Genomic DNA, 115,343 nt, shown 5'->3' on the forward strand with positions numbered 1-115,343 from the left:
AACGGGAACAGATGGAAATGCTTACAATCGAACAGTTAGTTCCGCAAGACCATTTGGTTCGTAAATTAGATGCAGCAATTGATTTTTCTTTCATTTATCCATTGGTTGAAGATCTATATTCATTATTTGGGAGACCCAGCATAGATCCAGTTGTACTCATTATTGTGCTCGCAAATATCGTCACTCCCGGTAATGATCACGATAGCAATATGCTTCAACCGTTGGTCCAAAAAATTATGGATAAGGTAAAACGTCCACTGGCTGTCGCTGCCTATAAGACACCAGCTATGGCAAACTATCTCCTAGAAAATCAGATATTGCCGGTGCTTCCTTATAAACGGTCTATGACAAAGGAAGGCTTCTTCAAGAAAAATGAGTACGTTTATGATGAGCATTTCGATTGTTATCTTTGTCCAGAAGGACAAGTGCTCAATTACCGTGCGACAACGAAGGAAGGGTATCGCCAATATGCATCGGCACCTTCCATTTGTGCATCTTGTCCAGTAATCGGTCAGTGTACGAAAAGTAAAAATCAACAAAAGCTGATTCAATGTCATATCTGGCAAGACTATCTAGATGTAGCAGAAGACTTGAGACACCATTATGAAATCAAAGAAATACACGGGAAACGCAAAGAGACGGTTGAACGATTCTTTGCCGACGCCAAAGAGAAGCATCGTATGCGAGGGACAACCCTGAGGGGACTTAAAAAAATGTCTATGCAAGCGATGCTTACTTTCGCTGCCAAAATCTGAAGAAACTTGCAAGCTGGACATGGAGCCCACCTGTAAGGGAAAATTCGCATACATATGGAAAGTCCTGTGGGATATGGAGTTGATTGGAGAGCAGGGCGGCGACTCCCGGGGAATCAGCGCAGCGCGAAGACCCCGCAGGAAAAGTCGTAACGAAGAACGGCTTTTGCGAGCATAAGTGAAACGTTGGGAGCACATCTTTGCTTTCGAAGCGACGAGGAGGCTGAGGGCAAGCCCCCTGGAAAGCGTCCGCCCGGAACGGAGATCAACGGCTCTTGACCAGTTGCAGATTTATACGTTCAAAAATCAAAAGGGTTGGAAATCATTTCGATTTCCAACCCTTTTGTCTACAGTCTGAAACCTCCGGCAATTGAGCCGGAGGTTTTTTTTACTCAAACAATCTGTCGAACTTTTCTTTGAGGTCATTCCGTAAAGTGACAAAACTCGTAATGTAAAAATGGTAGTCTTGCAAACAAGGGGGACAGCCTATGTATGGGGAAGTCATGATTGTCATTAATATGGTTTTCAATTATACAGTCCTGTCATTTGCCAATGCGATCGGGAACACAAAAATCAGCAATAAGCGATTAGCGCTTGCAGCTTTTGCGGGTTCTATTCCTGCGGTTGCTTTCCCTGACTCCTTCGTTGCGTCGTTGACAGCGTTTGCAATCATGATAAGCTGTGCATTCGGTTTTTCTGCACGTATCTGGAAAGCATCGGTCGGGTTAGTGCTAATAGGCGCTTTTGTAGCTGGCGGACTGTTATCGGCACTTCCATTCAGTCAATGGGGGCAAAGTCTTCAGTATCGATTAATCTTTTATGCTGCACTTGCTTATTGTTGTCTTCAATTAGTAAAAATGAAATGGCTCGATGTACGGAAAATCAGTAGATTTTCAGAATTTGCGTGCAGCTCGGTATTGCAACTTTTCAATTCTTCGATACAACTGCGCGTGTTTATCGACACAGGCAATAGCTGTACAGAACCGTTGTCCAATGATCCTGTTCATTTTGTATCGCTACGAGCTGTTAAGCAAATGATTCCTGATGACTTACTTCATAGCCTGCAGCAAGTTGGGAACGAACAGGGAGCAATTCCGGACTTGTCACAATTTCCAGAACGATTCAGTAAACAATTGCGTCTTATTCGGATTCAAACGGTAGATGGAGCCAATTGGGCTGTTGGCATTCGTTTTGACGCCTGGGAATTGGAAGGGAATCGAGCACTAGAAAAAGGGTATATCGTTTTAACGGCTGATGATGCACGTTACCCACACAGTGCATCCGCTATCTTACATGTATCTGCATTGGAGACTAGAGAAGAAGGAAGGGGTATGCTTCATGCTACATGAATTGAAGAAATGGCTTTCGGTACTTGCAGGAGTCTTTAAGAAGAAGAATGGTACGTACTACATTGGCGGACATGAATCGTTACCGAAACCACTTACGAGAGAAGAAGAAGCAAAAACGATTGCAGCTTATATGGCGGGTGACCAACAGGCAAGGGATCGCCTTATCGAAAAGAATTTGCGTCTAGTTGTTTACATTGCTCGGCGTTTTGACAATACGAATACACATATTGAAGACTTAATCAGTATTGGGGCAATAGGTTTGATCAAAGCTATAGAAACGTTTAAAAGTGATAAAAATATTAAATTGGCAACCTACGCATCACGTTGTATTGAAAACGAAATCCTGATGCATTTACGTAAAACCAATCGCACCCGGTCTGAAATTTCTTTTGACGAACCTCTCAATTCCGATGCGGATGGAAATGAGCTTCTGCTGTCTGATATTTTAGGGACGGATGAAGATATCATTACAGATGATGTTGAAAAGAAAATTGAGCGCCAACATATGATTGACGCTGTAACCACTCTTAGTGACAGAGAACGTCACATTATGGAATGCAGATTTGGACTGACAGGTAAAATTGAAATGACACAGAAGGAAGTTGCTGATTTACTTGGCATTTCCCAATCGTATATTTCTCGATTGGAAAAGAAGATCATATCTGAACTTCGCGATCGTTTGAACCATCCGATTGCGTAATGGTTGAAATTGGCGTTTTAGAAAACCGCATAGAACTCCACTCAGAGGATAAGCTATCTCGTACATTCATCTACAGAATACGGAGGAATTCAGATGGTACGTACAAGAGTGGAAATATGCGGTATAGATACATCTACTTTGCCGCTTCTGTCGAGTGAAGTCATGAAAGAAACATTCATCCGTCTGCAAAGCGGTGACGAATCAGCCAGAGATGAACTCGTAACAGCGAACTTACGCCTCGTCCTAAGCCTTGTGCAGCGATTTGCCTATCGTGGAGAACAAGCAGATGATTTGTTTCAAGTAGGTTGTGTTGGGCTGCTGAAATCAATAGACAACTTCGATTTAAAACACAATGTCCGATTTTCAACGTACGCAGTTCCAATGATTGTCGGAGAAATCAAGCGTCATTTGAGAGATCATCATTCCGTCCGAGTGTCTCGTTCGCTTCGAGATATCGCCTATAAAGCAATCCGTGCAAAAGAAGAATTCATCAACGAACACCAAAAGGAACCAAGAATTTCGGATTTGGCTAAAATGACGGATATCCCTGAAGAAGATATCTTATTTGCTCTGGATGCCATACAAGATCCAATGTCTCTTCACGAACCGATGAACGGAGACGGTGGAGATCCTGTGTATATGATGGACCAACTTCATGATAAGACGGTGTCAGAAGAACGCTGGTCAACATATGTGTCGATGAAGGAAACGATGACAGGACTGGATAATCGACAGCAGCTGATTTTGTCGAAAAGGTTTTATCTTGGACAGACACAAACGGAAATCGCTCGGGAACTTGGTATTTCGCAGGCTCAAATTTCCCGCTTGGAGAAGCAGGCGATTGCTCAAATTCGGGAAGGGATGGAACAAAGCAAATAAATAAGGACGCGATGCTCCCTTGCATTGCGTTTTTTTTGTACGCCTATCTGCATAGAATATGAAAAAGGGGGATTTCTATGCGCTTTTCAGAATTTCAAAAAAAAGAAGTGATCGATATGCAACGCGGGAAATTTCTTGGGTTCATTCAGGATGCCGCAATCGATATAACGAATGGTAAAATCGATACGCTTCACATCGGTGATACAGAACGGTCGTTGTTCATGGAGATGCGCATAAAAGATCAGAAGCAGTTTGGTTATGATGAGGTTGTAACGATAGGAAAAGATATTGTGCTTATTCAAAAGAAAGAGACCAAGAAGTGACTTATCGTTGATAACTAGGCGTCTGATTGATACAATAGAACAAAGTATCAAGAAAAGTAGTGATTAGGATGTTACCATTACCGCAGCGAATAAATACAATCGAACAGACAATCTGTCAGGCATGTGAACGTGCCGGCAGAAAACGTGATGAAGTTACGGTTATCGCAGTCACAAAGCAAGTGTCTGAAGAGCGTACACAACATGTCTTGGACCAAGGAATCACCCACTTAGGTGAAAACCGTCCTGAAGGGCTTATGGCTAAACAACATGTGATTCCTCAAGGGGCTGTTTGGCATTTCATCGGAAACGTACAGAGTCGTAAGGTGAAAGAGATCATCAATCGTGTCGATTATTTGCATTCATTGGATCGCTTGAGCTTAGCAAAAGAAATCCAGAAGCGAGCAGTTGAACCGGTTGATTGTTTCGTACAAGTCAATGTTTCGGGTGAAGATTCCAAATCAGGATTATCGCCGGCTGAAACGCAAAGTTTTATCGAGTCGTTAAGCAGTTATGATAAAATAAGAGTGATTGGCCTTATGACGATGGCTCCACTCACAGAAAATCGAGATACAATACGAAACGTCTTTAGAGAATTACGGGAACTGCGGGATCAGCTTGCAGCTGAAAAAATGCAGCACGCTCCTGTAACCAAACTGTCCATGGGTATGTCGAATGATTACAGTATTGCAATCGAAGAGGGCGCAACCCATGTGCGAATTGGGACTGCACTCGTCGGTTCGGAGAGCGAGGGAGACGTATGAGCATAAAAAACAAATTCGAAAAATGGTTTTACCTTGATGAAGAAGAAGCGGCAGCGCAAGAGTCAGCAGCCAAGCAACAAATCGCTCCTACACAGCCGGAGCGTAAGCCGAACAAACAACCCGCGATGAAAAACGCCCCCTTGCCAAAGCAGAACCGCAAGGAACCTCAGACTGCCGGGAACATTGTGAGCTTGCAAAGCGTCCAGAAGTCGTCGAAGGTGATTTTAGTAGAACCCCGCGTCTATGCCGAGGCTCAAGATATATCAGAGCATCTGACGAATAAGCGCGCGGTTATTGTCAATCTGCAGCGTATTGATCGCGAACAAGGTATTCGGATCGTCGATTTCCTGAGTGGATCGGTGTATGCGCTGAATGGAGATATCCAACGAATTGGCACTGACATATTCCTCTGCGTTCCGGAGAACGTGGAAGTGAATGGATCGATCTCCGACTATTTAAATGAAAGAAACTGAATGAGGTGTACCAACTGTAATGGATTTATTATTGATTCAAATCTACCGAGTAATAACTTCTGCATTATCGATTTACTCTATTCTGCTCGTCATCTATATTCTGATGTCTTGGGTTCCTGCTTCAAGAGATACTAAATTTGGAAGAATCCTTGAGAAAATCGCTGAACCGTATTTAGGGTTTTTCAGAAACTTTATTCCACCCCTTGGAATGATTGACATCTCTCCAATTGTTGCATTGTTTGCTTTGCAACTGATCGGAAGAGGATTAGCACCTGTGTTTATTTGGCTCTCACGCATGCTTTGAATTAGTAACTAAACGATCTAATAGTTGAACCCATCCTCACGCTGTGGGGATTTTTCTATAAGGAGACGAGTACAATGGATGGCATCTTACAACATTTTAGAAAAGAAGAGCAGCCCTTTATTGAAATGGTCATGGACTGGGCGAGAGAGGTCGAGGACTTATATTCACCTAAATTGACCGATTTTCTTGATCCGCGCCAGCGCTTTATTGTGGAATCCGTCGTAAAAGGAAGTGGTCTGCTCGTTTCGGAGAACGGTGGATTTGACGGTGCAGAGCGGAAAAGGGTGCTGATCTACCCGGATTATTACGAACCGACTCGTGAAGATTTCCAAATTGTTGTATTTGATGTTCGTTACGCATCCAAATTTCTGACGCTCGAGCATCCTGCCGTTCTCGGTGCATTAATGGGACTTGGTTTGGACCGTGCGAAATTCGGTGACATCCGTTTGAAAGATGGGGATGTTCAGCTGGCGAGTGTATCGGAGTTAAGTACGTATTTAACTGCCAATTTCACTTCGGCTGGAAAAGCGAAACTCTCGCTGACTGAATTGCCTGAACGTGAAGAATGGATTGCGCTAGAAGAAGTTTGGATTGAAGAGACTCAAATCATCAGTTCACTTCGACTGGACACGGTCGTTGCCGCATTGTTGAATATCGCTCGCCAGAAGTCCGGAACATACATCCATGGAGGGAAAGTGAAAGTGAATTGGCGGGTTGTGGAACAACCTTCATTTGAGTTGAATGAGTCTGATATTCTTTCTGTCAGAGGACATGGCCGATACAAAGTGGTTGCGATTGAAGGTCGGACTAAGAAGGACAAAATTCGTTTGGTTACTGGTAAGTTGGAATGATTTTTAGCGGACAGACTTTAGAAAAAGTCTGTTTTCTGTTATAGTCAACGGTATAACGAATAACGAACATCAAAAGGGGAGAGACTTGCATGGCGCTTACACCAATTGATATACATAATAAAACGTTCGGAAGCAGATGGCGCGGTTACGACGAAGATGAAGTGAATGAGTTCCTTGAGCAACTCATGAAAGATTATGAAAACCTGCTCGTGGAAAATAAAGAACTGGCACGCAAATTGAAAGAAACCGAAGATCAAGTAGCGCATTTCAATGCAATCGAAGAGACGCTGCAGAAATCGATCATGATAGCTCAAGAAGCGGCAGAGGATGTTCGGAGAAATTCCACTCAAGAATCCAAGCTCATCATTAAAGAAGCTGAAAAGAATGCAGATCGCATTGTCAACGAAGCCTTATCTCGTTCACGCGAAATCTCAATGGAAATCGAGGACTTGAAAAAACAGTCCAAAGTATTCCGTAATCGATTCCGTATGCTGATTGAAGCACAGTTGGATTTAGTGAAGATGGATGATTGGGACACACTTCTTGATTATGAACAGAACACAAAGCAACTGCAAACAGCTGCAGATCAAGAGTAACAGGCACTTGACTTTATGGGGTATCCGCCCCTATAATATGGTTCATATTGAATGACAGGCACTGAAAGAGACAGTACTTTCCAAATAGGCTGCAGATTAGCGAGTCGGGGATAGTGGGAGCCCGGTTGCAGGTTGGAAAGGAAAATCACTCTGGAGCCGGATTGCGGAAATGCAATCCCGGAGCACACCCCGTTATGGTGTTCGAGAGGCAGTCGCAAGTTTTTCGGCTGCAACTAGGGTGGTATCGCGAGCACAATCCTCGTCCCTTTTCCAGGGACGGGGATTTTTTGATGTTTTATTTTTATTCAAAGAAATCAAGCCCCTCGGAAAGCGTCCGCTGTAATGAAACGAAATACCATCATTAATGAGCTATTATAACAAAGGAGGAATTGGAATGGATTATAAAGACACGTTACTTATGCCGAAAACCGACTTTCCGATGAGAGGCGGTTTGCCGACAAAAGAACCGCAAATGCAAGAACAATGGGAGAAGGACAATATGTACGCGAAAGTGCAGGAACGGACAAAAGGGAAACCGACGTTCATCCTTCATGACGGACCTCCTTATGCAAACGGAGATCTCCATATGGGGCACGCGCTGAACAAAGTATTGAAAGACATCATCGTACGTCACAAATCCATGACAGGCTTCCACGCCCCGTATGTTCCGGGTTGGGACACACACGGCTTGCCTATTGAGCAAGCACTTGTAAACAAAGGCGTAAAACGCAAGGAACATAGCATTGCGGAGTTCCGTGAAATGTGTAAAGACTATGCACTGACTCAAATTGACAACCAGCGCACACAATTCAAACGTCTGGGTGTTCGAGGCGATTGGGATAACCCGTATATCACGCTTAAACCTGAATTTGAATCCCGTCAAATTAAAGTGTTCGGCGATATGGCTAAAAAAGGCTTCATTTACAAAGGGTTGAAACCAGTTTACTGGTCCCCTTCATCTGAAACTGCTCTAGCTGAAGCTGAAATTGAATATCAGGATAAAAAATCTCCTTCCATCTACGTCAGCTTCCCGGTTCGTGATGGTAAAGGCGTGTTGGATACAGATGTTAACTTCTTGATCTGGACGACAACTCCTTGGACGATTCCAGCAAACTTAGGGATTTCCGTACATCCTGACTTTGTATACACTCTTGTAGAAGCAAACGGTAAGAAGTTCCTTGTAGCCAAAGACCTAGTTGAGAGCCTAGCTGCTGAGTTAGGGTGGGAAAACTACACGACAGCAGAGGAATTCAAAGGACGCGAACTTGAACGCATGACTGCAAGTCACCCGATTTACGATCGTGAATCACTCGTTATGCTAGGCGAGCATGTAACAGCAGACGCTGGTACTGGCTGTGTTCACACCGCTCCAGGACATGGTGAAGATGACTTCTACGTGTCAAAACAATATGGTTTAGGAGTACTGTCTCCAGTTAACGATCGTGGTGTTATGACGGCTGAAGCCCCATTATTTGAAGGATTATTCTATGAAGATGCCAACAAAGCCGTGACAGAGAAGTTGAAAGAAGTGGGAGCGCTTGAAAAGCTTTCGTTCTTCACGCACTCATACCCGCACGACTGGCGTACGAAAAAGCCGGTTATCTATCGTGCTACAGCCCAATGGTTTGCATCGATTGAATCATTCCGTGATGAGCTTCTTGAAGCAATCCGGAAGACGGAATTCACGCCTTCTTGGGGTGAGACCCGTCTCTACAATATGATCCGTGACCGCGGCGACTGGTGTATTTCACGTCAACGCGTTTGGGGTGTTCCGATTCCTGTGTTTTATGCTGAAGACGGCGAGCCCATCATTACGGATGAAACCATCGACCATATTTCCGCGTTATTCCGTGAGCATGGGTCTAACATCTGGTTCGAGTGGGATACGAAAGAGCTACTTCCGAAAGATTTCTCTCATAATGGAAGTCCGAATGGTACGTTCACGAAAGAAACGGACATCATGGATGTATGGTTCGACTCAGGATCTACCCATCAAGGTGTCCTGGAAGAACGTGATGACCTGTCCTATCCGGCAGATCTCTATCTAGAAGGATCTGATCAGTACCGAGGATGGTTCAACTCTTCTTTGACAACAAGTGTAGCAATCAATGGAATTGCACCATATAAAGGCCTATTGAGCCACGGGTTCACATTAGACGGTGAAGGACGCAAGATGAGTAAATCAATCGGTAATGTCATCCTCCCATCTAAAGTGACAAACCAATTCGGAGCGGATATTTTGCGTCTTTGGGTATCTTCAGTGGATTATACTGCTGACGTCCGAGTTTCCGACTCAAACTTCAAGCAAGTTTCAGAAGTATATCGCAAGATCCGTAACACCGTCCGTTTCCTTCACGGAAATACATCAGACTTCACGCCAGGCACAGATACGGTTGCATTTGAAGAGCTGCGCCCCGTGGATCAGTATGTGTATGTGAAGCTTCAGGATTTGGTCCGTGATGTGAGAACGGCTTACGAGCAATATGAATTCGCAACTGTCTATCATGCCATTAATTCGTTCTGTACGGGTACATTGAGCTCGTTCTATCTTGACATCGCAAAAGATGTTGTATACATCGAAGCTGCCGATCATCCACACCGTCGTGCTATGCAAACCGTGATGTATGATGCACTTCTGGCGTTATTGAAGCTAGTTGCGCCAATCTTGCCGCATACAGCAGACGAAATGTGGGCTTACTTGGAGCATGAAACTGCAGAAAGCATCCAGCTAACGGATATGCCGGAAGCAAAAGAACTGGAAGCATCTGATCTGCGTACACAGTTTGACCAGTTAATGCTTGTCCGTGATGATGTATTGAAAGCACTGGAAGAAGCTCGCAACAATAAGACAATCGGTAAATCATTGGAAGCGCACGTAACGGTAGCTGTCCGTGATGAATTGGCGCCGCTATTTGCAACAGAGCAAATCGATTTCGCTCAATTCTTCATCGTTTCGAAATTCAGCGTTGTTGCCTCATCCGACATCCCTGAAAATGCAGTTTCACTTTCGACAGGTCTTGTAGCTGTTGAAAAAGCAGCGGGAGAAAAATGTGAACGCTGCTGGACGATTTCAGAGACAGTCGATTCAAGCACTGACTATCCTGAGTTGTGTGAACGCTGTGCAGACGTTGTAGCACATCATTATGCATAATATTTAAACAGGCGCTGCAATCCGTCTATTCGGGTCTTGCAGCGTCTTTTTTCATTCATCCCTGTTTGGACTTGCGCGTGACGGGTTAGGGTATGATAAACTTAAAGAGACACTGCAGGACGGAGGGAACCGGGTTGTTCATTTATTATAGTATTGCGGCGCTTGTTATTTTGGTAGATCAGCTGACTAAATGGTGGGTCGCTGCTAATATGGAAATCGGAGAACGAATTCCTTTAATCGAACCGTATCTAGGCTTGTTGTCTCACCGGAATCGTGGTGCGGCATGGGGCATGCTTGAAGGTCAAATGTGGTTATTTGCAATTGTTACGATTGCCGTTGTAGGTGGAATCGTTTACTACTTTCAAAAAGAAGGAAAGGACGAACCGTTATTCGCGTGGAGTCTGATGCTGTTGCTTGGTGGGGCTATCGGAAACTTTATTGACAGAATGGTCAGGGGCGAAGTGGTGGACTTTGTCAGCGTGCTTATCCCGATCATGAATTATGATTTCCCGATTTTCAATGTAGCGGATGCGGCCCTGACAGCCGGTGTTGTCCTGGTGATCCTTCATTTGATTTTAGAAGAAAAAAAGAACAAGAAAGATAAGGTGGCATAATGGAACAGTTCCAATACGTGATTGAAGAAAATACAGCAGGTGAACGGATTGATAAAGCCCTGGCATCTGCAAATGCAGACTGGTCCCGAACGCTCATTCAGCAATGGGTAAAAGAAGGAATTGTCTTAGTGAATGGCAGTACGGTGAAACCGAATTATAAAGTGAAATCCGGGGACACCCTTACAGTCGATGAGCCGGAGCCTGAAGAACTCAATATGCCAGCTGAAGATTTGAATCTTGAAATTGTCTATGAAGACAGCGATGTCCTAGTTGTCAACAAGAGAAGCGGGATGGTGGTCCATCCAGCACCTGGACACACAACAGGAACACTCGTAAATGGACTGATGCACCATTGCACAGATTTGTCAGGCATCAATGGAATCATGAGACCGGGAATTGTCCACCGTATCGATAAAGATACGTCCGGACTGCTCATGGTCGCTAAAAATGATAAAGCCCACACGTCACTCGTCAATCAGCTCGTGGAAAAATCTGTAACGCGTGTTTATACGGCACTCGTCCACGGACATATTCCTCATGATAATGGAACCATCGATGCACCTATTGGAAGAAACCAAAAAGATCGCCAAAGCATGTCAGTGGAAAACACAGGCAAGCATGCGGTTACTCACTTTAAAGTGCTGGAGCGATTCGGGGACTTTACGCTTGTCGAATGCCGTTTGGAGACAGGAAGAACCCATCAGATCCGTGTTCATATGAAATATATCGGTCACCCGCTTGCGGGTGATCCGAAATATGGTCCGAAAAAAACTATTGAATATGATGGTCAAGTCCTTCATGCAGGGACACTAGGATTTGTACATCCAGTCACAGAAGAGTACATGGAGTTCACAGCGCCATTGCCGGAAGACTTCAAACAGTTGCTAAGCGAGATGAAGGCTGAAAAAGGTTGACGTAAAGAAATCCAACCTGTATGCTTATTATAGAAACTTAATAGCGAACCTTTAACGCCAATCCAGAGAGGTTGGGAAGGATGCACGTTTTTCAGAAGTCACGCTTGCGGGCGTTGACTGCTGGATTATATTCACGCACGCAAACCTTCCTGCCCGAAAGACGGCCGGAAGGTTTTTTGTATGGGGAAATCTTTGGAAGTGAGTAATTGGACTTAGTGGGAATACTAAGGATCAAGTATGTTTTGAAATTTTAAGGAGGCGTTTAAAATGGCAGAAAAAGCGAACATCTTGGATGAAAGTGCCATTAACCGTGCACTTACACGCATCGCACACGAAATCATTGAACGGAATAAAGGAATCGATCATTGTATCTTAGTTGGTATCAAAACCAGGGGAGCTTTTCTAGCGAACCGGCTAGCAGAAAAGATTGAGCAAATCGAAGGCAAACCGATCCGTATAGGAGAACTGGATATCTCCCTTTACAGAGACGATCTCGGGCTGAAATACGAAAACAAGGAGCCGTTAGTCAAACAGGTAGACATCAACTACAGCTTAGCAGATGAAAAAGTTGTTTTAATCGATGACGTCCTCTACACAGGCCGTACAGTGCGAGCAGCCATGGACGCGGTTATGGACTTAGGAAGACCATCATCCATCCAATTGGGCGTCCTCGTAGACCGCGGACATCGCGAACTGCCGATCCGGCCAGACTTCGTCGGGAAGAACATCCCTACTTCAAGTGAAGAAAAAGTGGTTGTGAACTTAGTTGAAACGGATTCGGAAGACAGCGTAACCATCCATTCCCGATAAATGAAAACCGCTTGGAGGCGCACTTGAAATGGCAGAAAAAGTATTGGATATACATGAAAAACCAGCAAGTGGAAAATGGCTTGCATTAAGTCTCCAGCACATGTTCGCGATGTTCGGGGCAACAATCCTAGTCCCTCAGCTTGTAGGACTTAGTCCGGCAATTGCACTACTTACGAGTGGTATTGCAACACTCATCTTTGTTGTCGTTACACAAGGTAAAGTTCCGGCTTACCTTGGCTCTTCCTTCGCTTTCATCGTTCCGATCCAAGTCGCAACTGAAACAGGCGGGATCGGAAGCGCGATGATCGGAAGTATGTTTGTAGCGCTCGTTTACGCGATTGTATCACTCGTCATATGGAAGACCGGACATCATTGGATCATGAATATCCTGCCGCCAGTCGTTGTTGGTCCGGTGATCATGGTGATCGGGCTTGCGGTTGCACCGACGGCCGTTGGGATGGCCAGCCGTATTGATGTTGAGGGGGTGTCAACTTACAGCCTCCTGCATTTCTCCGCAGCACTCGTCACATTAGCAGCTGCCATCATCTGTCTCATGTTTTTCCGAGGGGTCATCAGCCTGATGCCGGTGTTGATCGGAATTATAGTAGGCTACCTTTACTCAGCAGCCATCGGTATTTTAAACTTCCAACCGGTGCTTGAAGCAAAGTGGTTTGCGGTTCCGGAGTTCCTAATACCAGGAATCGATTATGACTTTGTGGTTACTCCTACTCTGTTGTTCGTCATAGTACCCATTGCGATTGTGACGATTTCAGAGCATATCGGCCACCAGCTTGTACTTGGAAAAGTAGTGGACCGTGATTTCATCCGGGACCCTGGATTGAATCGGTCATTGCTAGGTGACGGGCTCGGTACGCTCATAAGCGGGTTGCTCGGCGGACCGCCGAAAACGACTTACGGCGAAAATATCGGGGTCATGGCAATTACGCGAGTGTACAGTGTTTACGTGATTGTTGGAGCTGCAGTGTTCGCGATTCTCTTCTCTTTCATGGGGAAAGTCATGGCACTGATTGCAACCATACCTACAGCTGTACTTGGTGGAATTTCAATCCTGCTCTTCGGGATTATCGCTTCATCCGGATTGCGCATGCTCGTCGATCATCAAGTGGACTTCGATAAGCAGCGGAATCTCGTCATCACATCGGTCATCCTCGTCATTGGAATCGGCGGTGCATCCATCAATTTCAGCGAAACCTTCCACATCGAAGGAATGGCTTTAGCCGCAATCGTGGGTGTCGTGCTGAACCTGGCACTACCAGGCCGTGAAAAGAATTCAATGGATGATGTCAAAGAAGATCCATTGCTTGTGGATAAGGAAAACTGAATACGTTAGACCTTTTAACATTGTACAGAGAGACAAGGAAAGGTTTATGTGACAGGAACTGTTTAAGGGACCTGCATACATAAATGGCCTTCCTATATGCTGGGAAGGTTTTTTTAAAACCTTCCCCTACCTAAGAGGAGGACGAAAGAATGGATAACTTACTTACGATGAAACAATTTAACGAAGAGAATATTATGGAAATCTTGAACTATGCAGAATACTTGAAGCGTCATGGTATTCGGGAATTGCCCGGGAAATATTTAGTAAGCAACTTGTTTTTTGAACCAAGTACACGCACAAAGCTAAGCTTTGAGATCGCTGAGCGGAAATTGGGGTTGGAAATTATCCAATTCGATCCGGGCCACTCAAGTACAACGAAAGGGGAAACGCTTTTCGATACGGTTAGAACACTGGAAGCACTTGGAGTTAACGCAGTGGTCATCCGTCACCCGGAAAAAGAGTATTACAAGCAGCTTGAAGGAATTAAAATCCCTGTATTCAATGGCGGTGACGGTACAGGACAACACCCAAGCCAATCCTTATTGGACCTCTTTACAATCAAAGAGGAGTTCGGCTACTTCGAAGGTCTCAACGTAGTCATTGCTGGAGATCTATCACACAGCAGGGTCGCTGCATCGAACGCTGAAGCGTTACAAAAACTTGGTGCAAACGTGCAATACCTCTGTCCGGATGAATGGTCCGGGGATTATGAAACAGTTAAAAGCTGGGACGGTGTAATCGAACGAGCGGATGTGGTCATGCTGCTGCGTGTTCAACATGAGCGTCACGACGAAGAGATGAGCTTTACTAAAGAAGAGTATCACGCACAATATGGATTAACTGCTGAAAGAGCAGCGATGATGAAAGAAAATGCGATTATCATGCATCCTGCACCGATCAACTGGGGAGTGGAAATTGCAGAATCCTTGTCGACTCATCCAAAGTTAAGAGTGTATGAAGCGGTAGAAAATGGAGTTTATATCCGTGCTGCTGCGATGGAAATGATTTTAAGAGGGGGAAATGTTCATGCACAAGCTGCTCCGAAATATTTGGCTATATGACGAATCGCCACAGGAGTTAAAGGATGTACGAATTCAAGATGGCAAGGTTGCAGAAATCGGACAAAATCTTGAGGTGAAGGATGCTGAAGTGATTGACGGTAACGGTTCTTGCCTGGCACCTGGATTTGTCGATGTTCATGTGCACTTACGTGAGCCGGGTGGTGAACATAAGGAAACGATTGAAAGTGGAACGAAAGCGGCTGCAAAAGGCGGCTACACGACAATCTGTGCGATGCCGAATACCCGACCTGTTCCGGATACGATTAAAAATCTCGAACATGTAAATGCATTAATCGAAAAGAATGCAGTCATCCGTGTATTACCTTATGCATCCATTACAATCCGGGAGGCCGGAAAGGAACGCACGAATCTGGCAGAGTTGAAAGAGCATGGAGCATTTGCGTTTACGGATGATGGTGTTGGAATCCAAGAAGCAGGAATGATGCTTGAAACGATGCAAGACGCTGCAAAGTTGAACATGGCAGTCGTTGCTCACTGTGAAGATAATACGCTTATTTATGGGGGCGCGATGCACGAAGGGATCCGCAACAAGGAACTCGGAATACCGGGGATTCCGTCTGTTGCAGAATCGGTTCATATCGCACGGGATATTTTACTGGCTGAGGCAGCGGGTGCACACTATCACGTGTGCCACGTCAGTACAAAAGAATCCGTTCGCGTAATCCGCGATGCAAAACGTGCGGGGATCCGTGTAACGGCAGAAGTCACACCTCATCACTTATTGCTCACGGAACACGATATTCCTGAAGATGATGCAGTTTGGAAGATGAATCCGCCTATAAGAGGTAACGAGGATTTGGCTGCGTTACGTGAAGGACTGCTTGACGGAACGCTTGATTTCATCGCAACGGATCACGCACCTCATAGTGCTGAAGAAAAGGCTGCAGGGTTCAAGAAAGCTCCGTTCGGCATCACTGGTTTCGAAACGGCCTTCCCGTTACTATATACAAATTTTGTAAAAAATGGCGACTGGACATTGAAGCAACTTGTCGATTGGTTTACTAAAAAACCTTGTGACGTTTTCGACCTTCCATATGGTTCAATCGAAGAAGGGGCTCTAGCTGATCTGGTATTACTCGATTTGACGACAGAGCAGGCAATTGATCCAACTACATTTTTATCCAAAGGTAAAAACACACCGTTTACTGGAGTGACATGTACTGGATGGCCGGTACTGACATTGTACGCAGGAGAAACAGTCTTTTCAGAGCAGAAGTGAGGACCGGATCGATCGATAGAAATAGAAGGGGGTTCTTGCATGATTGTGCAGAACAGAATGGCTATATGCGCAACACGACAACTCGCCGATAACATTATAGAAATGGTTCTTGAAGGGACATTAGTGAATGAGATCGCCTCACCTGGTCAATTTGTTCATATACGTGTTTCCGATACGTTTGAACCGTTATTAAGAAGACCCATTTCAATCGCTTCTTATGATAAAGGGCAGCAACAGATGACTCTCATTTTCCGAGCGGAAGGACGAGGCACTCAGTTATTGGCTGCAAAGCATATTGGAGACGAAGTGGATGTCCTCGGACCGCTCGGAAACGGTTTCTCGGCACATAATTCCGCACAAGGGGAGACCGCCCTTCTGATCGGGGGAGGAATTGGTGTGCCTCCTTTGTTCCAGCTGTCAAAAGAATTGACTGCTAAAGGAGTGCAATGTGTACATATTCTCGGATTTCAATCCGCCAATGCCGTGTTTTATGAAGAAGAATTCGCTGCTCTTGGAGAAACACGAATTGTGACCGTAGATGGCAGTGCAGGTGAGCGAGGATTTGTCACGGATTCGCTCGTAAGGAATCCTGTTGACTTCACCACGTATTACACATGCGGTCCGACACCGATGCTCCATGCCGTGCAACAGGCATTTCCAAACCAGCCAGGATTCCTGTCTTTCGAACAGCGTATGGGATGTGGCATCGGCGCGTGCTTCGCTTGTGTATGTGAAACCCAACCAGGGCAAGGCATACCATACGTCAAAGTTTGTTCGGATGGACCTGTATTTAAAGCGGGGGTGGTGGCGATATGAACCGATTGGCTGTTGAATTACCCGGTTTATCACTTAAAAATCCGATCATGCCTGCATCAGGATGTTTCGGGTTCGGGAAAGAGTACGGAAATTTGTACGATTTGTCACAGCTTGGGGCAATCATGATAAAAGCGACGACGCTGGAAACCCGTTTTGGCAATCCAACTCCTCGTGTAGCGGAAACGGCCGCTGGTATGTTGAATGCTATCGGTCTTCAAAATCCAGGATTGGATCGGGTGATGGCAGAAGAGTTGACGCGACTTGCTCAACATGACGTTCCGATAATCGCAAACGTGGCAGGCTCTGAAACGGAAGATTATGTGCAAGTAGCAGAGGCCATTTCTAAAGCACCCAACGTCAACGCGCTGGAATTGAATATATCATGTCCAAACGTCAAGTGTGGCGGGATTGCCTTCGGGACAGACCCCCAACTTGCAGCGGAGTTGACTTCAGCTGTAAAAGCAGTATCGAGTGTTCCGGTATATGTGAAATTATCGCCAAATGTATCGGATATTACAGTGATTGCGAAAGCGGTTGAGGATGCTGGAGCTGATGGGATTACGATGATCAACACTTTAGTCGGCATGCGCCTCGACCGGAAAACAGGAAAGCCGGTCATAGCGAACGGAACAGGTGGACTCTCGGGACCAGCAGTGAAACCGGTTGCCATCCGAATGGTCTATGAAGTAAGTAAAGCGGTTAATATACCGATCATCGGAATGGGCGGAGTTGCTGATGCAGACGATGTCATCGACTTTTTATCTGCTGGAGCAAGTGCAGTAGCAGTTGGTACAGCAAATTTTGTCAATCCATTCGTCTGTCCGGAGATTATTCAAGCTTTGCCCGCATTGCTGGATGAATTAGGGCTCGAAACTATTACAGATTTAATCGGAAGGAGTCATGCGGTATGAACATCTCCCCAATCATTGCATTGGATTTCGAACATCAAGAATCCGCATTATCCTTTCTCACCCCGTTTGCCAGCGGTACATTTGTCAAAGTAGGCATGCAACTTTTCTATAAGGAAGGTCCGAGTATTGTGTATCGACTCAAAGAGCAAGGGTTCGACGTATTTTTAGATTTAAAATTACATGATATCCCGAACACTGTTAAGTCTGCGATGATGTCTCTTGCTTCCGTAGGTGCAGATTTAGTGAATGTACATGCAGCAGGCGGTTCATCCATGATGGAAGCAGCCCTTGAAGGGTTGGATAAAGGCACTCCAACGGGTAACAAGCGGCCATCAATCATTGCGGTCACTCAGTTGACGTCGACAATGGAAGAGCAGATGCAACGGGAGCAGCTCATACAAACGTCGTTGAACGATTCAGTCCTTCACTATGCAAAACTTGCTCAAGCTTCAAAGTTGGATGGCGTAGTATGCTCCGTTTTAGAAGCTACTTCAATTGCTGAAGTGTGTGGACGCGAGTTTCTGAAAGTGACACCGGGAATTCGTCTTGCAAATGACGCAGCACATGATCAGAAGCGAATCGCAACACCTGCTGAAGCGAAAAGAATGGGATCGACACATATAGTGGTGGGTCGCTCGATTACTGGGGCATCGGAGCCATTAGCGGCATATGAGGAAATAGCACGACAGTGGAAAGGACTGAGTGAATGATGACGAAACAGGAAATTGCAAAAATTCTATTGCACGTGGGTGCTGTAACACTTAGTCCAGACGAGCCTTTCACATGGGCTTCAGGTATTCAATCGCCTATCTATTGTGACAATCGTCTCATCATGTCCGATCCAGGCGGAAGACGACGGATTGCTGAAGGAATGGCAAGCTCCATCAAAGCGAATTACCCGGAAACGACTGTGATCGCGGGAACTGCTACAGCTGGAATTCCTCATGCGGCTTGGATTGCGGATATTTTAGGGTTGCCGATGGTATATGTCCGCTCTAAAGCGAAAGGTCATGGTAGAAGCAAGCAGATTGAAGGGAAATTGAAGCCGGAAGACCGTGCGATCATTGTAGAAGATTTAATCTCTACAGGGGGCAGCAGCTTGACAGCAGCGGACGCTCTGCTAGAAGCTGGCGTTCAAGTGGAAGGCGTCGTCTCCATCTTTACATACGGATTGGTAAGTGCAGACCAAGCATTTGCACAGGCAGGTTTATCGTATACTAGTCTTACAGACTTTAATGCCCTCGCTGAAGTGGCAACCCGCTCCGGAGCAATCCGGGAAGAATCCGTTGCCTCCCTTCTGGATTGGCACCAAAAGTTAAAATCAGGCACATTGCAGTAAATGACGGAAGCTGGCGTTTTACGCTATGCTTCTTTTTTGCTGCTGTTTTTTTAATCGACAGTATTCGATAGGTGTCGTTTGGTGGCGTATAGCGGATTCGTATGGTGAATCGTGATGAATTGGGGAGTTTCTTGAAGCTAAGGGATAGGTTATGAGCGATTTTGTCGTTTTATGATCACTATCAGGAATTTATGATCATAATTTGTGATTTATGAGCGTTTTCGCTTATTTATGATCATTTTCTTGAATTTATGAGCGAATTCAACAAATTATGAGCGGTTCCTAGAACCATATAAAAAAACCAGCGAGGCGCGAAGCCTTGCTGGTTCAGTTTATGCTTTCAATTTTCGTACGACTTCTTCATCAGGCGTAACAAAAATCGTTTTTTGTTCAAAGTAAATGACAAAACCAGGTTTTGAACCATTTGGCTTTTTCACGTGGCGCACTTCAGTGAAATCGACAGGTACAGCCGAGGAGCCGCGAGCCTTGCTGAAGTAAGCCGCGAGTGTGGCAGCTTCTTGTATCGTTGCGTCGCTCGGCTCCTCATCGTGAATCACAACGTGTGATCCTGGAATATCTTTTGTATGGAGCCATATGTGATTGCGCGCAGCGAGCTTGGAAGTCAGCCAATCATTTTGGCGGTTGTTTTTCCCTACAGAAATCTTTACACCGTCAGTCGATTCATACGATTCCGGCATGGGCTTCTTCGGCTTCACTTTTTTCTTGCTTTTACGGGCTTTCATGAAACCGAGTTCCGCGAGTTCGTCACGGATTTCATCGATATCATCGGTAGATGCTTGCATGACTTGCTGTTTCACCATTTCAAAATACTCGATGTCTTCGTGTGCTTTTTCCAACTGACTTGCCAGCTGAATCAGTGCATTCTTCGCTTTCGTGTATTTGGAAAAATAGCGCTGTGCATTATCGATCACGGATTTCCGGGGATCGAGCTGAATGGTGACAGTCGTTCCTTGCTCGTAATAGTTATCCACAACAGCTTCTTTTTGCCCTTTCTCAATGGCATAACTGTTTGCTGTAAGAAGTTCGCCATAAAGTTGGAACGTATCAAGGCGTCCCGCATCATTGCGCTCCTTTTCCAACTTTTGGACTTTTAACTTCAATTTCGCAATTTCGTTATCGAGCCACCGTTCCAAATCCGCTGCTTGCGCTTTCACCCGTTCTCTCACTGCACGAGCAAAATAGACTTTGTCGAGCAATTCACCCAATGTCGGATATAAAATTTCAGCTTCTTGTGTAAATGTCAGCTCAGCTGCAGAAAATAATAACTTGCCGTCTTTCTCAACAGTGTTCGGATGGAATGGTCCATCTGAGAATGTCTGAACGAAAGACTGATAGGTTTGAAACGCCGATTGCTCTGCCGAATTGGTTAATCGATACAACAGTTCTTCCGCATGGATGGGCGAAAATCCTGATAGCTCCTGAACGATCGTTTTTGGTGTCTCGAATGTCGGGAGCAATTGCTCAAAGACTTCTTCAGTGAGCGTGAAAGGGTTCCGTTTATCTTGAGGAGGAGCTGGGATGTACGATTGCCCAGGCATGATTGTGCGATAGCTGTTCACGCTCGGCGGTAAGTGTTTCATACTGTCGATGATCATATTGCGTTCCGGATCAAGCAGTAAGAAGTTACTGTGACGGCCCATGATTTCAAAAATGATCGCCCGTTCCATATCGTCTCCAATTTCATTTTTCGAGCGGATCGTAAACTTCAAGATCCGATCGGTTCCTATTTGTTCAACTGCTGTAATGGTCCCGCCTTCCAAGTGTTTCCTGAGTGTCATACAAAACATTGGCGGCTCTTTCGGGTTTTGAATCGTTTCTTCTGTAAATTGTACACGTGCATATGAAGGATGCACCGAAAAAAGTAATTTTCGGTTTTGACCGCCTGCACGGATAATGAAAACGGTTTCTTGCGCGTTCGGTTGGTGAATCTTTGTGATCCGACCACTTTCCATCATTTGTAGTTCGCGTTTCATCGCGGTTGTAAATAACCCGTCAAATGCCATGTGAATTCCTCTTTCTTTTCGTTTCCTCCATTTTAGCACTACACGGCTAACATATGGTATAATACGAATACAAACTTCGGATCGAACTGGATTAGGGCTGATTTGATTGGAGAGACTACATTAGAAGAGGGATTGCATGTTTAAACAACGAGGACTTTTGATTGTTCTTTCCGGCCCATCAGGAGTCGGGAAAGGAACTGTCCGGAAAGAGCTTTTTGCGTCTCCGGACACCAATTATGAATATTCGATATCGATGACGACACGCCAGCCAAGAGAAGGCGAAGTGGATGGCGTCGATTATTTTTTCCGTCCGCGTGAAGTGTTCGAAGGATTGATTGAAGAAGGAAAACTTCTTGAGCATGCGGAGTACGTCGGGAATTATTATGGGACACCACTTGACTATGTCAACGAAACACTCGATTCCGGAAGAGATGTCTTCTTGGAAATCGAAGTGGTCGGTGCTGCCCAGGTGCGGGAAAAGATGCCGGACGGGCTATTCATCTTCTTGGCGCCGCCAAGTCTTTCGCATTTAGAGCAACGGCTTGTCGGCCGGGGGACAGAAGTTCGTGAAGTCATCGCATCACGTGTTGCAAAAGCGCGTGACGAGCTGGAGATGATGGACTTATATGATTACGTTGTAGAAAATGATGAGGTGACGAAAGCGTGTGATCGCATCAATGCAATTGTCATGGCTGAGCATTGCCGTAGAGAACGTGTGGAAGAACGTTATTTAGCTATGTTGGAAGGGGAATAATACAATGTTATATCCATCTGTTGATTCACTAAAAGAGAAGATCGATTCAAAGTACACTCTTGTTTCTATCGCTGCAAAGAGAGCTCGTGAAATGCAAGAGAAGAAGGACGAACAATTGGTATCCTACACATCCTATAAGAATGTCGGGAAAGCACTTGAAGAAGTAGCAGCTGGCATGCTTCACAAACGCAAGACGGACGCTTCCGTTGTCTATGAGGACGAAATTTAAATGTACTTGAGTTGAATACACATATGGAGGCTCCCTTAGAAAAAGTACTTTCTTAGGGAGTTTGTCATTTTCGGGGAGGATGAAGATGTTGTTAGCCAATAAAAAAGTTTTGCTTTGTGTGACGGGTGGCATTGCTGTCTACAAAGCGGTGGCGCTGGTTAGTAAATTGAGTCAATCCGGGGCGCAGGTGAAAGTTGTCATGACTCGTTCTGCGATGGAGTTTGTTCAGCCATTATCGTTTCAAGTGATGTCGAGGAACGATGTCTATTTCGATACGTTTGACGAAAAGGATTCATCAGTCATTGCCCATATCGACCTTGCGGATTGGGCTGATCTTATTATCGTAGCCCCGACAACAGCAAATTTCATCGGGAAATTAGCAAATGGCATAGCAGATGATATGGCATCCACCCTCTTACTTGCAGCGACTGCTCCTGTTTGGATCGCCCCTGCAATGAATGTCCATATGTACGAGCATCCAGCGGTTCTTCGGAATATCGATCGCCTGTATCGGGACGGCGTTCGATTCATCGAACCATCCGAGGGCTTTTTAGCATGTGGTTATGTTGGGAAAGGGCGTCTGGAAGAGCCTGAGCGAATTGTGGAATTAGTTTACTCTTTTTTCAATGAAAAACAACAACTTCCGCTTTCTGGGAAAAAAGTTGTCGTTACCGCAGGGCCGACATTAGAACGGATTGACCCCGTCCGATACATTTCGAATTTCTCAAGCGGGAAAATGGGGTATGCCATGGCGCAAGCTGCAGCCGAATTAGGAGCTGAGACGGTTCTTATTTCGGGTCCTGTTGCACTGGACCCACCGCGAGGCATAGAGCTTGTACGTGTTGAAAGTGCCTCTGAAATGCTCGAAGCCGTTTTAGGACACTACGCAAATGCGGATTATGTAGTGAAGGCTGCGGCGGTTGCAGATTATCGACCGAAAATGGTCCATACCCAAAAGATGAAGAAAAAAGAAAGCGCCACATCATTGGAGTTGGAACGGACAACCGATATTCTGAAAACGTTAGGCGAGAGGAAAACCACACAACAGCTCATCGGATTTGCTGCTGAAACGACAGATGCCCTTACATATGGAAAAGGTAAGTTGGAATCGAAAAATCTCGATTGGATTATTGTTAATGATGTCACGGATCCATCTGGTGGTTTCGGTAGTGACGTCAACGTGGTTACTCTGATCTCCCGGGCAGGCGTTGAGCTTCCGTTCCCAGCTATGGAGAAAAAGGAGCTTGCAAAAGAACTCCTTACAACAATAGTTCGAGAAGGACATGATTCCCTATGATCGCTGAAGTGATCGTGGACGTTGCAGCATACCCGATAGATCGACCGTTTGACTATAAGATCCCCGAGCTGTTTGCTGGATTTGTGGAACCGGGTATGCGCGTGAAAGTCCCTTTTGGCCCGAGGAAAGTAGTAGGGTATGTAATCGCTTTAAAACAAGAAAGTGACTTGGACATCGGTAAGATAAAACCATTAGACGAACTTATCGATTTTGAACCGATCCTGTCTCGGGAATTACTTGAACTCTCGGAGTGGCTTGCGACAGATACACTTGCCTATCGTATAGAAGCACTCCAAGTCATGTTGCCAGCAGCCATGCGTGCAAAGTACGAGAAATTCATCCAAGTCGAGGAACCTGAAGCCATCACAGACACTGAATTCACGAACATATTGCGTGGCAGAGACCGTATTCCGCTGAAGTTAGCTGATACGAAAGAGCTGTTGAAGCAGCTGAAAAATTATGTGGATAGTGGCGCAGTCCGAGTGGATACGCTCGTTAAACAACAGACGGCAGTGAAAAAGGTCAGGACGATTCATATTGCCCAAACTGAAGAATTGCATCAGCTGCTAGGCACGGTTAGTAATCAAGCGGTCAAACAGCGTGAATTATTGGAGTGGATGATCACCCATGCGGGCCAATCGATTGAAGCCGGGAAGGTGATTGCGGAATCCGGTGTATCGTCCGCCGTTTTGAAGACGGTCATTGAAAAAGGGGCTGCCCAGGAAAGAAAAACGGAAGTATATCGTGAACCGGAAGCTTTGGAATTACGCGATACTGCCATTCCGAAACAGCTCACGAGCTATCAGCAACATGCAGTGGATGAAGTACTTGAAGCATTCCGGACAGGTTCTGACAAAACATTTCTATTACACGGAATTACAGGGAGCGGGAAGACTGAAGTCTACTTACGTACGATCGAAGAGGTATTGTCGTCTGGTAAAGAAGCAATTGTGCTCGTACCGGAGATTTCCTTGACGCCTCAAATGACTTCCCGATTTAAAGAACGTTTCGGCGATCTAGTCGCAGTCATGCATAGTGCCCTGTCTGCAGGTGAAAAATATGATGAATGGCGTAAAATCCATAGAAAAGAAGTGAAAGTGGTCGTTGGTGCGCGATCTGCTATTTTTGCTCCTTTTGAAAAACTGGGAATCATCATTTTAGATGAGGAGCATGAGTCCACTTATAAACAGGAAGACTCTCCGCGCTATCACGCCAGGGACGTCGCTATTTGGCGAGCGCAATTCAATCAGTGCCCTGTTATTCTCGGGAGTGCTACCCCAGCACTTGAATCCTATGCGCGGGCATCGAAAGAAGTTTACCATCTACTCGAATTGCCTGCACGTGCAAAAGACCAGGCGCTGCCGAACGTCACTATCGTCGATATGCGAGCAGAGCTGAAAGACGGGAACCGATCGATGTTTTCTGTCCCATTGGCGGAAGCGGTACGAAATCGATTGGACAAAGGGGAACAAACCGTATTGTTTTTAAACAAACGCGGCTTCTCCTCGTTTGTTTTATGCAGAGATTGCGGAACGACGATCCAATGTCCGAATTGTGATATTTCACTGACGTATCATAGAGTGACCGAGAATTTGAAATGTCATTACTGTGGTCATGAAGAACGAGTGCCTCACATCTGTCCGGAATGCGAAAGTGAGCACATCCGGTTTTTCGGAACAGGTACCCAAAAGGCGGAAGAGGAGATCACTAAACTCTTCCCGGAAGCACGTGTACTTCGGATGGATGTGGATACGACGCGCCAGAAGGGCTCCCATGCCAGATTGCTCCAGAAATTCAGTGAGGGCAAAGCAGACATTTTGCTCGGGACCCAAATGATTGCCAAAGGGCTCGATTTTCCAAATATTACGTTGGTTGGTGTTTTGGCAGCGGATACGACACTCCATCTGGCAGATTTCAGAGCAGCGGAAAAAACGTTCCAGTTGTTGACACAAGTGAGCGGCAGAGCGGGGCGCCATGAATTGGAAGGGGAGGTTTTCGTTCAAACGTACACCCCTGAACATTATGCGATTGAGCTTGCGAAAGCCCAAGTGTATGAGCCTTTTTATCATATGGAAATGACTTCCCGGAAGCAATACGGCTATCCGCCGTTTTTCTTTATAGTCAATATTCAATTCAGCCACGAAGACTTAATGAAAGTGGTCGGATATGCAGAAAAAGCCGCACGATTTTTAGCAGAAGGGTTAAGTCCGGAAAGCGTTATTATCGGACCTACCGCATCTGCAATCAGTCGGGTGAATAATAGATATCGCTATCAATGTTTGATAAAATACAAAAAAGAACCGAAACTGACTGATACGCTGCAAGCGCTCATCCGCTATTACCGAACTGATTGGATAAAAGACGGATTGCTGCTATCGGTTGATAAATCACCTGTCGTTATTTATTGAATAACGAACTGAAAAGAGGAATTCGTTTGACTGTACTAGAAATTGTTAAATATCCCGCTGAAATATTAGAAACAAAAACAAAAGAAGTGACGAAATTCGACCGGAACTTACATCGGTTGTTGGACGATATGATGGAAACGATGATTGCAGCAGACGGTGTAGGAATCGCTGCGCCTCAAGTTGGGCATTCCATCCGTGCTGCTATTGTAGATATCGGTGAAGGAGATCCGCCGATTGAACTGATCAATCCAGTCATCACTGCGATTGGCGGGGAAGATGTGGACTTGGAAGGCTGTCTCAGTTTCCCGGATTTGTACGGTGAAGTAAAGCGTCCTTTCTTTGTCCGTGTGGAAGCCCAGGAACGGGATGGTTCACTCTACGAACTGGAAGCGGAAAGCTTTGAAGCACGCGCAATCATGCATGAAATCGATCACTTGGACGGAATCCTGTTCAACACGAAAATCAGCCGGATTGTCGATGCTTCGGAATTTGAGGAATTAGACGAGGAACTTGTTCAGCTGGAAAAGGAAGGTGAAGGAAATGAATAAGCTCTTATTTATGGGGACACCTGAGTTTTCTGCCCCGATTCTACGAATGCTTCATGAAGAAGGGTATTCAATTGTAGGGGTTGTAACGCAGCCTGACAGGCCGGTTGGACGTAAGCGTGTATTGACGCCGCCCCCTGTAAAAGCCGAAGCGTTGCGTCTTGGACTTCCTGTCATCCAGCCTGAAAAATTGAGGGGCTCCGCGGAGTTGGAAGAGATCAAGGCACTCGCCCCGGATCTGATCGTTACAGCAGCATTCGGACAGATTTTGCCGAAAGAGCTGCTGGATGTTCCGAGATTAGGATGCATTAATGTCCATGCTTCCTTGCTTCCCGCCTATCGAGGAGGAGCGCCTATCCATCAAGCTATTATGGACGGATGTACCGAAACCGGTGTCACGATTATGTACATGGTGGAAAAACTCGATGCTGGTGACATCATTTCACAAGCGACGACCCCTATTTCATCAACCGATGATACAGGGACGATGTTTGAAAAGTTATCACTTACAGGAGAAAAGTTGTTAAAAGAGACACTTCCTTCTATCTTGGAAGGGTCGAATGCACGTATTCCACAAGACGAATCGCTTGTTACATTTGCGAGAAATATCTCACGTGAACAAGAGCGGATTGACTGGACTCGTCCCGGAACGGATATCCATAACCAAGTAAGAGGACTGACACCGTGGCCGACAGCTTATACGACATTCAATGGTGAAAACGTGAAAATTTGGAAGACGGAAACGGTACCAACTGTAAGTGAGGGTAAGCCAGGCGAAATCATCGAGTTAACGAAGGACCACATTCTTGTGAAAACAGGTGATGACACAGCGATTTCGATAACTGAGTTACAGCCTTCCGGAAAAAAACGAATGACTGCAACCGTCTTTTTGAACGGATCTGGTAGCCAGTGGAAAAAAGGAGATCTGTTCCTATGACAGCAAAGAAGAAGGATATTTGGAGAGGGAACGTCCGTGATGCGGCACTTTCCATCCTATTAGAAGTCAGCCGTAACCAGGCTTACAGTAATTTACTATTAACACGGACGATGAAAACCTATGCCATTAAAGATCAGGATAAGCCGTTATTGACGAATTTGACATACGGCACTCTACAAAATCGACTCACATTAGATTATTATCTCGAGCCTTTTATCAAAGGGAAATTGGATGACTGGGTTCGTGAACTGTTGCGTATGTCACTCTATCAAATTGTTTACCTAACTAAAATCCCACCTCACGCAGCGGTCAATGAAGCAGTGGAAATCGCTAAGCGGCGTGGCCATAAAGGGACTACGGGTCTTGTAAACGGTGTTCTTCGTTCGGTATTGCGACAAGGCGTCCGTTCTATCGAAGAAGAAACGGATGAGATCAAACGGCTGGCACTTGAAACGAGTCACCCTGAATGGCTGATCCGTCGCTGGATTGACCAATATGGCATGAAGGATACAACGGAGATGGCACATGCCAATAATGTTCCCCCTACGAATACTGCCCGCATCAATACCGTGCAGACAACTATAGAAAAAGCGTTGCACCAGCTGAAGAGTGAAGGGGCAAAGGTGGAGATGGGTAAAGTGGTCCCTGAAGCGGTTTATTGCCACTCTGGTAATATTGCAAACACCTATACCTATACAAAAGGATGGCTAACAGTTCAAGATGAAAGTTCCATGCTGCCTGTTTATGCATTGGATCTTCATCCGGGAATGAAAGTGCTCGATATGTGTGCAGCACCTGGCGGCAAGACGACGCAGATTGCTGAACACATGGCGGACACAGGAGAAGTGCATGCACACGACCTGCATGAGCACAAACTTGAGTTGATCGAAGAGAATGCGGAAAGATTGGGACTTAAGTCAATCTGGACTTCAAGCGGGGACAGCCGTGAACTGAACTACACGTATGAACCGGACACATTTGACCGGATTTTAGTGGATGCACCATGCAGCGGTCTTGGTGTCATTCGCAGAAAACCGGAAATCAAGTACAACAAAACTGAAGCGGACCTTGAATCTCTAACGAAAATTCAATCGGAGCTCCTTGAAACCGCTTGGTCACTCGTCAAGCCGGGCGGTAAAATTGTCTATAGCACATGTACTGTCGATAAAACCGAAAATGATGGGGTTGTCCTACAATTTTTAGAACGTCATCCGGAAGCTGTAAAGCTAGTTCCAGAGTTTTTCGAAAAAGCAGGACTCGCGACGTCTAACGGAATGCTCCAAGTTTTGCCACAACACTTCGGCAGTGATGGATTCTTTGCAGCTGCATTACAAAAACCAGAAAGTACTGACTAATACACGTACAGGGATGGGGGAAACACAATGCATTTCAGTGTACAAACCGACATAGGCAGGAAACGTACGTTCAACGAAGACCAAGCTGCTGTATTTGAACTGGATAACGGCTATGCACTCGTTGTCATTGCTGATGGCATGGGTGGACATCGCAGTGGGGATGTCGCAAGTGCGATGGCGGTGCGCCTAATGGGAGAGCATTTCAATGAGCTGAACGAAACCATGCCAGAATCTAGGGAAACGTGGAATGCATGGCTCAATTCCATTATTCGTAAAGTGAACCGGTTGATTTTTGAAAAAGCACAAACGTCCCCTGAACATGAGGGCATGGGAACGACGCTTGAAGCAGCCATCATAGCAGAAGGAAATTGTTACATTGCACATGTTGGCGATAGTCGGGTCTATGCCATCACTTCTCAGACAATCACTCAGCTGACTAAAGATCATTCCTATGTAAATGCACTTCTCGCGAGTGGTGAAATTACGGAAGAAGAGGCGGAAGTCCACCCTCAGCGAAACTGGATTATGCGGGCTGTCGGTTCTGAACGGAATATCGAGCCGGAATTTTATCATGTCCCGTTTACTAAAGGAGACTATTTGTTATTGTGCACAGATGGTCTGAGTAACAAAGTTGAAGCCGAACAAATGAGGGAAATCATTGTCACTGAAGACACTCTTGAAGAAAAAGTGATTCAACTGATAGATCTGGCTAACGAAAGAGGCGGGGAAGACAACATTACTGCAGTTTTGCTTGCGTCCACCGATCCTGGAGCTGATGCTGTATGATCGGTAATCGAATTGGAGACCGCTATGATATCATCGGCACAATCGGTGAAGGCGGGATGTCTAAAGTATACGTAGCGCATGACGTGATTTTGGATCGGGATGTCGCGATTAAAGTTCTGAATTATGATTTTGCAAACGAAGAAGAGTTGAAGCGCAGATTTCAGCGTGAAGCGCTTTCTGCTACCAGTTTGACTCACGCGAACATTGTTAATATCTTTGACGTGGGAGAAGAAGATGAGCTGCATTATCTGGTGATGGAATATGTGAAGGGCCTGACGTTAAAGCGCTTCATTTTAGAGAATGGTCCACTTGAGCCTGAAAAAGCCATTCCTATCATGCTGCAGCTCGTTTCAGCCATATCAAATGCCCATCATAACGGAATCATCCATCGTGATGTGAAACCACAAAATATTTTAATGGATGAAGACGGGGACGTGAAGATCACGGACTTCGGAATTGCGATGGCGCTTACAGCAACCTCCCATACGAAAACGAATTCGGTGCTCGGAACAGTCCATTATCTTTCGCCTGAACAAGCAAGAGGCGGAATGGCAACGAAGAAATCCGACATTTATTCGTTAGGGATCGTTTTTTATGAATTGCTTACAGGGAAGCTGCCATTCTCAGCAGAATCTGCAGTAGCGATTGCACTCAAGCATCTTCAAGAGGAAACCCCTTCTGTCAGAGCCGATTTTCCTTCCATCCCGCAAAGTGTGGAAAATATTATATTAAAAGCAACCGCAAAAGACGCGAGACATCGCTACGTATCAGCAGATGCGATGTATGATGATCTGCTGACAGCACTCAATCCTTCGCGTGCTGATGAGCCTAAGTTCGTTATCCCGTTTGACGAGGATGAAACACGTGCCCTTCCCATCATTAAAGATGCACCGAGCTTACTCGATTCTGAACAGACGGTGAAAATCGAGCCGGTTCGGATAGAGCCAGATCCCGTGAAACAAGAGCCGGTCCCAAAAAAGAATAAACGTAAAAAGTGGCCAATTGTTGCGAGTATTGCGATTCTGATCGCTGCCGCAATTGCTGTACTCTATCTTACAGGTGTGTTCGATCGGCAAGTGACTGTCCCTGACGTACTGGGGAAAGACGAAGCAGATGCGATCGCGCTTCTCGAAGAAAGTGGGTTTGTCGTAGACGACAAAGTACCGCAGCCATCGGAGAAGTATGAAAAAGGGGAAGTTTTCCGGACAATCCCTGAAGCGAACAAAGTACGCGATAAAGGAAGTGCAGTCAAATTATACATCAGTACAGGGAAAGAGACAGTTGTCTTCAGTGACTATACCCGAAGAGATTACGATTCCATTAAGGAACGTCTGACCGCTTATAAATTCAAGTCGATTAAAGCTGAAGAAGTCTTTGACGATCAACCGAAAGGGACCATCTTGAGACAAGATCCTGATCCCGATTCAGAAGTTGTTCCAAGTGAAACGGATGTTATCTTCACGGTAAGTAAAGGCCAGGAAACGAGAACTTTGGAAAGTCTGATTGGCTATACGGATGATCAGCTGACAAGGTACGCACGCTCTTCTGGTTTCAATATTACGGTTGTGAAAAAAAGAAACTCGGATACGATTCCTGCAGGACAAGTTATGAAACAGGATCCCACTGCTGGGCAGTCGTTACCTATAGGATCTGAAGTTAGCGTGACGGTATCAAAAGGTCCTGCTCAAAAGCCTGTAAAACTTTTTGTGAAGCGTGTTAAAATCCCTTATGAAGTGATGGAAGGCGATGGGTCATCAGGAGAAGCGGGAGAAGAAAGAGTACCCCAAACTGTTCGGATCTACATTCAAGACCGCGAAAATTCCATGACGGATCCGATTAAGGAATTTGAAATTACTGAGGACACTGAGGAGCAAATTACAATAGAACTTGAAGAAGGTCAACGGGGCGGATATAAAATCCTTCGAGGAACGACAATCATCGAAGAAAAGACGTTTGACTACAAAGATATTCAATAAGGATGGGGATAGGATGCCAGAAGGTCAAATTCGCAAGGCGATAAGCGGGTTTTATTATGTAAAGTACGATGGCGGGACAGTGCGCTGCAGAGGCAGGGGCGTATTTAGAAAGCGCAAGATTACTCCACTCGTAGGGGACTGGGTGACCTACGTCCAAGAAGGTGTGGAAGATGCAACAATTAATGAAATTCATCCTAGGAAAAATGAATTGGTGCGTCCACCGGTCTCCAATATCGACTTGGCGCTACTTGCGGTCTCAATCGTGGAGCCCACATTCAGTTCTAACTTGTTGGATCGATTTCTTGTCCTGGTCGAGTCCCACCAAATTGAGCCAGTCATTTGCTTAACGAAAAAAGACAAAGCGAATGATAGGGAACTGCAGGCTGCGGAAGAAGCAGCTGCATATTACCGATCGATTGGTTACTCCGTCCTAATGACTGCGATTGACGAACCTGGCCTACTTGAGAAGCTGCGTCCTCATTTAGAGGGGAATACTACGGTTCTTGCGGGGCAGTCGGGGGTTGGCAAGTCGACATTGCTCAATACGCTTTTACCAAATCTGTCACTTGAGACCGGTGAAATTTCCGAGTCTCTCGGACGCGGTAAGCATACGACACGCCATGTTGAATTACATGAAGTGGCCGGGGGATTAGTTGCAGACACACCTGGATTTAGTTCCTTGGAATTTGACACTCTTGAAAAACAGGAATTAGGAAGCTGTTTTCCGGAGTTCCTCGAAGCATCGGAACAATGTAAATTCAGAGGTTGTCTGCACTTGAAAGAACCTTCGTGTGAGGTGAAAAGAAAAGTGGAATCAGGCGAGATCATTCAAAGCCGCTATAATCACTACTTACAATTTTCTCAGGAAATAACTGACAGAAAGCCGAGGTATTGAAGAATATGATCAAAATAGCACCTTCTATCTTATCAGCGGATTTTGCAAAACTCGGGCAAGAAATCAAAGAAGTGGAGCAAGGAGGCGCCGATTGGATTCACGTCGATGTGATGGATGGTCATTTTGTACCGAATATTACAATCGGACCATTGATCGTTGAAGCAATCCGTCCTGTTACCACTTTGCCATTAGATGTCCACTTAATGATCGAAGAACCGGACCGCTACATTGAACAATTCGCCAAAGCAGGGGCGGATTATATTACAGTGCATGTTGAGGCGTGTCGTCACCTCCACCGGACGATCCAGCTGATCCGTTCCTATGGCGTGAAACCTGGCGTTGTTCTGAATCCGCATACCCCTGTCGAAACCATTCTTCATATTCTGGAAGATATCGACCTTGTGCTATTCATGACAGTGAATCCTGGTTTCGGCGGGCAGAAATTCATCTCTTCTGTCGTTCCAAAAGTCCAGCAGCTCTCGGACATTATTAAAGAGCGGAACTTGTCCATCGAGATCGAAATTGACGGTGGGATAACGCCAGATACGATTGGTGCGTGTGTTGAGGCAGGTGCTACTGTATTTGTTGCAGGTTCAGCGGTTTATAATCAGGAAGACCGTGCTGCAGCAATCAGAAACATCCGGGATGCCGGGGAAAAGGTACAAGTCAAGTGAAGACGATCATAATATGTGCGGGGGGGCCAGAGGAAGAAATTATCCCTCTGGCTCTCTTTTCAGATGAAGAGACACAGTTCATAGGTGCTGATCGAGGCACGCTCCAACTGCTTGATGCAGGAATTGTTCCATCGGCAGCTGTTGGAGATTTCGATTCCGTAAGTGAAGAGGAAATGAAGCGGATCGAGTCAAGTGGCTGTTTCATAGAAAGGCGGTCTACCGAGAAAGACGAGACCGATACTGAACTTGCATTAAATCTTGCGTATTCTTGGAATCCGGAGAGGATTATACTGACTGGGGTGACAGGCGGACGTCTTGACCATATGTTTTCTGCAGTCCAACTCCTTGTCCGCAATGCAGGGGATCATAAATCGACGCAATTGATCTTAGCGAACAGACAAAATGAACTGATACTTCTTCGGGAAGGGACTTATCATTTCGAAAAGAATGAGCAGTTCCCTTATCTATCATTTTATAGTGTGACAGAAGAAGTGAAGGCACTGACACTGACAGGGGTGAAGTATGAAGTCTTTTCGGAAGACCTACATCTTGGAGATACTCGCTTCACAAGTAACGAGATTGTTGCACCATCTTGTACTATCTCCATGCAAGCGGGCATATGTTTAATGGTAAGGAGCTCAGATTCCTGAAAGGAGTGGGGAGTTGCGGATTTATACATTTACTTTGCCTAAGTTTGTAAGTGGAATTGTGCGAAAGTGCATGGTCGTTTTTTCTAAGGAGGATACAGCGAAAGTGAAATCTTCCACGGCAGCATCGAAAAAACGGAAAAAGCGACAAGAAAAAACGTCAGGCTGAACTTCAGCCTGACGTTTTTATTGGTTATGGTCTATTATACGCGTTGAACTTTACCTGATTTAAGTGCGCGGGCAGAAACCCAAACACGCTTCGGCTTGCCGTTTACAAGAATACGGACTTTTTGAAGGTTCGCACCCCAAGTACGTTTGCTAGAGTTCATTGCGTGGGAACGATTATTCCCTGCACGTGCTTTGCGACCAGTAATTACACATTCCTTAGCCATTTTATAACCTCCTCGCGAATGATGATTAAGCGTTTCACTTATAATTCGCATACTAGATTAATTTATCATATCCGTCTATCCCATGCAAGCTTTTTTCTCTGTTCTCTCAAGCAATTTTCCTTTACACGTTAAAGAAAACGCTTGCTTTCTTTTCTTATAAGCTTGTATATAGTACAATGTGAACAGTGAAACTGGATTCAGGAGGGATAACGGCATGTCAATTCAAATGGAAAACGAATATGGGAAAATTGATATAACGAATGAGACAATCGCCCGGATCGTCGGTGAAGCTACAATAGAGTGCTACGGGGTTGTAGGAATGGCCTCCAGGCATCAAATTCGGGACGGACTGACAGAAATTCTGAGAAAAGAGAACTTCAGCAGAGGTGTCATTGTTAGGAACGCAGGTGCTGACACACAGATTGATCTATATATTATTGTCGGATACGGGACAAAGATCACTGAAGTTGCCTACCAAGTGCAATCCAAAGTGCAATATACACTTAAAAAAACACTCGGGATGACAATCGGTTCCGTCAATATTTATGTACAGGGCGTTCGTGTGACGAACCCGTGAAGGAGGAACACAGTTCTATGAAGTCGATGGATGGACTACAATTTGCAGAGATGGTGAAGATGGGCGCATACCACCTAAAACAAAATGCCGATTACGTGGATTCCCTGAATGTCTTTCCGGTACCAGATGGAGACACGGGGACAAATATGAACTTATCAATGACATCGGGTGCTAAAGAAACGGAAGCGAACGTTTCGGCTCACCTTGGCAAGACCTCACAAGCGTTATCCAAAGGTCTTTTAATGGGGGCACGTGGAAATTCGGGTGTGATTTTATCACAATTATTCCGTGGTTTCGGAAAAATGGTGGAAGAAAAAGAGACGCTGACTGCTAGTGAATTTGCAGAAGCGCTTCAATATGGCGTAGAAACCGCTTATAAAGCGGTCATGAAGCCTGTGGAAGGTACGATTTTAACCGTCGCGAAAGATGCAGCAGCTGTTGCAGTAAACTCGGCAGAAACTGAAACGGACATCATTCAGTTGATGGAAGCAGTGCTTACAGAAGCAAAAGCTTCACTGAAGAGGACGCCTGACCTATTGCCGGTCTTGAAAGAGGTAGGCGTTGTAGATAGTGGAGGACAAGGTCTCGTTTACGTGTATGAAGGGTTTTTAGCATGTCTAAAAGGTGAGGAATTACCTGAACGTACGGTTGTTCAGTCAATGGACGAACTGGTAAATGCAGAACACCACCGAAATGTTCAAGGGTTCATGGATACTGCCGATATTGAATTTGGATATTGTACAGAGTTCATGGTGAGATTCGAAGACGACAAGACGAATGATCATCCTTTCGATGAAAACGACTTCAGACTCCAATTGAATGAAATGGGTGACTCATTACTAGTCATCTCTGATGAGGAGATCGCGAAAGTACATATCCATACAGAAAACCCGGGAAATGCGTTATCTTGCGGTCAACAGTATGGTTCCCTCATCAACATTAAAATCGAAAATATGCGTCAACAGCACATGGACATCATAGGTGACCAAGCAACGCCCAAAAAAACGACCGCTAAGAAAGTGCCTTATGCAATTGTTACAGTTGCGATGGGTGAAGGAATTGCGGAGCTGCTCAGAAGTATCGGGGCGTCATACGTTATTGAAGGCGGACAAACGATGAATCCTTCCACTGAAGATATCGTCAAGGCGATTCAAGAAGTGGGGGCAGAACGCGTTCTGATTTTGCCGAACAACAAGAATATCGTGTTAGCTGCTGAACAGGCGGCTGAAGTAATTGGAATTGAAGCTGCAGTTGTTCCTACGAAGTCGGTACCTGAAGGACTCGCTGCCATTTTAGCGTTTAACCCTGAAGCGGATGTGACTGCAAATGCGAAATCCATGAACACAGCAGCTTCTGTCGTGAAAACTGGACAGGTGACAACTGCAGTGCGCGATACATCGATTGATGGCGTGGCGATTCATACAGATGATTACATGGCAATCTCGAATGGGAAGATTACGGTTGCTACACCATCATTGGAGACGACAATGAAGTCCCTGATTGACGATATGATCACCGAAGATGATGAAATCGTAACAGTGATATATGGTGAAGACGTTTCTGAACAAGATGCAAAACAGATGGTTGCTTATATTGAAGGTCAGTTCGACCATGTCGAGATTGAATTGTATAACGGGAAACAGCCGTTATATCCTTATATTTTGTCAGTGGAATAACAGACGATGAAAAGCGCCGCGGCTCCTAGCCGTTGGCGCTTTTCATCCGTTTGGATATCAGTTATGAATTTTGTTTTCTAGCGTCTGTTCGTGTAGAATGAATACTAGGAAAATGGGCAAAAGGGGGAGTTTTTGTTGAAATTCAGATCAGTTTTTGAAATTATCGGGCCAGTCATGATAGGACCGTCATCATCACATACAGCAGGAGCTGCACGTATTGGACTTGTAGCAAGAGATTTGTTTGGGCGCCAACCTGAATGGGCGAAAATCCACTTATATGGTTCCTTTGCCGAAACCTATAAAGGCCATGGGACTGATGTTGCAATTATCGGCGGACTCCTTGGATACGATACATTCGACGAAAGGATCCGTACGGCTTTCGAGGACGCGGAAAAGCTTGGTATGTCTTTTGACTTCATCGCTGAAGAAGAGGAGATGGATCATCCCAATACTGCAAAGTTAGTTATTGGAGACAAAGAAGGCGTCATGGAACTTATCGGAATCTCTATTGGCGGCGGGACGATGGAGGTTGTTGAACTGAATGGTTTCCCGCTTCGCTTATCCGGTCATTTCCCTGCGTTACTCGTAGTCCATGACGATCGTGCGGGCGTTATTGCAAATGTATCGAACGCGATTGCTGCTCAAGATATGAATATTGCCCATATGGAAGTAGGACGTAAAGAAAAGGGCCAAATGGCGCTCATGGTCATCGAAGTCGATCAAGTTGTCAACGATGAACTCATTGAGGAATTGAGAGCACTTCCCAACGTCACACAAGTATCGACATTGGCAAACTAAGGGGGCAAACAAAAATGGATATTCTATTTTCAAATGTAAAAGAACTCGTCGCAATTGCTGAAAAAGAACAACAACCGATTTCCGAAATTATGATTCTTCAGGAAATGCTGTTAACTCGCAGATCGCGTGAAGATATTGTGGCGCAAATGGAGAACAACTTAGCAGTGATGGAAAAGTCTGTGGAAGATGGATTGAAAGGTGTCCACTCCCCGTCTGGTTTGACGGGCGGCGATGCAGTGCTTATCCAAAATTATATGAAAACAGGCAAGTCTTTATCCGGGGAGCTTTTACTGGATGCAGTCAGTAAAGCGGTCGCAACGAATGAAGTGAATGCTGCGATGGGGCTGATTTGCGCAACGCCTACTGCGGGTGCTGCAGGGATTGTCCCCGGTACATTATTCGCTGTGAAGAACAAATTGAATCCGACACGTGAACAGATGGTCCAGTATTTGTTTACAACAGGGGCATTCGGATTTATCGTAGCGAATAATGCCTCCATTTCCGGTGCTGCAGGAGGGTGTCAAGCGGAGACAGGTTCTGCTGCATCGATGGCAGCAGCTGCGATTGTTGAGATGGCTGGAGGGACGCCGCAACAAAGTGCGGAAGCCTTTTCAATTGTCATGAAAAATATGCTCGGTCTCGTCTGCGATCCGGTCGCAGGGCTCGTCGAGGTGCCGTGCGTGAAACGTAATGCAATGGGTGCAGCAAAAGCACTCGTTGGGGCAGACATGGCGCTTGCGGGAGTCGTGAGTGTTATTCCAACCGATGAAGTCATTGAAGCGATGCACAAAATCGGTCAATCCATGCCGTCGGCTCTGCGAGAAACCGCAAAAGGCGGTCTCGCTGCTACCCCTACTGGTAAGGCATTGGAAGCGAAAATTTTCGGTAAGGACAAGGAATCGCGTGACGCGGTCACTAAGTGAGCCCGTTACCGTCCTAAAAGGAATAGGTAAGTCAGCTGGCGAGCAGCTGGAAAAGTTAGGTATTGAAACTATTGAAGAGTTGGTTATGATGTTTCCTTATAGGCATGAAGATTTCAGGCTCAAAGATTTGTCAGAGACTCCTCATGAAGAACGAGTGACGATAGAAGGACGGGTGGAGAGTGTTCCATCCGTCCTGTTTACCGGGAAGAAACGTTCACGCTTACAAGTGCAATTGTTAGTCGGAAATCATCTTGTGAAAGCAGTTTTCTTCAATCAGCATTATTTGAAAGATCGAATGAATCCAGGACAAATCGTAACCATTACAGGCAAATGGGATCGAGGCAGACAACTCATCAATGTGAGTAATTTTAAAGAGGGTCCGAAAATCGGTCAAGCAGACTTCGAACCGGTTTACAGCTTGAAGGGGATTGTCAAGCAGCCGACATTCCGCCGATGGATGAGGACAGCGCTGGATGAGGTCGTGCATGAAATTCCGGAGACTTTGCCTTTACAGCTACTCGACGCATATAAACTTCCAGCTATAGCGGAAACTCTTGAAATGGTGCATTTCCCTAACAGTCCAGAAGATGTGAAGCAGGCTAGACGCCGTGTCGTCTATGAAGAGTTACTGCACTTCCAGCTGAAAATGGCGGCACTCAAAAAAGTACGGAAAGCTGCAGGGAAAGGCACAACAATCATATATGATCTGGAAAAATTAAAGCATTTCATCGCGAGTCTGCCCTTTGAATTGACAGGCGCTCAAAAACGGGTGGTCAATGAGTTGTGCGCTGAGTTGAAAAGCCCACTGCGCATGAATCGTTTGTTACAAGGAGATGTTGGCTCAGGAAAAACGGTTGTAGCAGCCATTGCGCTATACGCCGCTATCACAGCAGGTTTCCAAGGGGCTCTCATGGCTCCTACGGAAATTCTGGCTGAACAACATGCGGAAACATTGGCTGGCTGGCTCGAGCCGGCGGGCGTGACGGTTGCGTTCTTGTCAGGATCTACGAAAGGGAAAGCACGCCGGGAGATTGTCGCACGTCTTGAAAAGGGAGAAATCGATTTATTGATCGGGACACATGCGCTCATTCAGCCAGACGTGAATTTCCATAATCTTGGTTTAGTCATCACAGATGAGCAGCACCGTTTCGGGGTGGAGCAACGCCGTGTACTACGAGACAAAGGGGAAAGCCCTGATGTGCTCTTCATGACCGCTACACCGATTCCGAGGACTCTGGCAATTACCGTGTTCGGTGAAATGGATGTGTCGTTGCTCGATGAAATGCCAGCAGGACGGAAAGAGATTGAAACCTACTGGTTGAAAGAGGAATCACTCGCTCCAGTCCTACGTCGGATGGAAAAGGAATTGCAGGCGGGCAGGCAAGCGTATGTCATTTGTCCTCTCATTGAAGAGTCCGATGCACTGGATGTTCAGAACGCTGTTGAAGTCTTCGGACAGCTATCGACGTATTTTGCAGGACGTTTTACAGTGGGGCTGATGCATGGAAGACTCCATTCGGATGAAAAAGATGAAGTCATGCGTGATTTCAGTGAAGGCAAAATAGATTGTCTAGTATCGACGACTGTTGTCGAAGTCGGCGTGAACGTACCGAATGCGACATTTATGCTGATTTATGATGCGACACGTTTCGGTCTTGCTCAGCTCCATCAACTGAGAGGACGGGTCGGTCGCGGCGCGGACCAGTCGTATTGTGTACTGCTGGCTGATCCGAAGACTGAAGAAGGTAAAGAGCGCATGATAACGATGGCGGAAACGAATGATGGGTTTTTATTGGCTGAAAAAGATTTGGAACTGCGTGGATCGGGTGACTTTTTCGGGAAGAAGCAAAGTGGATTGCCTGAATTTAAAATGGCGGATCTGATTCATGATTATCGGGCATTGGAAACGGCTCGGCAAGATGCGGAACAGCTGCTTGAAATGGAATCATTCTGGACAGATCCCGATTATAAGAGCCTCCGGATAACAGTGGAAGAATCCGGAGTATTGCAAAATGAGCGCATCGATTGATAACAGCAAGTTGATTATATTTTTGTGAGTTGTCTGACAGCTGACTTTATGAATGCAAAGAGCATGTCCCCTCTTGCATTCTTTTTTTTATCTTTATATACTGTTACTAATACCAAGTGCTAAACTTGAGGAGTGACTATGGTGCGTGTACCTAAAAAAGATCGTCAGCATCAGCTGGCTCAGCTGTTAGACACGACCCCTTTTTTGACGGATGAGGAAATCGCACAACACTTCAGCGTGAGCGTGCAGACCATTCGATTGGATCGTCTTGAATGTGGAATACCTGAGTTGAGGGAACGCATGAGGACGGCGGCGAACGAAACAATTGCGGGTCAAGTAAAAGCGCTGCAGCAAGAAGAAGTGATTGGTGAAATCATTGATATCGAATTGGACAATAAAGCGATCTCGATCCTCGATATCACTCCTCTTCATGTGTTCAAAAAAAGTGGTATTGCTCGTGGACATCATTTGTTCGGACAAGCCAACTCACTGGCTGTTGCAGTTCTTGACGATGAGCTCGCACTTACTGCAAAGTCTGTGCTACACTTTGTCAAGCCGGTTAAAGCAGGAGATCGCGTCATAGCCAGAGCCATTGTCCATGGGAAAAAGGACAATCGGACTTTTGTCGAAGTGACGTCTACAGTCGGGGATGAAATGGTCTTCAGTGGTGAGTTTCAAATGTATCGCTCCACAGGGACGAGTCAGGGGGATGTTGAATGAAAATCGCAGTAGACGCGATGGGCGGCGATCACGCCCCTAAGGAAGTTATCGCAGGCGTTTTGCAAAGTCTTCGTGAATTTAATGATATACATATACAGCTGTTTGGTGACGAAGCGGCGATGAAGCCATATTTAGAACTGCATGAACGGTTAACCGTTCACCATTGCACGGAGATGATTGAACCGGATGATGAGCCGGTAAGGGCGGTTCGGAGGAAAAAAGATGCGTCTATGGTCCGCATGGCACAAGCGGTGAGCGAGGGTGAAGCAGATGCTTGTGTATCAGCAGGAAATACGGGTGCATTAATGGCAGCAGGGTTATTCATCGTCGGTCGAATTGACGGGATTGAACGACCTGCTCTTGCGCCTACGCTGCCGACAATCGGGGGAGAAGGATTCGTGTTGCTGGATGTAGGGGCGAATGCGGATGCGAAACCGAGTCAACTGGTTCAATACGCGATCATGGGAAGCATATACGCGGAAAAAGTCCGTGGTATTCATAATCCGCGAGTTGGTTTGTTGAATATCGGGACTGAAGCAGGAAAAGGAAATGACTTAACGAGAGCGGCATATGATGAGTTGATGAAAGCGCCCCTGAACTTTATCGGGAACATTGAGGCCCGCGATTTGTTGACTGGTACTACTGACGTAGCTGTCACTGACGGATTTACAGGGAACATGGTACTGAAAACGATTGAAGGCACAGCTTCAGGTTTGTTCTCAATGATTAAAAATGTATTTGCTTCATCCATTAAAACGAAAATTTCTGCTGCACTCGTTAAAGACGATATGCGTGGCTTGAAAAAGCAGATGGATTATACGGAGTATGGAGGAGCAGGTCTATTCGGACTGAACGCACCCGTTATTAAGGCGCACGGGTCGTCCAACGCAAATGCTGTGAAAAATGCAATCCGTCAAGCAAGGATCATGGCTGAACATCACGTGAGCGAAACCATTCGTGAAACCATTAAAGAGGAGGAGACACGATGACAAAGGTAGCTTTTCTTTTCCCAGGCCAAGGATCGCAAAAAGTGGGCATGGGTGTTGAGTTAGCGGCACAAGAAGGAAGTAAGCGGTTTTTTGAAATAGCAGATCGCGAATTGGGATTCGCATTAAGCGGATTGATGACAGAAGGACCTCAGGAAGAACTGACAGTCACCTATAATGCCCAACCCGCATTGTTGACTGTGGGGGCTATGATATCGGATCGCTTGAAAGAAGCGGGTATTCAGCCCTCTTATACGGCGGGACATAGTTTAGGAGAGTATACAGCGCTTTACGCTTCAGGAGTTTTATCTTTTGAAGATGCAGTCAAAACGGTTCACAAACGCGGGCTGTTCATGAACGAAGCAATGCCTGCAGGTCAAGGGGCAATGGCAGCCATCCTTGGTCTGGATCTGGATACACTGACAGAAGTGACAAAAGCGGTCACTTCCGAGGGGGAACTTGTACAGCCGGCGAACCTCAACTGCCCTGGACAAGTTGTTATTTCCGGGACGAAAGCAGGTGTGGAAGAAGCGTGTGACCGTTTAAAAGAAGCTGGAGCTAAACGTGCACTGATGCTGGATGTTAGCGGGCCGTTCCATTCTGAACTGATGCGTCCGGCAGCAGGAAAACTCGGAGAAGCGCTAGAAAGCATAGGGATGAATGAAGCGCATGTCCCTGTCATCGCTAATGTGACGGCGCTGCCTGTAACAGAAAGCACCGAAGTGAAACGGTTGTTGATCGAACAATTGTCATCTCCTGTCCGTTGGGAAGAATCCATTCGTCATATGCTGGAATCAGGAGTGACGCAATTCATAGAGTGCGGTCCTGGTAAAGTGTTGAGTGGTCTTGTCCGCAAGATCGACAGAAGCGCAACGGTTTGGCCGGTATACGATGAAGAGACATTGAGTGCTGTTGTAGAAGCTTCGAAGGAGTGGTCTTGATGGGGAAATTTACAGGGAAAACAGCGGTAGTAACAGGTGCATCCAGAGGGATTGGTCGTGAGGTAGCGTTATTACTCGCTCGCGAAGGTGCGAATGTGACGGTTAACTATAGCGGCAGTCAGGAACGTGCAGAGCAAGTCGTACAAGAAATCGTAGCGGATGGCGGTAAAGCGATTGCTGTCCAAGCGGATGTCACATCAGCGGAGAGTGTGAAGTCCCTGATGGATCAAACTCTTGAGACGTTCGGTTCGATTGATCTCCTAGTCAATAACGCAGGGATTACGAAAGATAATTTGCTCATCCGTATGAAAGAAGACGAGTGGGATGCAGTTCTCGATACGAATTTAAAAGGTGTTTTCTTATGCACAAAAGCAGTATCCAGACAGATGATGAAGCAGCGTGCAGGTCGCATCGTGAATATGGCATCAGTTGTCGGAATCGCAGGCAATCCAGGTCAAGCAAACTATGTTGCAGCGAAGGCCGGTGTGATCGGATTGACGAAAACGACGGCAAAGGAACTGGCATCACGCGGAATCACGGTCAATGCAGTCGCTCCCGGGTTCATCACAACAGACATGACAGAAGCTTTAGGAGACGACATGAAAGAGCAGCTGCTCAGCGGTATTCCTTTAGGTTCACTAGGAAGTCCTGAAGATGTTGCGAAAGCGGTTGCCTTCTTCTTATCCGAAGATGCGTCCTATGTCACTGGACAAGTGCTGAATGTAGATGGCGGCATGGTGATGTAACTCGGCTCTTATAACATATTTGATTGGACTCTCTATGCTGAATATTAGTTGATTGGAGTGGAAGGCGGCGACTCCGGAGGGATCAGTGAAGATTGAAGACCCCGCAAGGAGCAAAGCGACTGAGGAGGCTGAAATCAAGCTCCTCGGAAAGCGTCCGCCTGCAACGGAGATCGACGGTGGCGAGCGGAAGATGTTTTTGGATTTGATTATGTCCTATTCAGTGAGAGGAGGTGAATACAGTGGCTACAGTCTTAGAGCGTGTTACAAAGGTAGTTGTCGACCGTTTGGGAGTCGATGAAAGTGAAGTGAAACCAGAAGCTTCTTTCACTGATGATCTTGGTGCAGACTCATTGGATGTTGTTGAATTGGTTATGGAACTAGAAGACGAATTCGACATGGAAATTTCTGATGACGATGCTGAAAAAATCAGTACAGTTGGAAGTGCTGTCTCATACATCGAAGAAAAAACTAAATGAGTTTAGCACAGAGACTCTTTCGACCCTTCTTAAACGGTCGGGAGTGTCTCTTTTCCATTTTGCACTACACTAGCATACAGGGTAGAATGGAGAGGAACTTGTTAAAGAAGGGCGGATTTAATGAATGGCAGCGAATAGAAGACTGAATGATAAGCCAGCTAAGACCGTATTACCTGCAGCGGTCCGGAAAAAATTTGAAGAACTGCAAGACCGACTTGAAGTCCGCTTTGAGAATGTATCCTTGCTGTATAATGCCTTTACTCATTCATCCTATGTGAATGAACATCGTGCTAAGAAATTCTCGGACAATGAGCGATTGGAGTTTTTAGGGGATGCTGTCCTTGAACTGGCTGTGTCGCAGTATTTGTTTTCAACGGAACCGAACAAAAGTGAAGGAGAACTGACGAAATTGCGTGCAGCGATTGTTTGTGAACCGTCACTTGTAACGTTCTCTACGGAGCTTAACTTTGGAGATTACATCCTTTTAGGAAAAGGAGAAGAGCTGACTGGCGGACGCACACGACCCGCTCTGCTGGCAGATGTATTTGAAGCATTCATTGGAGCCCTTTACCTCGATCAAGGATTTGACGTGTCGATTGACTTTCTGGAACGTACAGTATTCCCGAAAATCGGACTTGGAGCTTTTTCGCATGTGATGGATTACAAAAGCCGGTTACAAGAAATTGTCCAACAGACGAATCATGGACAGCTGAACTACCGGATAGTTGAGGAATCAGGTCCTGCACATGCGAAAAAGTTTCTTACATACGTTCAGCTTGGCGACGTAAAACTGGGAGAAGGTATCGGCAGATCGAAAAAAGAAGCGGAACAGGAAGCGGCTCGTCAGGCGATCCAGCAGTTACTGGATGAGCATACGAAAGAGGAGAGCTGAACGTGTTTTTAAAACGTCTTGAAATTATCGGATTTAAATCATTTGCCGAAAAGGTATCCATTGAATTTGTACCAGGTGTCACAGCTGTAGTCGGTCCGAATGGCAGCGGGAAAAGTAATATTATCGATGCCATTCGATGGGTGCTCGGTGAGCAGTCTGCCAAATCATTGCGTGGAGCGAAAATGCAAGATGTCATTTTTGCTGGCAGTGATTCAAGAAAACCTTTGAACTTTGCAGAAGTGACACTGATTTTAGATAACACAACAGGGCTATTCCCTCTGGATTATACTGAAATCAGTGTAAGTCGACGTGTGTTCCGTTCAGGTGAGAGCTCATTTCAGCTAAACGGGCAAGCCTGCCGTCTGAAAGATATTAACGATGTCTTTGTTGACTCCGGTCTGGGAAAAGAAGCGTTTTCAATCATATCCCAAGGGCGTGTTGATGAAATACTGAATAGCCGGCCTGAAGATCGAAGAAGCATATTTGACGAAGCTGCAGGTGTTTTGAAGTATCGGATGCGCAAAAAGAAAGCAGAGTTCAAGCTCATTGAAACAGATGACAATCTCGACCGGATTTTAGATATCTTAAAAGAACTAGATGACCGGATGGAACCGCTCGCTGTGAATGCCCGCTCTGCTGAACGGTATGGGAAACTTGTAACTGAACTGAGAGATTCCGATGTGCGTCTTTTGAATGTGGAGGCATCCCAGTTGCAAACGGGATTGTTGGACACAACAACACTTGTAGAAAACAAAACGAAAACTAAAGCTGACCTGGAAAAAGAGGGGGATACTGCTGAACGTCAGCTGAAACATATGAAGGCCGCGCTTGCTGTATTAGATCAGAAGATTTCCGTGCTGCAAGAACAGCATGTCGTATCGAGCTCGGAAGCTGAGAAGTGGGAGGGGCGGCGACTTCTTTCTTTAGAAAAGCAACGGAACGTTAAAGATCGTTCCAAGCGTTTAACGGCGGACTCGGAAAGCTTGAAGCAATTGCTTGGGCAACTGGAAGCGAAAAAAGCGGAACTCACTGAACAAAATCATGAAACTGAATTGCAGCTATCCAGCAAGACCGAAGAAATGACATCGATATCGAGAAAATTGAAACGTTCACTTGCGGAAACTGAACGTGAAATTGAAGACCTCAAATCCACTTATATTGAAGTGTTGAACGAAGAAGCTACTGTGCGTAATGAGTTAAAACATATTGAAGAACGTCTGACAGGTGAGCAGTATTCATCAGAAAAGACGAGCAAGCAAACAGAAGAAATTCGATCCAAGCTCAGCACACTCAACGAATTGAAAGAAAAGCAGACTGCTGAACTCAGAAAGCTTATCCAACGCGTGGAAGAATCTACGAAACAAGTGGCAACGAATCGCGAACAGTTGCAGAATACAGAAGCACAGCTCGAACAGACACAAAAAATGCATCAGCAAGCTGTTAATAAACGGTATGAACTTCAAGGGAGGCTTCGTGCTTTAAAAAGTATGGAAGCGGATTTCTCTGGATTTTATTCGGGTGTTAAAGAGGTCCTGGTCGCAAAACAAGCAGGCACACTCCAAGGAATAGAAGGTGCTGTAGCCGAACTTATTTCTGTGGACAAAAGACATATTAAAGCCGTGGAGACTGCGCTCGGCGGAGCGATGCAGCATATTATCACCACATCAGAAAGCCACGCGAGAGCTGCTATCGGCTTTTTGAAAAAGAAGAATGCGGGACGCGCAACATTTTTACCACTCGATGTGATGAAGGCACGTTCCGTTCCTCAAGATGTATTATCAAAAGTCAATCATCACCCTGACTTTGTTGGCACAACTGACCAGCTTGTCACGGTACAACCAGCGTATCGAAATGTGACAGCAAACTTGCTGGGAGCTTCCATTGTTGCAACCACACTGAATGGTGCTTCTGAAATTGCAAAACTTGCCGGCTATCGATTCAGGATTGTCACGTTAGATGGTGATGTCGTGAATGCCGGGGGTTCCCTTACAGGTGGAGGTTCAAAAGTTCAATCGACCGTATTCTCCCGGAAAGCTGAACTGGAGACTTTGACAAGCCAACTTGACCAGCTGAATCATTCCATTGGCACTGCAGAAGAAAAGCTTAGTGCCATTAAACTGTCGATTGCCGGTGAGATGCAAAAAGCTTCCGTTTCCGCGCAAAACAGGGAGCAGCTTCAGCTTGCTGTAACACGTCTTGACTCGACGCTTAAAGAGACTACCTTTGAAATCCGAACTGCTGAAACTGAATGGAAAACGATTGAAGCAGGAAGAAAAGGGTCCGAGGATACTCGCAGTTCACTGTTTGCAAAACGTGAGGAACTACAGCTGCAACGGGAACGTTTGACAGCGCAGCAACAAGAAATTCAAACGTCAGTTGCTTCTTTAGAACGTTTGGCGGCAGATCGCCGGAACGAAGAACAGGCACTTCGTGAGCGTTATAGTGAACTGCGTGAAGAAACAGCGATCCTGCGTGAACAACTGACCAATCGGGCTTCTTTAGTAACTGCAGCGGAACTTGAACTTAGAGATACAAAACACAAATTCGCTCAAACAGAAGAAGAACTTCAATTTCTGGCGAGTCAAGAAGAAGGGGAAGTTCTAACCCCTGAAGAAATCGAACAGCGTATAGCTGCAGAGACAGATATTGTAACCGAGGTGAAATCGGAATTACTCACTAAACGGGCGGAACAGGAAAAACTCGCACGCTCTTGCGAAGAGCAGGAGGCTGCATTGAAGCAGATTTCTGACCGGATTAGGATCATCACTTCAGAACTCGGTGATTTGAAGGTTTCATTTTCTCGGAATGAAGTGAAATTGGAGTCTATTCTCAACCGGTTGTTGGAAGACTATGGACTTCATCCTGATTATGAAGTACCTGATGTATTCGATGCCTCACTTGTAAGAGCACGCGTGGAACAGCTGAAACGTGAGGTTGAATCTTTAGGCCCGGTGAATCCTGGTGCGATCGAGGAGTATAAGGAAGTACTCGAAAGGCATACGTTCCTTACAGACCAGCGGAACGACCTTCTGGAAGCGAAAACCACGTTGGAAGAAGCGATGTCCGAAATGGATATGGAGATGAAAACGAGATTCACTTCTACGTTTGACGCAGTACAACAACGGTTCCGCACGGTTTTCAAGGAAATGTTCGGTGGCGGGGAAGCGGATCTCGTTCTCACGGATCCCGATAACCTACTGGAAACAGGTGTGGATATCATCGCCCGACCACCTGGGAAGAAGCTGCAGAATCTTAGCCTTCTTTCAGGCGGAGAACGTGCGTTGACAGCAATTACCCTGTTATTTTCCATTATCGAAGTCCGCCCCGTTCCATTTTGTATATTGGACGAAGTTGAGGCTGCGCTTGATGAAGCGAATGTCATTCGGTATAGCCGCTATTTGAAAAAGTTTTCGGAGGATACACAGTTCATCGTCATCACCCATCGGAAAGGAACGATGGAAGGTGCTGATGTCTTGTATGGAATAACGATGCAAGAGTCTGGAGTATCCCGCCTAATTTCCGTAAAAATGTCCGAAGTTCCCGAAACTGCGTTGAGCACATCCTGATTTAAGAAAGGAAAGTGAGAATAATGTCTTTTTTCAAGAAGATGAAAGAGAAAATCACGGGCACGAATGATTCAGTCACTGTTAAATTCAAAGATGGCTTAACTAAAACGCGCGATTCATTCACTTCAAAAGTGAATGATCTGGTCGCCCGTTTCCGTGAGATTGATGAAGAGTTTTTCGAAGAATTGGAAGAGGTCTTGCTGCAAGCCGATGTAGGATACGAAACTGTAATGGAATTGATCGATCTGCTGAAAGTCGAAGTGCAGCGCAAAAATATTAAAGATACTGCTGGTATTCAAACGGTTATCTCTGAGAAACTTGTAGAAATCTATAATTCACAAGGAGAAAGTGACAATTGCTTGAATATCCAAGAAGACGGAATTACAGTCCTGCTCATGGTAGGAGTGAACGGTGTAGGGAAAACTACGACCATTGGTAAGCTGGCATCTCGTCTGAAAGCCGAAGGAAAAACCGTCATGCTTGCTGCGGGAGATACATTCCGTGCTGGAGCCATTGAGCAATTAGTTGTTTGGGGAGAGCGTGCTGGAGTTGAAGTGATTCGTCAGTCGGAAGGATCCGATCCTGCAGCCGTCATGTTTGACGCTGTGAATGCTGCTAAAAAACGTAATGTGGATGTCCTGATTTGCGATACAGCAGGCCGATTGCAAAACAAAGTCAACTTGATGAACGAATTGCAAAAAGTGCATCGGGTCATCGGCCGTGAAATTCCGGGAGCGCCTCATGAAGTGCTACTCGCACTTGACGCTACTACGGGTCAAAATGCATTGATCCAAGCAGAAACTTTTAAAGAAGCGACTGACGTGACGGGGATTGTGCTCACGAAGCTTGACGGAACTGCCAAAGGGGGAATCGTTCTAGCAATCCGCAACAAGTTGAACATTCCAGTCAAATTCGTCGGGTTAGGTGAGGGTATTGATGACCTGCAGCCATTTGATCCTGAGAAGTATGTGTACGGTCTGTTTGCAGATGGACTGGAAATGGAAGCAGATTATGACGTCGAAAAGCATCAAGACAAGTAAAATACCTTGACGGAGGTAAGAGCAACAGCTACTATAAAGAGAAGGTCCGAGGAGGAATTGTGCATGCTGGAAAAAACGACACGTGTTAACTTCCTCTTTGATTTTTATCAATCATTGTTGACGGATAAACAGCGGATTTATATGCAATTGTATTACCTGGATGATTTGTCATTAGGCGAAATCGCAGAGGAATATGACGTATCCAGACAAGCTGTCTATGATAATGTCCGCCGAACAGAAGCGATGCTCGAAGACTATGAAGCAAAACTATCGTTGTTCCATAAATTTCAAGAACGCTCTGAGTTAATCGAGCAGATCGAGCAGCGGCTTTCCACTGAAAAAGCGCTGACCGATGAAGTGCAAAAGTTATTACACCAAATCAAAGAACACGACTAAGGAGGCTCTATGCATGGCTTTTGAAGGATTAGCGCAGCGCCTGCAAGGGACGCTTCAAAAAATCACAGGCAAGGGTAAAATTAGTGAAGCTGATGTTAAAGAAATGATGAGAGAAGTCCGCTTTGCGTTAATTGAAGCGGATGTCAATTTGAAAGTCGTTAAAGAGTTTGTCAAGACTGTTAGTGAGCGTTCAGTCGGTCAAGACGTCATGAAGAGTCTGACGCCCGGTCAACAAGTCGTGAAAATCGTAAAAGATGAACTGACAAAGTTGATGGGGGAAGAACAAACAGCGATTCAATTTGCCCGTAAGTCACCGACTGTCATTATGATGGTCGGTTTACAAGGGGCAGGTAAAACGACCACGTCCGGAAAACTTGCAAATTCCTTACGTAAGCGCAATAACAAGTCTCCATTGCTCGTTGCGGCGGACGTTTATAGACCTGCAGCGATTCAACAGCTGGAAACGATCGGTAAGCAATTGACCATTCCTGTATTTTCAATGGGTACGGAAGTGTCTCCGGTCGAAATCGTTCGTCAAGCACTCAAAAAAGCGGACGAGGATCATAATGATGTGGTGATCATTGATACCGCGGGGCGTTTGCATATTGATGAAACCTTGATGCAGGAGCTGAAAGATATTCGTGAACTTTCATCACCTGATGAAGTCTTCCTTGTTGTAGACTCGATGACTGGTCAGGATGCTGTAAACGTAGCGAAAAACTTTGACGAGACAATCGGAATTACTGGAGTCGCTCTTACTAAACTTGACGGAGATACACGTGGTGGTGCAGCGCTTTCAATCCGAGCAGTCACTCAAAAACCGATCAAGTATGTAGGGATGGGCGAAAAAATGGACGCGCTTGAACCATTCCACCCTGAACGTATGGCGTCCCGTATTCTCGGCATGGGAGATGTCATGTCCCTCATTGAGAAAGCTCAGGAGAATGTCGATGAGGACAAAGCGAAAGAACTTGAACAAAAGCTGCGAACACAAACCTTTACATTGGATGATTTCCTTGAACAGCTGCAACAAGTGAAGCAAATGGGACCTCTTGATGAGATATTGAAGATGATGCCAGGATTCAATAAAATTAAAGGTTTGGACAATGCCAAAGTCGATGAGAGCCAGATGGGGAAAGTGGAAGCGGTCATCTATTCGATGACCACTCAAGAACGCACCACTCCTGAAATGATCAACGCCAGCCGTAAAAAGAGGATTGCCAAAGGATCTGGAACTTCGATCCAAGAAGTCAACCGATTACTGAAGCAGTTTGAAGAGATGAAGAAAATGGTCAAGCAAATGACCGGGGCACAACAACGCGGTAAAAAGAAGATGAAAATGCCGGGAATGGATGCCTTTTTCAAGTAAATCCATTCAAAAAACAAGGTGTTAAGAAAAAACACTTTACAAACAACAAAAAGCTTGATAATATACTATCTTGTGTGAAACTATTCGGAGGTGCAACTAAACATGTCAGTAAAAATTCGTCTTAAACGTATGGGTGCAAAGAAATCACCTTTCTATCGTATCGTAGTAGCAGATTCACGAGCTCCTCGTGATGGCCGTCAAATCGAAACAGTTGGAACTTACAACCCGCTTACAAAGCCGGCTGAAGTGAAAATTGACGAAGCAAAAGTTTTGGATTGGATGCAGAAAGGCGCTAAGCCATCTGATACAGTTCGTAACTTGTTCTCAGAACAAGGCATCATGGAGAAATTCCATAACGCTAAACTTAGCAAGTAATCAGGAGGTGCGCTCATGGAGCAGCTGATTAAGACAATCGTAAAACCGTTAGTCGATTATCCTGAAGCGATTCACATCGAACAGGACGAACAAGCGAATCGGGTTGCCTATAAACTTTCTGTACACCCGGAAGACATGGGGAAGATCATTGGAAAGCAAGGACGTGTCGCGAGTGCGATACGGACAATTGTTACATCAGCTGCAGGCAGCCACCGAGGTAAACGAGTTTACCTGGATATCGTTGACTAACACTGCGTAAAGGGAGGAGCCTCGGTTCCTCTCTTTTTCTATATCAAAGAATTCCTCACCCTATAATCGAACAAAGGAAGTGAAAGGACCATGTTATGGTTTAACGTCGGACAACTCGTCAATACACACGGAGTCCAAGGTGAAGTACGGGTCACACCTCGGACAGACTTTCCTGAGGAACGATTCGCAATCGGCAATGAACTGTTCCTGTTCATGCCGGATGAAAAGACGCCCATCAAGCTTAAAATATCAGGAGCACGCCGTCACAAAAACTTCTACTTGCTCACTTTTGAAAACCATTATAATCTCAGCCATGTGGAAAAATACAAAACGGGCATGCTGAAAGTATCAGAGGAGCAGCTCGGTGAACTCGAAGAGAACGAATACTATTATCATGAAATCATCGGATGCGATGTCATCTCACTCGAAGGCGAAACGATCGGCACGGTTACAGACATCCTGGAAACTGGTGCAAACGACGTCTGGACAGTCACGCCAGCCCAAGGGAAACCTCACTATATTCCCTATATTGAAGATATTGTGAAAGAGATCGATATCGAAAATAAGAAAATCACGATTGAGCTCATGGAAGGACTTCTTTCATGATGAACATCAGTATTCTCTCGTTATTCCCTGAAATGTTCGAAGGGGTTCTTCATACCTCGATACTGAAGAAGGCGCAAGAGAACGAAGCGGTCTCGTTTACAGTAACTGATTTCAGAAACTACTCGGAGAACAAGCATCACAAAGTGGACGATTATCCGTATGGTGGTGGTGCTGGGATGGTGTTAAAGCCGGAACCGCTTTTTAACGCTGTTGAAGCTGTCACAAAGGACGCTGTAAAGCCGCCGCGGATTATTTTGATGTGTCCCCAGGGAGAACGCTTCACCCAAGCTAAAGCCGAGGAGCTGGCATCGGAAGAGAACTTGGTTTTCATCTGCGGCCATTATGAAGGGTATGATGAGCGAATCCGCGAGCATCTCGTGACAGACGAACTCTCCATTGGGGATTTTGTGTTAACAGGCGGAGAAGTTGCGTCGATGGCAATCATTGATAGCGTCGTGCGCTTGTTGCCAGGAGTCCTTGGGAATAACGTATCATCGGTTGAAGACTCCTTTTCAACAGGATTGCTTGAGCATCCGCACTATACACGTCCTTCGACTTACAAAGGTCTCTCAGTACCAGACATTCTATTGTCAGGCAATCATGGCGAAATTGACAAGTGGCGTATGGAGCAATCGTTAAAACGGACACTCGAACGCCGTCCTGATCTGTTAGATGAATTATCACTGACGGCTGATCAGGAAAAGATATTGAAGCGGCTGAAATCCAATCGATGAGTGTTGCGCTACTCGTACATTTATGCTAGTATGATATACGTGCTTCTATGTAAGCACATACTTAACTGATGTTCCGCTGCGGTCATTTATCGCAAGAGCCTCTAAGGATAGGAGAGAAAAAATCATGCAACAACTAATTGCAGATATTACAAAAGATCAGCTTAAAAGCGATCTACCGGCATTCCGTCCGGGAGACACAGTGCGTTTGCACGTAAAAATCGTTGAGGGAACGCGCGAGCGTATTCAGCTATTTGAAGGTGTCGTTATCAAGCGTCGTGGAGGCGGAATCAGTGAGTCATTCACAGTTCGCAAAATCTCCAACGGTGTTGGCGTGGAGCGTACATTCCCAGTACACACACCAAAAATCGTAAAATTAGAAGTGACTCGTCGTGGTAAAGTACGTCGTGCGAAGTTGTACTACCTTCGCAACCTACGCGGAAAAGCTGCACGTATCAAAGAACTTCGATAAGTATAGAAAGATCAGGAGACCGTTTATGCGGCCTCCTTTCTTTTTGCCTCTAAGTCGCATTGAAGGTACAATATAATTATTAGACTACAGGGGGCAATGGGATGGATGAAAAGAAAAATAAAAATGAAACCTTTGAATGGGTGAAAGCGCTACTTATTGCCTTTGGAATTGCAGCTGTCATTCGTGTTTTTCTCTTTACGCCAATTGTTGTAGATGGAGTCTCCATGATGCCGACATTAGAAGATGGCGATAAAATGATCGTGAACAAAATCAGTTATTCAATTGGTGAGCCTGATCGTTTCGATATCGTCGTATTCCATGCGCCGGAGCAAAAGGATTATATTAAACGCGTCATCGGGCTTCCTGGCGAAACCGTAGAGTATAAAGATGATGTTCTATATATAAATGATCAAGCGTTTCCGGAACCTTATCTGGATGCGTATAAAAAAGAAATTACAGAAGGTACACTGACTGAAGATTTTACGCTCGATGAGAAAATCCAACAGCGAATCATTCCAGAGGGACACGTATTTGTCATGGGGGATAATCGAAGGAAAAGCAACGATTCCCGACACATTGGCGTCATCAGTATAGAAGATATTATCGGTACGACAAAATTTGTTTTCTGGCCGATGGATGAGATCGGACTAGTGGATTGAGAAAGTAGGGGGAGCAGATGACCATTCAGTGGTTTCCCGGTCACATGGCGAAAGCCCGAAGAGAAGTAACCGAGCAGTTGAAACTTGTGGATATTGTATTTGAACTTGTAGATGCACGACTTCCATTATCTTCCCGTAATCCGATGATTGATGAGGTCATTCATCAAAAACCAAGAATATTGATATTAAATAAGATGGATTTGGCGGATGAGCATGAAACCGCAAAATGGATCCGCTATTTTGACGGCCAAGGCATTCGGGCTGTTGCCATTAACTCATTCGAAGGAAAAGGGTTGCAGTCCGTGACAAAGGTAGCTAAGGAAGTGTTGGCCCCTAAAATCGAACGGATGAAAAGACGCGGCATTCGACCTGGAGCGATCCGCGCGATGATCGTGGGTATTCCTAACGTTGGAAAATCGACGCTGATCAATCGACTCGCTCATAAGAACATAGCCAAAACAGGGAACAAACCGGGCGTCACAAAAGCTCAGCAATGGATCAAATATGAAAAAGAATTGGAACTGCTCGATACTCCGGGTATTCTATGGCCGAAGTTCGAAGATCCCGAAACTGGTCAAAAGCTTGCCTTGACTGGAGCGATTAAGGATACTATTGTGAACATGGAAGATCTGGCGTTGTATGGACTGACGTTCTTATCGAATCGGTATTCTGATCGATTAAAAGAACGGTATGGTTTTGCTACAGTGGAGGATAACACAGCAGAGCTGTTCGATGCGGTCGGAGCACGTCGTAGAGCCTATACGTCGGGTGGAGAAATCGACTACGATAAAGTTGCCGAGCTGATCATCCAAGATGTCAGATCAGGTAATTTTGGAAGATTGACATTCGATTGGACAGAAGAACAGGAATGATATAGCCGGAGCCGGCAACCGGCTTCGGCTTTTGTATATCTAAAAATGTATGGGTTGACCGATAATAGACATATGGAATTGACGTGTGATGGAAGGTGGGAGTGTGTGAAAACAATACAAGCAATCAAATTGCAGCTAAGAGAAACGAACGAACGCGAGCCATGGATGGAAGAGTTGACCAAGGATTCACGTAAAGGAGTTCAGCAGGCGCTCAATAGCTGGAATCGAGCGTACGATAAACGTTGTGTTTCAAAGGCTGACCATATTGGGAAACAGCAATTTGATCTATCATTCGCGCCGTTTGAAGGCGCTAAAGTAGCGGGGACAGACGAAGCCGGCAGAGGTCCCTTAGCAGGTCCCGTTGTAACTGCGGCAGTTATCCTTCCGCTTGGATCAGATGAGTTGATCGGTTTGGATGATTCCAAACAGATATCGAAGAAAGAACGAGAGCGCCTCGCAGAAATTATCAAAAGAATTTCTTTGGCTTGGTCTGTTCATGTGCAGCCTGCTGAGCGTATCGATGAAATCAATATCTACGCAGCTACACGTGAATCGATGGAACAGGCGATCCGGACGCTGCCTGTTGAACCCGATCAAGTCCTTTCAGATGCGATGCCGCTGACTGCAAACTGCCCGGCTGTCTCCATTGTGAAGGGAGATGCTAAAAGTTTAGCGATAGCAGCTGCATCCATACTTGCGAAAACGACAAGGGATCAGTTGATGGATGAGTTACACGAAGAATATCCTATGTACCGATTTGATAACCATGCAGGTTATGGTACGCCGGAACACTTAAGGGCACTCGAAAATTATGGTCCAAGCGTGCATCACCGGAAAACATTCGAACCGATCAAAACAATGATCGCAAGAAAGGCGGCTGACTTATGAATAATCCGTCTATAATCCCGAATCTTAGTCCAGCCAATATGAAGAACGCACAAATGTCACAGCCCGCGCAATTACGTGAAGGACAACTTTTCCATGGGACGATCAAACAATTGTATCCAGGGGAAATGGCAGAAGTCCAAATCGGAAGTCAGAAGCTGAATGCAAAATTGGAAGTTCCGCTAAAGGCGGGCGACTCATATTACTTCCAAGTGAAGTCGACTGATCCTGAACTGCAATTGAAATTAGTCTCAGGACCGCATCCCCAAGGGGAGAGTCAAAGTGCAAAGATAGGCAGTCTGCTCGATACATTGCATCTTACTAAGACACCTGAAATGCGTAAACTCGTGGATTTCTTCATGAAACAGCAGATCCCTATTACACGGGAATCATTGGCGGCAGGTGAAGCGCTATTAAAGGGGGCGCCTCATGGGCAGCATCAAGAAGCGCTACAATCGATAGGCAAGCTAGTGTCCCTTAAGTTACCGATCACACAACAACTATTTCAAGCGATGATGGGTATTGAAACCAAGGCAGGTCTTGGAGGCGTACTTGATGCACTTCAGCAAGCGGTCTCCGAAGACAGTGAAATATCACTTACTCAGAAAAAGGATATCCAAACAATACTGGAGCAGGTTAAGCAGCCGTTATTGGAAACTAACGGAGGAAAACTACTGGCGCAAACACTTTCGGCTGCACTGGACAAGTCGGCTCTTCCCGAACTTCGTTTTCAAGCCGTCCAACTTCTGAAGATGGCAGACATTTTACCTGCTCAGACTTCACTAGCTAATTTGTCAACTGTGTTGGCAGGTCTCGTCAATTCATCCAAAAACGCTCAAGTTGCAGGGAACCTAGCCGTCCAACTAGCGGCTCCGGAAAATACGCCTGCACTGGACTCGAAACAATTATTGACAGCACTCCAACAAGCTGTGACTGGCACAACGAAATTATCTCCTGAACGGTCCGCAGAACTTCAGCGGATCATACAACAGGGTGAACTGCCTGGAAACGTGAAGCCCCAGTTAATGAGCCTTTTAACAGCACATTCACAAACGAATGAATCTGCAAGTACGTTGGTTTCGAAATTCAGTGAGACATTATTCAGTGACGCTGCAAAACAGATGCTGCCCAGCCAAATTACCGCTCAGTCCTCTCAGAATCTAAACATTTCAACTTCCAATCTGGCGGTGAACACGATTCCGGCTCCGGCCAAAGCAGGTATGCCAGCTCTGCTGCAGGCGATACTTGAGGCACATGGTGGACCTGATAAACTTTCTGTACTAGTTAAACAAGCGCTACAATCGAATGCGCCAGTCATTCAATCCTTCGTTGCTGCAGCTGAAGCGGCGACAAGTCAAGAGCTTTCAGGGAGCATTGTCAAACAAGCAATACAGTCGGTGTTAGCTAGGCTTGGCGTGCACTACGAGGCGGGCCTTGCATCGAAAGAGCCTCACTTTTCGCAAATTCAGGATTCCTTGAAGCCCCAACTCGTCGCGCTATTACAAGAGGGAGTGGCTGGTACTGCACTTCGGGAAGCGGCGGAAACAGTCGTTTCCAGACTGAACGGCCAGCCTCTGCAATCCAGTGAATCAGGTGTTCAGCAACAGATCATCATGCAAGTGCCTCTTCAGCTGCAGGGGAAGAGAATTGACGCAACGCTAGAATGGAACGGTCGGATGAAAGAAGATGGAAAAATTGACCCGGATCATGCACGTGTCTTATTTTACCTAGACTTAGAAGCAATCCACAAAACAATCGTAGACATGCAAGTGCAGAACAAAGTAGTGACATTGACCATTTTCAATGAAGATCCGACATTGAAAACAGTGGGGGGAATACTTCAGGACAAGCTGGCGGAAGGATTGGGTGCAGAAGGTTACCGTCTTTCGGCCGTTCGATTCAAACCCTTCCAAGAGGAAGTGAACACTCAAAACAAGCCTATCATACCTACAGATAACGGAACGCAAGGAGTCGATTTTAGGATATGAGTGAAAAGCGTTATAAGCGCCGTGAAGCAGTCGCGCTGACCTATTTGCCGGAACTCAATGAAGCACCGAAAGTGACGGCGAAAGGAAAAGGGCAAATCGCGGAAAATATACTCGAAAAAGCTCGAGAACACGGTGTACCTGTTCAAGAAGATCCCAGTCTAGTGGAATTGCTTGGTCAGTTAGAAGTGAATGAGACGATACCCGACCAACTGTATCAAGCTGTATCGGAAGTTCTGGCATATGTTTACAGATTAGATCGTTCTAAGAGCATAAAGTAAACAGCTCATGTCTGTAGTAGAACAGAAATTTCGCACGAATCGAGTACAAATATGGACATAGTATGACAAGTTTACTACAATAGAGTACGCAGTATAGAATAGTTATCAGTTTGATTGGAGGATATAAGATGAATATCCATGAATATCAAGGGAAACAACTGCTTCGTGAATATGGAGTTGCAGCTTCAAAAGGGATTGCAGCATTTTCTCCGGAAGAGGCAGTAAAAGCAGCGAAAGAGCTCGGTACTGAAGTATTTGTCGTGAAAGCGCAAATTCATGCAGGTGGCCGCGGGAAAGCGGGCGGCGTCAAAATTGCAAAAAATCTTGACGAAGTACGTGCTTACGCAAAAGAACTTCTTGGCAAAACGTTGGTGACTCACCAAACGGGTCCTGAAGGGAAAGAGGTCAAGCGTTTACTTATTGAAGAAGGCGCTGACATCAAAAAAGAATACTACATCAGTCTTGTCGTAGACCGCGCAACGGATCGTGTTACGCTAATGGGATCTGAAGAAGGCGGAATGGACATTGAAGAAGTTGCAGAAGCGACTCCTGAAAAAATCTTCCACGAAGTCATCGATCCTGTAGCGGGATTGACTGGTTTCCAAGCACGTCGTATGGCGTTCAATATGAATATTCCTGCGCATCTTGTAAACAAAGCAGCGAAATTCATGACAGGTCTTTATCAAGTATTCGTTGAAAAAGATGCTTCTATCGTGGAAATCAATCCGCTTGTTGTCACTGGTGATGATCAAGTTCTTGCACTTGATGCGAAATTCAACTTTGACGATAACGCATTGTTCCGTCACAAGGACATCGTCGAATTGCGCGACTTTGAAGAGGAAGACGCAAAAGAAATCGAAGCTTCCAAGTATGACTTGAGCTATATTTCTTTAGACGGCAACATCGGCTGTATGGTCAATGGTGCTGGACTTGCCATGGCTACAATGGATACGATCAATTACTACGGCGGATCACCCGCAAACTTCCTTGATGTTGGGGGCGGCGCGACTGCTGAAAAAGTAACTGAAGCGTTCAAAATCATCCTTTCAGATGAGCATGTTAAAGGGATTTTCGTTAACATCTTTGGCGGAATCATGAAGTGCGATGTTATCGCTGAAGGTGTCATTACTGCAGCGAAAGAAGTTGGCCTTGAAGTACCACTGGTTGTTCGCCTTGAGGGAACAAACGTGGAAAGAGGTAAAGCATTGCTGAACGAATCGGGACTTAATATCATTGCAGCTGGCTCCATGGCAGACGGCGCGCAAAAGATTGTTGAAATCGTAGGCTAAGAAAGGCAGGGACAAACGATGAGTATTTATATCGATAAAAATACAAAAGTGGTCGTCCAAGGTATCACTGGCGGGACTGCAAAATTTCATACCCAGCAAATGCTTGAATACGGAACGAAAATCGTTGCCGGTGTAACACCAGGTAAAGGCGGCACAGAAGTTGAGGGCGTTCCTGTATTCAATACAATGGAAGAAGCTGTCAAAGAAACTGGCGCTAACGTTTCCGTAATCTACGTTCCGGCACCTTTTGCAGCAGATGCAATCATGGAAGCGGTAGACGCTGAACTTGATATGGCTATCTGTATTACAGAGCACATTCCCGTTCTGGATATGGTGAAAGTAGTGCGGTACATGGACGGCAAAAAGACGCGTCTTGTCGGACCGAACTGCCCGGGTGTTATCACACCGGAAGAATGCAAAATCGGTATTATGCCTGGATACATTCACACAAAGGGCCACGTAGGCGTAATTTCCCGTTCAGGTACTTTGACGTACGAAGCGGTTCACCAACTTTCTGAAGCGGGTATCGGTCAGACAACTGCTGTCGGTATTGGTGGGGACCCTGTAAATGGGACAAACTTCATCGACGTATTGAAGGAATTCAATGAAGACGAAGACACGTACGCTGTCGTTATGATTGGTGAAATCGGCGGAACTGCTGAAGAAGAAGCAGCTGAGTGGATCAAAGCCAACATGAAGAAACCGGTCGTCGGTTTCATCGGCGGACAAACAGCACCTCCAGGAAAGCGTATGGGTCACGCTGGTGCCATCATTTCCGGTGGTAAAGGAACTGCTGACGAAAAAATCAAAGCGCTCAATAATGCAGGCGTAGAGGTTGCAGAAACGCCATCCGTTATCGGAGAGACATTGATTAAAGTGATTAAAGAAAAAGGGCTATACGAAAAGTGTAAAACCCACTAACATAGTAGATGCAGCGTATTCAATGGATACGCTGCATCTTTGTTATATAATGAGGAGGTATTTAATGAAGCTAACCGCCCAAGAACACGAGCTTTTGAAACTCCATTATGCGTGGCCGGCACCTTACCCGAAACTTGTTCAATTGCTTGAAAATAAATATGGACACGAATACTTGCTGAATTTATCACAAAAGCAGCGTACAATCCTGAATAAGAAACTTGCCCAACTATCCCCTCTCCCCCTCTTGGAAATGCTGCTCGAAAAAGGGATCATCCCCATACCTTATACACATCCTGACTATCCCGATCAACTGAAACAACTAATCGATCCACCAGCAGTCCTTTATGCAAAAGGAAATCCTGGTTTGTTGAAAAAAACAAATAAAGTCGCTATAATCGGTTCCCGAAAAGCGGGGGACTATTCGATTTGCGCCATGGATATGATTGTTCCGCCACTTGTACAACATGATTCTGTCATAGTGTCAGGACTTGCAAAAGGTGCAGACACTATGGCGCATCAAGCAGCCATTAAATATGGGGGGCAGACAATAGCGGTACTTGGACATGGTTTTTTTCATCTGTACCCGAAAGAAAATGCGGAACTTGCCACAACGATTGCAAAAGAGCATCTATTAATAACGGAATATCCGCCATATCATGCACCTGCTAAATGGACGTTCCCTATGAGGAACCGGATTATAAGCGGCTTATCCAGTACCCTAGTCATAACAGAATCCGCTGTGAAGAGCGGAACAATGAGTACAATTGAACACGCACTTGACCATGGGAAAGAAGTATTTGCTGTTCCGGGCCCCATTGACTCACCATTATCACTAGGACCGAACAAACTATTAGATGAAGGAGCCCGGCCGATCTGGAATGGCTTTCAAATCGTTGAAACTCTTGTCGAATCGTGACGAAAGAAATGTCTTTTCACTAAAATAGTTGCTTTTCCATGGAAACTGTTATACATTTTGCAACAGATATTCTTTTAGATGAATAAATACAAAGAACCTCTTTAAGGAGGGCATTTTAGAATGGCAGATTACCTAGTAATCGTGGAATCACCAGCAAAAGCGAAAACGATTGAACGTTATTTAGGAAAGAAATACAAAGTGCGCGCTTCCCTTGGCCACTTGAGGGACTTGCCCCGCAGTCAAATGGGCGTCGATGTTGAAAATAACTATGAACCGAAGTATATTACAATTCGGGGAAAAGGCCCGATTTTACAAGATTTGAAAAAAGAAGCGAAAAAAGCGAAAAAAATCTTTCTCGCGGCTGACCCCGACAGAGAAGGGGAAGCGATTGCCTGGCACCTTGCTCATCAGCTCGGCGTAGATGACAATTCGGACTGCCGCGTCGTTTTTAACGAAATCACAAAAGACGCGATTAAAGAATCGTTCAAAAATCCTCGTCCCATCAATACTGATTTAGTGGATGCCCAACAAGCACGCCGGATTCTGGACCGTCTTGTCGGATATAATATTAGTCCAATTCTATGGAAGAAAGTCAAAAAAGGCTTGTCAGCTGGACGGGTTCAATCTGTAGCTCTAAAACTTATTATTGATCGCGAAGAAGAGATTAAAGCGTTCGTACCTGAAGAGTACTGGTCAATTGGAGCTGGATTCAGTAAAAAAGAAGGTGACTTTGAAGCCTCTTTCTATGGGACAGCTGGTAAGAAAGTTAAACTGACGGACAAAAAGCAAGTGGATGAAGTTCTTTCGAGCATGGACGGTGAGGACTTTACGGTTCATCAAGTCGTGAAAAAGGAACGTAAACGTAATCCTGCAGTACCGTTCACCACATCTTCTTTACAACAAGAGGCAGCCCGTAAGTTGAACTTCCGTGCGAAGAAGACGATGATGATTGCCCAGCAATTGTATGAAGGGATTACGATTGGCAAAGAGGGTATCGTTGGACTCATCACGTATATGCGAACGGATTCAACGCGGACATCAGAAACGGCACAAACTGAAGCGAAGTCGCATATTGAAACAATGTACGGTGAAGAGTTTACGAAAAAAACAAAAGCAGCAAGCAAATCCTCCGCTGCGAAAACTCAAGATGCACACGAAGCGGTGCGCCCAACGTCTGTCCTACGTACACCTGAAGCGATGAAAGCGTTTTTATCAAAAGACCAAATGAAGTTATACAAACTCATCTGGTCGCGTTTTCTAGCAAGTCAGATGGCACCGGCCATCCTTGATACGGTCACTGTCGATTTGCTGAATAATGATGTTCAGTTCAGAGCAACGGGGTCGCAAGTGAAATTCCCGGGATTCATGAAAGTGTATATTGAAAGTCATGATGATAAAGAAGAGGAAAAGGATAATGTTCTTCCACCACTTACTGAAGGAGAGACGGTCAAGTGTTCATCGATTGATCCGAAGCAGCATTTCACACAACCGCCGCCCCGTTACTCAGAAGCACGTCTTGTCAAGACTTTGGAGGAACTTGGAATAGGAAGACCCTCGACATACGCTCCAACATTGGATACGATCCAAAAAAGAGGATATGTCACGCTAGACGCCAAACGGTTTGTTCCCACTGAATTAGGTGGTATTGTCAACGCGGCGGTCAACCAATACTTCTCAGATATTACCAACGCCGAATTCACGGCAAAAATGGAACAAAGTCTAGACCATATCGAACTCGGCGAAATCCCATGGGTTTCAGTCATTGATGAGTTTTACAAAGACTTTGAAAAGCATTTGAAAATTGCAGATGAAGAAATGGAAAAAATCGAAATCAAAGACGAACCGGCTGGAGAAGATTGTGAAAAGTGCGGATCTCCGATGGTTTATAAGATGGGGCGTTATGGCAAATTCATGGCTTGCTCGAACTTCCCGGATTGCCGTAATACAAAAGCGATCATTAAACCGATCGGGGTGGCCTGTCCGCTTTGTAAAGAAGGGGAAGTGGTAGAACGGAAGAGTAAGAAAAACAGAATTTTTTATGGGTGCGACCGATATCCTGAATGTGAATACATTTCGTGGGACAAGCCAATCTCGAGACCGTGTCCTAAGTGTGAAAGCACACTCGTTGAAAAACGTTTGAAAAAAGGTCTGCAGATCCAGTGCACGGAATGTGACTACAAAGAAAAACCACAAGAATAAATTAGCTAGAGAGAAGGGTTCAAAGTGACACCAATTGTAAATGTCATCGGCGCTGGACTTGCGGGAAGTGAAGCAGCTTGGCAAATTGCAAGTCGAGGGGTACAAGTCCGCTTATACGAAATGCGTCCTGTCCAGCAGACTCCAGCACACCATACAGACAAATTCGCAGAGCTGGTTTGCAGTAATTCTCTGCGTGCAAACTCACTAACGAATGCTGTAGGCGTCATAAAAGAAGAAATGCGACGTCTGGATTCCGTGATTATTGCAGCGGCGGATGCTTGCTCCGTTCCTGCTGGAGGAGCGCTTGCTGTCGATCGTCATGAGTTCTCTGCGCATGTGACGGATAAAGTACGGAATCATCCACTCGTGGAAGTCATTAACGAAGAAGTGACTGAAATCCCGGAAGGCATCACAGTGATAGCAACGGGCCCGCTCACTTCTCCAGCATTAGCAGAAAAAGTCCGTCAGCTTACGGGTGAAGAGTATCTGTATTTTTACGATGCGGCAGCGCCTATCGTTGAAAAAGACTCTATCGATATGGACAAAGTCTATCTCAAATCACGCTATGACAAAGGTGAAGCGGCGTATCTCAATTGTCCGATGGATGAAAATGAATTTGCTGCATTCTACGAAGCGTTAGTAAACGCAGAAGTTGCAGAACTAAAAGAATTCGAAAAAGAAGTTTACTTCGAAAGTTGTATGCCAGTTGAAGTTCTTGCAAGTCGAGGAGAGAAAACGCTGTTGTTTGGTCCTATGAAGCCGGTTGGGTTGGAAGATCCTAAAACTGGTAAACGACCTAAGGCTGTTGTTCAGCTTCGTCAAGACGATGCGGCAGGGACTCTATACAATATCGTCGGCTTCCAGACACACATGAAGTGGGGAGCTCAAAAAGAAGTCTTGCGGCTCATTCCTGGTCTGGAAAATGTAGAAATCGTTCGTTATGGTGTGATGCATAGAAACACCTTCATCAATTCACCGAGAGTTTTACAACCGACCTATCAGTTAAAGGCGAATCCGAATTTATTTTTCGCAGGTCAAATGACTGGGGTTGAAGGATATGTCGAGTCCGCAGGATCCGGTTTAGTTGCAGGCATGAACGCAGCACGGCTGGCTTTAGGGGAAGAACTTTATATCCTTCCTAATCAGACGGCCTTAGGGAGCTTGGCGAGATATATTACTGAAGCCGATTCGAAGAATTTTCAACCGATGAATGTGAACTTCGGTTTGTTCCCGGATTTAGGAGAGCGCGTCCGTTCTAAATTGGAAAGAGCTGAAAAACACTCCAATCGAGCACTCGAAGCACTTGATGCTTTTAAAGTTGAAAATCACATAAGTTCCCAATGAGAAGAAGAGAGCAAGCCTCTCTTCTTCTTTTTGATGGGAAAGTATGAAGTAAATGTGTACATTTCATGTCGATATTTAAAAAGAATACTAAGAGGTCAGACTTCCTGGATGCTGATAGTTGAAGAAATACCTGTAAATCATGTATAGTAAATCGTGGATGAATTTGAATTTAAGGAGTAGTCGGCATTTTCAATTATTTTGGATAATCGAATACGCTGTTTGCCGAGCGTTAAAATGATGATTATTTGTTCGTTTTCCAGGAGGTGTCTGAAATGGATAAAGAGATTTTCCAAATTCGTGATGAGTATATAACATACGTTCGTTTGGAGAAAAACTATTCAGTGCACACTGTAACGGAATATGAAAAAGATGTAGATGAGTTTCTTGAGTTCATAAAAACCGAAGGCATTCTCACGATAGAGAGCATTACATATCAAGAAGCACGACTATTTGCTTCGCGCCTGTATGATCGAGAGTTATCGAGAGCAACAATTTCCAGGAAAATTTCATCAGTCCGTTCCTTTTTCCGATTTGCTAATGCCCGTTACGGGATTAATGATACAGCATTCCGTTTACTGCATCACCCTAAAAAAGAAGAGCGTCTTCCTGCTTTTTTTTATGTGGAGGAACTAGAAAAGCTTTTTGGTGCGTGCCTTGGTGAAAAACCTAGGGATCTCCGGGATTGTGCATTGCTTGAACTACTTTACGCAACAGGAATTCGCGTGAGCGAACTCACATCGATTCGTTTAAGTGATATTGACAACGACTTGGGGATTGTGAGGGTAATGGGGAAAGGTCGGAAAGAACGCTACGTCCCATTCGGAAGTTTTGCGCAATCAGCAATTGAGCGATATATCGAATTCAGTCGACACTTTCTAATGAAATCGACGAAGCATGAAATATTGTTTGTCAATTTAAGAGGTGGACCGCTTACTGACCGAGGTGTCAGACACGTATTGGATTCCATTGTTGAGCGAGCTTCCATACAATCGAATGTTTATCCGCATATGTTACGTCACACGTTTGCGACCCATTTATTATCTGCTGGAGCAGATATGCGTACTGTCCAAGAACTTTTGGGGCACAGTGATTTGTCTTCGACACAAATATACACCCATACAACGAAAGAGCATTTAAGAAGAACCTATATGAATACGCATCCGCGTGCTTAGGAGGAAATTTAAATGGAATTTCATGCAACCACGATTTTTGCCATTCGGCATAAGGGAGTTTGTGCAATGTCCGGTGATGGTCAAGTCACCATGGGAGAAAGTGTAGTTATGAAACACACCGCAAAAAAGGTCCGCAGGTTATTTAACGGAAACGTACTCGCAGGATTTGCAGGATCTGTTGCCGATGCATTTACGCTGTTTGATCTTTTTGAAGATAAATTGACAGAGTACAACGGAAATCTGCAGAGGGCTTCTGTAGAACTTGCAAAAGAATGGAGAGGCGATCAGATTCTTCGGAAACTCGAGGCGATGTTGCTTGTGATGAACGAAGACACTCTCCTTCTTGTGTCGGGAACAGGTGAAGTGATTGAACCAGATGATGGCATTCTTGCGATTGGATCCGGTGGGAACTATGCGTTAGCAGCTGGCAGATCGCTTGCTAAATATGCTGGCGAATCGTTGACTGCTGAACAGATTGCACGTGCAGCACTAGAAACGGCTTCTGAAATTTGTGTGTTTACAAACGACAAGATTATCGTGGAGGTGCTTGGGGAATGACTTCATTACAACTGACGCCCAAAGAAATGATCTCATTTTTAAACCGGTATATTGTAGGGCAGGACAAAGCGAAACGTGCGGTTGCGGTTGCCATAAGAAATCGCTATAGACGTAACTTGTTATCTGACGAAGAGAAGAATGAAATCATCCCGAAGAACATTTTAATGATTGGACCAACCGGTGTAGGTAAAACAGAAATCGCACGACGTATTGCGAAACTCGTGGATGCTCCGTTTGTTAAAGTCGAAGCGACGAAATTTACCGAGGTAGGCTACGTCGGGCGTGACGTTGAATCCATGGTACGTGACCTCGTTGAAACAGGTGTCCGGATTGTTAAAGAAAAACAGCGCGCTCAAGTGAAAGATCAAGCAGCCGTTCAAGCAGAAGAACGCTTAGTGGAATTGCTCGTACCTTCTAAGAAAAAGAAGGGATCTATGCAAAATCCGTTTGAAATGCTGTTTGGTGGGCAAAACAATGAGAGTGACGCTGATCAACAAGAAGAAGTAACAGAGATGACTCGAAAGAAAAGTGAAGTTGCAGTCTTACTTAAACAGGGGAAGCTGGAAGATGAGCAAGTGACAGTTGAAGTCGCTTCTCAACAGCCTTCCATGTTTGATGCACTTCAAGGTTCAGGTATGGAACAGATGGGGTCGAACATGCAAGATGCCCTTTCCTCACTTATGCCTAAAAAAACGACATTGCGTAAGCTGGCCGTAAAAGATGCGAGAAGGGTATTAGAAGCTGAAGAAGCGGACAAACTAATTGATCATGATGAAATTGCTCGGCAAGCTGTCCAGTTAACGGAGCAATCCGGAATTATCTTCATTGATGAAATGGACAAGATCGCAAGTAAGAGCGGCGGATCTTCTAGTGCTGATGTTTCCCGTGAAGGGGTTCAACGAGATATTTTACCGATTGTAGAAGGTTCAACCGTAAATACGAAATACGGATCGGTGAAAACCGATTATATCTTATTCATAGCTGCGGGAGCTTTCCATATGGCGAAACCGTCGGATATAATACCTGAGTTGCAAGGGAGATTCCCGATTCGCGTCGAATTAGACAAATTGACCAAAGAGGATTTCGTCCGTATTTTGAAAGAACCTGATTTCTCTCTTATTCGACAATACGAGAAACTTCTGGCAACGGAGGACGTCCTGTTAGAGTTCACGGATGAGGCAATCGATCGAATTGCTGAAATTGCATTCGAAGTGAATGATAATACCGAGAACATTGGTGCGAGACGACTTCATACAATTGTTGAACGTCTTCTGGAAGAACTCTCATTTGAAGCGTCTGATATTGGTCCTACAAGTATAAAAATCACACCGTCATATGTCGACGAAAAATTGCAAGGAATCGTAAAAGACAAAGATTTGTCACATTTCATTCTATAATGGAGACAAAGTAGTTTATTTAATAATTGAAAACCTTTAGAATATTCTTATCAGTTCTATAATTATGAGGAGGAAAATATAATGTCACTGTTAGAAAAAACAAGAAAAATTAATGCAATGCTTCAAGAAACTGCGGGTAAGCAAGTGAATTTCAAGCAAATGGCGGAGCAGCTAAGTGAAGTTATCGACTGTAACGCATTTATCGTAAGTCGAAAAGGAAAACTGCTTGGACTTGAAATTCATCACCAAATTGAAAATGAGCGTATGAAGCAAATGTTCGAGGATCGTAAATTCCCTGAAGCGTATACTAAACAGCTTTTTGAGATACGCGAAACTTCTCCGAACATTGGAATCGAAAGTGAATACACTGTATTCCCTGTCGAAAACCAAGAACTCTTCAAAAGCGGCTTAACTACAATCGTTCCAATCATTGGTGGTGGTGAACGTCTTGGAACACTAATACTTGCACGTTTGAGTGATGACTTCAAAGAAGACGATCTTATCCTAGCGGAGTATGGTGCAACAGTTGTAGGAATGGAAATTCTTCGTGAGAAATCTGAAGAAATTGAAACGGAAGCTCGCAGTAAAGCGGTCGTACAAATGGCTATCAACTCACTTTCATACAGTGAGCATGAAGCAATCGAGCATATCTTCAATGAGTTAGATGGTAATGAGGGACTACTCGTTGCATCTAAAATTGCAGACCGTGTTGGTATTACGCGTTCAGTTATCGTCAACGCACTTCGTAAACTCGAGAGTGCTGGTGTGATTGAATCGCGCTCACTTGGAATGAAAGGCACATATATCAAAGTGTTGAACAGCAAATTCCTAGAGGAACTTGAAAAGCAAAAGTCATAATGCTTAAAGTAGTGCATGATTAAAAACGAGTAAAAAGCGGATATCGCTTTTTACTCGTTTTTTTTCTATAAAAAATAAAGGAACTTCTATTATTTATAGAAAGAAAATTTACTGAGCCTAAATTAATAAGTATTCCCAATGATAATACAAGAACATCTAATTCTAAAAGAACAGGTACTTAAGACTCAAAAGTCTTGGTAAATCCTGTGAACGACTGTGATATTATAAGGAATGTTTCTTCCTTTTTAATATAATATGTCTAGACAAAATGGTTCATCATCCGATACAATGAGTAGTAATTGTTGACTTTTAGGATATTATGTCGAATTTAATATAATTCTCAACTATACATGAAGGAGGAGAGTAATTTGGACCTTTATGGAGGAACGATTTCAGCTTTAGAAAGAGGTCTCAATTTTTCTGCTGACAAATCAAAAGCGATTTCGCAAAATGTGGCGAATGTGGATACACCAAACTATCAAGTTAAAACAGTAGACTTCAAGAGTTACTTACATGAAGCGAAGTCAGCTCAATTAGAAGCAATACGTACTGATTCACGCCATTTGAAATTTTCTCCAACGACTTCCGGTTCAGGAACCCACACTTATTCAAATTTCAAATACAACCAAAACGGTAATGGTGTCGATATGGATAAGGAACAAGCGGACTTAGCGGCTAACCAAATCTATTATAATGCGCTCGCTGATCGGATCAGCAGTAAATTCAACTCACTCAATAATGTCATCAAAGGAGGACGTTAACTGTGTCTATTTTCCATAGCTTGAATTCTGCAGCTTCCGCACTAACGTCGCAACGGCTCCGGATGGATGTCATTTCTTCTAATATGGCAAACATAGATACCACTCGTGGTAAGTTAGTAGAAGGGGAATGGCAGCCTTATCGAAGAAAGTCGGTTTCATTTGAACCGAAGCAAGGACAGTTTTCAAACTTCCTGAATGTTGCGATGGGTACACGTGAAAGAGGTTCTGTCGGTAATGGTGTCACGGTTTCGAAAATCCAAGAAGATACGGAAACCCCTTTTAAACAAGTCTATGATCCTACACACCCGGATGCTAACGCAGAGGGGTATGTAGAAATGCCTAATGTCGATCCTTTACGTGAAACAATCGATATGATGTCTGCAACCCGCTCGTATGAAGCAAACATTACTGTCCTCAATTCCAACAAAGCAATGCTGATGAAAGCACTTGAAATCGGAAAATAACAGTTAGAAAGGATGAGTCCGCATGGCCATATCATCAATCCTGGCGATGGCACCGGGTATTTCGACCGATGCCACAAAAACTTCGCCAACGACATTTGACTCACAACAGAAGTTTGGCAGTTTTTTGAAAGATGCTATCCAAGACGTGAACGCAGCTCAAGTTCAATCGGATGTCATGACTGAAAAATTGGTTCGTGGTGATAATGTAGATCTACATAATGTAATGATTACTGCTCAAAAAGCTTCAGTTGCATTGAGTGCCACGATGGAAGTGCGAAATAAAGTAATCGAAGCTTATCAAGAAGTTATGCGTATGCCAGTGTAAGAAAAATATACCGTTATCCATCATAAGCAGTACGGATGACGTTTGCCGACCGGAGGATCAGAATGAAAGAGAGATTGACAAAGATCAAAAGCGATTTTCAAGCGTTTTGGTCAAACCGGACAAAAAACCAGAAAATCTTGTATGTAAGTATTGCAGCCTCGATCATCCTTGTTGCAGCACTCCTTACTTTTTTCCTATCTCGTACAACATATGTGCCTTTATACAAAGATTTATCCCGTTCAGATATTGGTAGAATAAAAGAAGAGCTAGATGCGCAGGCAGTCCCGAACCAAATTGCGCCAGGAGGGACATCCATATTAGTTCCTGAAGAACGAGTAGATGATTTGCTTGTATCCATTGAGTCCCAAGGACTTGCGAATTCAGGGAGAATCGATTATTCTTTCTTCTCGGAAAATGCGGGATTTGGAACTACTGATAATGAATTTAATATGATCAAGCTTGCCACGATGCAAAATGAACTTGCTAAATTGATCACTGGTATTGAAGGTGTGCAAGATGCCAAAGTCATGATCACACTCCCGACGCAAGGAGTTTTCGTCAAAGAGGATGTACAAGCAGCAAGCGCATCCATTGTCCTAAAAACAGAACCGGGTCAGGAGTTCAGTGAACCCCAAATAAAAGGGCTATACAACCTGATTTCTAAAAGTATTCCGAACTTAGCGCCTGAGGATATTGTGGTGATGAACCAATATTTCGAGTACTACGATCTGAACCATGAAAATAACCAGTTCGGTACGAATGTTGCTGACCAAATGTCGATTAAAAAATCTATTGAGCGTGATCTTCAACGTCAAGTCCAAATGATGTTAGGTTCCATGATGGGACAAGAAAAAGTTGTTGTTTCAGTCACAACGGATATCGACTTCCAACAGGAAAATCGAGAAGAAAACCTAGTTACACCCGTTGATGAAGAGAGTATGGAAGGGATCGCATTAAGTGTACAGCGCATCACAGAAACATTTACTGGTGACGGTGCCGTTCCTGGGGGGATTCCGGAAGGGGAAGATCCGACAGATAACCGCACTACTATAGTTGAAGGATCAACTGGTAATGGAGATTATGAACGAGTGGAAGAGACGATTAATAATGAAGTGAACCGGATCCGTAAAAACATTGTCGAAAGTCCTTATAAAATACGGGATATTGGTCTCCAAGTAATGGTTGAGCCACCGACTGCAGGTGATCCTGGATCAATGGACCCTGGTGTTGAAGAGGACATCAAACAAATTCTGGAAACGATTGTAAGGACTTCGATTGATAAAGTTTCTGTAGGTGAATTGACCGAAGAGCAATTGGCTCAGAAAATCGCTGTTTCCATTCAGCCGATTCGTGGTAAACAAGCTGATTTCGATACAGAACGCACTGTGATTCCTTGGTGGGTATATGTTGCCGGTGGCGTACTGCTGTTAGTGATTATTGCTTTAGTCATCCTCTATATTCGGAAACGACGAAAAGACGAAGCGCTTGCATTTGAAGAAGCACGTGCACTGGAAGAACAATTGCAAGCAATTGAAGTGAGCGACATTAATGGAGAAGTTGAAACCGAAGGGACGATGCGCAGAAAACAATTGGAAAAAATGGCGAAAGATAAACCGGAAGAATTCGCGAAATTGTTACGCACGTGGATAGCAGAGGACTAAGGGGAGATCAGACATGGTGAAAAAAGATAAAGAAATGTCCGGGAAGCAGAAGGCGGCTCTCCTTCTGATTTCTCTCGGTCCTGAAGTATCCGCAGCGATTTACAAGCATTTAGCGGAAGACGAAATCGAACGATTGACACTCGAAATTTCAGGCGTTCGTAAGGTGGAAGCTTCAGTGAAGGAAGAAATCATTGAGGAGTTTCATAACATTGCGCTCGCACAAGATTATATTTCTCAAGGCGGTATCGGATACGCGAAAACGATTCTAGAAAAAGCGTTAGGTAAAGAACATGCGCAAGCGGTCATTAATCGCTTGACGTCTTCCTTGCAAGTCCGTCCTTTTGACTTTGCAAGAAGGACGGAGCCGAGTCAGATTTTGAATTTCATCCAAAATGAACATCCTCAGACGATAGCGCTCATTTTGTCTTACTTGGAAGCTGAACAGGCGGGGATAATCCTGTCTTCCTTGCCACAGGAAGTCCAAGCGGACATCGCGAAACGGATTGCTAAAATGGAATCCACCTCTCCGGAAGTCGTTAGTGAGATTGAAGCAGTCCTCGAACGAAAACTATCTTCAACTGTTACTCAGGACTACTCGGATACCGGTGGTGTGGATGCAGTTGTCGAGGTACTGAATGGAGTGGACAGAGCAACTGAAAAAACGATACTCGATGCACTCGAAATCCAGGATCCTGAACTTGCAGAAGAAATCAAGAAACGGATGTTTGTCTTCGAAGATATTATCACACTCGATAACCGCTCAATCCAACGTGTAATCCGTGATTGTGAAAATGAAGATCTCATTCTATCTATGAAAGTGTCGAGTGAAGAGGTTAAAGATATCCTTTTCAAAAATATGTCTCAACGAATGGCGGAATCATTCAAAGAAGAGATGGACGTCATGGGACCAGTCAGGCTGCGAGATGTGGAAGAAGCACAATCGAGGATTGTTGCGACAATCCGTCGACTGGAAGATGCAGGCGAAATTATTATTGCACGTGGTGGAGGAGATGATGTGATTGTCTAATATCTACAGACCTGATACGAACCAAGTGACAGGTGTGAAGAAGATTGGAATTCGTAATCTCCGAACTGTGAACGAGATATCCGCAGAAACTTCAACACTTCCCCAACTGAATTTAGCGGAAATCATAATGGAACGGGATCGTCTTATGAACGAGGCGCGCACTCAAGCAGGGATTGAAAAGGCATCAATTGAACAGATGCGAGAGACCGCGCAGGACGATATAGACGCCATGCGAAATGCTTGGGAATCCGAAAAGGCGGAACTTCAGCAACAAGCTTACGAAGAAGCGTTCCAAGTCGGGTATGAAGAAGGTACTAAAAAAAGTATTTCAGATATGCAAGACACGATTGAACAAGCCAATGATACGATAGAAATGGCACGAAAAAATGGTCAGTCCTACTTGGACCAACAAGAACGGTTGATTCTGGAGATTGCGATGAAATCCGCCGAACGTATTCTTGGTCACGCACTGAATGAGGATTCAGAGTTGTTTTTGTCCATTGTGAAGCGAGGTTTGAAAGAAGTACGCGAAATGCGGGAAGTGAAAGTTTATGTATCCCCCAAGTATTATAAGTTAGTTTCAGATAGCCGTGAAGAACTTGCTTCGATCTTCCCGCCGGACGTACCGATGCTGGTATTCGTTAACGATGAATTCGAAGATACCGAATGTTATATCGAAACAAACCATGGAAGAATCGTCGTGAGCATCGACGAACAGTTGAATGAGATGAAAGAGCGCCTTGTGGAACTACTGGAAAGCGGGGGCTGATCATGAAAAAAGCTGAAGAACTATCCAACAAAATAACCAGTGTTAACACCTTCAAAAAATATGGTCGAGTTGCGCGGGTTGTTGGGTTAATGATTGAGTCTAAAGGTCCTGAAAGCTCAATCGGTGATTTATGTATCATTCACTTGAATCACACAACTAAATCAGAGTCGAAAATTTTAGCGGAAGTGGTCGGATTCCGCGAAGAGATTGTTATGCTTATGCCTTTTACGAATGTCACCGAAATATCCAGTGGCTGCTTAGTGGAGGGGACAGGAAAACCGCTTGAAGTAAAAGTGGGCATGAACTTGATCGGAAAAGTACTAGACTCCATGGGCAATCCAATTGACAACTCTGCGCTGCCGAAAGGGCTTGCAACCGTTCGGACGGAACAAAGTCCTCCAAATGTTTTAACTCGACCCACTATCAATGACAAATTAGCGGTCGGAGTGAAAGCGATTGACGGAATGCTGACAGTCGGCAGTGGTCAGCGCGTAGGTATTTTTGCTGGTTCGGGTGTTGGTAAAAGTACCCTTCTCGGTATGATTGCCCGCAACACAACCGCTGACATTAATGTCATTGCACTGATAGGCGAGCGGGGCAGAGAAGTTCGTGAATTCATCGATAGGGACCTAGGCCCTGAAGGGTTAAGTCGTACGATAGTTGTTGCGGCGACATCTGACCAACCTGCGCTTATGAGGATAAAGGGTGCATTTACAGCGACAGCTATCGCGGAGTATTTCAGAAATAAAGGCATGAATGTCATGCTCATGATGGACTCGGTAACACGGGTTGCGATGGCACAAAGGGAAATAGGACTTGCTGTAGGTGAACCGCCTGCTACCCGCGGATACACCCCATCCGTTTTTGCGATATTACCGAAGCTGCTTGAGCGAAGCGGTACAAATGAATTCGGGGCAATCACCGCTTTCTATACGGTCTTGGTCGATGGTGATGATATGAATGAACCCATCGCGGATGCGGTTCGAGGAATCTTGGATGGTCATATCGTTTTAGATAGGACACTCGCGAACAAAGGTCAGTATCCCGCTATCAATGTACTGAAGAGTGTTAGCCGGTTAATGAACCACATTGCCGATCCGGAACACGTAAAAGCTGCGGAAAAACTACGTGAATTATACTATACGTATGACAAATCTGAAGACCTCATCAATATCGGTGCATACAAACGGGGCACATCTAAAGAAATCGATCAAGCAATTGAATACGAGCCGCTCATCACAAAGTTCCTGAAACAGGGATACAAAGATAATATTTCGATGGAAGAAAGCATTGAAGAACTGATTGCATTGGCTTCAGAAGGCAGTCGCGTATGAAATCATATCATTATCGCTTTGACAAAGTCTTAACGTATCGAGAGCAAGAGAAGAATGAGACAGAATCCGCTTATAAGGAATCCGTCGAGTCATTTGAAAAGATTGCCACTCAGCTATATGACTTGTTGAAAAAGAAAGAAGATATCCTGGTGGAGCAGCAAAAGAAAATGGCAATAGGATTTTCAGTGAATGAGATTCATCACTATGCAAGATTCATACAAAGTATTGAAGCGAAAATCCATTCCGTTCAACAGCAAGTGATTCAAGCACGTAGTAAAATGAGTTGGTATGAAGAACGGTTGTTGGAAAAAACGATTGAAGTGAAAAAATACGAAAAAATGCGGGAGAAAGATCAGGATGCTTATCAAGAAGAAATGGAACATAAAGAAGCAGAACGATTGGATGAACTTTCTACACTGAAATTCCGCAAAAAAGAAAATGGGTGGTAAGCCGGTGAAGCAAAAAAAGAATAAGACGCCAGACTCCTATCAAGACGAGCGTAAGGCAGGAAGTTTCTTTCAAATGTTACTCGCTTGGTTTGTGATTCCGCTTATTTTTGCGATTGCGGTTCTGCTTATTATTGCGAAAGTTGCAGACGTGAATGTGGCGGATAAGGCGAAAGAATGGACAGCCTCAATACCAGCGCTGGAACAGAAAAAGCAAGATTCTTCGACAAAAAAAGATGAAAAAATACTGGCGGATCGTGTTGTGGCCATGAAAGAAGAGTTGAAACAAAAGGAGCAGCAATTGATGGACATCCAAGAAGACTTGAAGAAGTCGAATGCGAAAAATGAAGAGTTGACTCTTGCGCAAGAAAAGTTGCAAGCTGAAATTTTAGTTCTGCAGAGAACGAATGATGACTCCAAAAAAGAAATAGGACAGCTAGTGTCAACGTTTGAACAGATGTCCGCAAAATCAGCAGCTCCTGTTATTACAAAGATGGAAGATGACCAAGCGCTCCAGCTTCTATCACAAATGAAAGCAAATACGCTAGCAGCAGTTCTTGAAAAAATGTCACCGGAAGATGCTGCTAAATATACTGCCCTTTTAGCTAAATGATGATATAATCATAAAGTAATAGATTATGACTTAGGAGGTGAAAAAATGAATATTAATTCAGTGCCAGTAGCAATAGCAACACCCGCTGCTGTATCTGGAAAGGCAGTAAAAACAACTCGGGAATCCGGGGGGATATTCGGTTCTGTGTTTGCGGGAATGATGAAAAGTGTCGAAACACCAAAAACATCTGTTTCAAGCACTCAGACTGGGTCTTCATCAGAACCAATCTATGATGTCTTATCTGCTGCGACTGTCGAGGATCTTGCTAAAGCATTGGAAGATCTGACAGAGATACCAAAACAAGATCTAGTGAGTGGTCTCGGTAATCTTGGCCAAGCCAGTTCGCTTGAAGAGTGGGCGGAAGTCTTAGAGCTTGATCTGACAGAGCTAATGGAAACCATAAGCAAATTGTTGGAAGAAGCGGGTGTTTCTAAAGAAGAACTAGCGGAAGTCATGTATGCTAACGATTTATGGACCCTGTTGACTATTACTAACGAACAGGCGCCTAAATTATCCGCTGAACTTGAAGAGATGCTCAATGGTAAGGACAAACTTACTCAACAACAAGCGACAAACATTCTAGCTCTGTTGAAAACAGTTCAAACAGTGCTGCCGAATAAAGACTTGCTCGGTTGGCAACAAACAAGTTTGACAGAATTGGGTTTACAGTTGAAAGGTATGCTTGAAAGTGAAGCCAGTCTTAAAGCGAATGATACTAGGACTCAACCTCATTCACAATCTGCTTTTGCGAGTGTAACGTTATCTATGTCAAAAAGTAGTCACGAACAGTCACACAATGAAGGAAAAAGCGAGCAAAATCAAGTTCAACACCTTCAAAATATCAATGCTCAGCCGATAGTATCCAAGAATGTTTTTTCAGCGGAGACGCCCGAATCACGTCCGGTAAGTCAATCTGAAGCGTTGCTTGCAAAATTACAAGGGCTCTTTAAACAGACGAATTTTGGTCAACAGGGCGGCACAAATCGTTTGTTAGTCAAGCTGAATCCTGAGCAACTTGGTCAAATACGAATTGAACTCATTCAGATCAACGGAGTTATGACTGCCAGAATCCTTGCATCGACGGCATTAGGAAAAGAAATGCTCGACAGCCAACTGCATCAGTTAAGGCAGTCGTTCAGCCAGCAAAACATTCAAGTGGATCGGATTGACGTGACGCAAGCTGTTCAAGATGCCACGCGTAATGAGCGAAGTCAGAACTTTAATCATCAACAGTTTACAGGGCAAGGCGACCAGCAAGAGACGCAAGAAGAGGAACTTGATGAACAGCAATCATTCCAAGAATATTTGCTGGATGTGGAGGTGTAGCAGATGGTAGAAGGACAAAAACTGATCACAGATTCCATGTATCTTGTGAATAAGCAGAGGGATGAACGCAAAACAGGTCAAGGTACATTAGGCAAAGATGACTTCATGAAGCTTCTCATAGCGCAGTTGCAGAATCAGGATCCTACTAACCCGATGAAAGATAACGAGTTCATCGCACAAATGGCGCAGTTTTCTGCACTGGAACAAACTATGAACCTCACAAAGGCTTTTGAGAAGTTCGCGGAATCCCAAAATCAAAGCCAATTGATCCAGTACAATTCGTTTGTTGGTAAAGATATTAAATGGCACAAAGTGGCGGAAAAGCCCGATGAAGACGGGAAACCAGTCATTACAGAAGGCACAGGAACTATCAAATCCATTAAATATGTGAATGGTTCTGTAGTATTCACAATGGATGATGGGCAAGAATTGTCACCGGGTAATATTTCTGAGGTACTTTCAGGCGGAGGGAATTCGAATAGTTTAGTAGAAGCAAGCATGCTGATCGGTAAGACAGTGGGCTATCTTGACGGGGAAACCGAAAAGACAGGAAAAGTTGCATCAGTATCCAACAAAGATGGAAAGCTAATGTACATTCTTGAAAACGGAGAAAAGGTCGAAGGGAACAAATTCACTTCAATAAGCAAATAACTAGTCAGAACGGAGCGATTGTATGGAACAGCTCAACATCCAGCGTCTCCAATCGCAGCCGCAACTACGACCCGGACAATTGAAACAGTCCGTACCGAAACAGTCTTTTGTCGAGCAACTGAACAACGCGCTCGCACCACAAACGCTAAAGGTCAGTAAACATGCGACAGAACGTTTGACGGAACGGAATATCACAATTTCTGAAGCCGAATGGGCTCATGTCACGGACAAAGTGAACGAGGCAAAAGCGAAAGGGATTCGCGACTCACTCGTACTGCTGGACCAAGCCGCACTCATTGTCAGTGCAAAAAATTCCACTGTCATAACAGCGATGGATCGTAAGGAAGCGAAAGATCAGCTGTTCACGAACATCGATGGAACGATTATCCTAAGTTAACAAACGAACAATGGCAGGACCTTGAAAAATGAGGATGCCACCGCACTGCCGACCGACAGAGGCAGATGCACCTTACAATCCGAGAGGGGAAAACACATTATGTTACGCTCAATGTATGCAGGAATTTCAGGACTCAAAAATTTCCAAACGAAGTTGGATGTAATTGGTAACAACATTTCCAACGTGAATACGTATGGCTTTAAAAAGGGACGTACGGTATTTAAGGATTTGTATTCACAGACAGTTGCTGGGGCAAGTGCACCAGTCGGAAATACACGTGGTGGGGTAAACCCTAAGCAAGTAGGTCTAGGTTCACAACTCGCAGCAATTGACACACTCCATACAGCAGGTTCTACACAATTCACAGGGAATACGTTAGACTTGGCGATTGAAGGAGATGGCTTCTTTATCGTACAAAGCGGTGCGAAGACTACGGATGTTCAATATACAAGAGCTGGTAATTTTTACATGGATAATGAAGGGGCCTTAGTTGATGGCGATGGAAGATTCGTACAGGGGTTGCAGAACGTGGAAACTACTACTGGGACACCGCCTGTTAAAACAACTGTATTGAAAGCTGATAATGCTACTAATTATGGTTCAATTAAAATACCTAATGATGCTACTAATATGTCGATTGGACAAGATGGTACAGTGAATTACGTTCAAGACGGTAAACTTCAAGTAGCTGGGAGATTAAATATTGCTACGTTTAATAATCCAGGAGGCTTAGAAAAGGTTGGAGGCAATCTATATCAGCAATCAGCTAACTCTGGAACGGCGAATACAGGTAAGCCATTGGATTCAGGCCGTGGTACAGTTAAATCCGGCTCCCTGGAAATGTCCAATGTCGATCTCTCTGAAGAATTCACGGAAATGATCGTCGCTCAACGTGGATTCCAAGCCAACACACGGATCATCACGACGTCTGACGAAATCCTTCAAGAACTCGTAAACTTGAAGCGATAATTAGCTTATTTCAATTATTTTATATTCAAATTGAAATCGAAAAATGCTGGTTGTTTGAAGCGAAAGACGGCGACTCCGGATCGAGCCCCTCGGAAAGCGTCCGTCTGTAGCGGAAAACAACGGGGGTCAGTAGAAGTATCCAGTTTCATCCGAGTATCAAAGTGAGAAACACATAATCTGCTCGTTAAAGGAGGGTTGGGCCGGCTCTTGTGCCTGGCCCTTTACATATGATTCAAGTGACACGCCTGAACGGAGCTCCATTCCATTTGAATGCGCTCTACATAGAAAAAGTGGAAACGTTTCCCGATACGACCATTACGTTGACGACGGGTACCAAATACGTCGTTCTCGATTCAATGGATACAGTGAACGACCGCATCCTTAAGTTCTATCAATCAGTTCAACTGCTGTCGAACCCACATTTGCGAGGTGAAGAAGATGAAGAATAAAGTTTTGACAGTCTCTTTAATCATATTAGTTAGCATTACACTCATCGGGGTTGTGGGTCTCATCCTAACATTACAATTGAAAAATGGAGACGAGACGCAAAAAGAGCCAACCATAGATGAAATCATTGAGTCCTCCGTAGACATTCCAGAAATTACAACAAATTTAAGCGGCCGTCAATTCATCCGTATTTCACTGAAAATCCAAACGAGTAATAAAAAGTCAGCAGAAGAACTTACAAAACGCGACTTCCAAGTGAATAACATCGTCATCCAGGAACTGTCCGAGAAGAGTGCTAAAGATTTTGAAGGGAAAACTGGAAAACAAGCTTTCGAAGATGCCATCAAGGCTCAGTTAAATCCTCTTATGCAAGAAGGGAAGATTGAAAAGGTATATATCGTTTCCTACATTATTCAATAATGATGCAGCCAATTACTAGTAAGAAGGAGGTGGCCTAATGTCGGGAGATATTTTGTCTCAAAACGAGATAGACGCACTGCTGTCCGCCATTTCAACAGGTGAAATGACTGCGGACGAAATAAAAAAAGAAGATGAGACCAAGAAAGTAAAAGTTTATGATTACAAACGGGCACTGCGCTTTTCAAAAGACCAAATTCGAAGTTTGACAAGAATTCATGAAAACTTCGCTCGATTGCTCACTACGTATTTTTCAGCAAAATTACGTACGTATATTCAAATTAATGTAGCATCCGTCGACCAAATTCCTTTTGAAGAGTTCATTCGGTCGATCCCGAACATGACGCTCCTCAATATTTTTGAAGTCCCCCCACTTGAAGGAAACATCATTATGGAAGTCAATCCGAATGTCGCATATTCCATGCTGGAACGACTGATGGGCGGCTATGGTGAGAGTTCGGGGAAAATTGATAATATGACAGAGATTGAAACAAAGATTCTTACAGGTTTGTTTGAGCGATCTTTTGACAACCTGCGTGAAGCTTGGTCGAATATTGCGGACATCGATCCATTTCTCGCTGAAATGGAAGTGAATCCGCAATTTCTTCAAATGATCTCTCCCAACGAGACAGTGGTTGTCATATCGTTCAATATTGTTATTGGGGAGTCAAGTGGAATGATCAACATCTGTATTCCACACGTCGTGTTGGAACCGATTGTACCAAACCTCTCTGTTCGCTACTGGATGCAGACGAATAAGAAGGAACCGACTCCTGAGCAAAGTATCGTGCTTGAAAAGAGAATAAAGAAAGCTGAGTTACCAGTTGTTGCTAAACTGGGTGAAGGAGCTATGACGATCGAAGACTTACTATATTTACAACTTGACGATGTCATTGAACTGGATACAGCGTATGATGCACCCCTTATTATAGAAGTGAGCGACATTCCAAAGTTCACTGCTCAACCTGGCCATTTAAGAAATCGAATGGCTGTCCAAATACTTGATACCCTGATTGGAGGGGATGACGAAGATGATGAGTGACAATATCCTTTCACAGGAAGAAATAGAAGCTCTGTTACGCGGAGAATCCATTGATACCGGGGCTGAATCAGAACTGGAGATATCAGGCATCTCAACTGATGATTATCTCGATGACATGGAGCAAGATGCTTTAGGTGAAATCGGTAATATTTCTTTTGGAAGTTCGGCAACAGCGTTATCCGGTTTGCTAGGTCAAAAAGTTGAAATTACGACACCAACGATTTCTGTTATTGATCGGAATGACCTTGAAACCGAATTTGTTCATCCGTACGTTGCGGTAGGCGTTGAATATACAGTGGGACTGAGCGGGACGAATTTGCTCGTCATAAAGCAGAGTGATGCTGCAATTATTGCAGACCTCATGCTGGGGGGAGATGGACTTACTCCAAATACGGATTTGGGCGAAATCCATTTAAGTGCCGTTCAAGAAGCAATGAACCAAATGATGGGTTCTGCTGCAACATCGATGTCCACTTTGTTCAATAAAAAAGTGGATATTTCACCGCCTACAATTGAGCTATTGAACGTACAAGAAGACAAAGGCACAGGAAGCATTCCCAATGAAGATCTCCTCATCCGTGTGTCGTTCAATTTGAAAGTCGGTACGCTGATTGACTCGAATATTATGCAGTTGTTCCCGCTCGGTCTTGGTAAAGAGCTTGTCTTGTCACTAGTCGGAGATACGGCTGCTGAAACAGCTCCAACCGTTGCGGAACCTGCCCAGCAGGCTGCACCACAACACGAACAGCGTCAAGAAGTTCAACAACAGCCACCTGCGCAGACAACAAATCCAGGCTATAGTGAACCTCAGCAATTGCCACAGAGGCAACAGCAAAATCAGCATGCAAATGTACAACAAGCACAATTTGCAAGCTTTGAATCGCCATCGTTAACTCAATCCGAAGCTTCTAACTTAAACTTATTATTAGATATTCCATTGAAAGTGACAGTTGAGTTAGGAAGAACGAAACGTTCCGTTAAGGAGATATTGGAAATGTCGAGTGGGTCTATTATTGAACTCGACAAACTTGCAGGAGAGCCCGTGGATATCCTGGTGAATAACAGACACATTGCTAAGGGGGAAGTAGTTGTCATCGATGAGAATTTCGGTGTACGGATTACGGATATCTTGAGCCAAACAGAACGGTTAAATAATTTACGATAAACCTTGGAGGTCATGGAAATGTCAAAACGTATTCTAATAGTGGATGATGCAGCATTTATGCGAATGATGGTAAAAGATATTCTTTCCAAAAATAACTTTGAGGTTGTTGGAGAGGCTGCTGACGGAATCCAAGCAGTTGAGAAGTATTTCGAGTTAAAACCGGATCTCGTTACTATGGATATTACTATGCCGGAAATGGATGGCATCGCAGCACTAAAAGCAATCAAAGAAAGAGATCCGAATGCAACAATCATCATGTGTTCGGCAATGGGGCAGCAAGCAATGGTAATCGACGCAATTCAAGCAGGTGCAAAAGACTTCATTGTGAAGCCATTCCAGGCAGACCGGGTTGTAGAAGCAATTGAAAAAGCTCTTAGCTGACAAACCTAACTTTTCAGTCATCAGTATTCTGTTGCTCATTACGCTTTTGGTTTGTTCCTGTTTGAATCCTGTAGCTGCCCAAGCAGAAACGGATTCATCGGTTACCGATTACCTTAAGAACAATAAAGGACAGGATGAATCTCCTGCTGAAAAAATCGAGTCACCCGATAAAGAGGAACTGAACAAGGAGACATCACCTTCACCGGTCGGTTTGACAGCATGGGATTATATAAAGACCCTTTTGGCGCTAGGATTTGTCATTGCGTTGATCTATGGAATGGTGAAGTTCATCAATACGCGCAACCGGGTGACACAACACGGCAAGCTTATGCAAAACATGGGTGGCTTATCTCTTGGTCAGCAAAAGTCGATTCAATTAGTCAAAATAGGGAACCAGTATTTCCTGATTGGTGTTGGGGAAGATGTTCGGCTGCTTAAAGAACTATCGGATCCAGAAGAGATTGCTCAATTAGCTGATTATTATTCCGAAGAGGATCAAGTTCTTCAGCAAAGCCTCTTCATGAAATTGGTGAACGGTGTTAAAGCGAGAAAGACTAATCCCTATCAGAAGCAAGAGGAACCGAATGATTTCGGAAAACTATTTAAAAATAAGCTGACTGAAATCGAGAACGAGAGGAAACGTCAGCTCAATCAGCTGACGGAGAAGGAGCGCAATCGGAATGAATGACTTTATGCAATTTTTTTCGGATAGTGATCCGGGTGCAGTTTCGACATCCGTAAAGATGCTTCTTCTATTGACCGTTCTGTCTTTAGCTCCAGCGATTCTGATCCTGATGACATCGTTCGCCAGGATCATTATTGTTTTATCATTTGTTCGCTCAGCTTTGGCGACCCAGCAAATGCCCCCAAATCAAGTTCTCGTAGGACTTGCCTTGTTTTTGACTTTTTTCATCATGGCACCAACTTTTCAACAGGTGAACGATGAAGCACTGAAACCGTTGTTTGCTGAAGAGATATCCTTGGATGATGCCTATGAGAAAGCCAGTGTCCCTTTCAAGGAATTCATGGGAAAACATACGCGACAAAAAGACTTGGAATTATTTTTAAGATATAATAACGCAGATCGACCAGAAACAATGGAAGACATCCCGTTAACAATGATGGTGCCTGCTTTTGCATTGAGTGAAATCAAGACAGCATTCCAAATGGGATTCATGATCTTCATTCCGTTTCTCGTCATTGATATGATAGTCGCCAGTATTCTCATGTCGATGGGGATGATGATGCTGCCGCCGGTAATGATTTCATTGCCATTTAAAATTTTGTTGTTTGTCTTAGTGGATGGTTGGTACCTGATCGTTAAATCACTGCTGCAAAGCTTTTAGGAGGGGTTCAGAATGACAGGAGAAATGATCATTGCAGTGGCCGAGCGATCGGTGTGGGTGATTCTTATGACAGCAGGGCCCCTGCTAATTGTAGCGTTAGTGACCGGATTAGCGGTCAGTATTTTTCAAGCAACCACTCAAATCCAAGAACAGACTCTTGCATTCGTACCTAAGATTGTTGCTGTACTCGTTGCTATTGTATTTTTCGGGCCGTGGATGCTGTCAAAAGTGACGGCGTATGCTGCTGATATTTTTGATAATTTGACGCGGTATATAGGGTAGCCCTGATGGAAGCATTCATGCCATATGTTGCGACCTATCTATTAGTTTTGACGAGGATTTCAGCTTTCTTTGTTACCCTGCCTTTATTTTCATACCGAGCGATTCCGCCTGTTATGAGGATTGTTTTTGCTGCGCTGCTTGCATGGGTGCTCGTATTCACTTTAAACGTGCCAGACCTTGAAATCAATGGAGCATACATCATGCTCGTTCTAAAAGAAGCCTTGATAGGGTTGACTATTGGAATTATCGCCTTCATGGTAATGGCTGCCATTCAAGTCGCAGGAGGTCTCATAGATTTTCAAATGGGATTCGCGATTGCAAATGTCATTGACCCTCAAACAGGAACGCAATCCCCTTTGATGGGGCAGTTTTTCAACTCATTGGCGTTGTTATTGCTACTCGCGGTGAATGGACATCACGTGTTGCTCGATGGGGTATTTTACAGTTATCAATTTCTTCCTATAGACCAACTTTGGCCAACATTCGGAAGTGAACGTGTCGCTGAGCACGTATTGAAAACGATGGCCGCGGTTTTCGGGATATCCTTTCAGATGGCCATCCCGATTGTTGCTACATTGTTCTTGGTCGATTTAGCGCTTGGTATTACTGCACGGACAGTGCCTCAGCTCAACATTTTCGTCATAGGTTTCCCGATAAAAATCGGTGTGGGATTCCTTGTTCTCTTCATAATGGGAGGCGTCATTGTAGCGATGATGCAAAAAATATTTGAAGTGATGGCGGTTAGCATGAGGGATTTAATGGTGTTGTTAGGAGGAGGATAAGTACATGTTGCGCTTGGATCTTCAATTTTTTGCGGGGGAGAAAACCGAAAAGGCGACACCGAAAAAACGGGAAGATTCTCGAAAAAAAGGTCAAGTCTTAAAAAGTCAGGACGTGACCAGTGCAATTGTGCTGCTATCTGTATTCCTTTTTTTGTTTTTTGCAGCAGGATTCATGAAAGACCGTTTTTATAAGTTTTTCAAGGAAACGTTTCATACATACATAACGATGGAAAAGCTGGACATCGACCAAACCATGATGATTTACATGGAAGTCATTAAAGAAATGGCATTCATCATGCTTCCTGTCATGCTGATTGCGATGGTAGCTGCAATTGCCGGGAATTTGATACAGTTCGGATTGCTATTCACAGGAGAACCATTAAAATTCGATTTGAAGAAAATAGACCCTATAAAAGGTCTCAAACGGATTTTTTCCATAAAAGCAATTGTGGAGTTACTTAAGTCGTTATTGAAGATCTCATTTATCGGTGGAGTCACCTCCATAATTCTTTACAATAATATTGATAAGGTATTGAATCTAGCTTTTAAAACGCCATCAGCTGTCATGAAAACTGTTGGGGAACTAGTTGCTTTGATGGGAATAACCGCTTCATTTGTTTTATTATTCATTTCGATTCTCGACTTTCTATACCAGAAATTTGACTATGAAAAAAACTTGAAAATGTCGAAACAAGACATTAAAGATGAATATAAAAATTCAGAGGGCGATCCGTTGATTAAATCCAAAATCAAACAGCGTCAACGAGAAATGGCTATGAGAAGAATGATGCAAGAAGTCCCACAAGCTGACGTGGTCATTACGAATCCGACGCACTATGCAATCGCCATTAAGTATACAGATGGTGATATGGATGCACCGGTTGTGGTTGCGAAAGGTGTCGACTTCATTGCGCAAAAGATTAAACTCATTGCGAAAGAGAACGATATTGTGACAGTCGAAAATCGACCGCTAGCTCGTGCTCTTTATGCAGATACGGAAATCGGGGATCGGATTCCCGATCAATTTTTTAAAGCAGTGGCTGAAGTACTGGCGTATGTCTACCGGATTCAGCGCAAAATTTAAATGAACAACAGAAAGTGGGGATGACATGCAGTTTAAAGATATCGGTGTACTCGCATCCGTGATAATGATTGTTGCGATGCTTGTCATTCCTTTGCCTCACTGGTTGCTCAGTTTCCTGATTATCATTAATATCACACTCGCACTGCTAGTGCTTCTTACAGCTATGAATATGCAAGAAGCATTGCAGTTTTCAATCTTCCCATCCTTGCTCCTTTTACTGACACTCTTTCGTCTCGGACTTAACGTTTCCACTACCCGTGCGATTTTAAGTGACGGGAGTGCAGGTGGTGTCGTGGACACGTTCGGTTCTTTCGTAACCGGAGGAAACGTGATTGTCGGACTTGTCGTGTTCGTAATTTTGATTATTATTCAATTCATTGTTATTACTAAAGGTTCTGAGCGTGTTTCTGAAGTTGCGGCTCGATTCACATTGGATGCAATGCCAGGTAAGCAAATGAGTATTGACGCGGATTTGAATGCAGGAATGATTTCTGACACCCAAGCAAGAGAACGCCGGGAAAAAGTCAGTAACGAGGCAGATTTTTATGGTGCAATGGATGGTGCGACAAAGTTCGTGAAGGGAGATGCGATTGCAGGGATTATCATCGTCATGATCAACTTGCTTGTCGGGATGATTATTGGTGTTGTCCAATTAGGACTTCCATTTGCAGAAGCTGCAACAACATTTTCTAAACTGACAGTCGGTGATGGGATTGTATCACAAATCCCGGCATTGCTTATTTCTACCGCAACCGGAATCGTCGTTACACGAGCTGCTTCAGAAGGGAACTTGGGATCGGATATCACGAGCCAATTATTAGGTCAGCCAAAATTGTTATATGTAGCTGCTGTGACGATTCTGTTATTGGGACTGGCAACCCCTATTAATGATATTTTAACCATTCCAATTGCCGTTGCACTTGCGGTTAGTGCATACATGATGTCCCGTCCTAAAGATGAGGATCCGGATGAATTGCTGGAACTTGAAGAAAGTGAACAAACTGAAGGTCTGAAAAGTCCGGAAAATGTTGTCAACCTATTGAATGTAGACCCAGTGGAGTTTGAATTCGGTTATGGACTTATCCCGCTTGTTGATGCATCCCAAGGCGGTGATCTGCTCGATCGCGTAGTCATGATCAGAAGACAGCTTGCTCTTGAACTGGGTCTGGTCATACCTGTGGTACGGATTCGCGATAATATTCAGCTTCAGCCGAATGAATACAGGATAAAAATCAAAGGCAGTGAAATGGCGAGAGGAGAATTATTGCTGGACCACTACTTAGCAATGAGTCCGGGAGGAGATGATTCCATACCGGGTATCGATACTATCGAGCCGTCGTTCGGCCTTCCAGCAAAATGGATTACCGAAGAGGTGAAAGAGGATGCGGAAATCTTAGGCTATACTGTTGTCGATCCGCCAAGTGTCGTTTCGACACATTTGACCGAAATCATTCGCGCAAATGCCTCAGATTTGATCGGCCGACAAGAAACGAAGCAACTAATCGATCATGTACACGAATCGTATCCGATTCTTGTGGACGAACTTACACCAACGCCATTATCTGTTGGAGAAATCCAAAAAGTGTTAGCGAAATTGCTAAGTGAACATATATCAATTCGTAACTTGCCAATCATATTTGAAACTCTCGCAGATTCTTCCAAATATACGTCGGATGTAGATTTGTTGACGGAGTATGCTAGACAGTCCCTAGCCCGTCAGATTACGGAACAATATACGCCTCAAGGACAAGCATTGAAGGTCATGACGGTTTCTGGAAAAGTTGAAAAACTGATTGCAGATAGTGTCCAGCAAACAGAACAGGGGAACTATTTAACGATTGACCCACAAAACTCCCAGGCCATCTTAGAATCGATTGCAAGTGAAGTGGAACGTGTTGCATTACTCGACCAATCACCAGTCATCCTTTGTTCACCGGCAGTCAGAATGTACTTGAGACAAATTACAGAACGCTATTTCCCGCAAATCCCGATCTTGTCTTATAATGAGTTGGAAGCATCTGTGGAAGTACAGAGTGTAGGGGTGGTGGATGTCGCATGAAAATGAAAAAATATACTGCAGATACAATGGTCCAAGCGATGGAGAAAATCCGGCAAGACTTTGGTGAGGATTCAGTGATTCTGAGTTCCACCATTGTCCAATCCAAAGGGATCTTAGGACTTTTCAAAAAGAAGAGCGTGGAAGTTGTTGCCGGATATGATGAACCGATATCGCCTAAAGAAAAAACAGTTCCGCTTTTCACTGAACATGTTAAACGTGATAGCGGACAAGAAGCCATGATCGATGAACTGAAAAAAGAAATGAAGGAAATGAAACAGCTTCTTAAGGCGAATCATGCACCTTTTGAGTTTCACCAATATCCTGAAGAAATGCAGGCATTGTTGACTAGATTAAGTGCTCAAGAGCTGAACGATGCAACGATTCAAAAGATTGCCAGTGAGATTTTTGCCCGCATGAAGGCTGAAAAGGTCGATTTCACAGCAGATGAACAGAAAAAAATCGCACGTGAAATTTTGAAGGAAGAGCTTGCAGACTTGCCGTTCGGCGGGGTTCACTTTAAAAAGAAATATGTCAACGTACTCGGACCGACAGGAGTAGGAAAAACAACAACCATTGCAAAAATTGCAGCGCGTTCACTCATCGAAAACAAGCGCAAAGCAGGGTTTGTTACTACAGATACATATAGGATCGCTGCAATCGAGCAATTGAGGACCTATGCAAATCTTCTTCAAGCACCTGTTGAAGTGGCTTATAATGACACTGATTTCAAAGAGGCATTAAAGAACTTGAGTGCGAAAGATATTGTGTTCATTGACACGGCGGGTCGTAATTATAAAGAGAAGAAGTTTGTAGAAGATCTTAAGAAACTCATCGATTTTAAATTGGAAATGGAATCCTATTTAGTTCTTTCCGCTACAACAAAGGAATCAGACATGCGGTCAATCATCGACCAATTCCTTGAATTTCCGATTAAACAATTCATCTTCACGAAACTGGATGAAACAGAAACTTTCGGACCGGTTTTCAATCTGTTGAGAGATTATAATATGGGAATTGCATACGTGGCGGATGGTCAGGAAGTTCCGGAAGATCTGGAAGAGGCAACGGTAGAAAAAATATTGACTCTCTTACTTGAGGAGGGCGCACATGCGTGATCAGGCAGAAGCACTACGACTGAAAATGATGAAAGCGGATGGCCTGTCAGCACGTTCCATTGCGGTGATTAGCGGTAAAGGCGGAGTCGGTAAAACGAATTTCACGACAAATTTTGCTTATAGCTTACAATCACAAGGGAAACAGGTCATTATCGTTGACATGGATATCGGTATGGGAAATGTCCATATTTTGCTTGGTGCTTCAGCTCAGTATGGTCTGAAGGAATATCTAACAGGTGACCGGACTTTGGAAGAAGTCACATCATTAAGTGCCAGCGGGTTAAAATTCATTTCAGGAGGATCCGGACTGGAGACTGTATTGGAATGGACGGAAACCCGTTTTAAACGGCTCATCGAAGCATTTGAAACGTTGCAGCAGCAATACGATTATATATTGTTCGATATGGGGGCAGGAGCTTCCGAGAGTGCAATAGAACTGATTGTGTCAGTAGATGAGATTGTTGTCATAGCCACATCGGAACCGACTTCCATTACAGACGCTTACTCGATGATGAAATTCATCTGTCTGCGGGATCCCGAAAAGAAATTCTTCATTGTAAATAACCGGGTACAACCGAAAGAAGATGGAAATGAAGCGATAACACGTCTTCAATTTGCCATGAGGAAGTTCTTGAACAAAGAAACAGCGTTGTTAGGAGCACTTCCTGAAGACGCTGCAGTTCACAAATCGGTTGTCGCACAGCAGCCTTTCGTTAAACTCTACCCAAATGCCCCAATTTCTCCAAGAATGAATGCAATTGCTGCTAATTATATTTCTTCAGGAACCGATATAGAGAGTAAAGAAGGAAGTACGTTTCTTGGGCAACTTAAAAAACTATTTGCGAGGGGACGTGGGTGATGGTGGTCGTAAACGATTCCAAGAAAGTACTCATTGCAGACGACTCTGCTTTCATGCGCAAATTAATATCCGAAATCATCTCATCCCATCCGTCACTTGAAGTGGTCGGCACTGCAAGAAATGGACAAGAAGCAGTTGACAAAGCCCGCCTATTAAAACCGGATGTTATGACTCTTGATATTGAAATGCCAGTCCTGAATGGCTTAGAGGCACTCCAGCAAATCATGAGGGATAACCCATTGCCGATCATCATGCTGTCCAGTACCACTAAAGACGGCGCCGAAAATACGATTCGTGCGATGGAATATGGGGCAGTGGACTTTATCACGAAGCCTGGTGGTGCGATATCGCTCAATTTACGTGAAAGTGAAAAGGTTATTATTGAAAAGGTCTTGGATGCCTCACAAATCGATATGGTTAAAATCCTTCCCCGCAGAGCGAGTGCGGTAACACCCAGCCCTACTGTAGCGGCAACTGGAACAAAATTGACGGTTTCACAAAAACGTTTGTTCGTTCCTCCTACTGAAGGAGCACTCCCACGCTCTGCGGTAAAGCAATTCATGATTATAGGTACATCGACAGGGGGTCCAAGAGCCCTCCAACAAGTGCTGGTTTCACTTCCTGGAAATATTGGTGTTCCCATTTTAATCGTACAACATATGCCTGCTGGATTTACGAAATCACTTGCAGACCGCTTGAACAGTCTATGCAGTATCACTGTCAAAGAAGCTGAAAACGGAGAGCTTATTGAGAAGAATACTGCTTACATTGCACCTGGGGGCAAGCATATGAAAGTGGCCAGGATAGGAGTGAGTTTCGCCATCCGTTTAGATGACCAGGATGCGCCCCGAATGGGCCACAGGCCTGCAGTCGATGTGCTACTGGAATCCGTTTCAGAGTTGCCCGAGCTCCAATTTGTAACTGCAATTATGACCGGCATGGGACATGATGGATTGCAAGGGATGAAAATTCTTAAAGAACACTGCACAACGTTCACGATTGCTGAGTCTGAAGAAACAGCTGTAGTCTATGGCATGCCACGAGCTATACAAGAAGCGGGGCTCGCAGACATTTCAGCAGATGTACAAGATATCGGCAAGTTACTTATAGAACAAGTAAAGTCTTAAGGAGGCATTTTGATGGATACAAATCAGTATTTGGAAATGTTCCTGGAAGAGAGTAAAGAACATCTCCAGGCGTGTAACGAACAATTACTAGAGCTTGAAAAAAACCCTGATGATCTGGCAATTGTCAACGAAATATTCCGAGCTGCACATACGCTAAAAGGGATGTCTGCAACAATGGGGTACGAAGACATTGCGAATCTGACGCATAAGATGGAAAATGTCCTGGATGCAATCCGGAATTCCAAAATCCGGGTGACTTCTGAAATACTGGATGTTGTATTTGAATCTTCAGATGCCCTTGAGGAGATGGTCATCGATATCGAACAGGGGGGGAGCGGTAAAAAAGACGTCGAGAAATTAGTGACGATGCTAAACCAAATTGAGGCGGGCAAGTCGCCATTGGATGTTGTGGAAACAGAGCCGGTGGAAACAATATCCGAAGAGGATACGGCTGGACTTGTTTACGATGATTTTGAACAAACAGTAGTTTCGCAATCCATTGAACAAGGCTTCAACGCATTTGAACTCAAAGTCGTTCTGCGTGATGATTGCCTGCTGAAAGCGGCACGTGTATTCATGGTGTTTGAAATCCTTGAAAAATCGGGGGAAATCATTAAGACGTACCCGACTGTCGAGCGGTTGGAGAACGAAGAATTTGACAGCCAATTTACGGTCGTGATCGTTACGAGAGAACAGGCAGAAGTTCTACAAGCAAAAGTGCAGAAAGTATCAGAACTTGACCGGGCTGAAGTTCGCCCAGTCCAAATTCACTCAATCCCTTCAGAGGCTGCCATCACAACTGAATCCCCAATTGCAGCGCCGGATACACAATCTGCCGAAAAAGTTGCAAAATCAGAACCTGCTGCCAAACGCTCGAATAATACCCATTCAGCGAACAAAACGATACGCGTCAATATCGATCGCTTGGATGTCCTTATGAACCTATTCGAGGAATTGGTTATTGATAGAGGACGTCTCCAGTCCATCGCTGCAGAATTACAGAACGCAGAGCTGAATGAAACAACAGAACGGATGACAAGAATTTCAGGAGACTTGCAAAATATCATTCTTAATATGCGAATGGTGCCAGTTGAGACGGTGTTCAATCGTTTCCCTAAAATGGTTCGCCAGTTAGCAAGGGATCTTGATAAAAAAATCAATCTTGAAATCATCGGGGCAGAGACAGAATTAGACCGTACTGTTATTGATGAGATCGGGGATCCTTTAGTCCATCTCATTCGAAATGCATTGGATCATGGAGTGGAAAGTCCTGCGGAACGTATAGCGGCGGGGAAACCCGAAGAAGGAACTGTTACATTACGTGCCTACCACTCCGGTAACCATGTTTTCATTGAATTAGAAGATGACGGAGCAGGGGTGAACCGTTCTCGTGTCCTTAACAAAGCGATTGAGCGCGGAATCGTTAGTGAAGAAGTTGCGGAAACCTTGTCTGACAAACAAGTAGCTGAGCTGATTTTGTCTTCTGGCTTCTCAACTGCTGAAAAACTTACGGATGTCTCAGGACGCGGAGTAGGACTGGATGTTGTAAAGAGCACGATTGAATCTTTAGGCGGACATATCTCAATCGACTCGAAAGAAGGTCAAGGCTCGTTATTCCAAGTACAATTACCGCTTACGCTCTCGATCATTTCGGTGATGCTCGTACAAATGCAAAAAGAGATTTTTGCTGTGCCGTTATCATCGATTATTGAAACTGCTATTATTCAAAATGCCGATATCTTGAATGCCCATAATCAGCGAGTCATCGACTTCCGCGGAAAAATTGTCCCCCTCGTTGACCTGCGTGAGATTTTCGATACAGGACTTCCGGAACAACCAGAAGAACTTAAGTCTGTCGTTATCGTTCGTAAAGGTGAAAGTTTAGCTGCACTTGTCGTAGACTCGTTCATCGGTCAACAAGAAATTGTATTGAAATCACTAGGTAACTACTTACAGAGCGTTTTCGCACTGTCTGGTGCAACAATCCTCGGAAACGGTCAAGTTGCACTAATAGTAGATTGCAACGCGCTCATAAAATAAGTAGGAGGGAATCCGATGACAGCTTTAACTGAAAATAACGTAATGAAAACAATCGTTTTTCAATTACTCGATAAAGAGTATGCGATTGAAGTGGACGTTGTCCAGTCCATTGAAAAATTGTTGCTCATGACGATTACGCGTATTCCAGGGGTGCCTTCATACGTTAAAGGAGTCATTAACTTACGTGGAATGGTGACGCCTATCGTTGATTTGCGGAATCGTTTTGACTTACCTGAAATGGACTACAATGATAACACTCGCATCATTATTGTGAATCTTGAAAACTATGATGTTGGTCTCATCGTGGATGAAGCAAATGATGTGATAGATATACCTGCGAACATACTCGAATCCCAGCCTGAAGTGGTCGGTTCCGTAGAATCGGAATTTGTGGCGGGCGTTGCGAAAATCGAGAAACGTTTACTCGTGATGCTTAACCTGGATCACGTACTGCGTCCGATTAGGAACGTGAATGCAGATGAAAACTGAACTGAATATATCTGATATGCATTTGGACGTTCTCAGAGAAATCGGCAACATAGGAGCGGCACACGCAGCAACCTCGCTGTCTGAACTGCTTCATCGTAAAATCGACATGCATGTCCCAAAGGTAGCGCTTGTATCATTTGATGACATGTTCGAACTTGCGGGGGGCAGTGAAAATGTAGTGGTCGGGATTTTCTTGAGAATTGAAGGGGACCTATCGGGGAGCATGTTTTTTGTGCTTCCGATTGAATCTGCAAATCGTTTTATCCGGAGATTAATAGATAATCCTCATTTTGACTTCTCTAATCCGGATTCGATTAATGAAATCGGGATTTCTGCGATGCAAGAACTAGGCAATATTTTGTCCGGTTCCTATTTATCTGCCCTGTCCGACTTCACGGGATTGAAGATTTTTCCGACAGTCCCTTCATTAAGCGTCGACATGGTGGGTGCGATTGTCAGCTTTGGACTTATTGAGGTATCCCATTACAGTGATGAAGTCATCGTGATCGATACAAAGATTGTGGAAGAAGACGCAAACGATAAGAGTGTAGATGGCCATTTCTTTTTACTCCCCGATCCACAATCTTACAGCACGATCTTCAAATCATTAGGAGTCATGTAAGATGGAAATGGTGAAAACAGTAGTTCGGGTTGGGATTGCGGATATGAATATTGTTCGGGAGCCGGACACGATCCGGACTTCAGGTCTCGGTTCATGTGTTGGTGTTGTACTGTATGATGAACGTCGGAAAATTGCTGGAATGGTGCACGTCATGTTGCCGGATAGTTCGCTTGGTAAAGGGGATTCCATTAACGTTGCAAAATTTGCAGACACAGGAATTTATTCTCTGATGGAGCTACTGAAAGCAGAAGGGGTCCGCCCAATGTCTTTGAAAGCAAAAATTGCGGGCGGATCCCAGATGTTCCAGTTCGGATCAGGGGATACGGTGCGTATCGGCCCTCGGAATGTGGAAGCAGTGAAAAAGGAGCTTGCTAGACTTTCCATTCCTTTAATAGCTGAAGATACTGGGGGATCCAATGGCCGTACAATTGAATTCGATCCTCGGGTTGGCGCGCTACAAGTCCGCACGGTGAACGCAGGAACGAAGGAAATTTGAATAATGGAGCAGTGGTTTCAGTAAATGAAACTACTGTTTTTTTGTATAAAAATATGATAGACGGCCACTGTCTTTACTCCCTATTCTTTGATATAATGATTAGTATGATAGTGTCGGAATATACATTGTTGTACGGAAGCGAGGGATTCTATGTCGAAAAAAGACATGTCGGAGGAGACATATTGGGACTTATGGTTAAACAAACGAGATCCAGATGCCGGAGATGCGCTCGTCCGTAAATATATGCCGCTCGTAAATTATCACGTCCAGCGCATAGGATCTGGTTTACCGCGTAATGTATCCAGAGACGATGTCAAAAGTCTTGGGTACCAAGGATTGTTTGATGCGCTCACGAAATTTGATCCAAGCAGGGATTTGAAGTTTGATACATATGCTTCATTTCGGATTCGTGGAAATATTCTCGATGGATTACGAAAAGAGGATTGGCTGCCGCGTTCTTCGAGAGAGAAATCTAAAAAATTAGAAGAACAAATCAGTAAACTTGAACAGAAACTGATGCGGACAGCAACCCCGGAAGAAATCGCAGAGCATTCGGGTATCAACGTCTCCGAAGTTTATCAGACTGTCCAGGAGCATTACTTTTCAAGTGTCCTCTCAATCGATGAACGAATGAATGATGACGAAGATGATTCAGGGAAAAGTTTTATTTTAAAGGATGAAAAAACGGCAACTCCGGAACAACATTCGGTTAAACGTGAATTATTAGGTGAAATGGTTCAGAAGATCAAAGACTTGAATGACAACGAGCAACTTGTGTTAAGTCTGTTTTATTCGGATGAAATGACGCTTACTGAAATTGGCGAAATTCTGAACTTATCGACATCACGCATTTCACAAATCCATTCAAAAGCGCTTTTCAAGCTGAGAAAGCTATTGTTGCCTGAAGTGCTGGATCGGAGAGTACTATGAGTCTGAAATCGATAGAACTTCAAATTGCGATTCCAAAAACTTTTGATGCAGGAAAACTGACCGAACAAAAAAATCAGCAGTCCATGCTGAACCATCAGCAAGCGGCAGCTCAAACCGATCAACAAGTGATGAAACAACGTAATGCAGTCATCGAATCGGCAGAGTCCGAAAAAACTAAGAACACAAGAAACTCCTCAGGAGAAGGGAAGTCCGAGGAAAATGACCAACAGGAAGCTTCTCAACAACAGGAACATAAACACGCAAGCCATCCATATAAGGGCGGCTTCGTAGACTATACAGGGTGATGAAATGACAGCATTTTGGATTGCGGCACTTTGTGTCTTGCAGATTGGTGGTTTTTATTTGATCGCCTTGCTTTACATGAGAATTTCAAAATTGGATAAAACAGAAAAGAGACAGCGGCAGCTCATGAAGGAAATGGAAGATAGCCTGGCGGTTTATATTACTGAAGTCAAAGAGGAAAACGATCGTTTAATCGGCGAACTTACAGCGCATCAACAAAAAAAGAAACCGACCGGAACTCAACCTGAAGCGGAAAGACCGTTGGTTCCCCGTGAGGATGAAGTCGCTGCAACAGCTGTTTACTTCAATCCTAAACCGCCTACTTCGAAAGTTTTGGAGTCATACAGGTCCCTTCAGCAACCAATTGCAGCGAACAGTTTAGAGTCTCCCGCAGAAGTTAAACATGAACCGGAATTTGAAACAGTATATCGATTGCATGATCAGGGATTGCCGATAGACGAAATTGCAAGCCGACTTAAAAAAGGCAAAACGGAAGTTGAGCTCATCTTGAAGTTCAAAAGATAATTGTTGCATAAGCATAGAGGCTTGTGTTATATTAGAAAGCGGTATTACTACACACGTGCATGGACGTATTGAGATGGTGCCGGAAGGTCGCTCAGCGGATGAAGTTCACGGAGGAATCCAACCAAACAGGAGGAAATAATTATGTCAGTAATTTCAATGAAACAATTGCTAGAAGCTGGTGTGCATTTCGGACACCAAACACGTCGCTGGAATCCTAAAATGAAAAAATTCATTTTTGTTGAGCGTAACGGAATCTACATCATCGATCTACAGAAAACAGTTAAAAAGCTTGAAGAAGCTTACAACTTCATGCGCCAAGTCGGTGCTGACGGCGGAAAAGTACTTTTCGTTGGTACAAAGAAACAAGCACAAGATGCGATTAAAGAAGAAGCAGAACGTGCAGGTATGTACTACATTAACCAACGCTGGTTAGGTGGTACGTTGACAAACTTCGGTACGATCCAGAAGCGGATCAGCCGAATGAAGCAAATTGAGAAAATGGAAGAAGACGGTACATTCGATGTCCTTCCTAAGAAAGAAGTTTCTCAACTTAACAAAGAACACGATCGTCTTGTGAAGTTCCTAGGCGGTATCCGTGATATGAAATCAATCCCAGACGTAATCTACGTAGTAGATCCACGTAAAGAGCGCATCGCTGTAGCGGAAGCTCATAAATTGAATATCCCACTTGTTGGTATCGTTGATACAAACTGCGATCCTGATGAGATTGACTACGTCATTCCTGCAAACGATGATGCAATTCGTGCGGTACGCCTTTTGACAAGCAAAATGGCTGACGCTTTGTTGGAATCTAGACAAGGTGAAGACGAAGAAGCTGCTCAAGCAGAACAAACAGAAGCAGTTACTGCAGAGTAACTGAAAAATCAAAGACGATAAGCGGCCAATCCCCTTATCGTCTTTTTTAGAGAATTAAACTAAAATCGCTAGTCTTATAGGAGGAATACAACATGGCAGTTACAGCTCAAATGGTAAAAGAACTTCGCGAAAAAACAGGTGCAGGTATGATGGACTGTAAAAAAGCACTAACAGAAGTAAACGGTGATATGGATGCAGCACTAGACTTCTTGCGTGAAAAAGGTCTTTCAAGCGCGGCTAAAAAGGCAGACCGTATTGCTGCTGAAGGAACTACAACAATCGAAGTTTCCGGAAATGATGCAATCATTCTTGAAATCAATGCTGAAACTGACTTCGTTGCTAAAAACGAAGGTTTCCAAACATTGGTTAAAGAAATTTCCGCTCACTTACTAAAAACAAAGCCCGCATCTGTAGAAGAAGCTCTAGCTTCAACTATGGAAAATGATCTAGTTGTCGCTGACTATATTTCAAATGCAATTGCAAAAATTGGTGAGAAGATCAGCCTTCGTCGTTTCGAAATCCGCACAAAAACGGATAACGATGCATTCGGTGCGTACTTGCACATGGGTGGACGTATTTCCGTTCTTACAGTACTTGAAGGTACTACTGATGCTGAAGCTGCGAAAGACGTTGCGATGCACATCGCTGCTATGAACCCTAAGTACGTTTCACATGACCAGATTTCAGAAGAAGAAGTGGAGCATGAGCGTAAAATCCTAACTGAACAAGCTCTTAACGAAGGCAAGCCTGAAAACATCGTTGCTAAAATGGTTGAAGGACGTCTTCGTAAGTACTTCGAAGAGATCTGTGTACTTGACCAGCCATTCGTTAAAAACTCTGATCAAAAAGTCGGGGAATTTGTTACTTCCACTGGTGGAACTTTAACAGAATTCATTCGTTACGAAGTGGGCGAAGGAATCGAAAAGCGCGAAGATAACTTTGCTGATGAAGTTATGAGCCAAGTAAACAAAGGATAACCAATTTAACTCATACTAATGGTAGGGGACACATTTTGTGTTCCCTATTTTTAAGAAAACCAAGAAGATGGGGGATACATATGAACACACCTACCTATAAACGGATCGTGTTGAAACTTAGCGGGGAAGCACTCGCTGGAGAACAAGGATTTGGTCTTTCCCCGGAAATTATTAAATCCGTTGCGATTCAAGTGAAAGAAGTGCTGGATCTTGGCGTTGAAGTAGCAGTTGTAGTCGGAGGCGGGAATATTTGGCGCGGCAAAGTCGGAAGTGAAATGGGAATGGATCGAACGACTGCGGACTACATGGGCATGCTGGCTACGGTCATGAACGCATTAGCACTTCAAGACGCGATTGAAAAATTAGGTGCAGAGTCTCGTGTCATGTCCTCAATCGACATGCGTCAAGTAGCTGAACCTTACATTCGCCGGAAAGCCATCCGACATCTTGAAAAGAAACGTGTCGTCATTTTTGCGGCAGGTACTGGGAATCCGTATTTCTCAACAGATACTACAGCGGCACTCCGTGCAGCTGAAATCGAAGCGGACGTCATTTTAATGGGTAAAAACAATGTAGACGGAATCTATTCTGCAGATCCGATGATCGATACGACTGCTGTGAAATATGAACAGTTGACGTACCTTGAGGTAATCAGCAAAGGTCTTCAAGTGATGGATGCTACGGCTTCAACACTCTGTATGGACAATGATATCCCACTCGTAGTATTCTCAATTATGGAAGAAGGAAATATAAAAAAGGCTGTATGTGGAGCAACCATCGGTACAGTCGTCGGGAGGAACTAAACATGCCAAAAGCAGTTATGGATCAGACAACCGAAAGAATGGAAAAAGCAATCAGTTCACTAGGTAAACAACTTGCTTCAATTCGTGCCGGACGGGCTAATGCTTCATTACTCGACCGAATTTCAGTTGAGTATTACGGTGCTCCGACACCTCTTAATCAGATGGCTGGAATCTCTGTACCTGAAGCTCGCCTTATGGTCATCCAACCATATGATAAGACAACTTTAGGCGATATCGAAAAAGCGATTTTGAAGTCGGATATCGGAATCACTCCTTCGAATGACGGGAATGTCATTCGACTAGCGGTCCCTGCATTGACTGAAGAGCGCCGTAAAGAACTCGTAAAAGAAGTGAAAAAAGATGCTGAAGAATCAAAAATCGCAATCCGCAATATTCGTCGTGATGCGAATGAAGAGTTGAAGAAACTCGAAAAAGATGGCGAAATTACCGAAGATGAATTACGTCGTCACAACGATGAAGTCCAAAAGCTAACCGATGCGTACATCTCTAAAATCGATAGTATTGCAGAGGACAAAGAAAACGAAATTATGGAAATCTGAACATGAACTTTCTTTTTCGCCGGACGTCCTAACTTTAGGGCGTCCTTTTTTACATGCAAGTTCTTCTATATTTTGTTAGGATAAAGAGGATGAAGGATTTGAAACGTCGTCGAGTGGAGGAAAAATGATGTTCGATAAACTACTGCGAAAGAAGACGACGGCTGTCCCGTCGACATTACAAGAGCGGCTCGCTAGTGCGAAAGAGAAGCCGATGCCTACACATGTCGCCATTATTATGGATGGGAATGGAAGATGGGCGAAGCAACGGAAACTTCCTAGAATTGCAGGTCATCATGAAGGCATGAAAACCGTTAGAAAAACCACTCTTTTTGCGAACGAACTAGGCATCCGTGTATTGACATTGTATGCTTTCTCAACAGAAAATTGGAAACGCCCTAAACGGGAGATCGATTTTCTCATGAAGCTTCCAGGTGAATTTTTAAGCACCTATTTACCGGAGTTAGTTGAAAATAACGTAAAAGTGGAAATGATTGGCAGTTCGGAGTTGTTGCCTGTCCATACAAAAGAGGCAATTCAAAAAGCGATGAAGGCAACAGTCAATAATGATGGAATGATCCTGAATTTCGCAATGAACTATGGAAGCCGATACGAAATTACTGAGGCAGTTAAGAATCTAGCTCTTCAGCTGTCAGAAAACACCATTCGTTCGGATGAACTTACTGAAGAGATGGTTTCAGGTGCAATGATGACCGCTCACCTTCCGGATCCGGATCTTCTCATCCGAACGAGTGGGGAAGTCCGGCTGTCCAATTTCATGCTCTGGCAGTTAGCGTATGCAGAGCTTGCATTTACAGACGTACTTTGGCCAGACTTCAACGAGGCGAGCATGCTTGGCATAATAGAAGATTATCAAAAACGAAGTAGACGGTTTGGAAGTCTTGAGGGGGATGAAGTCAAGTGAAACAACGGATACTAACTGCTATCGTAGCAGCTGCAGTATTCATTCCATTTGTTGTAGTAGGAGGAATTCCATTTACCATTCTGGTCTATGCAATTGCAACAATCGGACTGTATGAACTGTTGAAGATGCAATCCATAAAATTACTTTCTATTGAAGGTGTCCTAGCGTGGTTATTAGCAGCAGTCCTATTAATGCCTAATACATTAGCGCTGCATTGGCTGGGGACAGCTGGCTATACTAAATTAGAAGCCGGTTTTATCATTATATTGCTCTTATTGATCTATACTGTTCTTGTGAAGAATCGTTTTACGTTTGCCCATGCATCCTTTTTAGTGATGTCAGCTTTTTACGTAGGTATGGGGTTTTACTATCTTACCGCTACTCGTGAAGCTGGGTTAGTATTCATCATCTATGCACTTGTCATTGTATGGACGACCGATTCAGGAGCGTATTTCGTTGGTCGTAAACTAGGCAAGAATAAGCTGTGGCCGGATATTTCACCGAACAAGACAGTTGAAGGTTTTGTAGGAGGAATTTTAAGTGCAGTTGTTTTCGCGGTACTATTTCAACTTATACAGCCTGTCACCTCTTCATTTTCGGTCCTGATTGGGGTCACAATCGTCGCGTCCGTAATTGGTCAACTCGGAGATCTTGTGGAGTCAGCGTTAAAGCGTAATTATAATGTGAAGGATTCGGGGAAATTGCTTCCCGGACACGGCGGCATATTAGATCGGTTTGACAGTTTGCTGTTCGTTTTACCGCTTCTTCATATTTTGCACTTTGTTAGTTAATGGAAAGGGATGTTTTTGATGAAAAAAAAAATCAGCCTTCTTGGTGCTACAGGTTCTATCGGTCTGCAAACACTTGAAGTGATTGCAGCTCACTCAGATCGTTTTGAACTTGTAGCATTTTCTGCTGGGCGTAATATTGAGAAAGTAAGGGAAATAGCTGCTTTCCATAAGCCGCCAATTATTTCCGTAATGGAAAAAACAGATGCCGAAATCTTGCAAAACGAGTTTCCGTCCATACGTTTCCTATATAGCGCAGAAGGGTTGGAAGAAGTTGCAGCAAACACAGGTGCGGATGTTCTCTTGAATTCCGTAATCGGTAGTGTCGGTCTTCAGCCGACACTTGCCGCTATCCGTCAAGGAATCACAATTGCAATTGCAAACAAGGAAACGCTCGTAGCAGCGGGCGATATTGTAATGGCAGAAGCGAAACGATATGGTGTTTCCGTATTACCGGTTGATAGCGAACACTCTGCCCTATTCCAAGCGTTGAATGGCGAACAGTCCAAATCGATCAGCCGCCTGATTTTAACAGCTTCTGGAGGGAGTTTCAGAGATCTGACGCGTGATCAGCTAGCGAACGTCACATTGGAGCAAGCGCTTGCTCATCCGAACTGGTCAATGGGCAATAAATTGACCATTGACTCAGCCACGATGTTTAACAAAGGGCTGGAAGTGATTGAGGCTCACCACCTTTTCGATATGCCTTATGACCAAATCGATTGTCTGTTACACAAAGAAAGTATTATCCACTCGATGATTGAGTTTGAAGATACCAGTGTCATGGCGCAATTAGGTTCACCTGATATGCGTGTGCCGATCCAGTATGCATTATCTTATCCAGAGCGAATCCCTATGAAAGATCCGCAACGCCTTAAACTCGAAGATATTGGTAAATTGCATTTTGAGAAAATGGATCTCACCCGGTTTAAAGCTTTAGCTCTAGCTTACGAAGCAGGTCGCATCGGGGGGACAATGCCGACTGCAATGAATGCTGCAAATGAAATGGCTGTGAGTCAATTCATGGAAGGACGTATCCCATTCATCCAAATTGATGAGTTGGTGGAGCGAGCCATGGAACAGCATCAGACTATCCAGACACCTGATTTGGAGTCCATACTTGAAACGGATAAGCAAACTCGTAAAATCGTCTATTCCATGATAAAATAAGTTATTTAGTACAACAGCCAAGTAAGCTGAAAAGGTGGGTATAAATGGAGAATGTTATCTCGTTTATAATTATTTTTGGCTCATTAGTCTTTTTCCATGAGTTCGGACACTTTCTTTTTGCAAAAAGAGCTGGAATTATGGTTCGGGAATTTGCGATTGGAATGGGACCAAAGATAATCGGTATTCAAAAAGGTGAAACACTATACACGTTGAGGTTACTCCCGCTTGGCGGATATGTACGGATGGCAGGCGAAGATTTTGATACGGTTGAATTGCTGCCTGGTTATCGTATAGGCGTGATTTTAAATTCACAAGACGAAGTGACTAAGATTTATTTGAATTCAAATGTGTCGAATCCGGATGTACTATTTCTTGAAACAGAAGAAGCGGATTTAACTGATAAGTTATTCATTAAAGGATACGATGACGAAGGAAGTCTCGTTCGTTTTTCGGTATCCAAAACTGCAGTTATATATGAAAAAGGGCAGAAGACCCTAATTGCTCCGAAAGATCGCCAATTCGACTCGAAACCTCTGATGGGGAGATTCCTTACGATTCTAGCAGGACCGGTCTTTAACTTCATACTGGCGTTTTTTATATTTCTTGCACTCGGTTTACTGAATGGTGTTCCAACGAATGAACCTATCATCACGGAAGTTCAAGCGAACAGTCCAGCCCAAGCCGCTGGCATTGAAAAAGGGGACTTTGTAAAATCCTCTAATGGTGTAGAGGTGAAAACATGGAACGAGTTCACAGAAACGATTCAAGATAATGCTGGGCAATCACTAAACTTGGAAGTTGAACGTGATGGAGAACTTGTCACTTTGCAAGTAACGCCCAAGTTAACGGAAGAGGAAGGGCAAAAGCAAGGTCAGATCGGAGTTTACTACACGAGTCCAGTGGAGAAAAATCCATTGAAAGCCATCGCTTATGGTGCGCAGCAAACTTGGTTCTGGATAGCGAAAATATTTGAATTGCTTGGAATGCTGGTTACAGGTAAATTTACACTGGATGCATTATCCGGGCCAGTAGGAATTTACAAAGCCACTGAAGAGGTCGCACAGTATGGTATTTTCAATCTCATGAATTGGGCCGCTGTATTGAGCATTAACTTGGGAATTATGAATCTCTTGCCGCTTCCAGCGCTAGATGGAGGACGTTTGCTGTTCTTCATAGTGGAAGCATTACGTGGAAAACCTATTGATCGTCAAAAAGAAGGAATGGTTCACTTTGTAGGAATCATGCTTCTCATGTTACTCATGCTTGTTGTAACATGGAATGATATTCAAAAGTTCTTCTTCTAGAAATGATGATCTATTCGATCAGAGAGTAACGGAGGCGACGCACCATGGAACAATCAGGTGTATTCATACCTGCTGCTGAAACTTCAAGTAACTGTCTGGCAGATCAGCTTCTCACTCATTCTGGTTATGTGCAGGAAACGTCAGAGGGAATGTATGCTTACTTCCCGTTAGCTGGAAAGGTTTTGGAAAATATAAAACGTGTGATCCGTGATGAAATGGAATCGGCACGCGTTCTTGAAGTGGATCTCCCATATGAACAATTTGAACATGCGACCGGGAAGTCTGATGAAATGATTTTACTGTCGTTCATTGCAAAAGAAATTATTAGCTCTGAGCAATTACCGATTTCAGTATTTCACATCAAACAGCATGTGAGAGAGTCTCGCAGTCCTATTCAAAATTCAGGACTCCTATATGCAAAAGAGTATTCCCTCATGAGTGGGTATTCTTTCCATACAGACACAGTTGAAGCGAAAGAAAATGGTGAAACCCTACTCTCGGTCTTTTCAACAATCGCGAATAGAATAGGAATCCCATATCAGGTAATTGAATCCCAAAACGAAAATGGCAGAACTGAATACGAGTTCATTGCCTTTTCTGACTGTGGCGAAGAAACGTTTGCACAAAGCGAAAATTCAACTTATACGTCAAAAGCGAATCTGGCAGCAGCAGCAAGAGAAGAACTTGATGAATCTAAAAAAATGAAAAAAGCCGAGAAAGTCAAGGGGAATGGGAAAGATATCATCCCTCTTGCTGAATCACTCGGTATAGACTGCTCTCAAACAATCCAAACGTTTCTGTATAACGTCAATTCGGAACCAACGCTTATTCTTATCCGTGGGGATCATGAGCTGAATGAGATGAAATTGGAGAAGTTATTTAATACGTCAACTTTCCGTTTAATGGATCCGAAAGAAATGGAAGAAGTGTTAGGAATCGGATTGGAATCGATTGGACCCGTACAATTGCCATTTGGTCTGCCGGTATATGCTGACTACGGTGTAGCTGCCATTGTGAATGGAATTTGCGGAGCAAATGAAAAAGACACTTTCTTAGTCAATGTGAATCCGGATCGGGATTTTGCAGTCGATCATTACGTGGACATTCGACTAGTGAAAGAAGGGGAACCTTCACCTGACGGAAACGGTACGTTAACATTTCGTAAAGGCGTCACTTTCGCATGGATTATCGAACCGGAACCGGTTTTCAGTAAAATTAATGTTGCCGATAAGAAATCTCTTGAAATCTTAACAGGATATTATTACATGGATTTGACCCGTCTATTTGCAGCAACTGCTGAACATTACAGTGATTCACTCGGATTGAAATGGCCGATACAACTTGCTCCCTATGATATTCATTTATTGATAGAAGATGTTGGGGACGAAAACCAACAGCAGTTAGCTGAAGAGCTTCACTCGGTCATGAATGGATATCGGTATCGAGTGCTATTCGATGATCGAAATGTTAGCTCCGATAGTAAGCTTGAAACTTCAAATCAGCTAGGCGTTCCTGTAAAAATCGTTGTAGGAGATGATGCCTCCGATGGGATGGTGGAAGTCACTTATCGGATGATGGGCGAGGCAGTTAGCATGCGGAAAGAAGAAGTGACAGAAAAACTTCAGGAATTTTTCAGAACAGAGTAAAGACATGGGAAGGCCGACATTCGGTCCTTCCCTTCTTTTTACGGGAAAGGAGAGGCTTATGGACGCTAAAAGAAAAATGTCAATGTTGCTCCAACAAATCGGACTGACGGAAGATGCGTTTGTCGTCCATTTTCAAGATGCAGAGCTGGAACGTGTGGATATCTATAAAAAATCCAGAGTGTGGCAATTCACTGCAACTTTACAAAAACCATTACCATTTGATGTGTTCCAGCTGTTCCGCAAACGAGTTGAACAATCCTTCGCTAATATTGCGGCGATTCGATTACAAATCAGTACGAAAACAGAAGTCCACGAAGAGGAAACGATTCTTGCCTACTGGCCGGCAATCATGGACGAGCTAGGTGACGTTTCACCTCCTATACGGGAAGCGCTTAGTGGTCAAAAGCCGGTCTTATCTGGTGAAAAAATTACGATTTGTTGTGTGAATGATGTGCAGCAGCGGACCTTGAAAAATAAGTATGGACACCTGATTTCAAGTGCATACGAGTCCTTTGGATTTCCGAGGATCTATCCGGAATTCACAATTTCCGACGCTCCTGTCGAGGAAGAACAAGCACGTGTTGCTTTCTTCGAAGAGCGCAAAGCGGAAGAGGTTGCCTATGCCCAAAAAGCATTAGAGGCGATGCAGCAGCGCGAAACCACAAAGAAAGATGGGGATAGCGCCCCAGTCGGTCCGATTTCTTTCGGTACGCCGATTCGTGCCGATGAACCACTGCTTGAGATTCAACAAATCCAAGATGAAGAACGTCGTGTCACCATCGAAGGATATGTGTTTGATGCGGAAGTGAGAGAACTGCGCAGCGGACGGTCATTACTGACATTAAAGGTCACCGACTATACCGATTCCATCCTAGTGAAAATGTTTTCACGTGACAACGAAGATGCGGACCTGATGAAAGCACTTACGAAGGGCAAGTGGGTGAGAGCTCGCGGAAGTATCCAAAATGATACATTCGTCCGCGATTTAATCATGATGGCTCAAGATATTATGGAAGTTGCTCCTGTAGTGAAAAAAGATAAAGCCCCTGAAGGAAGAAAGCGTGTTGAATTGCATACGCATACGAAACTTAGTCAAATGGATGGAGTCTCTTCTGCTGGTGCACTCGTTGCACAAGCCGCAAAATGGGGGCATCCTGCGATCGCTATTACCGACCATGCAAACGTTCAGGCATTCCCGGATGCGTATAACGCAGGGAAGAAGCATGGTATAAAAGTCTTGTTCGGCTTAGAAGCGAACCTTGTGGATGATGGTGTTCCAATTGTATATAACGAACAGCACCGGCTACTCGAAGAAGATACGTACGTTGTCTTTGACGTCGAGACAACGGGGCTTTCCGCAGTATATGACACGGTGATTGAACTTGCTGCAGTGCGTGTCAAAAATGGTGAAATCATAGATTCGTTTGAACGTTTTTCCAATCCCCATCATCCTCTGTCGTCAATTACGACCGAGTTGACTGGCATTACAGATGATATGGTGAAGGACGCGCCGGAAGTTTCAGAAGTGATGGTGGATTTCATCGAGTTCATAGGTGATTCCATTTTAGTTGCGCACAATGCTTCGTTTGATATGGGCTTCTTTTACGAATCGTGTAAGAAAGCTGGAATTGAAACAGCGGATTATCCTACCATCGATACATTGGAATTAGCTCGTCTTCTGTATCCGGATCTCAGAAATCACCGTTTGAATACATTAGCTAAAAAGTTTGATATTGATCTGACCCAACATCACCGGGCCATTTACGATACGGAAGCAACTGCGCATCTGTTTGTCAGACTGATGAAAGATGCTGCGGAAAAAGATATTACATGGTTGGATGACTTCAACAAGAACGTCGGTGAAGGGGACGCCTATAAGCGTTCAAGACCGAATCATTGTACGTTGCTAGCTACGAGCGATGAAGGATTGAAGAATTTATTCAAACTCGTGTCCTTCTCACATATGGATTATTTTTATCGAGTTCCAAGAATCCCGAGGTCGTTACTTGTGAAATATCGGAAAGGGCTGCTAATTGGTTCGGGATGCGACAAGGGCGAAGTGTTTGAAGCTCTCATGCAAAAATCGATTGAAGAAGCCGAAGAAATTGCTGGATTCTATGATTATTTGGAACTTCACCCTAAACCGGTTTACAATCACCTGATTGAACTGGATCTCATTCGTGATGAATGGAACCTTGAAGATATTATGCGTAAAATGATCAAACTCGGTAAAATGACAGGTCTTCCAGTAGTAGCTACAGGAAATGTTCATTATATCGAAGAAACGGACGCTGCCTATCGGCAAGTTTTGGTTCGTTCCATGGGCGGCGCGAATCCGATGAACCGTCACGAACTGCCTGCTGTACATTTCAGGACGACGGATGAAATGCTCGAAGAATTTGCATTTCTAGGAACCGAAACGGCCGAGCAAATCGTAATAGATAATCCACTCGCTATTGTCGATAGAGTTGGTGAAGTGAAGCCGATTAAAGATGACCTATATCCACCGGAAATTGAAGGTGCTGATGAAGAAGTGCGTCAACTCACGTATACAATGGCACATAAAATCTATGGTGAAACGTTGCCGGAAATCATAGAGGCTCGTATTGATAAGGAATTGAAATCGATTATCGGAAACGGTTTTGCAGTGATCTATTTAATCTCCCATAAGCTCGTTAAGAAATCATTGGATGATGGATATCTAGTGGGTTCGCGTGGTTCGGTAGGTTCTTCACTTGTCGCAACGATGATGGAGATTACTGAAGTGAATCCAATGCCGCCGCATTATGTATGTCCAACGTGTAAGCAGTCCGAGTTCTTCTCAGATGGGTCCGTCGGTTCAGGTTTCGACTTACCGAACAAAAATTGTCCGGCGTGCGACATCCCTTATACAAAAGATGGACATGATATCCCGTTTGAAACGTTTCTCGGATTTAACGGAGATAAGGTGCCGGATATCGACTTGAACTTCAGTGGTGAGTATCAAGCGAAGGCCCATAACTACACGAAAGAACTGTTCGGTGAAGATTATGTGTACAGGGCTGGAACGATTGGCACTGTCGCTGAAAAAACGGCTTACGGCTATGTCCGGGGGTACATGAACGACAATGCTATCAATTTGAGGGGTGCTGAAATTGACCGCCTCGTTCAAGGATGTACAGGTGTTAAACGGAATACTGGACAACACCCAGGCGGCATTATCGTTGTCCCTGACAATATGGAAATCTACGACTTTACGCCGATTCAATTCCCGGCAGATGATGTCGGTTCGAGTTGGAAAACAACGCACTTCGACTTCCACTCCATTGATAATAACTTACTGAAACTTGATATTTTAGGACATGATGATCCGACGATGATTAAGATGCTGGAGGATTTGTCGGGGATGGACCCTAAAACGATTCCGCCGGATGATCCTGGTGTTATGGCGTTGTTCAGTGGGACAGAATCACTCGGCGTAACAGAAGAGCAGATTAACTGTAAAACCGGAACACTCGGTGTACCTGAGTTCGGTACTCGATTTGTCCGACAGATGCTGGAAGAGACGAAGCCTTCAACGTTTTCAGAGCTCATCCAAATTTCTGGGTTGTCTCATGGAACCGACGTATGGCTTGGCAACGCTCAGGAACTGATTCAGAACAAAACGTGTGTGCTTGCTGAAGTAATCGGTTGTCGTGATGACATTATGGTGTACTTAATCTATCAAGGACTGGAACCCGCCATTGCATTCAAAATAATGGAATCCGTCCGTAAAGGTAAGGGACTGACACCTGAATTTGAAGAGGAAATGAAGAAAAACAAAGTCCCTGCGTGGTATATTGCATCTTGTAAAAAAATCAAGTACATGTTCCCGAAAGCACACGCCGCCGCTTACGTACTGATGGCACTGCGCATCGCTTACTTTAAAGTACATCATCCAATTATGTATTATGCAACGTATTTCACAGTTCGGGCGACCGATTATGATTTGGCAACGATGATTAAAGGTCCCGCGTCCATAAGAGTGAAAATCAAAGAAATCTATGACAAGGGTCTGGACGCTTCACCAAAAGAAAAGAGTTTGGTGACTGTATTAGAGATTGCACTAGAGATGTGTGAACGAGGATTTACATTTGCAAAGCCGGATTTATATAAATCTTCAGCTTCTGAATTCATCATCGAAGGCAATACACTGATTCCTCCATTCAATGCCATCCCATCACTCGGCACAAATGTTGCGAAAACAATTGTAGAGGTCAGGGATGATGGCGAGTTCCTATCTAAAGAAGACCTTCAGCGTCGCGGACGTGTATCCAAAACCATTACGGAATACATGGATGCACTTGGCTGCTTGGAAGGAATGCCCGAAATGAATCAGCTATCATTGTTCTGACTGATCAGGCACAACTCCTTGCAGTTTTCATGGATGAAATCGAGATCCACTGGATGTCTTCAGACACGAGTATTTTGATGATTTGCGCAGGCTATGAACGTATGGTATAATGGAAACAACTTTTGCTATAGTCTTTCGCGAAAAGAGTGGGATTCCCCGCTCTTTTCTGTTGTCTGCCGTTATTATTCAAGCAAATTACAATCTGCAAGGGAGGGGTAAAATGAGTAAAATTACAGAAGAAGTAGAGCTATTAGTACTCCCTATAGTGGAGGAGTTAGCGCTTGAACTAGTTGACATTGAGTTTTTGAAAGAAGGAAGAGATTGGTTCTTACGTGTCTACGTCGATACGCAGGAAGGGAATATCGATATACTTCAATGTGCACAAGTAAGTGAACGTCTGAGTGAAGAACTAGATCGCACTGATCCGATTCCACAAAATTACTTTTTGGAAGTTTCTTCTCCAGGCGCAGAACGGCCGCTGAAAAAGGAACAAGATTTTGAAAAGGCGGTTGGTCAGTACGTTTATGTGAAAACCTATGAGCCCGTTAAAGATATGAAGGAATTTGAAGGTCATCTGTTAGTCAATGAACCAGATGCTATAGAACTTCAGATTCGTATTAAGACACGTACACTGACAGTCAGAATCGAGAAGCAAAAGATTGCCGTTGCAAGATACGCAATCGACTTTTCTGCATAATTGAATAATCAGGAGTGATGAACATGAGTAGTGATCTTCTCGATGCATTAACTGCATTAGAAAAGCAAAAAGGTATTTCCAGAGAGGTTCTAGTGGACGCAATTGAAGCGGCCCTCGTAACTGCGTACAAACGCAACTTCAATCAAGCTCAAAACGTCCGCGTTGACTTGAATTTGGGCGTCGGCACCATTAAAGTCTTTTCACGTAAGGACGTAGTAGCTGAAGAGGTGGAAGAAGACCGTCTGCAAATTTCGCTTGAAGACGCTTTGCTGATTAACCCTGCTTATGAAGTGGGCGACGTGGTGGAGCAGGAAGTGACGCCTCGCGATTTTGGCCGTATTGCTGCGCAGACCGCAAAGCAAGTTGTTACTCAGCGTGTCCGTGAAGCGGAACGGGGTCTAATCTATGAAGAGTATATCGATCGGGAAGACGATATCGTCAACGGGATTGTAGAGCGCTTTGATGCCCGTAATCTGTATGTTGGTTTAGGGAAAGTAGAAGCAGTTCTTCCTATGACTGAGCAAATCGTTTCCGAAAAGTTCAATCCACATGACCGCATCAAAGTGTACATTACAAAAGTGGAGCGCACTTCACGGGGACCGCAAGTGTTTGTTTCTCGTACGCATCCGGGGCTTTTACGCCGTCTATTTGAAATGGAAGTTCCCGAAATCTTCGAAGGTATTGTAGAAATCAAATCGATTGCAAGGGAAGCAGGGGACCGTTCAAAGATTTCGGTCTTTACGACGAACGAAGAAGTGGATCCTGTCGGTTCTTGTGTTGGTGCACGTGGAGCCCGAGTTCAATCCATTTCAAACGAACTGAATGGCGAAAAAGTGGATATCGTGGAATGGTCAGAAGATCCGGTTGTCTTTGTTGCAAATGCACTTAGCCCGTCGAAAGTATTGGACGTTCAAGTTAAGGAAGAAGATCGGTCAACTACAGTTGTCGTTCCGGATTACCAGTTATCACTAGCCATTGGTAAACGTGGCCAAAACGCACGTTTAGCTGCAAAATTGACTGGCTGGAAGATTGACATTAAAAGTGAAACAGATGCTCGTGAACTAGGGATCTATCCGCATTCCGAAGAAGATCATATTAAAGTGGAATCCGTTGATGAGTCTGAGCAAGTAGATGTCTATTCAGATGCAGAGATTGCATCGGATTCAACTGAAGAACCCGATACTGAGTCAATTGACTTGTATCAAGACGATCATCAATAACAAGTGACGAAAGGGTGCATACGCATGGCAGTCAATAATCGAAAAGTGCCGTTGCGCAAGTGTGCTGCTACCGGCCAAATGTTTCCTAAGAAAGAAATGATCCGGATTGTCCGCACAAAAGAAGGCGAGATCTCAGTCGATTTGACTGGTAAGAAATCTGGACGCGGAACCTATGTATCGAAATCTGAAGCAGCAGTCGAAAAAGCGCAAGCGACTCGTGCAATCGAGAGTCAATTGGGCAGCGCTGTTCCGGAACAAGTGTATGCGGATCTGTTGCATGCGATTCGGAGAGAGGCCATAAAATGATTTCAAACGAGACTAAGATCTATCAGTTGCTAGGATTAGCAGCTCGAGCAAGGAAACTGACCACTGGTGAAGAACTTGTCGTTTCCGAAGTTCGGTCACAAAATGCAAAACTTGTTATACTATCAAAAGACGCATCTGACAATACGAACAAGAAACTGTCGGATAAATGTAATAGCTACAACGTTGAGAAGCATGTTTTCGGGAGCCGCGAAGCAATCGGGCATGCAATCGGTAAAGAGTCGCGGGTCGTCCTCGCGGTAACGGACAGCGGTTTTGCTAAAAAGCTGTCCTCGCTCCTCAACGAATTATAACGGGGGTGGGCTAATGACGAAAATACGTGTACATGAATACGCGAAGAAGGTTAACAAATCAAGTAAAGAGGTCATTGAAGAACTGGGTAAATTGAATGTGGATGTTACAAACCATATGTCTATGATTGATACTAGTTCTGCAGAAAAATTGGATAAGAAGTTTTCGGCAGCGAAAAACACTCCAACGAACAACCAAAGTACTCCTCGTCCTCAAGGACAGAACACGAATCGTCCTCAAGGGCAGACGGGCAATCGTTCACAAGGCCACGGTGGCAGTAGCCGTCCTCAAAGCCAGACAGGTAATCGTCCACAGGGTCAAGGCGGCAATCGTCCTCAGGGCCAAACAGGCAACCGTCCGCAAGGTCAAACGGGTAACCGTCCACAGGGTCAAGGCAGCAGCACGCGTCCACAAGGACAGAACAGCAACCGTCCTCAAGGTCAATCTGCTAGCCGTCCACAAGGTCAATCCAGCAGCCGTCCGGCAACAACTGGCAACCAGAGCCGTCCAGCAACAACCGGCAGCCAAAGCACTTCAGCTTCAAATGGACAAAACCGTCCTAACCAAGGACCGTCTTCTCAAAACCGTTCTGGCGGTGGCGGTAATCGACGAGGCGGACGTCCGCCAGCACGGGGCATTAACCAAGGACGTCGCAGACACCGTCCTGCGAACCCGATGCCTAGAGTTGAAAAGCCGTTACCAGAAAAAATCACGTTTTATGAATCTCTTTCTGTTGGGGAACTTGCAAACAAGCTAGGTCGCGAACCTTCAGAAATCATTAAAAAGCTATTCCTTCTTGGCGTAATGGCTACCATTAACCAAGAGCTTGATAAAGATGCAATTGAACTCATTTGTGCAGAGTACGAAGTGGAAGTGGAAGAGGAAATCCGCATTGACGTAACAGATCTTGAAATTTATTTTGAAGATCCTGAAGCAGATGAGGAATCAGTAGAAGATGATACAAATGCAATCGAACGTCCTCCTGTTGTTACGATTATGGGACACGTTGACCATGGTAAAACGACTTTACTCGATTCCATCCGGAACACAAAAGTCACTCAAGGTGAAGCGGGTGGTATCACTCAGCATATCGGTGCGTATCAAATCAATTCAGGCGGCAAAAAGATTACGTTCCTCGATACACCTGGACACGCAGCATTCACAACAATGCGTGCACGCGGTGCTAAGGTTACTGACCTGACAATCCTAGTGGTAGCTGCTGATGACGGTGTTATGCCACAAACCGTTGAAGCGATTAACCACGCGAAAGCTGCTGATGTTCCAATCATCGTGGCAGTGAATAAAATGGATAAACCTACAGCTAATCCGGATCGTGTCATGCAAGAATTGACAGAGCATGGACTTGTCTCTGAAGCATGGGGCGGGGATACAATCTTCGTTTCGATTTCAGCACTAAAGGGTGAAGGGATCGATCAGTTGATTGAGATGATCCTCCTTGTCGCTGAAGTTGCTGAATTGAAAGCGAACCCTTCCGTTCGTGCGAAAGGTACTGTCATTGAGGCACAGCTTGACCGTGGTCGCGGTGCAGTAGCATCGTTACTCGTACAAGATGGTACACTTCGTATCGGTGATCCGATTGTTGTCGGTAACACATTTGGTCGTGTCCGTGCGATGATCAATGATGTAGGCCGTCGTGTGAAAGAGGCCGGGCCATCTGCTCCGGTTGAGATTACAGGATTGAGTAACGTCCCTCAAGCGGGTGATCGTTTCGTCGTATTCAAAGATGAGAAAACCGCTCGTCAAATCGGTGAAAGCCGTGCTGGGGAAGCGATCCAAGAACAGCGTACTGAAAAAACGCGTGTGACATTGGATAACTTGTTCGATCAGATGAAAGAGGGCGAAATGAAAGAATTGAACCTGATTGTCAAAGCAGACGTTCAAGGTACTGTGGAGGCAATGGCAGCTTCATTGATGAAGATTGACGTAGAAGGCGTCAATGTTAAAATCATCCATACAGGTGCTGGTGCAATCAACGAGTCCGATATTTCGTTAGCAGCTGCATCCAATGCCATCGTCATTGGATTCAACGTACGACCTGACGTCAATGCGAAACGTGCTGCTGATGAAGAAGGCGTGGACATTCGTCTGCACCGTGTCATATATAAAGTT

118 protein-coding genes, 1 pseudogene and 1 other annotated feature (1 of these 120 running past the window's edge) are annotated in these 115,343 nt (G+C 44.5%); of the genes and pseudogenes, 117 read left to right on the forward strand and 2 right to left on the reverse strand.

Annotation, left to right across the window (positions count from 1 at the left end; genetic code table 11):
• Window positions 1–176: 176 nt before the first annotated feature.
• The 21 genes and pseudogenes from ABE021_RS06525 to pyrE all read left to right on the forward strand — a co-directional run.
• Window positions 177–838 (forward strand): annotated as a pseudogene (locus ABE021_RS06525) (transposase); the annotation flags it as partial.
• Between the two features lie 402 nt (window positions 839–1,240).
• On the forward strand, window positions 1,241–2,101 hold the full coding sequence (locus ABE021_RS06530; RefSeq protein WP_430287570.1) for a sigma-E processing peptidase SpoIIGA: 861 nt from the start codon (window positions 1,241–1,243) through the stop codon (window positions 2,099–2,101).
• The gene (gene sigE / locus ABE021_RS06535; protein ID WP_430287572.1) at window positions 2,091–2,801 is read left to right on the forward strand and encodes an RNA polymerase sporulation sigma factor SigE; all 711 of its coding nucleotides are present in this window, start codon (window positions 2,091–2,093) and stop codon (window positions 2,799–2,801) included. Before ABE021_RS06530 ends, sigE begins: the two co-directional genes overlap by 11 nt.
• A gap of 93 nt (window positions 2,802–2,894) precedes the next feature.
• Complete coding sequence (gene sigG, locus ABE021_RS06540) at window positions 2,895–3,680, forward strand: RNA polymerase sporulation sigma factor SigG (RefSeq protein ID WP_191688355.1); 786 nt, start codon at window positions 2,895–2,897, stop codon at window positions 3,678–3,680.
• Window positions 3,681–3,757: 77 nt separating this feature from the next.
• Complete coding sequence (locus ABE021_RS06545; RefSeq protein WP_430287573.1) at window positions 3,758–4,003, forward strand: PRC-barrel domain-containing protein; 246 nt, start codon at window positions 3,758–3,760, stop codon at window positions 4,001–4,003.
• A gap of 68 nt (window positions 4,004–4,071) precedes the next feature.
• Window positions 4,072–4,764, forward strand: a complete 693-nt coding sequence (locus tag ABE021_RS06550; RefSeq protein WP_430287574.1) for a YggS family pyridoxal phosphate-dependent enzyme — start codon at window positions 4,072–4,074, stop codon at window positions 4,762–4,764.
• Window positions 4,761–5,237 carry a cell division protein SepF gene (locus ABE021_RS06555; RefSeq protein ID WP_430287576.1) on the forward strand — a complete coding sequence of 159 codons (477 nt, stop codon included), beginning with the start codon at window positions 4,761–4,763 and terminating at the stop codon, window positions 5,235–5,237. Before ABE021_RS06550 ends, ABE021_RS06555 begins: the two co-directional genes overlap by 4 nt.
• Before the next feature lie 19 nt (window positions 5,238–5,256).
• Complete coding sequence (locus tag ABE021_RS06560; RefSeq protein ID WP_430287579.1) at window positions 5,257–5,541, forward strand: YggT family protein; 285 nt, start codon at window positions 5,257–5,259, stop codon at window positions 5,539–5,541.
• A 74-nt stretch (window positions 5,542–5,615) separates the two neighbouring features.
• Complete coding sequence (locus ABE021_RS06565; RefSeq protein ID WP_430287581.1) at window positions 5,616–6,392, forward strand: RNA-binding protein; 777 nt, start codon at window positions 5,616–5,618, stop codon at window positions 6,390–6,392.
• A gap of 89 nt (window positions 6,393–6,481) precedes the next feature.
• Window positions 6,482–6,988 (forward strand): DivIVA domain-containing protein, encoded by a 507-nt coding sequence (locus ABE021_RS06570; RefSeq protein WP_430287583.1) that lies wholly within the window; start codon window positions 6,482–6,484, stop codon window positions 6,986–6,988.
• Window positions 6,989–7,040: 52 nt separating this feature from the next.
• Window positions 7,041–7,258, forward strand: a binding site (T-box leader).
• A 124-nt stretch (window positions 7,259–7,382) separates the two neighbouring features.
• Window positions 7,383–10,139, forward strand: coding sequence for an isoleucine--tRNA ligase (gene ileS, locus ABE021_RS06575; RefSeq protein ID WP_430287585.1), 2,757 nt, complete (start codon window positions 7,383–7,385; stop codon window positions 10,137–10,139).
• Window positions 10,140–10,273: 134 nt separating this feature from the next.
• On the forward strand, window positions 10,274–10,753 hold the full coding sequence (gene lspA, locus ABE021_RS06580) for a signal peptidase II (protein WP_430287587.1): 480 nt from the start codon (window positions 10,274–10,276) through the stop codon (window positions 10,751–10,753).
• A complete protein-coding gene (locus ABE021_RS06585) occupies window positions 10,753–11,667 on the forward strand; it encodes an RluA family pseudouridine synthase (protein WP_430287589.1) in 915 nt (304 codons plus the stop codon). The genes lspA and ABE021_RS06585 overlap by 1 nt, the downstream gene beginning before the upstream one ends.
• A gap of 267 nt (window positions 11,668–11,934) precedes the next feature.
• Window positions 11,935–12,477, forward strand: a complete 543-nt coding sequence (gene pyrR / locus ABE021_RS06590) for a bifunctional pyr operon transcriptional regulator/uracil phosphoribosyltransferase PyrR (RefSeq protein ID WP_430287590.1) — start codon at window positions 11,935–11,937, stop codon at window positions 12,475–12,477.
• A 28-nt stretch (window positions 12,478–12,505) separates the two neighbouring features.
• On the forward strand, window positions 12,506–13,819 hold the full coding sequence (locus ABE021_RS06595; protein WP_430287591.1) for a solute carrier family 23 protein: 1,314 nt from the start codon (window positions 12,506–12,508) through the stop codon (window positions 13,817–13,819).
• Between the two features lie 149 nt (window positions 13,820–13,968).
• Window positions 13,969–14,880, forward strand: a complete 912-nt coding sequence (locus tag ABE021_RS06600) for an aspartate carbamoyltransferase catalytic subunit (protein ID WP_430287593.1) — start codon at window positions 13,969–13,971, stop codon at window positions 14,878–14,880.
• Window positions 14,846–16,120, forward strand: coding sequence for a dihydroorotase (locus tag ABE021_RS06605; protein ID WP_430287594.1), 1,275 nt, complete (start codon window positions 14,846–14,848; stop codon window positions 16,118–16,120). The genes ABE021_RS06600 and ABE021_RS06605 overlap by 35 nt, the downstream gene beginning before the upstream one ends.
• 39 nt (window positions 16,121–16,159) lie before the next feature.
• Window positions 16,160–16,936 (forward strand): dihydroorotate dehydrogenase electron transfer subunit, encoded by a 777-nt coding sequence (locus ABE021_RS06610; RefSeq protein ID WP_430287596.1) that lies wholly within the window; start codon window positions 16,160–16,162, stop codon window positions 16,934–16,936.
• Window positions 16,933–17,847, forward strand: coding sequence for a dihydroorotate dehydrogenase (locus tag ABE021_RS06615; RefSeq protein ID WP_430287598.1), 915 nt, complete (start codon window positions 16,933–16,935; stop codon window positions 17,845–17,847). The genes ABE021_RS06610 and ABE021_RS06615 overlap by 4 nt, the downstream gene beginning before the upstream one ends.
• A complete protein-coding gene (gene pyrF / locus ABE021_RS06620) occupies window positions 17,844–18,557 on the forward strand; it encodes an orotidine-5'-phosphate decarboxylase (RefSeq protein ID WP_430287599.1) in 714 nt (237 codons plus the stop codon). Before ABE021_RS06615 ends, pyrF begins: the two co-directional genes overlap by 4 nt.
• Window positions 18,554–19,186 (forward strand): orotate phosphoribosyltransferase, encoded by a 633-nt coding sequence (gene pyrE / locus ABE021_RS06625; RefSeq protein WP_430287601.1) that lies wholly within the window; start codon window positions 18,554–18,556, stop codon window positions 19,184–19,186. The genes pyrF and pyrE overlap by 4 nt, the downstream gene beginning before the upstream one ends.
• Window positions 19,187–19,518: 332 nt before the next feature.
• Here the strand turns inward: pyrE and ABE021_RS06630 are convergent, their stop codons facing one another.
• A complete protein-coding gene (locus ABE021_RS06630; RefSeq protein ID WP_430287602.1) occupies window positions 19,519–21,210 on the reverse strand; it encodes an Rqc2 family fibronectin-binding protein in 1,692 nt (563 codons plus the stop codon).
• 136 nt (window positions 21,211–21,346) lie between these two features.
• Here ABE021_RS06630 and gmk point away from each other — a divergent pair, with 136 nt between their 5' ends.
• From gmk to spoVM, 13 genes are all read left to right on the forward strand, one after another.
• Window positions 21,347–21,964: a guanylate kinase gene (gmk, locus tag ABE021_RS06635; protein ID WP_430287604.1), complete on the forward strand. Its 618-nt coding sequence runs from the start codon at window positions 21,347–21,349 to the stop codon at window positions 21,962–21,964.
• 4 nt (window positions 21,965–21,968) lie between these two features.
• Complete coding sequence (gene rpoZ, locus ABE021_RS06640; RefSeq protein ID WP_430287606.1) at window positions 21,969–22,193, forward strand: DNA-directed RNA polymerase subunit omega; 225 nt, start codon at window positions 21,969–21,971, stop codon at window positions 22,191–22,193.
• Window positions 22,194–22,281: 88 nt separating this feature from the next.
• Window positions 22,282–23,490, forward strand: a complete 1,209-nt coding sequence (gene coaBC / locus ABE021_RS06645; protein WP_430287791.1) for a bifunctional phosphopantothenoylcysteine decarboxylase/phosphopantothenate--cysteine ligase CoaBC — start codon at window positions 22,282–22,284, stop codon at window positions 23,488–23,490.
• On the forward strand, window positions 23,487–25,898 hold the full coding sequence (priA, locus tag ABE021_RS06650; RefSeq protein WP_430287607.1) for a primosomal protein N': 2,412 nt from the start codon (window positions 23,487–23,489) through the stop codon (window positions 25,896–25,898). The genes coaBC and priA overlap by 4 nt, the downstream gene beginning before the upstream one ends.
• Before the next feature lie 26 nt (window positions 25,899–25,924).
• Window positions 25,925–26,446 (forward strand): peptide deformylase, encoded by a 522-nt coding sequence (def, locus tag ABE021_RS06655; protein WP_430287610.1) that lies wholly within the window; start codon window positions 25,925–25,927, stop codon window positions 26,444–26,446.
• Window positions 26,439–27,380: a methionyl-tRNA formyltransferase gene (gene fmt / locus ABE021_RS06660; RefSeq protein ID WP_430287611.1), complete on the forward strand. Its 942-nt coding sequence runs from the start codon at window positions 26,439–26,441 to the stop codon at window positions 27,378–27,380. Before def ends, fmt begins: the two co-directional genes overlap by 8 nt.
• Window positions 27,377–28,735 carry a 16S rRNA (cytosine(967)-C(5))-methyltransferase RsmB gene (gene rsmB / locus ABE021_RS06665; RefSeq protein WP_430287613.1) on the forward strand — a complete coding sequence of 453 codons (1,359 nt, stop codon included), beginning with the start codon at window positions 27,377–27,379 and terminating at the stop codon, window positions 28,733–28,735. The genes fmt and rsmB overlap by 4 nt, the downstream gene beginning before the upstream one ends.
• A 27-nt stretch (window positions 28,736–28,762) precedes the next feature.
• Window positions 28,763–29,521 carry a Stp1/IreP family PP2C-type Ser/Thr phosphatase gene (locus ABE021_RS06670; protein WP_430287616.1) on the forward strand — a complete coding sequence of 253 codons (759 nt, stop codon included), beginning with the start codon at window positions 28,763–28,765 and terminating at the stop codon, window positions 29,519–29,521.
• A complete protein-coding gene (pknB, locus tag ABE021_RS06675) occupies window positions 29,518–31,497 on the forward strand; it encodes a Stk1 family PASTA domain-containing Ser/Thr kinase (RefSeq protein WP_430287619.1) in 1,980 nt (659 codons plus the stop codon). Before ABE021_RS06670 ends, pknB begins: the two co-directional genes overlap by 4 nt.
• 13 nt (window positions 31,498–31,510) lie before the next feature.
• A complete protein-coding gene (rsgA, locus tag ABE021_RS06680) occupies window positions 31,511–32,392 on the forward strand; it encodes a ribosome small subunit-dependent GTPase A (protein WP_430287621.1) in 882 nt (293 codons plus the stop codon).
• Window positions 32,393–32,397: 5 nt separating this feature from the next.
• Window positions 32,398–33,066, forward strand: coding sequence for a ribulose-phosphate 3-epimerase (rpe, locus tag ABE021_RS06685; protein ID WP_430287623.1), 669 nt, complete (start codon window positions 32,398–32,400; stop codon window positions 33,064–33,066).
• Entirely contained in the window at window positions 33,063–33,716 is a 654-nt protein-coding gene (locus ABE021_RS06690; protein ID WP_430287626.1) for a thiamine diphosphokinase, read from the forward strand. The genes rpe and ABE021_RS06690 overlap by 4 nt, the downstream gene beginning before the upstream one ends.
• Before the next feature lie 13 nt (window positions 33,717–33,729).
• Window positions 33,730–33,882, forward strand: coding sequence for a stage V sporulation protein SpoVM (gene spoVM / locus ABE021_RS06695; RefSeq protein WP_430287628.1), 153 nt, complete (start codon window positions 33,730–33,732; stop codon window positions 33,880–33,882).
• A gap of 34 nt (window positions 33,883–33,916) precedes the next feature.
• On the opposite strand, the gene rpmB is transcribed toward spoVM, so the two are convergent.
• Window positions 33,917–34,105 carry a 50S ribosomal protein L28 gene (gene rpmB, locus ABE021_RS06700; RefSeq protein WP_025785101.1) on the reverse strand — a complete coding sequence of 63 codons (189 nt, stop codon included), beginning with the start codon at window positions 34,103–34,105 and terminating at the stop codon, window positions 33,917–33,919.
• Window positions 34,106–34,319: 214 nt separating this feature from the next.
• Here rpmB and ABE021_RS06705 point away from each other — a divergent pair, with 214 nt between their 5' ends.
• From ABE021_RS06705 to infB, 83 genes are all read left to right on the forward strand, one after another.
• Window positions 34,320–34,682 carry an Asp23/Gls24 family envelope stress response protein gene (locus ABE021_RS06705; protein WP_430287629.1) on the forward strand — a complete coding sequence of 121 codons (363 nt, stop codon included), beginning with the start codon at window positions 34,320–34,322 and terminating at the stop codon, window positions 34,680–34,682.
• Window positions 34,683–34,699: 17 nt separating this feature from the next.
• Complete coding sequence (locus ABE021_RS06710; RefSeq protein ID WP_430287630.1) at window positions 34,700–36,358, forward strand: DAK2 domain-containing protein; 1,659 nt, start codon at window positions 34,700–34,702, stop codon at window positions 36,356–36,358.
• Between the two features lie 135 nt (window positions 36,359–36,493).
• Window positions 36,494–37,156, forward strand: a complete 663-nt coding sequence (gene sdaAB, locus ABE021_RS06715; protein WP_430287631.1) for an L-serine ammonia-lyase, iron-sulfur-dependent subunit beta — start codon at window positions 36,494–36,496, stop codon at window positions 37,154–37,156.
• A gap of 14 nt (window positions 37,157–37,170) precedes the next feature.
• On the forward strand, window positions 37,171–38,079 hold the full coding sequence (gene sdaAA, locus ABE021_RS06720; protein WP_430287632.1) for an L-serine ammonia-lyase, iron-sulfur-dependent, subunit alpha: 909 nt from the start codon (window positions 37,171–37,173) through the stop codon (window positions 38,077–38,079).
• Entirely contained in the window at window positions 38,060–40,108 is a 2,049-nt protein-coding gene (recG, locus tag ABE021_RS06725; RefSeq protein ID WP_430287634.1) for an ATP-dependent DNA helicase RecG, read from the forward strand. The genes sdaAA and recG overlap by 20 nt, the downstream gene beginning before the upstream one ends.
• A gap of 141 nt (window positions 40,109–40,249) precedes the next feature.
• A complete protein-coding gene (fapR, locus tag ABE021_RS06730) occupies window positions 40,250–40,828 on the forward strand; it encodes a transcription factor FapR (protein ID WP_430287635.1) in 579 nt (192 codons plus the stop codon).
• Window positions 40,825–41,817 (forward strand): phosphate acyltransferase PlsX, encoded by a 993-nt coding sequence (plsX, locus tag ABE021_RS06735; RefSeq protein WP_430287637.1) that lies wholly within the window; start codon window positions 40,825–40,827, stop codon window positions 41,815–41,817. The genes fapR and plsX overlap by 4 nt, the downstream gene beginning before the upstream one ends.
• Window positions 41,814–42,755 carry an ACP S-malonyltransferase gene (fabD, locus tag ABE021_RS06740; protein WP_430287639.1) on the forward strand — a complete coding sequence of 314 codons (942 nt, stop codon included), beginning with the start codon at window positions 41,814–41,816 and terminating at the stop codon, window positions 42,753–42,755. Before plsX ends, fabD begins: the two co-directional genes overlap by 4 nt.
• The gene (gene fabG, locus ABE021_RS06745) at window positions 42,755–43,501 is read left to right on the forward strand and encodes a 3-oxoacyl-[acyl-carrier-protein] reductase (RefSeq protein WP_430287641.1); all 747 of its coding nucleotides are present in this window, start codon (window positions 42,755–42,757) and stop codon (window positions 43,499–43,501) included. Before fabD ends, fabG begins: the two co-directional genes overlap by 1 nt.
• Before the next feature lie 239 nt (window positions 43,502–43,740).
• Complete coding sequence (locus ABE021_RS06750) at window positions 43,741–43,977, forward strand: acyl carrier protein (protein WP_025785086.1); 237 nt, start codon at window positions 43,741–43,743, stop codon at window positions 43,975–43,977.
• Between the two features lie 124 nt (window positions 43,978–44,101).
• Complete coding sequence (rnc, locus tag ABE021_RS06755) at window positions 44,102–44,869, forward strand: ribonuclease III (protein WP_430287643.1); 768 nt, start codon at window positions 44,102–44,104, stop codon at window positions 44,867–44,869.
• Window positions 44,870–44,871: 2 nt separating this feature from the next.
• Window positions 44,872–48,435, forward strand: a complete 3,564-nt coding sequence (smc, locus tag ABE021_RS06760; RefSeq protein WP_430287644.1) for a chromosome segregation protein SMC — start codon at window positions 44,872–44,874, stop codon at window positions 48,433–48,435.
• Window positions 48,436–48,458: 23 nt separating this feature from the next.
• Window positions 48,459–49,475 (forward strand): signal recognition particle-docking protein FtsY, encoded by a 1,017-nt coding sequence (gene ftsY / locus ABE021_RS06765; RefSeq protein ID WP_430287646.1) that lies wholly within the window; start codon window positions 48,459–48,461, stop codon window positions 49,473–49,475.
• Window positions 49,476–49,538: 63 nt separating this feature from the next.
• On the forward strand, window positions 49,539–49,871 hold the full coding sequence (locus ABE021_RS06770) for a putative DNA-binding protein (RefSeq protein WP_430287647.1): 333 nt from the start codon (window positions 49,539–49,541) through the stop codon (window positions 49,869–49,871).
• A 13-nt stretch (window positions 49,872–49,884) separates the two neighbouring features.
• Window positions 49,885–51,240, forward strand: coding sequence for a signal recognition particle protein (ffh, locus tag ABE021_RS06775; protein ID WP_430287649.1), 1,356 nt, complete (start codon window positions 49,885–49,887; stop codon window positions 51,238–51,240).
• A 102-nt stretch (window positions 51,241–51,342) separates the two neighbouring features.
• Entirely contained in the window at window positions 51,343–51,615 is a 273-nt protein-coding gene (gene rpsP / locus ABE021_RS06780; RefSeq protein WP_039041903.1) for a 30S ribosomal protein S16, read from the forward strand.
• Between the two features lie 15 nt (window positions 51,616–51,630).
• Entirely contained in the window at window positions 51,631–51,864 is a 234-nt protein-coding gene (locus ABE021_RS06785; RefSeq protein ID WP_191688308.1) for a KH domain-containing protein, read from the forward strand.
• Window positions 51,865–51,954: 90 nt separating this feature from the next.
• Window positions 51,955–52,470 (forward strand): ribosome maturation factor RimM, encoded by a 516-nt coding sequence (gene rimM, locus ABE021_RS06790; protein WP_430287651.1) that lies wholly within the window; start codon window positions 51,955–51,957, stop codon window positions 52,468–52,470.
• Complete coding sequence (trmD, locus tag ABE021_RS06795) at window positions 52,470–53,204, forward strand: tRNA (guanosine(37)-N1)-methyltransferase TrmD (protein WP_430287792.1); 735 nt, start codon at window positions 52,470–52,472, stop codon at window positions 53,202–53,204. Before rimM ends, trmD begins: the two co-directional genes overlap by 1 nt.
• A gap of 124 nt (window positions 53,205–53,328) precedes the next feature.
• Window positions 53,329–53,673 carry a 50S ribosomal protein L19 gene (gene rplS / locus ABE021_RS06800; RefSeq protein WP_039041905.1) on the forward strand — a complete coding sequence of 115 codons (345 nt, stop codon included), beginning with the start codon at window positions 53,329–53,331 and terminating at the stop codon, window positions 53,671–53,673.
• Between the two features lie 101 nt (window positions 53,674–53,774).
• On the forward strand, window positions 53,775–54,332 hold the full coding sequence (lepB, locus tag ABE021_RS06805) for a signal peptidase I (protein WP_430287653.1): 558 nt from the start codon (window positions 53,775–53,777) through the stop codon (window positions 54,330–54,332).
• A 17-nt stretch (window positions 54,333–54,349) separates the two neighbouring features.
• Window positions 54,350–55,204, forward strand: coding sequence for a ribosome biogenesis GTPase YlqF (gene ylqF, locus ABE021_RS06810; protein WP_430287655.1), 855 nt, complete (start codon window positions 54,350–54,352; stop codon window positions 55,202–55,204).
• A gap of 105 nt (window positions 55,205–55,309) precedes the next feature.
• Complete coding sequence (locus tag ABE021_RS06815) at window positions 55,310–56,092, forward strand: ribonuclease HII (RefSeq protein WP_430287656.1); 783 nt, start codon at window positions 55,310–55,312, stop codon at window positions 56,090–56,092.
• Window positions 56,089–58,077, forward strand: coding sequence for a hypothetical protein (locus ABE021_RS06820; protein WP_430287658.1), 1,989 nt, complete (start codon window positions 56,089–56,091; stop codon window positions 58,075–58,077). The genes ABE021_RS06815 and ABE021_RS06820 overlap by 4 nt, the downstream gene beginning before the upstream one ends.
• Window positions 58,074–58,355 carry an EscU/YscU/HrcU family type III secretion system export apparatus switch protein gene (locus ABE021_RS06825; protein WP_430287660.1) on the forward strand — a complete coding sequence of 94 codons (282 nt, stop codon included), beginning with the start codon at window positions 58,074–58,076 and terminating at the stop codon, window positions 58,353–58,355. The genes ABE021_RS06820 and ABE021_RS06825 overlap by 4 nt, the downstream gene beginning before the upstream one ends.
• 128 nt (window positions 58,356–58,483) lie before the next feature.
• The gene (gene sucC / locus ABE021_RS06830; protein ID WP_430287661.1) at window positions 58,484–59,644 is read left to right on the forward strand and encodes an ADP-forming succinate--CoA ligase subunit beta; all 1,161 of its coding nucleotides are present in this window, start codon (window positions 58,484–58,486) and stop codon (window positions 59,642–59,644) included.
• A gap of 18 nt (window positions 59,645–59,662) precedes the next feature.
• The gene (sucD, locus tag ABE021_RS06835; protein WP_430287662.1) at window positions 59,663–60,565 is read left to right on the forward strand and encodes a succinate--CoA ligase subunit alpha; all 903 of its coding nucleotides are present in this window, start codon (window positions 59,663–59,665) and stop codon (window positions 60,563–60,565) included.
• 64 nt (window positions 60,566–60,629) lie between these two features.
• A complete protein-coding gene (gene dprA, locus ABE021_RS06840) occupies window positions 60,630–61,481 on the forward strand; it encodes a DNA-processing protein DprA (protein ID WP_430287663.1) in 852 nt (283 codons plus the stop codon).
• Between the two features lie 120 nt (window positions 61,482–61,601).
• Window positions 61,602–63,680 carry a type I DNA topoisomerase gene (gene topA, locus ABE021_RS06845; protein WP_430287666.1) on the forward strand — a complete coding sequence of 693 codons (2,079 nt, stop codon included), beginning with the start codon at window positions 61,602–61,604 and terminating at the stop codon, window positions 63,678–63,680.
• 24 nt (window positions 63,681–63,704) lie between these two features.
• A complete protein-coding gene (trmFO, locus tag ABE021_RS06850; RefSeq protein WP_430287668.1) occupies window positions 63,705–65,024 on the forward strand; it encodes an FADH(2)-oxidizing methylenetetrahydrofolate--tRNA-(uracil(54)-C(5))-methyltransferase TrmFO in 1,320 nt (439 codons plus the stop codon).
• Window positions 65,025–65,296: 272 nt separating this feature from the next.
• Window positions 65,297–66,196, forward strand: coding sequence for a tyrosine recombinase XerC (gene xerC / locus ABE021_RS06855; protein ID WP_430287670.1), 900 nt, complete (start codon window positions 65,297–65,299; stop codon window positions 66,194–66,196).
• A 12-nt stretch (window positions 66,197–66,208) separates the two neighbouring features.
• A complete protein-coding gene (gene hslV, locus ABE021_RS06860) occupies window positions 66,209–66,754 on the forward strand; it encodes an ATP-dependent protease subunit HslV (RefSeq protein WP_430287671.1) in 546 nt (181 codons plus the stop codon).
• Window positions 66,751–68,151: an ATP-dependent protease ATPase subunit HslU gene (hslU, locus tag ABE021_RS06865; protein WP_430287673.1), complete on the forward strand. Its 1,401-nt coding sequence runs from the start codon at window positions 66,751–66,753 to the stop codon at window positions 68,149–68,151. The genes hslV and hslU overlap by 4 nt, the downstream gene beginning before the upstream one ends.
• Before the next feature lie 81 nt (window positions 68,152–68,232).
• Window positions 68,233–69,009: a GTP-sensing pleiotropic transcriptional regulator CodY gene (gene codY, locus ABE021_RS06870; RefSeq protein WP_430287675.1), complete on the forward strand. Its 777-nt coding sequence runs from the start codon at window positions 68,233–68,235 to the stop codon at window positions 69,007–69,009.
• A 368-nt stretch (window positions 69,010–69,377) separates the two neighbouring features.
• A complete protein-coding gene (gene flgB, locus ABE021_RS06875; RefSeq protein WP_430287676.1) occupies window positions 69,378–69,770 on the forward strand; it encodes a flagellar basal body rod protein FlgB in 393 nt (130 codons plus the stop codon).
• Between the two features lie 2 nt (window positions 69,771–69,772).
• Window positions 69,773–70,234 (forward strand): flagellar basal body rod protein FlgC, encoded by a 462-nt coding sequence (flgC, locus tag ABE021_RS06880; RefSeq protein ID WP_430287677.1) that lies wholly within the window; start codon window positions 69,773–69,775, stop codon window positions 70,232–70,234.
• A 22-nt stretch (window positions 70,235–70,256) separates the two neighbouring features.
• Window positions 70,257–70,559 (forward strand): flagellar hook-basal body complex protein FliE, encoded by a 303-nt coding sequence (fliE, locus tag ABE021_RS06885; RefSeq protein WP_430287678.1) that lies wholly within the window; start codon window positions 70,257–70,259, stop codon window positions 70,557–70,559.
• A gap of 62 nt (window positions 70,560–70,621) precedes the next feature.
• A complete protein-coding gene (gene fliF, locus ABE021_RS06890; RefSeq protein ID WP_430287680.1) occupies window positions 70,622–72,220 on the forward strand; it encodes a flagellar basal-body MS-ring/collar protein FliF in 1,599 nt (532 codons plus the stop codon).
• Between the two features lie 13 nt (window positions 72,221–72,233).
• Window positions 72,234–73,247, forward strand: a complete 1,014-nt coding sequence (gene fliG / locus ABE021_RS06895; RefSeq protein ID WP_430287681.1) for a flagellar motor switch protein FliG — start codon at window positions 72,234–72,236, stop codon at window positions 73,245–73,247.
• Entirely contained in the window at window positions 73,240–74,016 is a 777-nt protein-coding gene (gene fliH / locus ABE021_RS06900) for a flagellar assembly protein FliH (RefSeq protein WP_430287682.1), read from the forward strand. Before fliG ends, fliH begins: the two co-directional genes overlap by 8 nt.
• Window positions 74,017–74,018: 2 nt before the next feature.
• Window positions 74,019–75,350 carry a flagellar protein export ATPase FliI gene (gene fliI / locus ABE021_RS06905; protein WP_430287684.1) on the forward strand — a complete coding sequence of 444 codons (1,332 nt, stop codon included), beginning with the start codon at window positions 74,019–74,021 and terminating at the stop codon, window positions 75,348–75,350.
• The gene (gene fliJ / locus ABE021_RS06910) at window positions 75,347–75,799 is read left to right on the forward strand and encodes a flagellar export protein FliJ (RefSeq protein WP_430287686.1); all 453 of its coding nucleotides are present in this window, start codon (window positions 75,347–75,349) and stop codon (window positions 75,797–75,799) included. The genes fliI and fliJ overlap by 4 nt, the downstream gene beginning before the upstream one ends.
• Window positions 75,800–75,803: 4 nt before the next feature.
• Window positions 75,804–76,409 carry a MotE family protein gene (locus tag ABE021_RS06915; RefSeq protein ID WP_430287688.1) on the forward strand — a complete coding sequence of 202 codons (606 nt, stop codon included), beginning with the start codon at window positions 75,804–75,806 and terminating at the stop codon, window positions 76,407–76,409.
• Window positions 76,410–76,454: 45 nt separating this feature from the next.
• Window positions 76,455–77,735, forward strand: a complete 1,281-nt coding sequence (locus ABE021_RS06920) for a flagellar hook-length control protein FliK (protein ID WP_430287690.1) — start codon at window positions 76,455–76,457, stop codon at window positions 77,733–77,735.
• Window positions 77,736–77,738: 3 nt separating this feature from the next.
• On the forward strand, window positions 77,739–78,386 hold the full coding sequence (flgD, locus tag ABE021_RS06925; protein ID WP_430287691.1) for a flagellar hook assembly protein FlgD: 648 nt from the start codon (window positions 77,739–77,741) through the stop codon (window positions 78,384–78,386).
• 22 nt (window positions 78,387–78,408) lie between these two features.
• Entirely contained in the window at window positions 78,409–78,783 is a 375-nt protein-coding gene (locus tag ABE021_RS06930) for a TIGR02530 family flagellar biosynthesis protein (protein ID WP_430287693.1), read from the forward strand.
• Between the two features lie 99 nt (window positions 78,784–78,882).
• Window positions 78,883–79,752, forward strand: coding sequence for a flagellar basal body rod protein FlgG (flgG, locus tag ABE021_RS06935; RefSeq protein WP_430287695.1), 870 nt, complete (start codon window positions 78,883–78,885; stop codon window positions 79,750–79,752).
• A gap of 227 nt (window positions 79,753–79,979) precedes the next feature.
• Complete coding sequence (locus ABE021_RS06940) at window positions 79,980–80,201, forward strand: flagellar FlbD family protein (RefSeq protein ID WP_430287696.1); 222 nt, start codon at window positions 79,980–79,982, stop codon at window positions 80,199–80,201.
• A complete protein-coding gene (gene fliL, locus ABE021_RS06945) occupies window positions 80,191–80,619 on the forward strand; it encodes a flagellar basal body-associated protein FliL (protein WP_430287698.1) in 429 nt (142 codons plus the stop codon). The genes ABE021_RS06940 and fliL overlap by 11 nt, the downstream gene beginning before the upstream one ends.
• 37 nt (window positions 80,620–80,656) lie before the next feature.
• Window positions 80,657–81,658, forward strand: coding sequence for a flagellar motor switch protein FliM (gene fliM / locus ABE021_RS06950; RefSeq protein WP_430287700.1), 1,002 nt, complete (start codon window positions 80,657–80,659; stop codon window positions 81,656–81,658).
• A complete protein-coding gene (gene fliY, locus ABE021_RS06955) occupies window positions 81,651–82,823 on the forward strand; it encodes a flagellar motor switch phosphatase FliY (protein WP_430287793.1) in 1,173 nt (390 codons plus the stop codon). The genes fliM and fliY overlap by 8 nt, the downstream gene beginning before the upstream one ends.
• Before the next feature lie 18 nt (window positions 82,824–82,841).
• A complete protein-coding gene (locus ABE021_RS06960; protein WP_430287701.1) occupies window positions 82,842–83,204 on the forward strand; it encodes a response regulator in 363 nt (120 codons plus the stop codon).
• On the forward strand, window positions 83,185–83,892 hold the full coding sequence (locus ABE021_RS06965) for a flagellar biosynthetic protein FliO (RefSeq protein WP_430287703.1): 708 nt from the start codon (window positions 83,185–83,187) through the stop codon (window positions 83,890–83,892). Before ABE021_RS06960 ends, ABE021_RS06965 begins: the two co-directional genes overlap by 20 nt.
• Window positions 83,885–84,550, forward strand: coding sequence for a flagellar type III secretion system pore protein FliP (gene fliP / locus ABE021_RS06970; RefSeq protein ID WP_116016366.1), 666 nt, complete (start codon window positions 83,885–83,887; stop codon window positions 84,548–84,550). Before ABE021_RS06965 ends, fliP begins: the two co-directional genes overlap by 8 nt.
• 12 nt (window positions 84,551–84,562) lie before the next feature.
• A complete protein-coding gene (gene fliQ, locus ABE021_RS06975) occupies window positions 84,563–84,832 on the forward strand; it encodes a flagellar biosynthesis protein FliQ (protein ID WP_430287706.1) in 270 nt (89 codons plus the stop codon).
• Window positions 84,833–84,837: 5 nt separating this feature from the next.
• Window positions 84,838–85,614, forward strand: coding sequence for a flagellar biosynthetic protein FliR (fliR, locus tag ABE021_RS06980; protein ID WP_430287707.1), 777 nt, complete (start codon window positions 84,838–84,840; stop codon window positions 85,612–85,614).
• 4 nt (window positions 85,615–85,618) lie between these two features.
• Entirely contained in the window at window positions 85,619–86,698 is a 1,080-nt protein-coding gene (gene flhB, locus ABE021_RS06985) for a flagellar biosynthesis protein FlhB (RefSeq protein ID WP_430287709.1), read from the forward strand.
• Window positions 86,699–86,723: 25 nt separating this feature from the next.
• Window positions 86,724–88,757, forward strand: coding sequence for a flagellar biosynthesis protein FlhA (gene flhA, locus ABE021_RS06990; protein ID WP_430287710.1), 2,034 nt, complete (start codon window positions 86,724–86,726; stop codon window positions 88,755–88,757).
• A complete protein-coding gene (gene flhF / locus ABE021_RS06995) occupies window positions 88,754–89,872 on the forward strand; it encodes a flagellar biosynthesis protein FlhF (RefSeq protein WP_430287713.1) in 1,119 nt (372 codons plus the stop codon). Before flhA ends, flhF begins: the two co-directional genes overlap by 4 nt.
• Window positions 89,865–90,731, forward strand: coding sequence for a MinD/ParA family protein (locus ABE021_RS07000; RefSeq protein ID WP_430287714.1), 867 nt, complete (start codon window positions 89,865–89,867; stop codon window positions 90,729–90,731). The genes flhF and ABE021_RS07000 overlap by 8 nt, the downstream gene beginning before the upstream one ends.
• Window positions 90,731–91,858, forward strand: a complete 1,128-nt coding sequence (locus ABE021_RS07005) for a protein-glutamate methylesterase/protein-glutamine glutaminase (RefSeq protein WP_430287716.1) — start codon at window positions 90,731–90,733, stop codon at window positions 91,856–91,858. Before ABE021_RS07000 ends, ABE021_RS07005 begins: the two co-directional genes overlap by 1 nt.
• A gap of 12 nt (window positions 91,859–91,870) precedes the next feature.
• On the forward strand, window positions 91,871–93,898 hold the full coding sequence (locus tag ABE021_RS07010) for a chemotaxis protein CheW (RefSeq protein ID WP_430287717.1): 2,028 nt from the start codon (window positions 91,871–91,873) through the stop codon (window positions 93,896–93,898).
• A 15-nt stretch (window positions 93,899–93,913) separates the two neighbouring features.
• Window positions 93,914–94,387: a chemotaxis protein CheW gene (locus tag ABE021_RS07015; protein WP_430287718.1), complete on the forward strand. Its 474-nt coding sequence runs from the start codon at window positions 93,914–93,916 to the stop codon at window positions 94,385–94,387.
• Window positions 94,377–95,009, forward strand: a complete 633-nt coding sequence (locus tag ABE021_RS07020) for a chemotaxis protein CheC (protein WP_430287719.1) — start codon at window positions 94,377–94,379, stop codon at window positions 95,007–95,009. The genes ABE021_RS07015 and ABE021_RS07020 overlap by 11 nt, the downstream gene beginning before the upstream one ends.
• Before the next feature lies 1 nt (window position 95,010).
• Window positions 95,011–95,505, forward strand: coding sequence for a chemotaxis protein CheD (locus tag ABE021_RS07025; protein ID WP_430287721.1), 495 nt, complete (start codon window positions 95,011–95,013; stop codon window positions 95,503–95,505).
• 150 nt (window positions 95,506–95,655) lie between these two features.
• A complete protein-coding gene (locus tag ABE021_RS07030; protein ID WP_430287722.1) occupies window positions 95,656–96,435 on the forward strand; it encodes a FliA/WhiG family RNA polymerase sigma factor in 780 nt (259 codons plus the stop codon).
• Window positions 96,432–96,740 (forward strand): hypothetical protein, encoded by a 309-nt coding sequence (locus tag ABE021_RS07035; RefSeq protein ID WP_430287724.1) that lies wholly within the window; start codon window positions 96,432–96,434, stop codon window positions 96,738–96,740. Before ABE021_RS07030 ends, ABE021_RS07035 begins: the two co-directional genes overlap by 4 nt.
• A 4-nt stretch (window positions 96,741–96,744) precedes the next feature.
• On the forward strand, window positions 96,745–97,263 hold the full coding sequence (locus tag ABE021_RS07040) for a hypothetical protein (protein WP_430287725.1): 519 nt from the start codon (window positions 96,745–96,747) through the stop codon (window positions 97,261–97,263).
• Window positions 97,264–97,404: 141 nt separating this feature from the next.
• Window positions 97,405–98,139 carry a 30S ribosomal protein S2 gene (gene rpsB, locus ABE021_RS07045; protein ID WP_430287726.1) on the forward strand — a complete coding sequence of 245 codons (735 nt, stop codon included), beginning with the start codon at window positions 97,405–97,407 and terminating at the stop codon, window positions 98,137–98,139.
• A 92-nt stretch (window positions 98,140–98,231) separates the two neighbouring features.
• Window positions 98,232–99,116: a translation elongation factor Ts gene (gene tsf, locus ABE021_RS07050; RefSeq protein WP_430287727.1), complete on the forward strand. Its 885-nt coding sequence runs from the start codon at window positions 98,232–98,234 to the stop codon at window positions 99,114–99,116.
• Between the two features lie 80 nt (window positions 99,117–99,196).
• Window positions 99,197–99,919: a UMP kinase gene (gene pyrH / locus ABE021_RS07055; RefSeq protein WP_430287729.1), complete on the forward strand. Its 723-nt coding sequence runs from the start codon at window positions 99,197–99,199 to the stop codon at window positions 99,917–99,919.
• A 2-nt stretch (window positions 99,920–99,921) separates the two neighbouring features.
• Window positions 99,922–100,479, forward strand: a complete 558-nt coding sequence (frr, locus tag ABE021_RS07060; RefSeq protein ID WP_430287730.1) for a ribosome recycling factor — start codon at window positions 99,922–99,924, stop codon at window positions 100,477–100,479.
• Window positions 100,480–100,606: 127 nt separating this feature from the next.
• Complete coding sequence (locus tag ABE021_RS07065) at window positions 100,607–101,401, forward strand: isoprenyl transferase (protein ID WP_430287731.1); 795 nt, start codon at window positions 100,607–100,609, stop codon at window positions 101,399–101,401.
• Window positions 101,398–102,192 (forward strand): phosphatidate cytidylyltransferase, encoded by a 795-nt coding sequence (locus ABE021_RS07070; protein ID WP_430287732.1) that lies wholly within the window; start codon window positions 101,398–101,400, stop codon window positions 102,190–102,192. The genes ABE021_RS07065 and ABE021_RS07070 overlap by 4 nt, the downstream gene beginning before the upstream one ends.
• Window positions 102,193–102,210: 18 nt before the next feature.
• Window positions 102,211–103,359, forward strand: a complete 1,149-nt coding sequence (locus ABE021_RS07075; protein WP_430287733.1) for a 1-deoxy-D-xylulose-5-phosphate reductoisomerase — start codon at window positions 102,211–102,213, stop codon at window positions 103,357–103,359.
• 44 nt (window positions 103,360–103,403) lie between these two features.
• Window positions 103,404–104,663 carry an RIP metalloprotease RseP gene (gene rseP, locus ABE021_RS07080; RefSeq protein WP_430287734.1) on the forward strand — a complete coding sequence of 420 codons (1,260 nt, stop codon included), beginning with the start codon at window positions 103,404–103,406 and terminating at the stop codon, window positions 104,661–104,663.
• 44 nt (window positions 104,664–104,707) lie between these two features.
• On the forward strand, window positions 104,708–106,309 hold the full coding sequence (locus ABE021_RS07085; RefSeq protein ID WP_430287735.1) for a YbaK/EbsC family protein: 1,602 nt from the start codon (window positions 104,708–104,710) through the stop codon (window positions 106,307–106,309).
• A gap of 58 nt (window positions 106,310–106,367) precedes the next feature.
• Window positions 106,368–110,681 (forward strand): PolC-type DNA polymerase III, encoded by a 4,314-nt coding sequence (locus tag ABE021_RS07090; RefSeq protein ID WP_430287736.1) that lies wholly within the window; start codon window positions 106,368–106,370, stop codon window positions 110,679–110,681.
• Window positions 110,682–110,901: 220 nt separating this feature from the next.
• Window positions 110,902–111,378, forward strand: coding sequence for a ribosome maturation factor RimP (gene rimP / locus ABE021_RS07095; protein ID WP_430287737.1), 477 nt, complete (start codon window positions 110,902–110,904; stop codon window positions 111,376–111,378).
• Between the two features lie 23 nt (window positions 111,379–111,401).
• Entirely contained in the window at window positions 111,402–112,598 is a 1,197-nt protein-coding gene (nusA, locus tag ABE021_RS07100; protein WP_430287738.1) for a transcription termination factor NusA, read from the forward strand.
• A gap of 24 nt (window positions 112,599–112,622) precedes the next feature.
• Complete coding sequence (gene rnpM, locus ABE021_RS07105; RefSeq protein ID WP_430287740.1) at window positions 112,623–112,904, forward strand: RNase P modulator RnpM; 282 nt, start codon at window positions 112,623–112,625, stop codon at window positions 112,902–112,904.
• Window positions 112,901–113,215 carry a YlxQ family RNA-binding protein gene (locus ABE021_RS07110; protein ID WP_430287741.1) on the forward strand — a complete coding sequence of 105 codons (315 nt, stop codon included), beginning with the start codon at window positions 112,901–112,903 and terminating at the stop codon, window positions 113,213–113,215. Before rnpM ends, ABE021_RS07110 begins: the two co-directional genes overlap by 4 nt.
• Window positions 113,216–113,228: 13 nt before the next feature.
• Window positions 113,229–115,343, forward strand: partial view of a translation initiation factor IF-2 gene (gene infB, locus ABE021_RS07115; protein WP_430287742.1) — the 5' portion only. 345 nt of this gene lie beyond the right edge of the window; only the first 2,115 of its 2,460 coding nucleotides appear in the window; its start codon is at window positions 113,229–113,231; its stop codon lies off the right edge, out of view.

Source organism: Sporosarcina gallistercoris, assembly GCF_050459885.1.
In the GTDB taxonomy this organism is placed as follows: Bacteria; Bacillota; Bacilli; order Bacillales_A; family Planococcaceae; genus Sporosarcina; species Sporosarcina gallistercoris_A.

Excerpts from the sequence above, each read along its gene's own strand:
- plsX (WP_430287637.1), top strand. The coding sequence starts at position 40,825 with ATGAAAATCGCAGTAGACGCGATGGGCGGCGATCACGCCCCTAAGGAA.
- ABE021_RS06530 (WP_430287570.1), top strand. The coding sequence starts at position 1,241 with ATGTATGGGGAAGTCATGATTGTCATTAATATGGTTTTCAATTATACA.
- ABE021_RS06595 (WP_430287591.1), top strand. The coding sequence starts at position 12,506 with ATGGCAGAAAAAGTATTGGATATACATGAAAAACCAGCAAGTGGAAAA.
- ABE021_RS06605 (WP_430287594.1), top strand. The coding sequence starts at position 14,846 with ATGCACAAGCTGCTCCGAAATATTTGGCTATATGACGAATCGCCACAG.
- rpoZ (WP_430287606.1), top strand. The coding sequence starts at position 21,969 with ATGTTATATCCATCTGTTGATTCACTAAAAGAGAAGATCGATTCAAAG.
- fliF (WP_430287680.1), top strand. The coding sequence starts at position 70,622 with ATGAAAGAGAGATTGACAAAGATCAAAAGCGATTTTCAAGCGTTTTGG.
- ileS (WP_430287585.1), top strand. The coding sequence starts at position 7,383 with ATGGATTATAAAGACACGTTACTTATGCCGAAAACCGACTTTCCGATG.
- ABE021_RS06940 (WP_430287696.1), top strand. The coding sequence starts at position 79,980 with ATGATTCAAGTGACACGCCTGAACGGAGCTCCATTCCATTTGAATGCG.
- ABE021_RS06560 (WP_430287579.1), top strand. The coding sequence starts at position 5,257 with ATGGATTTATTATTGATTCAAATCTACCGAGTAATAACTTCTGCATTA.
- ABE021_RS07085 (WP_430287735.1), top strand. The coding sequence starts at position 104,708 with ATGGAACAATCAGGTGTATTCATACCTGCTGCTGAAACTTCAAGTAAC.
- rseP (WP_430287734.1), top strand. The coding sequence starts at position 103,404 with ATGGAGAATGTTATCTCGTTTATAATTATTTTTGGCTCATTAGTCTTT.
- ABE021_RS06820 (WP_430287658.1), top strand. The coding sequence starts at position 56,089 with ATGAATAATCCGTCTATAATCCCGAATCTTAGTCCAGCCAATATGAAG.
- lepB (WP_430287653.1), top strand. The coding sequence starts at position 53,775 with ATGGATGAAAAGAAAAATAAAAATGAAACCTTTGAATGGGTGAAAGCG.
- rpmB (WP_025785101.1), bottom strand. The coding sequence starts at position 34,105 with ATGGCTAAGGAATGTGTAATTACTGGTCGCAAAGCACGTGCAGGGAAT.
- tsf (WP_430287727.1), top strand. The coding sequence starts at position 98,232 with ATGGCAGTTACAGCTCAAATGGTAAAAGAACTTCGCGAAAAAACAGGT.
- sucC (WP_430287661.1), top strand. The coding sequence starts at position 58,484 with ATGAATATCCATGAATATCAAGGGAAACAACTGCTTCGTGAATATGGA.
- xerC (WP_430287670.1), top strand. The coding sequence starts at position 65,297 with ATGGATAAAGAGATTTTCCAAATTCGTGATGAGTATATAACATACGTT.
- ABE021_RS07030 (WP_430287722.1), top strand. The coding sequence starts at position 95,656 with ATGTCGAAAAAAGACATGTCGGAGGAGACATATTGGGACTTATGGTTA.
- pyrR (WP_430287590.1), top strand. The coding sequence starts at position 11,935 with ATGGCAGAAAAAGCGAACATCTTGGATGAAAGTGCCATTAACCGTGCA.
- pyrH (WP_430287729.1), top strand. The coding sequence starts at position 99,197 with ATGAACACACCTACCTATAAACGGATCGTGTTGAAACTTAGCGGGGAA.
- rpsP (WP_039041903.1), top strand. The coding sequence starts at position 51,343 with ATGTCAGTAAAAATTCGTCTTAAACGTATGGGTGCAAAGAAATCACCT.
- ABE021_RS07110 (WP_430287741.1), top strand. The coding sequence starts at position 112,901 with ATGATTTCAAACGAGACTAAGATCTATCAGTTGCTAGGATTAGCAGCT.
- codY (WP_430287675.1), top strand. The coding sequence starts at position 68,233 with ATGTCACTGTTAGAAAAAACAAGAAAAATTAATGCAATGCTTCAAGAA.
- ABE021_RS07010 (WP_430287717.1), top strand. The coding sequence starts at position 91,871 with ATGGATACAAATCAGTATTTGGAAATGTTCCTGGAAGAGAGTAAAGAA.
- rpe (WP_430287623.1), top strand. The coding sequence starts at position 32,398 with ATGATCAAAATAGCACCTTCTATCTTATCAGCGGATTTTGCAAAACTC.
- rpsB (WP_430287726.1), top strand. The coding sequence starts at position 97,405 with ATGTCAGTAATTTCAATGAAACAATTGCTAGAAGCTGGTGTGCATTTC.
- fliR (WP_430287707.1), top strand. The coding sequence starts at position 84,838 with ATGGAAGCATTCATGCCATATGTTGCGACCTATCTATTAGTTTTGACG.
- fliQ (WP_430287706.1), top strand. The coding sequence starts at position 84,563 with ATGACAGGAGAAATGATCATTGCAGTGGCCGAGCGATCGGTGTGGGTG.
- rnc (WP_430287643.1), top strand. The coding sequence starts at position 44,102 with ATGGCAGCGAATAGAAGACTGAATGATAAGCCAGCTAAGACCGTATTA.
- ABE021_RS06960 (WP_430287701.1), top strand. The coding sequence starts at position 82,842 with ATGTCAAAACGTATTCTAATAGTGGATGATGCAGCATTTATGCGAATG.
- rsgA (WP_430287621.1), top strand. The coding sequence starts at position 31,511 with ATGCCAGAAGGTCAAATTCGCAAGGCGATAAGCGGGTTTTATTATGTA.
- ffh (WP_430287649.1), top strand. The coding sequence starts at position 49,885 with ATGGCTTTTGAAGGATTAGCGCAGCGCCTGCAAGGGACGCTTCAAAAA.
- rsmB (WP_430287613.1), top strand. The coding sequence starts at position 27,377 with ATGACAGCAAAGAAGAAGGATATTTGGAGAGGGAACGTCCGTGATGCG.
- priA (WP_430287607.1), top strand. The coding sequence starts at position 23,487 with ATGATCGCTGAAGTGATCGTGGACGTTGCAGCATACCCGATAGATCGA.
- ABE021_RS07000 (WP_430287714.1), top strand. The coding sequence starts at position 89,865 with ATGCGTGATCAGGCAGAAGCACTACGACTGAAAATGATGAAAGCGGAT.
- pyrF (WP_430287599.1), top strand. The coding sequence starts at position 17,844 with ATGAACATCTCCCCAATCATTGCATTGGATTTCGAACATCAAGAATCC.
- pyrE (WP_430287601.1), top strand. The coding sequence starts at position 18,554 with ATGATGACGAAACAGGAAATTGCAAAAATTCTATTGCACGTGGGTGCT.
- fliP (WP_116016366.1), top strand. The coding sequence starts at position 83,885 with ATGAATGACTTTATGCAATTTTTTTCGGATAGTGATCCGGGTGCAGTT.
- ftsY (WP_430287646.1), top strand. The coding sequence starts at position 48,459 with ATGTCTTTTTTCAAGAAGATGAAAGAGAAAATCACGGGCACGAATGAT.
- fliE (WP_430287678.1), top strand. The coding sequence starts at position 70,257 with ATGGCCATATCATCAATCCTGGCGATGGCACCGGGTATTTCGACCGAT.
- flhF (WP_430287713.1), top strand. The coding sequence starts at position 88,754 with ATGAAAATGAAAAAATATACTGCAGATACAATGGTCCAAGCGATGGAG.
- ABE021_RS06585 (WP_430287589.1), top strand. The coding sequence starts at position 10,753 with ATGGAACAGTTCCAATACGTGATTGAAGAAAATACAGCAGGTGAACGG.
- ABE021_RS06930 (WP_430287693.1), top strand. The coding sequence starts at position 78,409 with ATGGAACAGCTCAACATCCAGCGTCTCCAATCGCAGCCGCAACTACGA.
- ABE021_RS07040 (WP_430287725.1), top strand. The coding sequence starts at position 96,745 with ATGACAGCATTTTGGATTGCGGCACTTTGTGTCTTGCAGATTGGTGGT.
- fliG (WP_430287681.1), top strand. The coding sequence starts at position 72,234 with ATGGTGAAAAAAGATAAAGAAATGTCCGGGAAGCAGAAGGCGGCTCTC.
- sucD (WP_430287662.1), top strand. The coding sequence starts at position 59,663 with ATGAGTATTTATATCGATAAAAATACAAAAGTGGTCGTCCAAGGTATC.
- ABE021_RS06920 (WP_430287690.1), top strand. The coding sequence starts at position 76,455 with ATGAATATTAATTCAGTGCCAGTAGCAATAGCAACACCCGCTGCTGTA.
- ABE021_RS06555 (WP_430287576.1), top strand. The coding sequence starts at position 4,761 with ATGAGCATAAAAAACAAATTCGAAAAATGGTTTTACCTTGATGAAGAA.
- ABE021_RS06565 (WP_430287581.1), top strand. The coding sequence starts at position 5,616 with ATGGATGGCATCTTACAACATTTTAGAAAAGAAGAGCAGCCCTTTATT.
- ABE021_RS06710 (WP_430287630.1), top strand. The coding sequence starts at position 34,700 with ATGAAGTCGATGGATGGACTACAATTTGCAGAGATGGTGAAGATGGGC.
- ABE021_RS06825 (WP_430287660.1), top strand. The coding sequence starts at position 58,074 with ATGAGTGAAAAGCGTTATAAGCGCCGTGAAGCAGTCGCGCTGACCTAT.
- hslU (WP_430287673.1), top strand. The coding sequence starts at position 66,751 with ATGACTTCATTACAACTGACGCCCAAAGAAATGATCTCATTTTTAAAC.
- ABE021_RS07005 (WP_430287716.1), top strand. The coding sequence starts at position 90,731 with ATGGTGGTCGTAAACGATTCCAAGAAAGTACTCATTGCAGACGACTCT.
- flhA (WP_430287710.1), top strand. The coding sequence starts at position 86,724 with ATGCAGTTTAAAGATATCGGTGTACTCGCATCCGTGATAATGATTGTT.
- fliL (WP_430287698.1), top strand. The coding sequence starts at position 80,191 with ATGAAGAATAAAGTTTTGACAGTCTCTTTAATCATATTAGTTAGCATT.
- ylqF (WP_430287655.1), top strand. The coding sequence starts at position 54,350 with ATGACCATTCAGTGGTTTCCCGGTCACATGGCGAAAGCCCGAAGAGAA.
- ABE021_RS06545 (WP_430287573.1), top strand. The coding sequence starts at position 3,758 with ATGCGCTTTTCAGAATTTCAAAAAAAAGAAGTGATCGATATGCAACGC.
- fliI (WP_430287684.1), top strand. The coding sequence starts at position 74,019 with ATGAAAAAAGCTGAAGAACTATCCAACAAAATAACCAGTGTTAACACC.
- ABE021_RS07035 (WP_430287724.1), top strand. The coding sequence starts at position 96,432 with ATGAGTCTGAAATCGATAGAACTTCAAATTGCGATTCCAAAAACTTTT.
- fabG (WP_430287641.1), top strand. The coding sequence starts at position 42,755 with ATGGGGAAATTTACAGGGAAAACAGCGGTAGTAACAGGTGCATCCAGA.
- gmk (WP_430287604.1), top strand. The coding sequence starts at position 21,347 with ATGTTTAAACAACGAGGACTTTTGATTGTTCTTTCCGGCCCATCAGGA.
- frr (WP_430287730.1), top strand. The coding sequence starts at position 99,922 with ATGCCAAAAGCAGTTATGGATCAGACAACCGAAAGAATGGAAAAAGCA.
- pknB (WP_430287619.1), top strand. The coding sequence starts at position 29,518 with ATGATCGGTAATCGAATTGGAGACCGCTATGATATCATCGGCACAATC.
- ABE021_RS06785 (WP_191688308.1), top strand. The coding sequence starts at position 51,631 with ATGGAGCAGCTGATTAAGACAATCGTAAAACCGTTAGTCGATTATCCT.
- flgD (WP_430287691.1), top strand. The coding sequence starts at position 77,739 with ATGGTAGAAGGACAAAAACTGATCACAGATTCCATGTATCTTGTGAAT.
- ABE021_RS07015 (WP_430287718.1), top strand. The coding sequence starts at position 93,914 with ATGACAGCTTTAACTGAAAATAACGTAATGAAAACAATCGTTTTTCAA.
- ABE021_RS07075 (WP_430287733.1), top strand. The coding sequence starts at position 102,211 with ATGAAAAAAAAAATCAGCCTTCTTGGTGCTACAGGTTCTATCGGTCTG.
- fabD (WP_430287639.1), top strand. The coding sequence starts at position 41,814 with ATGACAAAGGTAGCTTTTCTTTTCCCAGGCCAAGGATCGCAAAAAGTG.
- ABE021_RS06615 (WP_430287598.1), top strand. The coding sequence starts at position 16,933 with ATGAACCGATTGGCTGTTGAATTACCCGGTTTATCACTTAAAAATCCG.
- ABE021_RS06670 (WP_430287616.1), top strand. The coding sequence starts at position 28,763 with ATGCATTTCAGTGTACAAACCGACATAGGCAGGAAACGTACGTTCAAC.
- flgG (WP_430287695.1), top strand. The coding sequence starts at position 78,883 with ATGTTACGCTCAATGTATGCAGGAATTTCAGGACTCAAAAATTTCCAA.
- ABE021_RS07025 (WP_430287721.1), top strand. The coding sequence starts at position 95,011 with ATGGAAATGGTGAAAACAGTAGTTCGGGTTGGGATTGCGGATATGAAT.
- topA (WP_430287666.1), top strand. The coding sequence starts at position 61,602 with ATGGCAGATTACCTAGTAATCGTGGAATCACCAGCAAAAGCGAAAACG.
- rimM (WP_430287651.1), top strand. The coding sequence starts at position 51,955 with ATGTTATGGTTTAACGTCGGACAACTCGTCAATACACACGGAGTCCAA.
- ABE021_RS07065 (WP_430287731.1), top strand. The coding sequence starts at position 100,607 with ATGTTCGATAAACTACTGCGAAAGAAGACGACGGCTGTCCCGTCGACA.
- fmt (WP_430287611.1), top strand. The coding sequence starts at position 26,439 with ATGAATAAGCTCTTATTTATGGGGACACCTGAGTTTTCTGCCCCGATT.
- rimP (WP_430287737.1), top strand. The coding sequence starts at position 110,902 with ATGAGTAAAATTACAGAAGAAGTAGAGCTATTAGTACTCCCTATAGTG.
- nusA (WP_430287738.1), top strand. The coding sequence starts at position 111,402 with ATGAGTAGTGATCTTCTCGATGCATTAACTGCATTAGAAAAGCAAAAA.
- sigG (WP_191688355.1), top strand. The coding sequence starts at position 2,895 with ATGGTACGTACAAGAGTGGAAATATGCGGTATAGATACATCTACTTTG.
- ABE021_RS06550 (WP_430287574.1), top strand. The coding sequence starts at position 4,072 with ATGTTACCATTACCGCAGCGAATAAATACAATCGAACAGACAATCTGT.
- flhB (WP_430287709.1), top strand. The coding sequence starts at position 85,619 with ATGTTGCGCTTGGATCTTCAATTTTTTGCGGGGGAGAAAACCGAAAAG.
- ABE021_RS07020 (WP_430287719.1), top strand. The coding sequence starts at position 94,377 with ATGAAAACTGAACTGAATATATCTGATATGCATTTGGACGTTCTCAGA.
- ABE021_RS06570 (WP_430287583.1), top strand. The coding sequence starts at position 6,482 with ATGGCGCTTACACCAATTGATATACATAATAAAACGTTCGGAAGCAGA.
- ABE021_RS06705 (WP_430287629.1), top strand. The coding sequence starts at position 34,320 with ATGTCAATTCAAATGGAAAACGAATATGGGAAAATTGATATAACGAAT.
- sigE (WP_430287572.1), top strand. The coding sequence starts at position 2,091 with ATGCTACATGAATTGAAGAAATGGCTTTCGGTACTTGCAGGAGTCTTT.
- fliY (WP_430287793.1), top strand. The coding sequence starts at position 81,651 with ATGAGTGACAATATCCTTTCACAGGAAGAAATAGAAGCTCTGTTACGC.
- rplS (WP_039041905.1), top strand. The coding sequence starts at position 53,329 with ATGCAACAACTAATTGCAGATATTACAAAAGATCAGCTTAAAAGCGAT.
- hslV (WP_430287671.1), top strand. The coding sequence starts at position 66,209 with ATGGAATTTCATGCAACCACGATTTTTGCCATTCGGCATAAGGGAGTT.
- dprA (WP_430287663.1), top strand. The coding sequence starts at position 60,630 with ATGAAGCTAACCGCCCAAGAACACGAGCTTTTGAAACTCCATTATGCG.
- ABE021_RS06610 (WP_430287596.1), top strand. The coding sequence starts at position 16,160 with ATGATTGTGCAGAACAGAATGGCTATATGCGCAACACGACAACTCGCC.
- ABE021_RS06630 (WP_430287602.1), bottom strand. The coding sequence starts at position 21,210 with ATGGCATTTGACGGGTTATTTACAACCGCGATGAAACGCGAACTACAA.
- trmD (WP_430287792.1), top strand. The coding sequence starts at position 52,470 with ATGAACATCAGTATTCTCTCGTTATTCCCTGAAATGTTCGAAGGGGTT.
- ABE021_RS06600 (WP_430287593.1), top strand. The coding sequence starts at position 13,969 with ATGGATAACTTACTTACGATGAAACAATTTAACGAAGAGAATATTATG.
- sdaAA (WP_430287632.1), top strand. The coding sequence starts at position 37,171 with ATGGATATTCTATTTTCAAATGTAAAAGAACTCGTCGCAATTGCTGAA.
- fliM (WP_430287700.1), top strand. The coding sequence starts at position 80,657 with ATGTCGGGAGATATTTTGTCTCAAAACGAGATAGACGCACTGCTGTCC.
- rnpM (WP_430287740.1), top strand. The coding sequence starts at position 112,623 with ATGGCAGTCAATAATCGAAAAGTGCCGTTGCGCAAGTGTGCTGCTACC.
- fliJ (WP_430287686.1), top strand. The coding sequence starts at position 75,347 with ATGAAATCATATCATTATCGCTTTGACAAAGTCTTAACGTATCGAGAG.
- ABE021_RS07090 (WP_430287736.1), top strand. The coding sequence starts at position 106,368 with ATGGACGCTAAAAGAAAAATGTCAATGTTGCTCCAACAAATCGGACTG.
- ABE021_RS06770 (WP_430287647.1), top strand. The coding sequence starts at position 49,539 with ATGCTGGAAAAAACGACACGTGTTAACTTCCTCTTTGATTTTTATCAA.